101 protein-coding genes and 3 pseudogenes (2 of these 104 only partly in view) are annotated in these 115,343 nt (G+C 34.9%); 36 read left to right on the top strand and 68 right to left on the bottom strand.

From position 1 onward, the window contains the following. From purB to rlmD, 26 genes and pseudogenes are all read left to right on the top strand, one after another. Positions 1 to 816, top strand: the 3' portion of a protein-coding gene (gene purB, locus BN990_RS19335) for an adenylosuccinate lyase (protein WP_038246442.1). Its footprint begins 480 nt before the window's first position; the window shows 816 of its 1,296 coding nt (coding positions 481–1,296); the start codon falls outside the window, past its left edge; it ends in the stop codon at positions 814 to 816. A gap of 10 nt (positions 817 to 826) precedes the next feature. Next, positions 827 to 1,540, top strand: a complete 714-nt coding sequence (gene purC / locus BN990_RS19340) for a phosphoribosylaminoimidazolesuccinocarboxamide synthase (RefSeq protein WP_038246445.1) — start codon at positions 827 to 829, stop codon at positions 1,538 to 1,540. Continuing rightward, complete coding sequence (gene purS, locus BN990_RS19345) at positions 1,537 to 1,788, top strand: phosphoribosylformylglycinamidine synthase subunit PurS (RefSeq protein WP_038246446.1); 252 nt, start codon at positions 1,537 to 1,539, stop codon at positions 1,786 to 1,788. The genes purC and purS overlap by 4 nt, the downstream gene beginning before the upstream one ends. Then, complete coding sequence (gene purQ / locus BN990_RS19350; protein ID WP_038246447.1) at positions 1,785 to 2,468, top strand: phosphoribosylformylglycinamidine synthase subunit PurQ; 684 nt, start codon at positions 1,785 to 1,787, stop codon at positions 2,466 to 2,468. The genes purS and purQ overlap by 4 nt, the downstream gene beginning before the upstream one ends. Beyond that, the gene (gene purL / locus BN990_RS19355; RefSeq protein WP_038246449.1) at positions 2,452 to 4,680 is read left to right on the top strand and encodes a phosphoribosylformylglycinamidine synthase subunit PurL; all 2,229 of its coding nucleotides are present in this window, start codon (positions 2,452 to 2,454) and stop codon (positions 4,678 to 4,680) included. The genes purQ and purL overlap by 17 nt, the downstream gene beginning before the upstream one ends. Continuing rightward, the gene (gene purF, locus BN990_RS19360) at positions 4,656 to 6,065 is read left to right on the top strand and encodes an amidophosphoribosyltransferase (RefSeq protein WP_021290757.1); all 1,410 of its coding nucleotides are present in this window, start codon (positions 4,656 to 4,658) and stop codon (positions 6,063 to 6,065) included. The genes purL and purF overlap by 25 nt, the downstream gene beginning before the upstream one ends. Before the next feature lie 26 nt (positions 6,066 to 6,091). After that, the gene (gene purM / locus BN990_RS19365; RefSeq protein WP_038246451.1) at positions 6,092 to 7,108 is read left to right on the top strand and encodes a phosphoribosylformylglycinamidine cyclo-ligase; all 1,017 of its coding nucleotides are present in this window, start codon (positions 6,092 to 6,094) and stop codon (positions 7,106 to 7,108) included. Continuing rightward, positions 7,105 to 7,674: a phosphoribosylglycinamide formyltransferase gene (purN, locus tag BN990_RS19370; protein ID WP_021290755.1), complete on the top strand. Its 570-nt coding sequence runs from the start codon at positions 7,105 to 7,107 to the stop codon at positions 7,672 to 7,674. The genes purM and purN overlap by 4 nt, the downstream gene beginning before the upstream one ends. 2 nt (positions 7,675 to 7,676) lie before the next feature. Next, positions 7,677 to 9,209 carry a bifunctional phosphoribosylaminoimidazolecarboxamide formyltransferase/IMP cyclohydrolase gene (gene purH / locus BN990_RS19375; protein ID WP_038246453.1) on the top strand — a complete coding sequence of 511 codons (1,533 nt, stop codon included), beginning with the start codon at positions 7,677 to 7,679 and terminating at the stop codon, positions 9,207 to 9,209. A gap of 17 nt (positions 9,210 to 9,226) precedes the next feature. Next, positions 9,227 to 10,483, top strand: coding sequence for a phosphoribosylamine--glycine ligase (gene purD / locus BN990_RS19380; protein ID WP_021290753.1), 1,257 nt, complete (start codon positions 9,227 to 9,229; stop codon positions 10,481 to 10,483). 256 nt (positions 10,484 to 10,739) lie between these two features. After that, positions 10,740 to 12,482, top strand: coding sequence for an adenine deaminase C-terminal domain-containing protein (locus BN990_RS19385; RefSeq protein WP_038246456.1), 1,743 nt, complete (start codon positions 10,740 to 10,742; stop codon positions 12,480 to 12,482). A 46-nt stretch (positions 12,483 to 12,528) separates the two neighbouring features. Beyond that, positions 12,529 to 13,665: a DUF3048 domain-containing protein gene (locus BN990_RS19390; protein WP_021290751.1), complete on the top strand. Its 1,137-nt coding sequence runs from the start codon at positions 12,529 to 12,531 to the stop codon at positions 13,663 to 13,665. Between the two features lie 21 nt (positions 13,666 to 13,686). After that, complete coding sequence (locus BN990_RS19395) at positions 13,687 to 13,989, top strand: YerC/YecD family TrpR-related protein (RefSeq protein ID WP_021290750.1); 303 nt, start codon at positions 13,687 to 13,689, stop codon at positions 13,987 to 13,989. 303 nt (positions 13,990 to 14,292) lie between these two features. Beyond that, positions 14,293 to 14,973 (top strand): heptaprenylglyceryl phosphate synthase, encoded by a 681-nt coding sequence (gene pcrB, locus BN990_RS19400; protein ID WP_031335426.1) that lies wholly within the window; start codon positions 14,293 to 14,295, stop codon positions 14,971 to 14,973. 15 nt (positions 14,974 to 14,988) lie between these two features. Beyond that, a complete protein-coding gene (gene pcrA / locus BN990_RS19405) occupies positions 14,989 to 17,223 on the top strand; it encodes a DNA helicase PcrA (RefSeq protein WP_038246458.1) in 2,235 nt (744 codons plus the stop codon). Between the two features lie 13 nt (positions 17,224 to 17,236). Continuing rightward, on the top strand, positions 17,237 to 19,249 hold the full coding sequence (gene ligA / locus BN990_RS19410) for an NAD-dependent DNA ligase LigA (protein WP_021290747.1): 2,013 nt from the start codon (positions 17,237 to 17,239) through the stop codon (positions 19,247 to 19,249). Between the two features lie 2 nt (positions 19,250 to 19,251). Beyond that, positions 19,252 to 20,370 (top strand): CamS family sex pheromone protein, encoded by a 1,119-nt coding sequence (locus tag BN990_RS19415; protein ID WP_021290746.1) that lies wholly within the window; start codon positions 19,252 to 19,254, stop codon positions 20,368 to 20,370. Positions 20,371 to 20,711: 341 nt separating this feature from the next. Then, complete coding sequence (locus tag BN990_RS19420; protein WP_306465040.1) at positions 20,712 to 22,001, top strand: helix-turn-helix domain-containing protein; 1,290 nt, start codon at positions 20,712 to 20,714, stop codon at positions 21,999 to 22,001. A 13-nt stretch (positions 22,002 to 22,014) separates the two neighbouring features. Next, on the top strand, positions 22,015 to 22,155 hold the full coding sequence (locus BN990_RS22745) for a hypothetical protein (RefSeq protein WP_021290744.1): 141 nt from the start codon (positions 22,015 to 22,017) through the stop codon (positions 22,153 to 22,155). Between the two features lie 512 nt (positions 22,156 to 22,667). Beyond that, positions 22,668 to 24,188, top strand: a complete 1,521-nt coding sequence (gene putP / locus BN990_RS19425; RefSeq protein WP_021290742.1) for a sodium/proline symporter PutP — start codon at positions 22,668 to 22,670, stop codon at positions 24,186 to 24,188. 214 nt (positions 24,189 to 24,402) lie between these two features. Continuing rightward, on the top strand, positions 24,403 to 24,693 hold the full coding sequence (gene gatC / locus BN990_RS19430; RefSeq protein WP_021290741.1) for an Asp-tRNA(Asn)/Glu-tRNA(Gln) amidotransferase subunit GatC: 291 nt from the start codon (positions 24,403 to 24,405) through the stop codon (positions 24,691 to 24,693). Between the two features lie 11 nt (positions 24,694 to 24,704). Next, positions 24,705 to 26,174, top strand: coding sequence for an Asp-tRNA(Asn)/Glu-tRNA(Gln) amidotransferase subunit GatA (gene gatA, locus BN990_RS19435; protein WP_021290740.1), 1,470 nt, complete (start codon positions 24,705 to 24,707; stop codon positions 26,172 to 26,174). Further along, positions 26,171 to 27,601 (top strand): Asp-tRNA(Asn)/Glu-tRNA(Gln) amidotransferase subunit GatB, encoded by a 1,431-nt coding sequence (gene gatB, locus BN990_RS19440; protein ID WP_038246465.1) that lies wholly within the window; start codon positions 26,171 to 26,173, stop codon positions 27,599 to 27,601. The genes gatA and gatB overlap by 4 nt, the downstream gene beginning before the upstream one ends. A 204-nt stretch (positions 27,602 to 27,805) precedes the next feature. Next, on the top strand, positions 27,806 to 28,720 hold the full coding sequence (locus BN990_RS19445; RefSeq protein WP_038246468.1) for a diacylglycerol kinase: 915 nt from the start codon (positions 27,806 to 27,808) through the stop codon (positions 28,718 to 28,720). Positions 28,721 to 28,829: 109 nt separating this feature from the next. After that, complete coding sequence (locus BN990_RS19450; RefSeq protein WP_038246470.1) at positions 28,830 to 29,684, top strand: SDR family oxidoreductase; 855 nt, start codon at positions 28,830 to 28,832, stop codon at positions 29,682 to 29,684. Between the two features lie 74 nt (positions 29,685 to 29,758). After that, positions 29,759 to 30,298, top strand: a pseudogene (gene rlmD, locus BN990_RS19455) (23S rRNA (uracil(1939)-C(5))-methyltransferase RlmD); the annotation flags it as partial. 439 nt (positions 30,299 to 30,737) lie between these two features. Here rlmD and BN990_RS19460 read toward each other — a convergent pair. From BN990_RS19460 to BN990_RS22750, 3 genes and pseudogenes are all read right to left on the bottom strand, one after another. Further along, positions 30,738 to 31,686: pseudogene (locus tag BN990_RS19460) on the bottom strand (L-lactate dehydrogenase). A 358-nt stretch (positions 31,687 to 32,044) separates the two neighbouring features. Beyond that, entirely contained in the window at positions 32,045 to 32,314 is a 270-nt protein-coding gene (locus BN990_RS19465) for a DUF1433 domain-containing protein (RefSeq protein WP_158295259.1), read from the bottom strand. 75 nt (positions 32,315 to 32,389) lie between these two features. Then, on the bottom strand, positions 32,390 to 32,668 hold the full coding sequence (locus tag BN990_RS22750; protein WP_031335424.1) for a hypothetical protein: 279 nt from the start codon (positions 32,666 to 32,668) through the stop codon (positions 32,390 to 32,392). A gap of 112 nt (positions 32,669 to 32,780) precedes the next feature. On the opposite strand from BN990_RS22750, the gene BN990_RS19475 reads away from it, so the two are divergent. The 7 genes and pseudogenes from BN990_RS19475 (at position 32,781) to BN990_RS23270 (ending at position 38,701) form a co-directional block, all read left to right on the top strand. Next, positions 32,781 to 34,157: an alpha/beta fold hydrolase gene (locus BN990_RS19475; RefSeq protein ID WP_038246474.1), complete on the top strand. Its 1,377-nt coding sequence runs from the start codon at positions 32,781 to 32,783 to the stop codon at positions 34,155 to 34,157. Between the two features lie 203 nt (positions 34,158 to 34,360). Next, positions 34,361 to 35,245, top strand: a complete 885-nt coding sequence (locus BN990_RS19480) for a lipase family protein (protein WP_272945488.1) — start codon at positions 34,361 to 34,363, stop codon at positions 35,243 to 35,245. 225 nt (positions 35,246 to 35,470) lie between these two features. Next, on the top strand, positions 35,471 to 37,240 hold the full coding sequence (locus BN990_RS19485; protein ID WP_038246480.1) for a hypothetical protein: 1,770 nt from the start codon (positions 35,471 to 35,473) through the stop codon (positions 37,238 to 37,240). A gap of 141 nt (positions 37,241 to 37,381) precedes the next feature. After that, entirely contained in the window at positions 37,382 to 37,579 is a 198-nt protein-coding gene (locus BN990_RS19490) for a hypothetical protein (protein WP_038246481.1), read from the top strand. Between the two features lie 97 nt (positions 37,580 to 37,676). Further along, a complete protein-coding gene (locus BN990_RS19495) occupies positions 37,677 to 37,862 on the top strand; it encodes a hypothetical protein (protein WP_038246483.1) in 186 nt (61 codons plus the stop codon). A gap of 109 nt (positions 37,863 to 37,971) precedes the next feature. Beyond that, positions 37,972 to 38,253 (top strand): annotated as a pseudogene (locus tag BN990_RS19500) (cytidine deaminase); the annotation flags it as partial. 304 nt (positions 38,254 to 38,557) lie between these two features. Then, positions 38,558 to 38,701, top strand: a complete 144-nt coding sequence (locus tag BN990_RS23270; RefSeq protein ID WP_222860456.1) for a hypothetical protein — start codon at positions 38,558 to 38,560, stop codon at positions 38,699 to 38,701. 188 nt (positions 38,702 to 38,889) lie between these two features. On the opposite strand, the gene BN990_RS19510 is transcribed toward BN990_RS23270, so the two are convergent. The 3 genes from BN990_RS19510 to BN990_RS19520 all read right to left on the bottom strand — a co-directional run bounded on the left by BN990_RS19510 (position 38,890) and on the right by BN990_RS19520 (position 42,204). Further along, the gene (locus BN990_RS19510; RefSeq protein WP_038246488.1) at positions 38,890 to 39,402 is read right to left on the bottom strand and encodes a hypothetical protein; all 513 of its coding nucleotides are present in this window, start codon (positions 39,400 to 39,402) and stop codon (positions 38,890 to 38,892) included. A 161-nt stretch (positions 39,403 to 39,563) separates the two neighbouring features. Continuing rightward, positions 39,564 to 41,270: a P-loop NTPase fold protein gene (locus BN990_RS19515; protein WP_038246490.1), complete on the bottom strand. Its 1,707-nt coding sequence runs from the start codon at positions 41,268 to 41,270 to the stop codon at positions 39,564 to 39,566. Positions 41,271 to 41,457: 187 nt separating this feature from the next. Continuing rightward, positions 41,458 to 42,204, bottom strand: a complete 747-nt coding sequence (locus tag BN990_RS19520; protein ID WP_038246491.1) for a hypothetical protein — start codon at positions 42,202 to 42,204, stop codon at positions 41,458 to 41,460. Positions 42,205 to 42,354: 150 nt separating this feature from the next. Between BN990_RS19520 and BN990_RS19525 the strand changes: the two genes are divergently transcribed. Continuing rightward, positions 42,355 to 42,570 (top strand): hypothetical protein, encoded by a 216-nt coding sequence (locus BN990_RS19525; RefSeq protein ID WP_038246493.1) that lies wholly within the window; start codon positions 42,355 to 42,357, stop codon positions 42,568 to 42,570. Between the two features lie 97 nt (positions 42,571 to 42,667). Here BN990_RS19525 and hag read toward each other — a convergent pair whose 3' ends face one another. The 4 genes from hag to BN990_RS19540 all read right to left on the bottom strand — a co-directional run bounded on the left by hag (position 42,668) and on the right by BN990_RS19540 (position 45,321). Further along, entirely contained in the window at positions 42,668 to 43,549 is an 882-nt protein-coding gene (gene hag / locus BN990_RS19530) for a flagellin Hag (RefSeq protein ID WP_038246496.1), read from the bottom strand. Positions 43,550 to 43,638: 89 nt separating this feature from the next. Continuing rightward, a complete protein-coding gene (locus tag BN990_RS22145; RefSeq protein ID WP_081856189.1) occupies positions 43,639 to 43,812 on the bottom strand; it encodes a carbon storage regulator in 174 nt (57 codons plus the stop codon). A 168-nt stretch (positions 43,813 to 43,980) separates the two neighbouring features. Beyond that, positions 43,981 to 44,793 (bottom strand): ATP-dependent DNA ligase, encoded by an 813-nt coding sequence (locus BN990_RS19535; RefSeq protein WP_038246499.1) that lies wholly within the window; start codon positions 44,791 to 44,793, stop codon positions 43,981 to 43,983. A gap of 153 nt (positions 44,794 to 44,946) precedes the next feature. Then, positions 44,947 to 45,321 (bottom strand): helix-turn-helix domain-containing protein, encoded by a 375-nt coding sequence (locus BN990_RS19540; RefSeq protein WP_038246501.1) that lies wholly within the window; start codon positions 45,319 to 45,321, stop codon positions 44,947 to 44,949. Positions 45,322 to 45,579: 258 nt separating this feature from the next. Between BN990_RS19540 and BN990_RS19545 the strand changes: the two genes are divergently transcribed. After that, positions 45,580 to 45,951, top strand: coding sequence for a hypothetical protein (locus BN990_RS19545; RefSeq protein WP_038246503.1), 372 nt, complete (start codon positions 45,580 to 45,582; stop codon positions 45,949 to 45,951). On the opposite strand, the gene BN990_RS21640 is transcribed toward BN990_RS19545, so the two are convergent. The 47 genes from BN990_RS21640 to BN990_RS19770 all read right to left on the bottom strand — a co-directional run bounded on the left by BN990_RS21640 (position 45,948) and on the right by BN990_RS19770 (position 99,683). Next, entirely contained in the window at positions 45,948 to 46,505 is a 558-nt protein-coding gene (locus BN990_RS21640; protein ID WP_051739324.1) for a guanylate kinase, read from the bottom strand. The two genes, BN990_RS19545 and BN990_RS21640, sit on opposite strands and share 4 nt — an antisense overlap. Next, entirely contained in the window at positions 46,498 to 46,740 is a 243-nt protein-coding gene (locus tag BN990_RS19555; protein WP_038246506.1) for a hypothetical protein, read from the bottom strand. Before BN990_RS19555 ends, BN990_RS21640 begins: the two co-directional genes overlap by 8 nt. After that, positions 46,704 to 46,943: a hypothetical protein gene (locus BN990_RS19560; RefSeq protein WP_038246509.1), complete on the bottom strand. Its 240-nt coding sequence runs from the start codon at positions 46,941 to 46,943 to the stop codon at positions 46,704 to 46,706. Before BN990_RS19560 ends, BN990_RS19555 begins: the two co-directional genes overlap by 37 nt. Beyond that, entirely contained in the window at positions 46,933 to 48,258 is a 1,326-nt protein-coding gene (locus BN990_RS19565; RefSeq protein ID WP_038246511.1) for a metallophosphoesterase family protein, read from the bottom strand. The genes BN990_RS19560 and BN990_RS19565 overlap by 11 nt, the downstream gene beginning before the upstream one ends. A gap of 74 nt (positions 48,259 to 48,332) precedes the next feature. After that, positions 48,333 to 49,658 (bottom strand): LysM peptidoglycan-binding domain-containing protein, encoded by a 1,326-nt coding sequence (locus BN990_RS23430; RefSeq protein ID WP_051739326.1) that lies wholly within the window; start codon positions 49,656 to 49,658, stop codon positions 48,333 to 48,335. Between the two features lie 20 nt (positions 49,659 to 49,678). After that, positions 49,679 to 50,041: a nucleoside triphosphate pyrophosphohydrolase family protein gene (locus BN990_RS19575; protein WP_051739328.1), complete on the bottom strand. Its 363-nt coding sequence runs from the start codon at positions 50,039 to 50,041 to the stop codon at positions 49,679 to 49,681. A 25-nt stretch (positions 50,042 to 50,066) separates the two neighbouring features. Beyond that, on the bottom strand, positions 50,067 to 50,471 hold the full coding sequence (locus BN990_RS19580; RefSeq protein ID WP_038246514.1) for a hypothetical protein: 405 nt from the start codon (positions 50,469 to 50,471) through the stop codon (positions 50,067 to 50,069). Positions 50,472 to 50,474: 3 nt separating this feature from the next. Next, the gene (locus tag BN990_RS19585) at positions 50,475 to 53,984 is read right to left on the bottom strand and encodes a DNA polymerase III subunit alpha (protein WP_038246517.1); all 3,510 of its coding nucleotides are present in this window, start codon (positions 53,982 to 53,984) and stop codon (positions 50,475 to 50,477) included. A gap of 11 nt (positions 53,985 to 53,995) precedes the next feature. Next, on the bottom strand, positions 53,996 to 54,313 hold the full coding sequence (locus BN990_RS19590; RefSeq protein ID WP_038246521.1) for an extracellular matrix/biofilm biosynthesis regulator RemA family protein: 318 nt from the start codon (positions 54,311 to 54,313) through the stop codon (positions 53,996 to 53,998). 103 nt (positions 54,314 to 54,416) lie between these two features. Then, positions 54,417 to 54,611 (bottom strand): hypothetical protein, encoded by a 195-nt coding sequence (locus tag BN990_RS19595; RefSeq protein WP_038246525.1) that lies wholly within the window; start codon positions 54,609 to 54,611, stop codon positions 54,417 to 54,419. Next, positions 54,590 to 55,354, bottom strand: coding sequence for a sigma-70 family RNA polymerase sigma factor (locus BN990_RS19600; RefSeq protein WP_038246537.1), 765 nt, complete (start codon positions 55,352 to 55,354; stop codon positions 54,590 to 54,592). The genes BN990_RS19595 and BN990_RS19600 overlap by 22 nt, the downstream gene beginning before the upstream one ends. Continuing rightward, complete coding sequence (locus BN990_RS21650) at positions 55,317 to 55,865, bottom strand: RusA family crossover junction endodeoxyribonuclease (protein WP_051739330.1); 549 nt, start codon at positions 55,863 to 55,865, stop codon at positions 55,317 to 55,319. The genes BN990_RS19600 and BN990_RS21650 overlap by 38 nt, the downstream gene beginning before the upstream one ends. Positions 55,866 to 55,879: 14 nt before the next feature. Continuing rightward, entirely contained in the window at positions 55,880 to 56,359 is a 480-nt protein-coding gene (locus tag BN990_RS19610; RefSeq protein WP_148530740.1) for a hypothetical protein, read from the bottom strand. Further along, a complete protein-coding gene (locus BN990_RS23435) occupies positions 56,307 to 56,435 on the bottom strand; it encodes a hypothetical protein (RefSeq protein ID WP_269778088.1) in 129 nt (42 codons plus the stop codon). The genes BN990_RS19610 and BN990_RS23435 overlap by 53 nt, the downstream gene beginning before the upstream one ends. Before the next feature lie 283 nt (positions 56,436 to 56,718). After that, positions 56,719 to 57,621 (bottom strand): S8 family peptidase, encoded by a 903-nt coding sequence (locus BN990_RS19615; RefSeq protein ID WP_038246545.1) that lies wholly within the window; start codon positions 57,619 to 57,621, stop codon positions 56,719 to 56,721. A 161-nt stretch (positions 57,622 to 57,782) separates the two neighbouring features. Continuing rightward, the gene (locus BN990_RS19620) at positions 57,783 to 58,193 is read right to left on the bottom strand and encodes a deoxycytidylate deaminase (RefSeq protein WP_198433949.1); all 411 of its coding nucleotides are present in this window, start codon (positions 58,191 to 58,193) and stop codon (positions 57,783 to 57,785) included. Positions 58,194 to 58,221: 28 nt separating this feature from the next. Further along, the gene (locus BN990_RS19625; RefSeq protein WP_038246554.1) at positions 58,222 to 58,959 is read right to left on the bottom strand and encodes a PD-(D/E)XK nuclease family protein; all 738 of its coding nucleotides are present in this window, start codon (positions 58,957 to 58,959) and stop codon (positions 58,222 to 58,224) included. 3 nt (positions 58,960 to 58,962) lie between these two features. After that, complete coding sequence (locus BN990_RS19630; RefSeq protein WP_038246559.1) at positions 58,963 to 59,310, bottom strand: hypothetical protein; 348 nt, start codon at positions 59,308 to 59,310, stop codon at positions 58,963 to 58,965. A gap of 21 nt (positions 59,311 to 59,331) precedes the next feature. Beyond that, complete coding sequence (locus tag BN990_RS19635; protein WP_038246564.1) at positions 59,332 to 60,372, bottom strand: ribonucleotide-diphosphate reductase subunit beta; 1,041 nt, start codon at positions 60,370 to 60,372, stop codon at positions 59,332 to 59,334. Beyond that, positions 60,365 to 60,799 (bottom strand): flavodoxin, encoded by a 435-nt coding sequence (locus tag BN990_RS19640; RefSeq protein WP_038246578.1) that lies wholly within the window; start codon positions 60,797 to 60,799, stop codon positions 60,365 to 60,367. The genes BN990_RS19635 and BN990_RS19640 overlap by 8 nt, the downstream gene beginning before the upstream one ends. Then, positions 60,784 to 62,988, bottom strand: a complete 2,205-nt coding sequence (locus BN990_RS19645) for a ribonucleoside-diphosphate reductase subunit alpha (RefSeq protein WP_051739332.1) — start codon at positions 62,986 to 62,988, stop codon at positions 60,784 to 60,786. The genes BN990_RS19640 and BN990_RS19645 overlap by 16 nt, the downstream gene beginning before the upstream one ends. Positions 62,989 to 63,126: 138 nt before the next feature. Further along, positions 63,127 to 63,384 carry a holin gene (locus tag BN990_RS19650; protein ID WP_038247207.1) on the bottom strand — a complete coding sequence of 86 codons (258 nt, stop codon included), beginning with the start codon at positions 63,382 to 63,384 and terminating at the stop codon, positions 63,127 to 63,129. Between the two features lie 219 nt (positions 63,385 to 63,603). Continuing rightward, the gene (locus BN990_RS19655) at positions 63,604 to 64,068 is read right to left on the bottom strand and encodes a hypothetical protein (RefSeq protein WP_038246584.1); all 465 of its coding nucleotides are present in this window, start codon (positions 64,066 to 64,068) and stop codon (positions 63,604 to 63,606) included. Between the two features lie 15 nt (positions 64,069 to 64,083). Continuing rightward, positions 64,084 to 64,287, bottom strand: a complete 204-nt coding sequence (locus tag BN990_RS19660; RefSeq protein WP_038246588.1) for a hypothetical protein — start codon at positions 64,285 to 64,287, stop codon at positions 64,084 to 64,086. Beyond that, positions 64,288 to 64,482 carry a hypothetical protein gene (locus BN990_RS19665; RefSeq protein ID WP_038246591.1) on the bottom strand — a complete coding sequence of 65 codons (195 nt, stop codon included), beginning with the start codon at positions 64,480 to 64,482 and terminating at the stop codon, positions 64,288 to 64,290. Then, the gene (locus BN990_RS19670) at positions 64,472 to 64,828 is read right to left on the bottom strand and encodes a hypothetical protein (protein ID WP_038246594.1); all 357 of its coding nucleotides are present in this window, start codon (positions 64,826 to 64,828) and stop codon (positions 64,472 to 64,474) included. Before BN990_RS19670 ends, BN990_RS19665 begins: the two co-directional genes overlap by 11 nt. Positions 64,829 to 64,831: 3 nt before the next feature. Continuing rightward, positions 64,832 to 65,185, bottom strand: a complete 354-nt coding sequence (locus BN990_RS19675; RefSeq protein WP_222860457.1) for a hypothetical protein — start codon at positions 65,183 to 65,185, stop codon at positions 64,832 to 64,834. A gap of 60 nt (positions 65,186 to 65,245) precedes the next feature. After that, positions 65,246 to 66,265 carry a hypothetical protein gene (locus BN990_RS19680; RefSeq protein WP_038246602.1) on the bottom strand — a complete coding sequence of 340 codons (1,020 nt, stop codon included), beginning with the start codon at positions 66,263 to 66,265 and terminating at the stop codon, positions 65,246 to 65,248. Between the two features lie 12 nt (positions 66,266 to 66,277). Beyond that, positions 66,278 to 66,763 (bottom strand): hypothetical protein, encoded by a 486-nt coding sequence (locus tag BN990_RS19685; protein ID WP_038246605.1) that lies wholly within the window; start codon positions 66,761 to 66,763, stop codon positions 66,278 to 66,280. Positions 66,764 to 66,775: 12 nt separating this feature from the next. Further along, positions 66,776 to 67,096, bottom strand: coding sequence for a hypothetical protein (locus BN990_RS19690; RefSeq protein WP_232620923.1), 321 nt, complete (start codon positions 67,094 to 67,096; stop codon positions 66,776 to 66,778). Between the two features lie 12 nt (positions 67,097 to 67,108). Beyond that, positions 67,109 to 68,206 (bottom strand): DnaB-like helicase C-terminal domain-containing protein, encoded by a 1,098-nt coding sequence (locus tag BN990_RS19695; RefSeq protein WP_158295260.1) that lies wholly within the window; start codon positions 68,204 to 68,206, stop codon positions 67,109 to 67,111. After that, positions 68,187 to 69,305 (bottom strand): primase C-terminal domain-containing protein, encoded by a 1,119-nt coding sequence (locus BN990_RS19700; RefSeq protein ID WP_232620924.1) that lies wholly within the window; start codon positions 69,303 to 69,305, stop codon positions 68,187 to 68,189. The genes BN990_RS19695 and BN990_RS19700 overlap by 20 nt, the downstream gene beginning before the upstream one ends. Further along, positions 69,292 to 69,981 carry a hypothetical protein gene (locus BN990_RS19705; RefSeq protein ID WP_038246608.1) on the bottom strand — a complete coding sequence of 230 codons (690 nt, stop codon included), beginning with the start codon at positions 69,979 to 69,981 and terminating at the stop codon, positions 69,292 to 69,294. Before BN990_RS19705 ends, BN990_RS19700 begins: the two co-directional genes overlap by 14 nt. An 11-nt stretch (positions 69,982 to 69,992) precedes the next feature. After that, positions 69,993 to 71,183, bottom strand: coding sequence for a hypothetical protein (locus BN990_RS23020; protein WP_074436710.1), 1,191 nt, complete (start codon positions 71,181 to 71,183; stop codon positions 69,993 to 69,995). A gap of 128 nt (positions 71,184 to 71,311) precedes the next feature. Next, positions 71,312 to 71,830 (bottom strand): phage holin family protein, encoded by a 519-nt coding sequence (locus tag BN990_RS19715; RefSeq protein WP_074436711.1) that lies wholly within the window; start codon positions 71,828 to 71,830, stop codon positions 71,312 to 71,314. 18 nt (positions 71,831 to 71,848) lie between these two features. Beyond that, complete coding sequence (locus tag BN990_RS19720; protein WP_038246611.1) at positions 71,849 to 73,090, bottom strand: hypothetical protein; 1,242 nt, start codon at positions 73,088 to 73,090, stop codon at positions 71,849 to 71,851. Continuing rightward, entirely contained in the window at positions 73,071 to 73,958 is an 888-nt protein-coding gene (locus BN990_RS19725) for a hypothetical protein (RefSeq protein WP_038246613.1), read from the bottom strand. Before BN990_RS19725 ends, BN990_RS19720 begins: the two co-directional genes overlap by 20 nt. Positions 73,959 to 73,968: 10 nt before the next feature. Continuing rightward, the gene (locus BN990_RS19730) at positions 73,969 to 76,101 is read right to left on the bottom strand and encodes a hypothetical protein (RefSeq protein WP_038246615.1); all 2,133 of its coding nucleotides are present in this window, start codon (positions 76,099 to 76,101) and stop codon (positions 73,969 to 73,971) included. After that, positions 76,101 to 80,507, bottom strand: a complete 4,407-nt coding sequence (locus tag BN990_RS19735; RefSeq protein WP_038246617.1) for a vWA domain-containing protein — start codon at positions 80,505 to 80,507, stop codon at positions 76,101 to 76,103. The genes BN990_RS19730 and BN990_RS19735 overlap by 1 nt, the downstream gene beginning before the upstream one ends. A gap of 14 nt (positions 80,508 to 80,521) precedes the next feature. After that, on the bottom strand, positions 80,522 to 83,005 hold the full coding sequence (locus tag BN990_RS19740; protein WP_038246620.1) for a hypothetical protein: 2,484 nt from the start codon (positions 83,003 to 83,005) through the stop codon (positions 80,522 to 80,524). 51 nt (positions 83,006 to 83,056) lie between these two features. Continuing rightward, entirely contained in the window at positions 83,057 to 84,106 is a 1,050-nt protein-coding gene (locus tag BN990_RS19745; RefSeq protein ID WP_038246623.1) for a hypothetical protein, read from the bottom strand. A gap of 48 nt (positions 84,107 to 84,154) precedes the next feature. Continuing rightward, complete coding sequence (locus BN990_RS19750) at positions 84,155 to 89,866, bottom strand: hypothetical protein (RefSeq protein WP_038246625.1); 5,712 nt, start codon at positions 89,864 to 89,866, stop codon at positions 84,155 to 84,157. A 41-nt stretch (positions 89,867 to 89,907) separates the two neighbouring features. Further along, complete coding sequence (locus BN990_RS19755) at positions 89,908 to 96,084, bottom strand: PA14 domain-containing protein (protein WP_038246627.1); 6,177 nt, start codon at positions 96,082 to 96,084, stop codon at positions 89,908 to 89,910. Further along, on the bottom strand, positions 96,069 to 97,592 hold the full coding sequence (locus BN990_RS19760; protein ID WP_051739336.1) for a hypothetical protein: 1,524 nt from the start codon (positions 97,590 to 97,592) through the stop codon (positions 96,069 to 96,071). Before BN990_RS19760 ends, BN990_RS19755 begins: the two co-directional genes overlap by 16 nt. Before the next feature lie 135 nt (positions 97,593 to 97,727). Next, positions 97,728 to 97,871 carry a hypothetical protein gene (locus BN990_RS22755; RefSeq protein ID WP_158295261.1) on the bottom strand — a complete coding sequence of 48 codons (144 nt, stop codon included), beginning with the start codon at positions 97,869 to 97,871 and terminating at the stop codon, positions 97,728 to 97,730. A gap of 70 nt (positions 97,872 to 97,941) precedes the next feature. Then, positions 97,942 to 98,424, bottom strand: a complete 483-nt coding sequence (locus tag BN990_RS19765) for a hypothetical protein (protein WP_038246629.1) — start codon at positions 98,422 to 98,424, stop codon at positions 97,942 to 97,944. A gap of 101 nt (positions 98,425 to 98,525) precedes the next feature. Beyond that, a complete protein-coding gene (locus BN990_RS19770) occupies positions 98,526 to 99,683 on the bottom strand; it encodes a S8 family peptidase (protein WP_051739338.1) in 1,158 nt (385 codons plus the stop codon). 109 nt (positions 99,684 to 99,792) lie between these two features. Between BN990_RS19770 and BN990_RS19775 the strand changes: the two genes are divergently transcribed. Beyond that, positions 99,793 to 100,050, top strand: a complete 258-nt coding sequence (locus BN990_RS19775) for a hypothetical protein (protein ID WP_038246631.1) — start codon at positions 99,793 to 99,795, stop codon at positions 100,048 to 100,050. 116 nt (positions 100,051 to 100,166) lie between these two features. Here the strand turns inward: BN990_RS19775 and BN990_RS19780 are convergent, their stop codons facing one another. The 11 genes from BN990_RS19780 to BN990_RS19830 all read right to left on the bottom strand — a co-directional run. After that, complete coding sequence (locus tag BN990_RS19780; protein ID WP_038246633.1) at positions 100,167 to 100,613, bottom strand: hypothetical protein; 447 nt, start codon at positions 100,611 to 100,613, stop codon at positions 100,167 to 100,169. A gap of 12 nt (positions 100,614 to 100,625) precedes the next feature. Next, complete coding sequence (locus BN990_RS19785; protein ID WP_148530742.1) at positions 100,626 to 101,768, bottom strand: discoidin domain-containing protein; 1,143 nt, start codon at positions 101,766 to 101,768, stop codon at positions 100,626 to 100,628. Between the two features lie 35 nt (positions 101,769 to 101,803). After that, complete coding sequence (locus tag BN990_RS19790) at positions 101,804 to 103,759, bottom strand: hypothetical protein (RefSeq protein ID WP_038246636.1); 1,956 nt, start codon at positions 103,757 to 103,759, stop codon at positions 101,804 to 101,806. A gap of 67 nt (positions 103,760 to 103,826) precedes the next feature. After that, positions 103,827 to 105,263 (bottom strand): galactose-binding domain-containing protein, encoded by a 1,437-nt coding sequence (locus tag BN990_RS21655; protein WP_051739340.1) that lies wholly within the window; start codon positions 105,261 to 105,263, stop codon positions 103,827 to 103,829. A 12-nt stretch (positions 105,264 to 105,275) separates the two neighbouring features. Beyond that, on the bottom strand, positions 105,276 to 105,767 hold the full coding sequence (locus BN990_RS19800) for a hypothetical protein (RefSeq protein WP_038246637.1): 492 nt from the start codon (positions 105,765 to 105,767) through the stop codon (positions 105,276 to 105,278). Between the two features lie 24 nt (positions 105,768 to 105,791). Then, positions 105,792 to 106,634 carry a baseplate J/gp47 family protein gene (locus BN990_RS19805; RefSeq protein WP_038246638.1) on the bottom strand — a complete coding sequence of 281 codons (843 nt, stop codon included), beginning with the start codon at positions 106,632 to 106,634 and terminating at the stop codon, positions 105,792 to 105,794. Positions 106,635 to 106,651: 17 nt separating this feature from the next. After that, on the bottom strand, positions 106,652 to 107,272 hold the full coding sequence (locus tag BN990_RS23285; protein ID WP_232620925.1) for a hypothetical protein: 621 nt from the start codon (positions 107,270 to 107,272) through the stop codon (positions 106,652 to 106,654). A gap of 4 nt (positions 107,273 to 107,276) precedes the next feature. Beyond that, complete coding sequence (locus BN990_RS19815) at positions 107,277 to 107,621, bottom strand: hypothetical protein (RefSeq protein ID WP_038246639.1); 345 nt, start codon at positions 107,619 to 107,621, stop codon at positions 107,277 to 107,279. A 6-nt stretch (positions 107,622 to 107,627) separates the two neighbouring features. Then, complete coding sequence (locus BN990_RS19820) at positions 107,628 to 108,044, bottom strand: hypothetical protein (protein WP_038246640.1); 417 nt, start codon at positions 108,042 to 108,044, stop codon at positions 107,628 to 107,630. Positions 108,045 to 108,056: 12 nt separating this feature from the next. Further along, positions 108,057 to 114,350: a lysozyme family protein gene (locus tag BN990_RS19825; protein ID WP_038246641.1), complete on the bottom strand. Its 6,294-nt coding sequence runs from the start codon at positions 114,348 to 114,350 to the stop codon at positions 108,057 to 108,059. Positions 114,351 to 114,362: 12 nt separating this feature from the next. Then, positions 114,363 to 115,343: the 3' portion of a hypothetical protein gene (locus tag BN990_RS19830; RefSeq protein ID WP_038246642.1), read on the bottom strand. The gene runs 5,799 nt beyond the window's last position; 981 of the gene's 6,780 nt are visible here — the last part of the coding sequence; the start codon falls outside the window, past its right edge; the stop codon is at positions 114,363 to 114,365.

Consider the following 115,343-nt stretch of genomic DNA (forward strand, 5'->3'; position numbering starts at 1 on the left):
ATGCAGCGGAATTTGGAGCGTTTTGAAGCGGCGGCAGCGAATATTGAGTTCGGTAAATTATCTGGAGCTGTTGGTACGTATGCAAATATTGATCCATATGTTGAGCAATATGTATGCGGCAAGTTAGGGCTAACGCCTGCTCCAGTATCTACACAGACGTTACAACGTGATCGTCATGCTGCTTATATGTCGACATTAGCATTGATTGCGACATCAATCGAAAAGTTCGCCACCGAAATTAGAGGATTGCAGAAGACGGAAACACGCGAGGTAGAAGAACGGTTTGCAAAAGGACAAAAGGGTTCATCCGCCATGCCCCATAAACGTAATCCAATTGGTTCGGAAAATATGACAGGAATGGCACGAGTAATTCGTGGTTATATGACTACAGCATATGAGAATGTTTCCTTATGGCATGAACGGGACATTTCTCATTCTTCAGCAGAACGAGTCATATTACCTGATGCAACCATTGCCCTTAACTACATGTTGAATCGCTTCGCTAATATCATTAAGAATTTAACTGTTTTTCCAGAGAATATGAAGAAAAACATCGATAAAACATATGGCGTTATTTTCTCACAACGCGTGCTGCTTGCGTTAATCGATAAAGGAATGGTTCGCGAGGAGGCATATGACATTGTTCAGCCAAAAGCGATGCAAGCCTGGGAATCAGGTACCCATTTCAAACAATTAGTAGAAGCAGATGAACAAATTATCAGCCAATTATCACCAGCAGAAATTGAAGATTGTTTTGACTATACGTACCATTTGAAGAATGTCGATGTTATTTTTGATCGAATTGGATTAAAGTGAGGTGTTTCTTGTGAAAGACGTGTTGTTATATGAAGGAAAAGCAAAGAAAGTGTATCAGGCAAAAGGAAAACAAAATCAACTGGTTTTGGCCTATAAAAATGATGCTACAGCGTTTAATGGGGAGAAAAAATCTAGCTTTAACGGAAAGGGACGACTTAATAATGAAATTTCTTCAAAAATTTTCAACTTGCTTCACGAAGCTGGAGTGGAAACCCATTTTATTGATCGGTTAAGTGAAACCGAGCAGCTCGTCTATCAAACAGAAATTATCCCACTGGAAGTAGTTGTTCGTAATGTTGCTGCAGGCAGCATTACGAAACGACTAGGAATTGAAGAAAAGACACCGTTTCATCCACCGCTTGTGGAATTATTCTTTAAGGACGATGAACTTGGTGATCCATTAATTAATGACCAGCATGCATTATTTTTATCCTCCATTACGCAAGATGAATTACAAGAAATAAAAGACAAGGCATTAGAAATAAATCAGCATTTAACTCGTATCTTTCAGTGTATTGGTATCACATTAGTTGATTTTAAATTAGAATTTGGAAGATTAACAGATGGCAGTATTGTACTTGCAGACGAAGTCTCTCCTGATACCTGCCGCTTATGGGATATAAACACAAGTGAAAAACTAGATAAGGATGTCTTTCGCCAAGGTATTGGGGATTTAATTCAAGTTTATGAAGAGATTCTAGACCGTTTGGAGGAGAAAGTATGAAAAAAGTATATGTGCATATTACATTAAAGCAGGGTGTTCTAGATCCACAGGGAAAAGCGATTCAAGCGTCCTTGCATTCACTAGGATTTCAAGAAGTTGAAGATGCGCGTGTTGGAAAAGTCATCGAACTACATGTTCAAGATAGTCCTTATCTCGAAGCGAATGTACGGGAAATGTGCGAAAAATTGCTTGCCAATCCAGTAATTGAAGACTATCGAATTGAAGTGGGGGAGGCTGTTCGTTCGTGAGATTTGCTGTGATCATGTTTCCGGGGTCCAATTGTGATTATGATATGTATTATGCAGTAAAGGAAATACTGGGGAAAGACGCAGATCTAGTATGGTATGAAAATAGTAATCTTTCAACCTATGATGCGATTCTTCTTCCAGGTGGGTTTTCATATGGAGATTATTTACGATCTGGTGCTGTAGCCGCAACATCTAAAGTAATGAACCAAATAAAGGAGCATGCAGCTAAAGGAAAGCCGATTTTGGGCGTATGTAATGGATTTCAAGTTTTAACGGAAGCCGGTTTATTACCAGGTGCTCTGTTACGAAATCAGAACCTATCTTTTATGTGCCATTATGAATCGTTATATGTAGAGAACGATCAAACATTATTTACTTCTGAATATAACCCTGGTGAAGTGGTTCGTTTCCCTATTGCGCATGGTGAAGGAAATTATTTCTGCGATAATAACACCTTGCAATCATTAAAAGCCAATAACCAAATTGTATTTACCTATCAACAGAATCCAAATGGTTCCGTAGCAGATATAGCAGGAATTATTAACGAGTCTGGAAATGTTCTTGGTATGATGCCACATCCGGAGCGAGCTGTAGAAGCAATGTTAGGTAGTGATGATGGACTGCGTTTATTTAAGTCATTGGTACGGAATTGGAGGGAAACGTATGTTGCTAACGCATGAAATTAGCCCAGAGATCATTGAAAAAGATGCAATATACAGAGATATGGGGTTAAGTGATGAAGAATTTCAATTGGTTAAATCGATTTTAAATCGTCGTCCGAATTTCACTGAAACAGGAATTTTTTCTGTCATGTGGTCGGAGCATTGTAGTTATAAGACATCGAAACCATTACTTAAAAAGTTCCCAACAAAAGCTCCACAAGTCTTACAAGGACCAGGAGAAGGCGCTGGGGTCATCGATATTGGTGATAATCAAGCAGTTGTGTTTAAGATTGAAAGTCATAATCATCCTTCAGCTGTAGAACCATATCAAGGAGCAGCTACCGGAGTTGGCGGCATTATTCGAGATGTTTTCTCTATGGGAGCTCGTCCAATTGCGCTGTTAAATTCATTACGTTTTGGTAACATGACCACGGATCATGTCAAGTATTTGTTTTCCGAAGTCGTTAATGGAATAGCTGGATATGGTAATTGTGTTGGTGTTCCAACAGTGGGAGGAGAAGTGCAATTCGATGATTGTTATGAAGATAACCCGCTTGTTAATGCGATGTGTGTGGGGTTAATTAATCATGATGAAATACAAAAGGGGATTGCCGAGGGAATAGGTAATACCGTGTTGTACGCTGGCGCTCCAACAGGTAGAGATGGCATCCATGGTGCAACCTTTGCTTCAGGTGATTTAGGTGAAGATGCAGCAAAAGATCGTCCTGCCGTACAAGTCGGTGATCCATTTATGGAAAAATTATTAATAGAGGCCTGTCTTGAAGTCATTCATTTAGATGCACTTGTAGGAATGCAGGATATGGGGGCAGCTGGGTTAACTTCATCAGCAAGTGAAATGGCTAGTAAAGCAGGAACTGGGCTAGAAATGGACTTGGATCTAGTGCCACAACGAGAGCAAAAGATGTCAGCTTATGAATTGATGTTGTCTGAATCACAAGAGCGTATGCTACTAGTGGTTAAAAAGGGACGTGAACAAGAAATTATCGAAGTATTCCAAAAATACGGTCTTCAGGCGGTAGCTGTAGGTTCGGTAATTCAAAAGAAAGTTTTCCGAATTAAACAACATGGAACTATCATGGCAAATATCCCGGTTGATGCACTTGCTGAAGAAGCACCAGTTAATCATTTGCCTTCACAAGAAGCTTATTACTATAAAACCTTTCAACAGATGGAAAACACGACTCCGTTAGTCGAAGATCATGCAGATGTGTTAAAGCAGTTATTACAGCAGCCAACCATTGCGTCGAAGGAATGGGTTTATGACCAGTATGATTCGATGGTACAAACAAATACAGTAGTTTCACCAGGTTCAGATGCTGCTGTCATACGTATAAAAGGAACAAATAAGGCTTTAGCAATGACGACAGATTGTAATTCTCGTTATATCTATTTAGATCCGGAGACGGGTGGCAAAATCGCCGTAGCAGAAGCTGCTCGTAATATTATTTGTTCTGGGGCGAAACCACTTGGGCTTACCGATGGTTTGAATTTTGGAAACCCAACGAATCCGGAAGTATTTTGGCAAATGGAGAAAAGTATAGAGGGAATGAGTGCTGCTTGTACTGTTTTAGACACACCAGTAATAAGTGGAAATGTTTCCCTTTATAATCAATCCAAAGGAAAAGCAATATTTCCTACTCCAGTGGTTGGCATGGTTGGTTTACATGAATCATTAGAGCATATCACACCGAATCACTTTCAGGCAGCAGGAGATACCATTTATGTTATTGGAGATACGGATAAAGCATTTGGCGGGAGTGAGGTTCAAAACCTGATTCTAGGAAAATATGAAGGAAAAGCGCCATCTATTAACTTACAGTTAGAAAGAAAGAGGCAACAGCAAGTATTAACTGCGATTCATCATGGAGTTATTTCATCTGCTCATGATTTAGCAGAAGGTGGATTGGCTGTTGGTCTTGCAGAGAGTCTTTTCCAGGTTGCGAATCTAGGTGCATCGATTCAACTAACTGGGGAACCGACCGTAGCATTATTTAGTGAAACGCAATCACGTTTTATCGTTACTGTAAAGAAGGGGAAGGAAGCAAGATTCTTAGAATTGGTTGAAGATGCATATGAAATCGGTAAGGTTACAAATGATCAGACATTATCAATTGGTGTGAATGGCAGCAATATAATCAAGGAAGATGTTCATCAACTACGAGAATTATGGAAGGGAGCTATTCCATGCTTGCTGAAATCAAGGGCATAAATGAGGAATGTGGTGTATTCGGAATTTGGGGTCATGAAAAAGCAGCTGAGTTAACGTATTATGGATTGCATTCCATGCAGCATCGTGGGCAAGAAGGTGCTGGAGTAGTTGTCAGTGATGGAAACCAATTGAAAGCACATAAGGGACTAGGACTTGTTAATGATGTTTTTAAAAATGCTGATTTCTCTGCACTATCTGGGAATGTAGCAGTAGGTCATGTACGTTATTCTACACAGGGTGGTAAAGTACTCGAGAATGTACAGCCACTTCTCTTCCGGTCACAAACCGAAAGTATAGCATTGGCTCATAATGGCAATATCATGAACGCTTATAAATTACGAGGCGAATTGGAAGAAGAGGGGAGTATATTACAAACATCCTCTGATACCGAGGTACTCGCGCATTTGATTAAACGTAGTGGGAATAAAATTACGGAAGAAACAATAGCCAAAGCACTAAATCAAGTAGTGGGTGCATATGCTTATTTAATTTTAAAAGAAAATAAAATGTTTGTAGCTTTAGATCCTACAGGGATTCGTCCATTATCGATCGGTCGATTAGGGGAAGCTTATGTGGTTGCGTCGGAAACCTGTGCCTTTGATCAAATTGGAGCAACCTTTGAACGTGAGGTTCTACCAGGCGAGTTAATAACAATTAGTAAGGAAGGTATGACATCTACAAGATTTGCAATGAGAGAGCAGCGAAAAATGTGTGCAATGGAATACGTTTATTTATCTAGACCAGATAGCGATGTGAATCATGTCAATGTCCATGCATCCAGGAAAAACATGGGGAAGGAACTTGCCAAAGAATCAAATGTCTCCGCTGATATTGTCGTTGGCGTACCCGATTCAAGTATTTCTGCAGCAATTGGTTATGCAGAGGAAAGTGGCTTGCCATATGAGATGGGGATTATTAAAAATCGCTATGTCGGCAGAACATTTATTCAACCATCCCAAGAATTAAGAGAACAGGGAGTGAAGCTTAAACTTTCACCGGTTCGAAGCATCATAGAAGGGCAGCGGGTAATCATGATCGACGATTCAATTGTTAGAGGAACAACAAGTAAGCGGATTGTGCAGATGCTAAAAGATGCGGGGGCGAAAGAAGTTCATGTAAGAATTGCCTCTCCTTCCATTAAAAACCCTTGTTATTATGGGATTGATATGTCGACGAGAGATGAATTGATTGCTGCGAACCATACTCTTGAAGAGATTAGTGAAATCATTGGAGCAGATAGTATTGCTTATTTATCGGAAGAAGGTTTAGAGAAGGCAATTTTAAAAGATAAAACCATTCATCAGGGGATATGTACAGCTTGTATGACGGGAAAATATCCTGTGAAGGAAGAAGGAGCAAAAGAAATTGCTTATACAAGCTGCTAATCGAATACGTAGAGGAAGTGGCGTCCATGTCAAACATGTATAGAGATGCAGGAGTAGATGTAGAAAGAGGATATGAAGCAGTGGAACGGATGAAAAAACATATACAACGAACTGCCAGATCGGAAGTACTTGGGGATATAGGTTCCTTTGGCGGCTTGTTTGACCTAACTTCCTTCCAATATCGGGAGCCTGTGCTCGTTTCTGGTACGGACGGGGTAGGGACAAAGCTGAAGCTGGCAATTGAATGGAATAAGCATCAAACAGTAGGTATTGATCTTGTAGCAATGTGTGTCAATGATATTATTGCTCAAGGAGCAAAGCCGTTATTCTTTCTTGATTACATTGCTTGTGGAAACAATAACCCTGCGCAAATTGAACAGATTGTCTCGGGGATTGCCGAGGGATGTGTACAAGCAGGAGCTGCTTTGATTGGTGGAGAAACAGCGGAAATGCCTGGGATGTACCAGAATGGCGATTATGATTTAGCGGGGTTTGCAGTAGGTATGGCAGAAAAATCAAAATTGATAACTGGCGATGCCATCCAACCAGGAGATGTTCTTATCGGACTTCCTTCTAGTGGCATCCATTCCAATGGTTACTCATTAGTGCGAAAGCTCGTTACTGACCTTGACCTAGCAAAATCTTATAGTCTTTCTCAGTCTTTGCTAGGAACATTATTAACCCCAACAAAAATCTATGCAAAATCGATGAGTAAAGCCTTAGAAACCGATAAAATAAAGGGCATTTCTCATATAACAGGAGGCGGATTTTATGAAAATCTCCCTCGAATGTTACCTGTTGGATTGGGAGTTGAGATAGATACATCATCATGGGAAGTTCCAGAGATTTTTCCTTTCCTAAAACAACATGGAAATATAAGTGAGCAAGAAATGTATGGTATTTTTAATATGGGAATAGGCATGGCTATCGTAGTATCTAAACAACATGCAAATGACATGATTCGTTTATTGGAACAGCAGGGAGAAGCCGCTTCAGTGATTGGGACCGTTATGGATCAAGAGGGAGTGCATGTTCGATCATGAATCAAGTGAGAGTAGCCGTTTTTGCCTCTGGAACCGGTAGTAATTTTCAAGCTATGTTAGATGCGGAGAATTTAGCTTGTGACATTGTTCTCCTTGTATCCGACAAGCCCAATGCTCCAGCGATTAATAAAGCAAAAGCACATGGGATTGCGACGTTGGTGTTTGATCCTAAAGGCTTTCCTTCCAAACAAGACTATGAATCTATGCTTATCGAGAAGCTTCGAGTGAAATCGATTCGCTGGATATTTCTAGCTGGTTATATGCGTATTGTTGGTCCAACATTACTAAAAGCATTTGAAGGTAGAATTGTTAACATTCATCCGTCGCTGCTTCCAGCATTTCCTGGAAAGGATGCAATTGGCCAAGCAATAGAGGCAGGAGTTAAGAAAACTGGAGTGACCATTCACTTTATTGATGAAGGTATTGATACAGGACCAATTATCGCACAGGAGGAAGTTTCGATTCCACCAGCTGTCTCCAAAGAAGGATTAGCACAGCGAATCCATCGAGTAGAACATCAATTATATCCGAAAGTCATTAATCAATTAATTCAGAGTGAGGGATAACAATGAAGAAACGTGCATTAGTCAGTGTATCAAATAAACAAGGGATCACAGAATTTGCAAAAGGCTTAATTGAGGCAGATTTTGAAATTATCTCAACAGGAGGTACTTTACGCGTTTTGCAAGACGCTCATATACCTGCTATTGCAGTTGATGAGATTACCGGGTTTCCAGAAATATTGGATGGTCGAGTAAAGACATTACATCCATTCATCCATAGTGGATTACTAGCGAAACGTGATAATAAGGAGCACCAAAGTCAGTTAGCAGAAAATAAAATTACCCCAATTGATATGGTTGTTGTTAATCTTTACCCGTTTAAACAAACGTTACAAAAGCCAGACGTATCGAAAGAAGATATTATTGAAAATATCGATATCGGTGGACCTACAATGCTTCGTTCAGCAGCCAAAAATTATCAAGATGTAGCTGTTATTGTTGATCCAGCTGATTATCAGCATGTACTTTCTTCCCTTCAATATGGTGAATTATCTATAGAGCAAAAACAACGGCTAGCTGCAAAAGTATTTCGTCATACTGCAGATTATGATGCCCTCATTGCAAGCTATTTTGCGGGACAAACGGGCGAAGATTTTCCAGAAACGTATACAATTACATATGAAAAAACCCAATCCCTTCGTTATGGAGAGAATCCCCATCAATCAGCTGCTTTCTACAAACGTTCGATCCCGGAACAAGGTAGCTTAGCTTTGGCGGAACAGCTGCATGGAAAGGAATTGTCATATAATAATATTCAAGATGCAAATGCTGCTTTAGAAATTTTGGCAGAATACCAAGAACCTGCGGCTGTTGCAGTAAAACATATGAACCCGTGCGGCATCGGAGTGGCTGATTCGATCGAAACAGCTTTTCAACGTGCTTATGATGCGGATCCAATTTCTATCTTTGGTGGTATCGTGGCATGTAATCAAGTAATCGATTTGCCCACAGCTGAAAGCCTTAGTGACATATTTTTAGAAATTGTGATTGCTCCTGGATTCTCTGATGAGGCATTGGAACGACTAACAGTAAAGAAAAATATTCGTCTATTAAAACTAGATGTAGCCAATGAAGCAAAACAAGGGCACACGTACACTTCTGTAAATGGCGGTATGCTGATCCAAACGAAGGATCATGGTCGTATTGACATTGATGACTTAACAGTGGCTACAACCCGTAAACCAACAGACCAGGAACTTGAAGACTTATTATTTGCCTGGAAGGCTGTAAAACATGTGAAGTCCAATGCAATTGTCTTAGCTAAAAATAAACGTACAGTTGGCGTTGGGGCTGGACAAATGAACCGGATAGGCGCAGCAAATATTGCGATTGAGCAGGCAGCTGAACAAGCAAATGATGCTGTTCTTGCCTCAGACGCATTCTTTCCAATGCCTGATACTGTTGAAGCTGCTGCGAAAGCTGGTATAACTGCGATTATTCAACCAGGTGGATCGAAACGTGATCAAGACTCAATCGATGTATGTAATGAGTATGGAATTGCGATGGTTTATACAGGTATGCGTCATTTTAAACATTAAGGAAAAGGGGACATTTCATGAAAATCTTAGTTGTAGGTCGTGGAGGACGCGAGCATAGTATTATAATGAAATTAGCTGAAAGCAAAGCAGTCTCTAAGATATTCGCAGCTCCTGGAAATGGTGGGATGTCGCAACAAGCAATCTGTACACTGATTGATGAAATGGATATCGAAGGTTTAGTTTCTTTTGTGAAAACAGAGGCAATCGATTTAACTATTGTTGGCCCAGAAACCCCATTGAATGAAGGAATCGCTAACAGATTTCAACAAGAAGGTTTACCTATTTTTGCACCTACTAAAGAAGCTGCCTTATTAGAAGGCAGTAAACAGTTTGCCAAACAATTTATGGAAAGATACGATATTCCTACAGCAAATTATCACGCTTTTTCATCTGTGGCAGCAGCAAAAGCATACATTAATGATAAAGGTGCACCGATCGTTGTGAAAGCAGATGGGCTTGCCGCTGGTAAAGGGGTAATCGTGGCGCAGACGAAGAAAGAGGCATTTGCAGCTGTTGATCGTATACTTGTCGAAAAGACATTTGCTGAAGCAGGGGCGACCGTTGTCATTGAAGAATGTTTAACGGGAAACGAATTTTCATTAATGGCATTTGTACATGAGGATAAGGTGTACCCAATGGTACCTGCTAGGGATCACAAGCGTGCTTTTGATCATGATCAAGGGCCAAATACAGGGGGAATGGGCGCTTTCTCTCCCGTACCTGATTTAACCGATGAGCACATTGAATTTGCATATAAAAACATCTTACAAAAAACGGTCAATGGTCTGATCAAAGAAGGAAGGCCATTTACAGGTATTCTTTATGCCGGTTTAATGAATACACCTCAAGGACCGAAAGTGATTGAATTTAATACGCGGTTTGGTGATCCAGAAACCCAGGTAATTCTCCCTTTATTAAAGAACGATCTAGTACAAGTTATACAAGATGTCCTTAATGGCGAGGATCCAGAGCTACGTTGGTATAATCAAGCATGTGTCGGTATCGTATTGGCGTCTAGTGGATATCCAGGCGTGTATCAAAAAGAAGTGGAAATTCCGTCGCTACGTGATGGTGCAATCATTACCCATGCTGGAACAAAATATGTCAATGATAAACTTGTTTCGGATGGAGGTCGTGTTCTTCTAGCAGCATCTGTTGCGAATACATTGGAAGAAGCGGCTAATCAAGCATATGCTACTTTTTCTGAAATCGATAAGGATAGTGGGTTCTTTTATCGTACAGATATTGCAAAAACCGAAATGAAGCAAGCCTAGCATATAACTCCGTATATGCTCCGAATGGCTCCCCTCATAATAGACAGGGGAGCTTTTTATGTACAGTAAATAACCTATAACCGTAACAAATGATATGGGTGACTTATTTTAGGAACAGCACGGGTCTGAGTCGTATAATTACATCCCAGTTTGTCTTCACAAAAGTTTCATCTCCATTTACAAAATCATAACAGTATGAAAGGAAAAAATATGGTAAAATAAAGGAAATATAAAGATGATGGAGAGTTGTTGAGCCATGCAAAGAAACGGATATTATTGGAGAAATCGTGAGATTAGACAACATGTACGGATTATTGATGGAAATGCTGCACCTACTCTAGTACTAAAAAATAGTACGTATTTAAACACGTATACCAAACAATGGCTGCAAGCAAACATTTGGATAGACGAGGATCGTATCGTATATGTTGGTGATAACATGCCATTGAATATGAGTGGCACGGAAGTAATTGATTATCAAGGGAAATATGCAGTACCTGGCTATATTGAACCGCATGCCCATCCTTTTCAATTATATAATCCGGAACAATTAGCAAATCATGCTGCAAAAACGGGAACAACAACATTAATAAATGATAACTTGCCTTGGTTATTTTTGTTGCGCAAAAAGAAAGCGTTTTCTATATTGGATGATTTTAGCAAGCATCCTGTGTCCATGTATTGGTGGGCAAGGTTTGATGGACAAACAGAATTACAAGAAGGGGATCAACTATTTCATACAGAAGATGTATTGGCATGGATTAAGCACCCAGCAGTAGTTCAAGGTGGTGAATTAACTGCTTGGCCCGAATTATTAGCTGGAGACGATCGTTTGCTTTATTGGATTCAAGAAACGAAGCGAAAGGGTAAACCGGTAGAAGGTCATTTCCCAGGTGCTTCAGAACGAACATTAACTAAGATGAAACTGCTTGGGGTAAATGCGGACCATGAATCGATAACGGGAGAAGAAGTTATTCGACGTCTGAGGTTGGGATTTCAAGTGGGTCTGCGGCATTCATCGATTCGACCAGACTTACCAAAGCTACTGGATGATATTATTGCTGCCGATCTTAAAACATATGAGAATATAACGTTGACTACCGACGGGGCTACTCCTGGATTTTATAAGGATGGGTTAATCAATATATGTATTGATATTGCAATAAAAAGGGGAATACCGCTTGAAGAAGCTTATTTGATGGGTAGCTACAATGCAGCGAAGCATTTCCGAATGGAGGAACAGCTTGGTAGTATTGCGCCAGGAAGGTTTGCTCATATAAATATATTAGATGAAAAAGATAACCCACATCCCAGCAGTGTACTTGCTAAGGGAAAGTGGATTGTAAAAAATGGAATAGAACAACCAATAGAACAAACTATTAATTGGAAGGAATATGGGCTTGAACCATTGGATTTAGATTGGGAAATTGGAAGTAGAGAATTACAATTCTCCGTTCCAATTGGGCTTGAAATGGTAAGTGATGTCATTATGAAGCCATATCCAATTGAGATTGATATTACTGTTGAAAAGCTGCCGGATAATACAAGCGATGCTTTTTTATTAATGATTGATCGTAATGGCAAATGGCGAGTCAATACTACAGTTCGTGGGTTTACAAAAGATCTTGGGGCAGTAGCAAGCTCTTATTCAACAACCGGAGACCTTGTGTTTATCGGAAAAGATAAACGCGATATTAAATTAGCAGGGAAACGTCTAAGAGAATTAGGTGGAGGAATCGTCTTAGCTCACAATGGGGAAATTATTTTTGAACTGCCGCTCGCTTTAAGCGGAATGATGTTTCATGGCGAAATGAAAGAGCTCATTCGTAAAGAAACTGAGTTGAAAGAGCAGTTAACGAAATTTGGCTATCCCTTTAGCGATCCAGTCTATTCCATATTTTTCTTGTCTTCCACCCACTTACCTTATGTACGAATTACGCCACAGGGTATTATTGATGTAAAGAAAAAAGAGGTACTATTTCCAGCAACAATGTGTTAGCGTATAATATAACATAAAACTTTATCTCAAAAGGTGCTGGTGAAATATGAAAAACGTATTTATTGTACTGTCGCAAATGACAAGTCGTATGGTAAATAGTATAAGCAAGAGGAAGGATTCCGCCATTAAGAACAAGGCGACAAGCCAACTATTTTTAATAATGCTTGTATTATTACTTCTTCTTTCAGCCTGTAGCGATGAAAAGCAAGCCCGAGATAATGAATCGAAGGATAACCAGCTTGAAGATAAGTCCGATTCTTCAGCTGTAGCTGAAGATATTTATCCTTTGACTGGAATAGAATCCAATGATGCTGTTGATAACAGAATCATTGGCGTGATGATCAATAATCATTCAAAGGCAAGACCGCAGACGGGATTATCCCAGGCGGATATTGTCTTTGAGATTCTTGCTGAAGGAAGAATAACCCGATTCCTAGCCCTTTATCAGAGTGAAATGCCAGAGGTAGCCGGTCCGGTCAGGAGTGCGAGGGAATACTATTTCGAGTTAGCTAATGCTTATAATGCGCTGTACCTATATCATGGTGCTGCTACTTTTGTTGATCAAATGATACAAGATAGAGAAATTGACCATCTCAATGGTTCACTTTATGATAATGATGGGGTATTATTTAATAGAGAATCTTTTAGAGATGCTCCTCATAATTCATATTTACAGCTGGGAGCGGTTTATGATAAAGCGAAAGAAAAGGGTTATGATGTCACTGCGGATTATGAGGCCTTACCTTTTCTATCAGAAGACGAAGATGTAACAGGCGATACAGCCGAACATGTAGAAATTGTCTATTCCAACAACAGTCCAATGGAAATCGTTGAATATAAATATGATAAGCGTTCCGAAACCTATACGAGATATAATGATCGGAAAAAGACCGTGGAATTAGAGTCTGACAAACCGATTCAACCCAGTAATGTATTTATTATAGAAACTCCACATCAAGTTATTGACGATGCTGGTCGTCGTGCGGTAGATATGGAATCAGGAGGCAATGCATACTTAATTCAAAAAGGTGTAGTCCAAAAGCTGCAATGGAAAAACAAAGATGGAAGAATTGTTCCAGTTAAAGATGGAAAAACAGTAGCATTTGCTCCAGGTAAAACATGGATAAATGTAATTCCAGCTACCCCGGGACTTGAGGAGTCTGTCACGATATCAAACGAGTAATGGAAGCAGGAGGGCTTTGCTGTGCAAATAGATAAACTACGTGGAGAACAATTAGATCAACTATTTGATGCGATTCTGTCTTTAAAGGATAGAGAAGAGTGCTATCGTTTTTTTGATGATATTGCTACTATGTCAGAGGTCCATTCGATATCCCAACGGTTACAAGTGGCTAAAATGCTTATGGATGGAAGTACGTATAATGCAATTGAGGAAGAAACAAATGCCTCGACAGCTACTATTTCCAGAGTTCGAAGATGTATTAACTATGGAAGTGAAGGGTATCAATTAGTTTTGGATCGAATTTTAGATAATAAAAAGGAATAATGATTTATTCGTCATCTATGGATGACGAATTTTTGTTTGTTAACCTCTCTTTTTTTCACCAGTTAATGAGGCAGTAATAAGAAAATGCTTATAAGTAAGCATAGGTGGCCTTGTTTACATCCATACAGTACTAACAATCAGTGAGAAGGAAATCTCCATACTACTGGAGGATTTACTTTACCAAAATAAAGTTAGTTTAATCAACTCAAAAAGAATACCCTTATCTCTAAATTCCCAACATGATTTTTGGTATAATAAATGAATGGATTATGATAATGGGGGATTATAATTTTGGATAACAAGATGAAAGACTGGAAACATATTTTTAAACTGGACCCTGCTAAGGAAATATCGGATGACCATTTGGAGATGATATGTGAATCAGATACAGATGCAATTATTGTTGGCGGGACAGATAACATAACGTTAGATGGCGTGTTGGATTTGCTTTCTCGCATTCGCAGGTATACGGTGCCTTGTATTTTAGAAATATCATCCATGGAAGCTATTACTCCTGGCTTTGATTATTATTACATTCCAATGGTTCTTAATTCGAAGGAGAAAAAATGGATGATGGATATCCAGCATCAAGCAATTAAAGAGTTTGTTGATATGCTTGAGTATAGTGAAATATTATTTGAAGGATATTGTATTTTAAATAAAGACGCAAAAGCTTTCGTACATACGAACAGTTATTTACCGGATGAAGAAGATGTTATTGCCTATGCGTATATGGCAGATAAAGTATTTCATTTACCAGTTTTTTATATGGAATACAGTGGGATGTATGGCGATCCAGCTCTAGTTGAAAAAGTAAAAACACAATTGGATCATTCGCTGTTATTTTATGGTGGTGGAATTGAAACAGCTGGACAAGCCCGTGAGATGAAACAGCATGCCGATGTAGTGATTGTCGGTAATTCCATCTATACAGATATAAAACAGGCATTAAAAACGGTGAAAGCAGTAAAAGATAGTTATTAATGAGGCGGTGAAAAAATGAGTAAGACGAAAGATGACTTAATCAAAGGCTTGAATAAACAGCAGAAAGAGGCTGTTACTCATACCGATGGTCCTTTGCTTATTATGGCGGGTGCTGGGAGTGGCAAGACGCGCGTGTTAACCCATCGGATTGCTTACTTATTAGAGGAGAAAGATGTTGCAGCTCGTAATATTCTAGCGATTACATTTACAAATAAGGCTGCCCGTGAGATGAAAGAACGTGTTCGCAGATTAGTTGGATCAGAGAGTGATCAAATGTGGGTTTCTACTTTTCACTCTATGTGTGTACGGATTTTACGTAGGGATATTGACAGAATAGGTTATAGCGGTAATTTTACAATTTTGGATAGTGGTGACCAGTTGTCTGCTATCAAGCAGATTCTAAAAGATTTAAATATTGATCCGAAGAAATTTGAACCAAGAGCAATGCTTGGGCAAATTAGTGCGGCAAAAAATGAACTGATAACAGCAGAAGAATACAACAAAAATGTAGGTAACTTCTATGAACGTCAAGTTGGTCAAATATATGAAAAGTATCAAAAGGTACTCCAGAAAAATCAATCATTAGATTTTGATGATTTAATTATGCAGACCATTCATCTATTTAAACGTGTACCTGAGGTGTTGGAATATTATCAGCGAAGATTTCAATATATTCATGTTGATGAATACCAGGATACAAACCATGCACAATACCAATTAGTGAAGCAACTTGCTAGTCGGTATCAGAATTTATGCGTTGTAGGTGATTCAGATCAGTCTATTTATCGTTGGCGAGGTGCGGATATTACCAATATCCTCACTTTTGAAAAGGATTATCCGGCATCGCGTACGATTTTACTTGAGCAGAATTATCGTTCTACGAAGTCCATTCTTACTGCTGCTAATAAAGTAATTGAACATAATAGTGGTAGAAAACCAAAGAATCTTTGGACGGAAAATCCAGATGGAAAACATATTCATTACTTCCAAGGATCTACCGAACAAGAAGAGGCTTTATTTGTTACAGATAAAATACAAGAGCTTACTCACAGTAGTGGATATTCACCAAATGATGTGGCGATACTGTACAGAACAAATGCTCAATCACGGGCCATTGAGGATACTTTGGTAAAGTCTAATATCGCTTATCAAATGGTTGGTGGAACAAAATTCTATGAGCGTAAAGAGATCAAAGACATGGTGGCTTATTTGCGACTGATAATGAATCCGGATGACGATTTAAGTTTTGAACGCGTCGTAAATGTTCCAAAAAGAGGGGTAGGCAAGACATCCATTGAACGTTTACGAGAATATGCTGCACTTCATGATATTTCCTTTAATGAAGCCGTTAAAGAAGTTGATTTTACCGGAGTATCCAAAAAGGCTGCAAATGCTTTAGCTGAATTTGGCAAGCTGATTCAATCGTTATCCCAACAACAAGAATTTTTAACAGCAACGGATATGGTAGAAGCTGTATTAGAGCGAACAGGCTATGAAACCATGTTGAAAAATGAACGGACCTTAGAAGCACAAAGTCGGCTAGAGAACTTGGAAGAATTTATGACAGTTACAAAAGATTTTGAAAAAGTCAGTGAAGATAAAACGCTTGTTGCCTTTCTAACAGACCTTGCTTTAATTGCAGATATTGATCAAGTTGACGAAGAGGAGGCGGAAGGAGAAGAAAAAATCACATTAATGACGCTGCATGCTGCCAAAGGGCTGGAATTCCCGATCGTTTTCTTAATAGGGTTGGAGGAGAATGTTTTTCCACATAGTCGATCGATGTTTGATGAGGAAGAAATGGAAGAAGAACGTCGTCTTGCTTATGTAGGTATTACTCGGGCAGAAAAAGAGCTCTATATAACACATGCGAAAATGAGAACATTATTTGGTCGAACCAATATGAATCCAATCAGCCGTTTTGTCAATGAAATTCCTGAAGAATTAATGGAGGGAATACAAGATGCGAAAACAACTATGTTTGGCGGTGGTTTTGGACAGCCGGCCAAGTCAACAACTAAACCAACTCCTGCACCGATGAAACGAAAAGCAGAACGAATGCAAAAAACAACTGGTGCGGAGAATCAAACATGGGGACCTGGGGACAAAGCCAGTCATAAAAAATGGGGCATTGGAACGGTCGTAAAAGTTCAAGGAGAAGGAGAGGCAATGGAATTGGATATTGCCTTTCCAGCACCAATTGGTATAAAACGAGTGTTGGCTAAATTTGCGCCAATTACGAAGGAATAAGGGAGGTGCTTGCATGGATCGCCAACAAGCACAAGAAGATATAAAACAATTAACCGAAGTTTTAAATCAATATAATTATGAGTACCATGTTTTGGATAAACCTTCTGTTCCTGATGCGATATATGACCAAAAAATGCAGGAGCTTAGAAAGCTAGAAGAGGCGTATCCTGAATTGATAAGTCCAGACTCACCTACCCAACGGGTAGGAGGCGAGCCATTAGATGCATTCCAAAAAGTCCAACATAATGTACCTATGCTTAGTCTGGGAAACGCATTTAATGAACAGGACTTACGAGATTTTGCTCGTCGCGCTAGTCAAGGAACAGATGAATCCATAGCGTTTGTTTGTGAGCTCAAAATTGATGGCTTAGCTGTATCGCTGACTTATGAAAATGGAAAATTCGTTCGTGGTGCTACTCGTGGTGATGGTACGACTGGAGAGGATATAACTAGTAATCTGCGTACGATTCGGAGCATCCCTTTGTCGATTACAGAAAAAGAAACCTTAGAAATCCGTGGAGAGGCATTTATGCCACATCGATCGTTCCTTGCCTTAAACGAAGCAAAAGAGGCTAACGACGAAGAACCGTTTGCTAACCCACGTAATGCTGCTGCAGGATCGCTACGTCAATTGGACCCTAAGATTGCAGCAAAACGAAATCTAGATATTTTTCTTTATGGTGTTGGCGAATGGAATAATAGCAATTTAACAAAACATAGTGAACGGTTGGAGCGTTTAAAGGAATTAGGGTTGAAGACCAACCCAGAGTGGAAAAAATGTAAATCAATTGAAGAAGTATTGGAATATGTAGATTATTGGACAACCGAACGTCCCAATTTAAACTATGAGATTGACGGCATCGTTATTAAAGTAGATGATTTAGCACAACAAGAGGAACTTGGTTTTACTGCCAAGAGTCCACGTTGGGCAATTGCTTATAAATTTCCGGCAGAAGAAGCAGTGACGAAACTCACTGACATTGAACTAAATGTAGGAAGAACTGGCGTTGTGACCCCTACTGCTATTTTGAACCCTGTGAAAGTTGCTGGTACGACTGTACAACGTGCATCCTTGCATAATGAGGATCTAATTCGTGAACAGGATATTCGTATTGGAGATACAGTGGTTATCAAGAAAGCTGGTGACATCATTCCAAAGGTTGTTCGAGCAATGACGGAAGAACGAACAGGGAATGAAAAAGAATTTCATATGCCGGAGGAATGTCCAGCTTGTCATAGCGAATTAGTACGGTTAGAAGAAGAAGTGGCCCTGCGTTGCATTAACCCCAATTGTCCAGCTCAGTTAAAAGAAGGGCTTATCCACTTCGTATCTCGGAATGCCATGAATATTGACGGACTTGGGGAGAAAGTAATTATTCAGTTATTCCAAGCAAACTTGGTAAAAACTATTGCAGATATTTATCGCTTGGATAGAGAGGAATTATTAAAATTAGAACGGATGGGTGAGAAATCCGTAGATAATTTACTTCATGCAATTGAAGTTTCCAAAGATAATTCATTAGAGCGTTTATTATTTGGATTAGGAATTCGATTTGTTGGCTCCAAAGCGGCTAAGACATTAGCGATGGAATTTGAAACAATGGAGAAACTTCAACAAGCAACCTATGAAGACTTACTTGAAATTAATGAAATCGGTGATAAAATGGCTGATTCCATTGCTCAATATTTTCAAGAACAACAAGTAGTTGATCTTTTAAATGAATTAAGAGAACTTGGGATTAACATGACTTACTTGGGCATTAAACCAACGGCTCAGTCGGAAGAAAGTATGTTTAACGATAAGACAATCGTGTTAACTGGAAAGATGGAAATATATACACGATCAGAAGCCAAGGAATTAATTGAGGGGTTAGGTGGAACTGTCACTGGAAGTGTAAGTAAGAAGACCGATATTTTAATTGCTGGGGAAGATGCAGGTTCAAAGCTAGCAAAAGCTGAAAAACTAGACGTAGAAGTTTGGAACGAGCGGCAATTCCAGCAAGCCATTGAAAACGGGAGCGTGTAATCGTGAAAAAAACAACAATATGGCTCATCGGCACACTATTATTGCTTACGAGTTGTGCACCTGATGTAAATGAAGAAGAAGTTGTTCAGAATGATGAAGAGTCATCTAATTCAAAGGAAGAGAAAGCGATTGTACCTAGCTACCAGCTCTCAGATGAAAATTATAAAATGATTCTGCCATTTGAACCAGGTAAAGCAAGAGGTGTTATCGTTGGCCAAGTAGCTAACCGATTAGATATTGATGAGATGGAAGAAGGTCTTCGCCGTCATTCCAAGGAAGTATATGATCCAGAGAAGTATTTATTTCAAGAGGGTCAATATATAACGGAGGAGACTGTCCTGCAGTGGATTGATGAATTAAACCCACCTAAGAAAGAGGGAGCAGGGAAAGAATACTATGAGGAAAACCCACGTTATCTTTCTCATGTCTTAGAACAAAATTATCTCGTTAAGCAGGAAGATAATTCGGTTAAATTAGCTGGTATTTCCATAGGAATTGCTATGAAATCAGTATATCGTTACCAAACAGAAGTTGGCGGACCATATTATTACCGTTCTATATCGAAATCTGAAATGATGGAGCAAGCAAATAAAATCGCACAGAAAATCGTTAAAAGTGCTCGAGAAATTGAAGGATTGGAAGATGTACCAATTATGTTGGGAGTCTACCGTGAGGAAGATCAATCGTCACCAATCCCAGGCAATTTTGTAGCAAAAACAAATGTTGCTGGAGACAGTGCTTCTATCGGAGAATGGGATTCAATAGATGAGGAATTTATATTGTTTCCGTCTGATGAAGGAAAAGAAAAATACTACGAGGATCAGGAGATCGTCAATAGTTTTGGGAAAGAAATTGCAAACTATTTCCCTAATTACGTTGGTGTAATTGGAGAAGGCTTCTATGTAAATGAAGAGCTCCAAAAAATGACCATAGAAATTCCAATTGAATTCTATGGGAAAGGTGAAGTGGTAGGGTTCACTCAATATGCCTATGGGTTGGTTCAAGATATGTTCGCTGATTATTATGATCTAGAAATAAAGATCACCTCTAGCGATAAATTGGAAAGCATTATCTATCGTGAAGCTGGTTCAGATAAACCAACCGTTCATGTTTTTCATTAGAGGGTTAAAGGATAAAAAAGGATGGAACAGAATGGTCCATCCTTTTTTCATGGATCTTTTTTGCAGTTCAGAATACCTAATCTATTATCTTCAAGTCAAGTTAATTACCGTAAAAGTTGTAATTTTATAAAACCTTAGTCACATGTAAAAACGGTGCTTTTTTCACTGATTTTCAAGGTTGAAATGAAAATTTTCCTGTCTGAGGAAAATTAGGAACTTTTTTAACCGTTTTTCATAAAAAAATTGCCTGAATGAGTGATAATTTTCCCAATATGAATTATCTGAATTTATGTTATAATAGCACTATACAAGAAATAAAATCTAAATATAGTAGATGGTGGGTGGGAAGTTTGATAGAAATTGGCCCGTTTATCAAATTACAACGAACGAAGCAAGAAATGACACAAGGAGACCTAGCAGAAGGCATCGTTTCACTATCCTATTTATCTAAGATTGAAAATAAGAAAACCGAGGCTAGTCCAGAAATCATTCAATTGTTATGCAATCGTTTAGGAATTGAACTGAGTGACGGTGTAGATAGTAATCTTGAAGAAAAATGTAAGCAATGGTATGAAATGCTTTATGATGTCTATGATAAAACTAAAATAATAGCTACATACAAAGAACTACAAGGCATGATGGATAAAAGTCTAAATGATAGCCTATTAATGTTTGAAATTCACAAAATTAGATATTATTTAGTACTACGTCAAATAGATAAAGCTCTATCAAAGATAAATGAATTAAATGAAATGGCTAGTTCATTTAATATAACTCAGCACTATTATTGGTGTAAGTTTAAAGGGAATTATTATTCTCATACAGGTGAGTTTAACCAGGCAATGCACTTATATAAAATCGCTGAGGACAAAATCAACCAAATTGATATTGATGAAACAGAGATAGCCGATTTGCACTACACCATTTCCGTTACGAATAGTAAATTAAGAAACACTTTAGAAGTAATTGATTATGCGAATAAAGCAATGGATATTTTTCAGAAGAACTATAATTTTATTCGTTGCGCTCAATGTCATATACTACTTGGAATTTCGTATCATCGGATTAAAATGTATGATAAAGCGATTAAGAATTATAATTTAGCAAAACATCTTGGCGAACTAGAAAAAAATAATCAAGTTATACAATTAACCAATCACAATCTAGGTTATTTGTATTCAACAGTTGGAAATGCAAAAGAGGCCATTAAATATTATTTATTTGTAGTTGAGGATGAGGAAGAATCTATAAATATAAATGGTAGGCTTACAGCAATTACTTCATTAATACAGGAGTATTATAATCTTAAAAATTATGAACGTGCGAGTGAAATGGCAGAAAAGGCAAAGATCATATTAAATAAAGCATATGATAAAGATAATCACTATTATCAACTTTATTCATACTTAATACAAACATATACGTATGCATTAAATAATGAAGAAGAGAAATTTAAATCGTTTGTAACAGATGAATTTATACCTTACCTAAAACATCATGAAGATTATGGAAATCTAGTACTTTATGCTAAGATGCTGGGCAACTATTTTGAGGAAAACGGTAAGTATAAAGAATCTGTTAAATATTATAAACTTGCAAACTCCACTTATAACGAGTTAATTAACCTGTAAAGGGGGGATAAACATGAAAAAATTATTTGCTACTTTATCTTTTAGTGCAGTACTAGTTGCAGGTTTTGTGTTTGTAAGTGACCAATCAACTGATTCAGCAATGAACATGGAACCAGAAGTTTATTCTGTTGAGCTTCCAACTAGTCAGCTTTAATTAATTTCTTTAAACTGGTTTTAATTTTTTACCCTATTACTATATGATGGAATTTCCTGGAATGGCGTGGAACCTGTTCCAGGTTTTTTTTGCTTAAAAGCATTTTTTAGAAAAAATTTTTTGCATTTATAAATTTGGAGTTTAAGCGAGGTATTCAGAAGGAATAGGACAATATTGTCTTAAATGTGAGACAAATCTGTTTCATGTATGAAAATCATAATTCATCATAACATATGACTATATATGATTGATTTTTGAAGCGAAATGTTGATGCACCGCTGTTTTGAGCTGTCTCCTGAGCTTGAAAAAAAGACGAATATATGATTTCATAGTCGATGTGCTTCTTTTAATTGTTAGAATTTCTAACAAAAACGGACCTTATCAGAGAGGGGTTATTTAACTTTATGGATTATGCGATTCAAGGTGCCACCTGGTTTTGGCTATTTGTGCCAATGCCAATTGTACTTTTATTATCGTTGATTACTTTATTTACCGAGAGGAGAAAATAGTACGTGGATCTTACGACATTAATAACTTTTATAGTATATCTACTAGGGATGTTGGCGATTGGCCTCATCATGTATTATCGAACCAATAATTTATCAGATTATGTTCTTGGTGGACGTGATCTTGGTCCAGGCGTAGCTGCATTGAGTGCTGGTGCATCGGATATGAGTGGTTGGCTGTTATTAGGTTTGCCTGGAGCGATTTATGCATCTGGTATGTCTGAAGCTTGGATGGGGATCGGGTTAGCTGTAGGTGCTTATTTAAATTGGCAATTTGTAGCTAAGCGATTACGCGTTTATACCGAGGTATCAAATAATTCCATTACGATCCCAGATTATTTTGAAAATCGGTTTAAAGATAACTCACATATTCTTCGTGTTATATCTGCTATCGTAATTTTGTTATTCTTCACTTTTTATACATCTTCAGGAATGGTTGCAGGAGCAAAATTATTTGAGGCTTCATTCGGTCTCCAATACGAAACTGCTCTGTGGATTGGTGCGGTTGTAGTTGTATCTTATACGTTACTTGGAGGATTTCTAGCGGTTGCATGGACAGACTTTATTCAAGGTATTCTTATGTTCCTTGCACTAATTGTTGTTCCAATCGTCGCATTAGATCAAATGGGTGGCTGGAATCAAGCGGTACAAGCTGTTGGTGAAATTAATCCTTCCCACCTCAATATGGTTGAAGGTGTTGGAATAATGGCAATTATTTCATCACTTGCTTGGGGCTTAGGTTATTTTGGACAGCCACATATTATTGTTCGTTTTATGGCATTACGTTCGGCGAAAGATGTTCCGAAAGCGAAATTTATTGGAACAGCTTGGATGATTTTAGGACTTTATGGAGCAATCTTTACTGGTTTTGTAGGACTAGCATTTATCAGTACACAAGAAGTACCGATTCTGTCTGAATTCGGGATTCAAGTAGTTAATGAGAATGGTTTACAAATGTTAGCCGATCCTGAAAAGATATTTATTGCTTTCTCCCAAATACTATTCCATCCAGTAGTTGCCGGTATCTTACTAGCGGCAATCTTGTCTGCAATTATGAGTACCGTTGATTCACAGTTACTTGTATCATCTTCAGCGGTTGCAGAAGATTTCTATAAAGCTATTTTCCGTAAAAAAGCTACTGGTAAAGAGCTTGTTTGGGTTGGACGTATTGCTACAGTGATAATTGCGATTGTTGCTTTAATTATTGCAATGAACCCAGATAGCTCTGTATTGGATCTAGTTAGTTATGCATGGGCTGGATTTGGTGCAGCATTTGGACCAATTATCATCTTGTCATTATTCTGGAAGAGAATCACAAGAAATGGTGCACTAGCGGGTATCATTGTAGGTGCCATTACGGTAATTGTATGGGGAGACTTTCTATCTGGAGGTATCTTTGACCTCTACGAAATTGTTCCAGGCTTTATCTTAAATATGATTGTCACCGTTATTGTGAGTCTTATCGATAAACCGAATCCAGATTTAGAAGCTGACTTTGATGAAACCGTAGAAAAAATGAAAGAATAAAAGCTACAATAGCCATGACCCACCTCGTAAACGGGGTGGGTTTTATAATGAGATGGATAAATAATACGAAGCTGCTTGTGGAGAGTTACTCTCGCTTTTCTTTCTTAGTTGATTATTGTTGGGTTAGTCTGCTATTATCAATAGTGTTACCAAAGTTTATGGACAGGCGATAAATGTATATAATATAGATGAAATACGTTTGGAGGGAAAGATAGTGGCCGATATTTCAAAAGATCAAGTAAAGCACGTTGCTCATTTGGCTCGCTTAGATATAACAGAAGAAGAAGCGGAAATGTTCACGGATCAATTAAGCTCTATCATTACATATGCGGAACAGCTTAATGAATTAGATACGACGGATGTAGAACCAACAACGCATGTATTGGATATTAAAAATGTGCTACGTAAAGATGAGCCAAAAAAATGGATTACACAAGAGGAAGCAATGAAAAATGCTCCTGATCAAAAAGATGGGCAGTACCGTGTGCCATCTATATTGGAGTAGGAGGGAAAAGTATGTCGTTATTTGATTATACGATTAAAGAATTAGAAGCGAAACTACATATTAATGAAATAACCGTTCAAGAATTAGTAGAAACTTCATATCAACGAATTAAAGAAGTCGATGGAGATGTTCATGCATTTCTTACATTAAATGAAGAACAAGCTATCGCATATGCAAAACAATTAGACGAGTCATCGGAACGAAATAAATCCTTGTTCGGAATGCCTGCAGGGGTCAAAGATAATATTGTTACGAAGGCACTACGTACTACATGTGCTAGCCAATTCCTCGATAATTTTAATGATCCATTGTATAACGCAACCGTCGTGGAAAAATTAAACAACGAGCAAGTCGTTACCATCGGAAAATTGAATATGGATGAATTCGCTATGGGTTCTTCGAATGAAAACTCAAGCTATGAACCAACTCGAAATCCATGGAATACCGATTATGTACCTGGTGGGTCTAGTGGTGGTTCAGCTGCTTCGGTAGCTGCTGGGGAAGTATTATTTTCATTAGGTTCTGATACTGGTGGTTCGATCCGTCAGCCAGCTGCATTTTGTGGTGTTGTAGGATTAAAACCAACATATGGCCGAGTATCACGATTTGGTCTAGTTGCCTTTGCGTCATCCTTAGATCAAATTGGCCCAATTACCCGTAATGTTGAAGATAATGCACGTGTATTAGAAGTAATTGCTGGCCACGATCCAATGGATTCAACCAGTGCGGATGTTGAAGTTCCAGCCTATACGGAAGCTCTAACAGGTGACGTAAGAGGACTTAAAATTGCCGTACCAAAAGAATATTTGGCTGAAGGTGTAGACCCTGAAGTTAAACAATCCGTGTTAGAAGCGTTAAAAGTTTATGAATCGTTAGGCGCGACATGGGAAGAAGTTTCCTTACCACATTCAAAATATGCTGTTGCTGCTTATTACCTACTATCTTCATCTGAAGCTTCAGCAAACCTTGCCCGATTTGACGGTGTTCGTTATGGTGTTCGTTCCGAGAATGCAGATAATATGATCGATATGTTTAAGAAATCACGAAGCGAAGGATTTGGCGAAGAGGTAAAGCGTCGTATTATGCTAGGAACATTCGCGCTTAGCTCTGGTTACTATGATGCATATTATAAAAAAGCTCAAAAAGTACGGACGCTAATTAAAAATGACTTTGATAGCATTTTTGAAACATATGATGTTGTTATTGGACCAACCACACCAACACCAGCGTTTAAAATAGGGGAAAAAGTAGATGATCCATTAACCATGTATGCGAACGATATTATCACCATCCCAGTTAACTTGGCGGGCGTGCCAGGTATTTCTGTTCCTTGTGGTTTTTCTGAAAAAGGACTGCCAATCGGCTTACAAATTATTGGGAAGCATTTTGATGAGAATACGGTTTTTCGTGCAGCACATGCTTATGAACAAGCAACAGATCATCATAAACAACGCCCTCAATTAGGAGGTGCCAACGCATGAATTTTGAAACAATCATTGGTTTAGAGGTACACGTTGAATTAAAAACAAACTCGAAGATTTTTAGCCCGAGTACAAATGCATTTGGTACAGAGCCGAATACGAATGTAAATCCAATTGATCTAGGATATCCTGGTGTATTACCTGTATTAAATGAAGAAGCAGTTAATTTTGCAATGAAGGCTGCAATGGCCTTAAATTGTGATATTGCTACAAATACCAAATTTGATCGTAAGAACTATTTCTATCCAGATAATCCAAAGGCTTACCAAATTTCGCAATTTGATCAACCAATTGGAGAGAATGGCTGGATTGAAATTGAGGTAAATGGTGAAAAGAAACGAATTGGCATCACTCGTCTACACTTAGAAGAAGATGCTGGGAAGTTAACACACGGAGATGACGGTTATTCTTATGTTGACTTTAACCGTCAAGGTACACCATTAATTGAAATTGTATCTGAGCCAGATATGCGTTCTCCAGAAGAAGCATATGCGTATTTAGAGAAACTAAAAAATATTATTCAATATACTGGTGTTTCGGATGTGAAAATGGAAGAAGGTTCGCTTCGCTGTGATGCGAATATTTCCCTTCGTCCAATTGGGCAAGAAGCATTCGGAACAAAAACGGAATTGAAAAATCTAAATTCGTTTAGTTTTGTTCAAAAAGGGTTAGAATTTGAAGAGAAACGTCAAGAAAAAGAATTGCTAGCAGGTGGAGAGATTCTGCAAGAAACCCGTCGCTATGATGAAAAAACAAAAGAAACCATTTTAATGCGTGTCAAAGAAGGTTCGGACGATTATCGTTATTTCCCTGAACCAGATTTAGTTCCGCTTTATATTGACGAAGCATGGAAGGAACGGATTCGTCAAGATATTCCTGAACTTCCTGATGCCCGTAAAGAACGGTATATTGAAGAATTAGGTTTACCAGAATACGATGCTTCTGTTTTAACCAATTCCAAGCAAATGGCAGATTTCTTTGAAGATGCTATTGCTAAGGAAGCAGACATTAAACAAGTATCTAACTGGTTAATGGGTGAAATTTCAGCATATATGAATAAGCATTATAAAGAATTAAATGAGTTAGCTATTACTCCAGAAGGTTTAGCAAAGATGATTAAGCTAATTGATGATGGGACCATTTCTTCAAAGATTGCTAAAAAAGTCTTTGCTGAGTTAGTGGAAAAAGGCGGAGATCCAGAGCAGATCGTTAAAGATAAAGGACTTGTTCAAATCTCTGATGAAGGTCAGTTAAGAGAGATTATCACAGGTGTACTAGATCAAAATGAACAATCGATTATCGACTATAAAAATGGGAAGAATAAAGCAGTTGGCTTCCTAGTCGGTCAAGTGATGAAAGCCACGAAAGGTCAGGCAAATCCGCCGATGGTAAATAAAATCCTGTTAGAAGAAATAGACAAGCGATAAGTAAACTGAAACCAAAGGCTACCAATCTTATGCGGATTTGGTAGTCTACGTTTTGAAAAAAGCGATGTGTTTTTCGATGCATACCTCTTTTCAAAATGATCAAAAAGGTCTATGATAGATGTTGGACTGACTTCAATAAACGACCTAGTAACATTAATTATATGGTAATACCCTGCATAATTGATGCAATGCGGAGGGAATAAAATGAACAAAGCACGTATTATCTATAACCCTACATCTGGCAGAGAAGCATTTAAAAAAGAGCTACCAACTGTCTTAGAACGATTAGAAATAGCCGGTTATGAAACATCTACCCATGCAACGACTTGTGAAGGAGATGCAATAACGGCCGCAAGAGCTGCTGTTGATCGAGGATATGATCTAGTTATTGCAGCTGGTGGTGATGGCACAATTAATGAAGTTATTAATGGAGTTGCTGAACAAGAACATCGCCCCAAGCTAGGAATAATTCCAGTGGGTACAACAAATGATTTCGCTAGAGCCTTGCATATTCCACGAGATATAAACAGAGCGCTCGATGTTATCATTGATGGTCGATCGATCTCTTTAGATATTGGAAAAGTAAACGATCATTACTTTATTAATATTGCAGGTGGAGGGAAATTAACAGAGCTAACCTATGAGGTGCCTAGTAAGCTAAAGACAATGCTGGGACAATTAGCATATTATATAAAGGGCATTGAAATGCTGCCATCTTTAAAACCAACTAGAGCAAAGATTGAGTATGATGATCATGTGATCGATGAGGATATCATGTTATTCCTTATTTCAAATACAAACTCAGTTGCTGGATTTGAAAAATTAGCCCCAGAAGCCAATTTGCAGGACGGTTATTTTGATCTGTTAATTTTGAAGAAAACAAACTTAGCTGAATTCATACGAATTGCCACGCTTGCATTGCGGGGAGCACATTTAGAAGATAAACATGTGATTTACCACAAAGCGAAACATATTAAAATAACAACAGATGAAAAAATGCAATTAAATATAGACGGGGAATTTGGCGGTCTACTGCCAGGAGAATTCCGAAACCTGCAGCAGCATATCGAATTTTTTGTGCCAAATGAATTTCCTGATAAGGGTGGAGAAGATTACTGAGTACAGTAGTCTTCTTTTTGTAATGTATCGATTATAAGCAAGGTAGTTAGGGAAAGAATAGAAGATAATACGTCATATCTTAATTATTTTTAAGCGAGGAAATATAACAATGAAAATACTAGTTACAGGAGCCACTGGAAATGTCGGCAAGTTTGTGGTGAAGGAACTCTTACATATGGGAGAGGATGTTGTAGCGGCCGGAACAAATAAGAGCAAATTACAAGCGATGTTTGGAAATACGATAGATAAGGTAATTCTCGATTTAACGGATAACCAGACGTTTTCCAAAGCATTAGAAAATATAGACAGAGTCTTTCTTATGCGACCTCCTCATCTCGGTAAGCCAGATGATTTATACCCATTTATTCAAGCTATGAAGGATAAGGATATTCGACTTGTCTCTTTTCTTTCATTAATGGGAGTGGAGAAGAATCCATTTCCACCTCACCATAAGATTGAAAAACAAATAGAAGAAGCAGGAATCCCTTATGCGCATGTTCGCCCAGGTTTCTTCATGCAAAATATATCTGGGATTCATTCAGTAGAAATAAGAGATAGAGATGAGATTTTTATTCCTGCAGGAAAAAGTAAGACAAGCTTTATCGATACAGCAGATATCGGTTTGGCAGCTGCGACATTACTTCATAACCCAATTAAATTTAAACATACTGCACATACAATTACAGGTAAAGAAGCCTTGAATTATTCCCAAATCGCAGCAATATTATCTGAAGTGACAGGGAGAACCATAACCTATGTATCACCAAGTCTTTTTCATTACCGTCACTATTATATAAAGCGTCGAGGATTACCTAAAGATTATGTAAATGTGACAGTAGCACTTTATCTGATGACTAGACTAGGGACAGCAAAGGCAGTAACAAATGATTTCTATCATTTAACCAAGAAATATCCACGTACGTTTAAGGAATTCGCAATAGAAAATATCAACTGTTTTAGGTAACTGTATCATGCTGCTTATTCTTTATAAGATATGTTAAGATTAAAGCAGAAACTAGCACGTAAAGGAAGATAGACATGGCTAAACAAGCAGCACCAGTAAAAAAGAATCAGACGATCACACTCACTTTCGAAGATCTTACCCATGAAGGAAATGGGGTTGGGAAAGTAAATGGCTATCCTCTTTTTGTACCACATGGTTTACCAGGTGAAGAGGCGGTTGTAAAAGTTGTCAAAGTAAACAAGAATTTTGGTTTTGGCAAATTATTAGAGGTAAATCAGGCGAGTGATGATCGCGTAGAACCACCATGTGATGTTTATTATAAATGTGGTGGATGTCAGCTTCAGCACATGAGTTATGATATGCAATTAGAAATGAAACGAAATCAAGTGAAAAATGTGATGCGAAAAATTGCTCATATGGAAGAAGTTCCTGTACATTCTACGTTAGGAATGAATGATCCTTGGAGATATCGAAATAAGATCCAAATTCCCGTCGGTAAAAAGAATGGTGAATTAATTACTGGATTTTACCAAAAACGAAGTCACCATATTATAGACGATATGGATACGTGTGTAATACAAGATGACAGCAATGATCGACTTGTAGAAGCGGTTCTTTGTTAACTCAGAAAAGGCGAAAAAAAGCGGAATAACGGCATGTTTTTAACTGGACATGATAGAGTAGGGGGGGGTTCATTGCAAAGGGTTTATTTTAACTTGAACGGAAGAAGATGAGGTTGCGTAGAGTGAGTTCTGAGGAGTTATTTTAGGTGTACATAAATTATAGTTTTTATAAGAGAATAGCAGGTGAGTGGTCATATAGTGACCACTCGTATTTTTCTCGAAGTAATTTCCTGCTTTTTAGTTGATGCACTCTCGCGTTTTTCTTTACGTGAGCATATATATCACCAGTCGTTTTAATACTCTTGTGACCAAGCACGCCCTGGTCATATTTTCGATCAAGTACAATGACAATGTCGAATCGTGTCAGCGGTAAAAAACAAAGTAGCTATTAGTGCACTAACTCTTTTCGACTATTAAACTAAGACCTTGGTTAGTTTTCAAAATTAACGGTTAGGATCGCTTTAAGTACTTGAGCACTGTGCCCGAATTGTTCTTGTTGGTTTAAGCTGATTCCTACGATATTACGTATTCCTGTACGATTCACAACTGCAGGTACTTCGATATAAACGTCCTGTGTGTTATATTCTTTATTTAAATAAGCACTCACAGTCAAGATACTGTTTTCGTTGTTAAGAATAGCTTTGGTTATACGAGTCAGTCCCATAGCAAACCATAATAGGTTGCACCTTTTTTCTCGATGATATGGTAAGCTGCATCACGAACATTTGTAAAAATGTCATCCAGATCTTCCATGTTGTATTCTTTATGATGTTCTATTAACTCCAATATAGGCAGCACAACTGCCTATATTTGCATGGGTCCCATACGGGTAGTTCAGTGTCTCCATGTTCTCCAATTATATTGGCATGAACGTTAGAAGATGTCACGTCAAAATATTCTTCTAATAAGAAGCGGAATCGACCAGAGTCCAGAATTGTGCCACTTCCGATGAAATGCTCTTTTGGCAATCCACTGAATTTCCAAGTCGCGTACGTAAGAATGTCTACTGGGTTCGTAGCAACTAAAAAGATCCCGTCGAATCCACTATTCATACATTGTCTACAATTGTTTTAAAAATGGCAAGTTCTTTTTCACAAGATCTAATCGAGTTTCCCCAGGTTTTTGGTTAGCCCCTGCACAAATACATACGATGTCGGCATCTTTACAATCTTCATAGTGACCGTCCCATGTTTTCGTTGGATTTGGAGCGAATACTTTTCCGTGGTTCAAGTCCATGGCATCTCCCATGGCTTTATCTTCATTTGTATCGATGATTACAAATTCTTCAGTAAGGGATTGGTTCAGCATAGCAAATGCATAACTATTTCCTACAGCTCCTGCTCAATAAGTGCAACGCGGTTCCCATGCTCTTTTGACATATGAATTCCTCCCCAAGGATAGTAACCAATATATGTGAAAAAATTCACATGAATTCCCCCTCGATAACAGCGAGCGCTTTCTTGTTTTTACAACTCATTCAAAAATTCTTAGTAATGTCAGAGAAAAAATTACCCCACCACCATCAATCGAGACTGTTGCAAAGAAAATTATATTTCGGTATAGAGTCTTCAACATTCAAGTATTATAAATGTCGACAGTGAAAGACCTTTAACAAAAAAACAATTTGCTGAGGAGCTTTATCGTTAGAAGCGTATCAATGGTAATTGATGAGTTGAATTCTAGAAAAAACTATAAAAAACATAAGGTATTTCCACATGCTGAATACCGTCCTGCTTATTATTTACACGATTGTTCTTTACATTCTTCCTTCCTTTCGGGGAACCCTTCACTCAACCCTATACTCCCTAAAGTATAATCATTTTCAACCCCTGCCGAAAAGTCAGCAACTCCTTCATTAACATTGCCATCAACGGTAAATCCTCCCATTGGACTTTGATAGATATCATCGACCTTAACGGATTCGATCCCCTCAAAATTATTTTTTAAATACTGCTTGACGGCTTCTGTAGCTTTTGTATCATCATAGGTTTCGATACTTGAACTCACATTACATCCAGTAAGCATTATAGTGGTAACTATAAAAAACATAAGATATTTCCACATGGTGAATATCAGCCCTATTTAATAATCACAAAATTTTTCCTTACACTCATCTTTTTCATCTGGAAAACCTTCTTCAATGCTAATGCCGGCTACCGTAAAGTCTTCATTTATAGTTATTGAGAAACCGCCTTTACTATTCACCTTACCATCAACAGTCATGGCTCCCATTGGACTTTGATAAGGTTCTTCTAGTTCAATAGATTGAACCCCTTTGTAGTTATTTTCAATGAAACTCTTAGTGACTTCATTAGCTTTAGAGATTGTTTCTTTATCGTACTTATCATTATTTTGGTTCAAATTACAACCCCCTAATAGTATAATGGTAATTATAATAAAAATTAATAAGTTCTTCTTCTTTTTCAATAAAAACACCTCTTTAAAAAGTTTAAAAGAGAAAGGAGAATTTTCTATGGGTAAGGGCGTTACCGATTTTGAAGCAAGTTTTATTTCAAACGAAACTTACAAAGATAACAAAAAAGAAATCAACTTTTCAAACAGTAACGGTGATAAAATCATCTGGAAATCAATCGAAACCATCAAAGATAAAGATACCGGCCTTCATGGCTATGTTCTACAGAACCCCAATACAGAGGAAGTTGTTATCAGTTTTCGTGGGACGGAAACCCCAAAAACGTCGACGAAACAAGTGGAACAAAAGTATGTTGGTTCACCCTCCCAAGATGCCCGTCTAGCTGGAGCTGGAGGAGGGGCAAAACTAAAAGATGGTAATCTGATTTATGAAACGAAAGACACGGACTTTTCCGAATTCGTAAAAGATGTTCAAGAAGATATAGAGGGAATCGTCCTTGGTGATTCCAATTATAGCAAAAAGGAATATGGAAAAACACCCTATACAGCAAGCCCCTCTCAAGATGCATCTCTCGCTACTGGTAAGGCTAAGTTAAACCCCAACGATCAAACCATCACGTATACCAATAAAAATCAATTTACCGAAGCGGATCATGTTGTAAATAAATATGTGCAGAAATATGGAGCCAATAATATTACCTTTGTTGGTCACTCATTAGGCGGTGGCCTTGCTCAATATTATGCAGTTGAGTATGATTCGAATGCCGTTACCTTTGCTGCAGCGGATGTCTTTGATTTATTATCTGAAGAAAATCAAAAGCGAGCATTAAGTGGTGAGTTTAAGGATAATGTCATTTCTTACACCTATCCGGATGATGCTGTAGGAACTTTCTATAAAGATTCGATTGGTTCTGTTTACTATATGGGTAATCCGGCAGAAGGAGGCTGGGGATTAAGTAGCCACGGCATTAAGAATTATATGGCTAATAGCATGTATGATGAGGAAGGCTATTTCTTGCCGGGGCTATTATACGATGAAAAGATACAAGATCAATTAACGATGTCTCCTCTAGTTTTGAAAAATAGTGGTGTTTCTGACTTTCATATTCGTATCCAGTCCAGTTTAATGGATGGTTACGTTACCGAGATGAAGGAAAGTGAGGAACAAATTGCAGCCACAAGAAAGGCATTGACGCATTTTCTCGATGACTACATAACCACGATGACCGAATTGAAAAATAAATACATGAGTGCTGTCGGTGTTGGCAAGTATGATAAGTTACATGCTTCTCATGTAGAGGAAATTTTCCATGATCTAACAGATATTGGGCCAGAAGGGTTGCCCATGCTATTGGATATCGGTGAATTGGAAGACCTATTGGCCAAACTCCAAAAATCTCATTTAGATACAGGAGACATTGCTTACAATATGGATAAGATGAGCAAGGACTTTGCCCATATGGAGGGGCAAAACTAAAAGATGGTAATCTGATTTATGAAACGAAAGACACGGACTTTTCCGAATTCGTAAAAGATGTTCAAGAAGATATAGAGGGAATCGTCCTTGGTGATTCCAATTATAGCAAAAAGGAATATGGAAAAACACCCTATACAGCAAGCCCCTCTCAAGATGCATCTCTCGCTACTGGTAAGGCTAAGTTAAACCCCAACGATCAAACCATCACGTATACCAATAAAAATCAATTTACCGAAGCGGATCATGTTGTAAATAAATATGTGCAGAAATATGGAGCCAATAATATTACCTTTGTTGGTCACTCATTAGGCGGTGGCCTTGCTCAATATTATGCAGTTGAGTATGATTCGAATGCCGTTACCTTTGCTGCAGCGGATGTCTTTGATTTATTATCTGAAGAAAATCAAAAGCGAGCATTAAGTGGTGAGTTTAAGGATAATATCATTTCTTACACCTATCCGGATGATGCTGTAGGAACTTTCTATAAAGATTCGATTGGTTCTGTTTACTATATGGGTAATCCGGAAGAAGGAGGCTGGGGATTAAGTAGCCACGGCATTAAGAATTATATGGCTAATAGCATGTATGATGAGGAAGGCTATTTCTTGCCGGGGCTATTATACGATGAAAAGATACAAGATCAATTAACGATGTCTCCTCTAGTTTTGAAAAATAGTGGTGTTTCTGACTTTCATATTCGTATCCAGTCCAGCTTAATGGATGGTTACGTTATCGAGATGAAGGAAAGTGAGGAACAAATTGCAGCCACAAGAAAGGCATTGACGCATTTTCTCGAAGACTACATAACCACGATGACCGAATTGAAAAATAAATACATGAGCGCTGTCGGTGTGGGCAAGTATGACAAGTTAAATGCATCTCATGTAGAGGAAATTTTCCGTGATCTAACAGATATTGGGCCAGAAGGGTTGCCCATGCTATTGGATATTGGTGAATTGGAAGACCTATTGGCCAAACTCCAAAAATCTCATTTAGATACAGGAGACATTGCTTACAATATGGATAAGATGAGCAAGGACTTTACCCATATGGATCAATTACTTGCTCAATGGTTGGGATTAAAATAAAAAGGAAGGGAGAAAATTAGCAACATAATGGTGGAAAAATAATCTGGAAATCAGTTCACAAAAAGAGGCGTTTATAGAAATAAATAAAGAATAAATCGTAAAATACATTAAAGTATATCATTTCAATAAAAGTGCTAGATTGTGGAATAACTTATAAATATAAGAAACTCAAAAAATCCGAGTTTGATATAATAACCTTGATTTGTTTGACAGTAGGGGGAGTATATGGATAATACAATAATAGAACATTTAGCTTGTTTAGAAGTAAACAAATGTATATTACAACCACCGTTTCATTTGCTAAGTGATGTTCAGTGGAATGATAAAGGTCTTTCTTTTGATGGTGACATTACCCTTTTTTCCAACAAAATTAAAAAAGATGATTTTTTGGGAACTATACCTTTGCAAATAAAAGGTACAACTTTGAATAAAAAGCTATCAAAAAAGTATAGTATAAAACATTCTGTGCAGAAAGACGATTTAGAGGTTTATTATAGGAATGGTTCTGGGGTGCTTTATATAGTCGTTACCATAAACCCAAACACTTATGCTGCGCAGGCTTTTTATAAAATTTTAGCGCCATTGGATCTAAAGCATTTATTAATTAAATTTGATCATGAGAAGAAACAATCAAGCAATTTGTCTTTCAAGAAATTAAGAAAGGGTGCTTTAGAAAGTATTTGCAAACAATTTGTAAAGGTAGTTGAAAAGCAACCAAGCAAATATATTGATGCTAGTTCAGATAAAGAATTTAGTGAGTATAAGGTTGATTATATACAACCTAATGAAGATACTTTTAATTTATTTGAGGATCGAGCCTACATATATGGTATAGAAAATGGTCTCGAAATACCTGTTACTACAGGCAAGCTATATGAAATAAGAGGCATAATAAATGAAAAAGTAATTTTAGAAAATGAAATTCTAGAAATCAATTACGAGGTTAGGGACAGGGAAGATGCGGTGAATATTACAATTGAAAATTCTTTAGTATTGGAAATATGTAAAAAGACTTCAAAAGCTAAAATACATTTATCAAAAGTAAAAAGCCTTGTTTCATATCAAAAAAGCCTTAAAATAATTAAATATCTCCGTGATTATGATGAAATTCCTTTGAGAAAGTTTGATTTGAAGGCAAAGTTGGGTAAAACAGGTGATTTCAAGGATGTTGAACAAGACATAAGCATTTATGAAGAACTAATTAAAATATTCAACAAAATTGGAATCAATGAAGATTATATTTTTAGTGAAAATGAGGATATTAGTAAACTGTTTGACTCATTATTTAGTATATTTAAAGATAAAGAATACAATTTATTAACTGATGATGAAAGTGAATTTTACGAAAACGTAATTCACACCATTAATCTTTCTGATTACGCTAAAGTGATGCTTCTGTTTAATAGAGAAAAGAATGAATTCATTGATTTTTTTAGTGACGAGGCATTAAACACAATTACCGGCTTGATACCTAAAGAGGATATAGAAAATAAAAAAACAGAGAATGCGAATAGCGATTATTGGAAAGTAAGCATATACTCTACGCTACAAATTAAAGCAATGCAAAAATCTGCAAATTATAAATTTGAGACAATAAAGAGATCATTTAGTGATAAATACCACGATATAAAAGCTCCCTATACAATAAATGTCGCCTTGGAATATATTAAATACTTTGATGGAGTGAATGATCATGAATATTTAGATTTTGCAAACAACTTAGTTCAAAGATATCTCCATGAATATCCTGAAGATACCATAGCCAAAATTAATTGGTATCAAATAAAAGTAAGAAAAGGTGATGGATTGTCCGAGAAGGATGAAGAGGATATATTAGATATCCTTGAAAAATCTGAAAGAGAAAAAGAAAAGGGTATTTCTTTTGCTTGTGAGTTATTATTGGGGAATAAATCCAAAGCAAAACGTTTATTTAAATCGCTAGGTTCCAAAGATCAGGATGAAATAAAAAAATTCCCAATATATAATTTGCTTTAAATTAATATTGATCATAACAGCGTACGTATTTAAAGGGTTGTATATAATTACAGTTCGTTAATCGGGCGGTTATCAGAAATAACGATAGCGCCCCATCTTTCGGAAAAGGCCAGACTATTGTATTAGCAAGGGGGGATTTGTTTGGTAATCTTTGCAGAAATATTGCGGGTGAGTTCTTTAGCAATATTAGTTTTCAGTTCATTTATGTATTTAAGTGATTTAACAATTAAAAAGAAACAAAGAAGCCTTACAACTTTTGAGTTCGCAATGTACATAATCCTTGCAGTTGCGGTTATTGCCTTTGGTATTAGTATGCTGATTCCAATAATCACTGGATAATTGTTGTGTGTGCCGTTAACGGGCGCTTTTCTGGAATAAGAATCAGCGCCCGACCATACACAATCAGGCTATTTTGTTGAATAAAGGATGTGTAGTATTGGGTGGCTTTCATTTTGGAGATGTCTTATTTCAATTACTTTCACTTGCATTTATAATACTAATTATCGTTTTAATTGTGTCATTGTTCCGTTCTAATAAAAAGCGAACCAATCAACTTAATAGAATTGAAAAGAAAATTGATGATGAGAATCATAGAATATTGATGATGAGAATCATAGAATAAAAAATGGTAATGAGTAAGAATTGTTTTATTCACCAATCGGACGCAAAAACGGATTAAGACCTGTTCCACTTTTGCTTATAAGAGACATTAATTGAACAACGATTTATATGCTTCCACTGAACTCTGTATAGAAACAGGGGCAATCCTTGAAGCGCATAAACTAAGAAAAAAAGTAACACATTCAATATGCGTAGTACGTGATAATGAACATTCAGAATTCAAGGTCTTGTCCCCATGTGGAGTATGCCAGGAAAGGCTAATTTATTTGGGACCGAATGTAAAGGTGGCAGTTAGTGTACCAGGAAAAGATATAGTTTTTAAAACTTTATCAGAGGTTCAGCCTTATCACTGGACTGCTGCTTATCCAGATGAAGACTTATTTAATGAGTAAAGTTCCGTTAATGGGACGATTTAGGAATAAGTGTCTGATCGTGATTTTCTTTAAGAATAGGGCCAGATTGTGAAATAAGATATTTGTTGAGGTGGTGTTGAGAATTAGTAATTCTATTGCAGCTAATGAGCATAAAAGATTAAAAAATAAATTATTGCTTCGTACATTTGTCTATATCCCAATAACCATAAGTTTTGCACTTTATTTATATAGTTCACTTATACAACGTGAGATGAGAGATTTTAATAATCTGTTTTATTTAATCGCTGTGACCCTTATTACAGTATCTATATTGTGGATATTTATGGATACAGACAAACAAATTAAGAAGGAAAAACAAAGAGAAGTAATAAAGAAAAAGAAGAGTAAAGCTCGTATTACTATTGAATATGGTTTAACAACCCTATTGTTAATAATACTTATTGCTTACGCTCTATTTATTGGATGATGTATTCAGCTAAAGGGCGCTTTAGTGGAACAACTAAATATAAAAAATTTATATTAACTCTTAAGAAAAATAATCCGTATGTTTTCTAGTTTACATAACATTTATTATCGGAAGTTAGAAAATAAATAATGTTCTGTCTCATTAGCAAAAGTATACTAGTGATAGTGAGACAGAATCTAAAAATATCTTTAGCTATCTCTATATTGAATTGGACATTGCACGTGGCAGTACTGCCCCTTACACGGCCAACACCATCTACTAGTAGGATCAATACAACAAATTTGGTCTTTTCTTTCATCAAATAGTTTTATGCTGCAACCTAATCGAGCCATTAGTTCAGAGAACTGATTAAAAGTCAGTTTTTCAGTCAAAATACTGTATTTAAATCCATAAATTGCATACTCATCTGACCTTATACTTTTTTCGAAAGATTCAATGGTTGATCTATCGAGGTTGAACTTATTTTCTCTCATGAAATTTACTAACTCCCTTGGGGATATTATAAGATTTTGTGGTCTTTGTTGCATTAAATAGATATATTCACTTATAGTGTCTGCTGGTTTAAAACCAAGGTTAAGTTTCTCATAAAAATTGTAAAGATCACAGTCTTCTGGTTCAGGACAAGTTATAGGTTCCCCATAATTTGTTTGATAATTATTCCAAGGAGCATAACCAAACTGTTGATATATGTTGTTATACACGATTATTCCTCCAAACGATAATTTATCATCATGTTATTCCTCCATGCCTAATTCTGTGACAAAACAGATTACAAAGTATTTGAAGAAAGCCACTATACATTTTTGTATAAAGTGGCTTAGAGACTGTTTGTTAATATATACTTTTTAATGTGTTAGATATACTATTGATTTTCAAATAATAATTTTAACCTATGTTTTAGCATTTTATCCTCCTCTACATTTTGCATGCTGTATACAATTGATATAAAATCCTTATAATAATCCTCTAAATCCCAATGCTTTTCAATTTCTAATACTATAAACTTAATAAGCCTACACCAATACCACAAGTTTTCATTAATCCTTTTTGACGGAACCGGAAAAAAGAAATTGTTCCTTCTTAGGGAATCTAATATTAAATCTGTTGTTCCTTCTTGTAAATTTATTATATGATTTTTAAGTTGAAATAAATATGAAGGGTCTCTGTAATCCTCTTTTTCGAATAAAGTACTGATTTTCATAAGTAGTTGATTTATGTATTCTTCTTCGATGAATAGATTTATTTTTTCAACTAAATTTTTTATACTTCTGTTTTTTTCCATTGCAATATAATACATTTCTTCTAATTTATTTAAATGTAATTGATCTTCAATATTTATCATATTTGAAATGTTCGGTTTAATGCACTCTAATATCTGATCATTACTCATGCTAAATTCTATAGAGAGAGCATCCGACCAGTTTAAACTATCTTTTACTTCCGTTAATATGGTTTCTAGATCTTCATTTCCTTTTAAATTATTTAAATGTTTCTCTGATTGGGCTATCATATTAAGTACGTCTTCTTCTGATGAATAGAGACTATTGGGCTTATAGTCAAATTCCATAACACTATTTATTGCTTTCATTATCTTATTTTTAGAATATGCTCCTGTTTTATAAGATTCTAGTATGCATTCTAGGATTAATTTATTCATTTTATTATCTAGATTAGATTCTAATAGATAAACAAAAGTATACTCTGTATCATTATCTTTATAAAAAGCAGTAGTTAAATTATCTTCGCTACTATTTAATAACTTTTTTTCTTCTTTATGATCTACCACAAATATTATAGATGCAAAGCACATTCTATAAAGATCGTCTTTAGAAAATTTCGAGTTGAAAACATCATTTCCAATTAGACCTTTAATTTCTTTTATAAATAAGTTTGTTTTTTCAAAAGTTCTCAAATTATTCGACTCAAATTTTTCAGATATTCCCTTTATTGTATCCCAAACATCAAAACCTAATATCTTTTCAGGGGCCTCATCTGCATATTTCATAATACTATAACTGCGTTCAATGGCCTTTTCTTTAAATTCCTTATAGTTGATACTATCATTCTCTGACAATTTATCCTCAGCAGCTATTAATACAGTCTTTATATCATTAATTTCAGCAAGACCATCTAGTAAACCAAATACTTCTTTAATATCGAGATCCGGATGCTTTCTCTCTAGGTCATCAAAAATAATAATGTAGCTATTTTGATTCTTCTTTAATGTGCTTTTTATTGATTCAAAACTAGTTTCTAGCATAGGTATAGATACTCCTATACCAGCAAGATTTAGATTCAGTTGTTTTAATTTACTCATTTTGGTTTTCACTTTGGCGAATTTATCTTTTAAGTAACCAGCATCACTTACGAACCTAAAATATATTTCTTGAATTATGCTATTGATGTCTTTTTTGCCAAATAATGAAACATAGCATACATTTGAGTTTTCTTCTTGATATTTTTTAATATAATGCGTTTTCCCTATTCCCCAGCTGCCATTTATTAGAATCTTGGTGTAATCATTTTCATTAAAGTCAAGAAGTAGTCTCTCTATCTCATTAGCCTTCATAAAATCCCCCTATATAATAAACAGTACGTTATTATTATACTCTATTAATTAGGCAATTTTCATCATATATTCTTATTTGAGTGAATATCCAACACCTATAGTTATAGGGATTAAAAAAAACACCCGATTAAATCGGATGCCTTTTTAAAATTTGTATTGAAGTAACTATCTTAAAGTAAAAAATCCCTTATAAAGGAGATTTGACCGCTATTAATTCCCCGTCTAATACTCCATTTATTCTCACAGGATAGGTAGCTCTAACCCTTTTCGAGCTTATATATACACCTTGATTATATTTTCTCACTGTCCCATTTGACACTCTTACATAAGGATCGAATCTCCAATATCCTTTGTACCCTGCTGGAATAGTCATAGTGTGGGAACTCGATATACTTTCAGAACTAACCCAAGTATAACTAACTCCTGACCTAACAGCTGACCTTTCACCTGTTCCTAGAGATACATTGAATGAATGTCCTTTACTGGCACTATAAGCTATTGACATAGTATCGCTACCTGGACCAGGATTTTTTTGAATAATACTAGCTCGTGACCCGTATTGGGTTCTTCGTACATTGCTACTTTCAGAGTATCTGTAATATATACTCGGTGCCATTATACCGATAGAGTCTTTATTATCAACATTAAATAGTGTATCAGTATCTTCTGGTACATTAGGTTCTTTAGACAGTCTATCAATATAATCTTCTGTATCTATTTCTTTCACTACTTCACCGTTTTGAACCTTATATACTTCAATATAACCACCTGACTTCACATCGTAATACCCGTCGTATTCTTCGTCATAATAAATATGTCCTACCTTAGTAGGTTCCATCTTATTTATATCAACTGTAGTTGATGCTTCAGTGTCTATACTTGTTGTAAAAAAAGCTATAAAACCTATGAGAAAACTTGTAATCCAAAATTTCATATAAGTTACAACTCCCTTTACTTTTCTTTTAATTTTGAGACGTCTCAGTAATAATGTAACACAATTGTAAAAATTGTCAAATATTACTGTTTTTTCGTTCTATTACAAATATGTGATAATATATATGTTAAATGAAGGAGGTAATATTTTATGAAACTAAGCATCATCGCATCTAGCTTATTGATTGCATCTGCAATCCTGATTTCAGCACATTTTACAACTTCTGCATTAGTTAGTATCGTTAAAAATTCTTTAGGAAATAGTTTAGATTTTACTTACTCATTACCACTATTTATCTTGAGTATTTTAACTTTTGTTGTTGCAATAATACTTATTCTTATAGATATAAAAAATCGTAAGGAATAGTAGATATTATTTCTAGAGAGAAAAAAATTTATAAAATTTAGCTATAAAAAATCCTGCTCATTAGGAAAGAGCAGGATTCTCAGCTATATTTAACTAATTAACGGAGTAATTGTAATACTCCTTGCGGTTGTTGATTTGCTTGTGCCAACATACTTTGAGCAGCCTGTGTAAGAATATTATTTTTAGTGAAATTCATCATCTCTTTGGCCATATCAACATCACGAATACGTGACTCAGCAGCTGTTAAGTTTTCAGCAGATGCCCCAAGGTTGTTAATCGTATGCTCTAGACGGTTTTGTACTGCACCTAATGAAGAACGTTGTGTTGATACTTCATTAATAGCATCATCGATTTTCTTAACTTCAGCATCGAAGTCAAATGGCACAGCTGGTGTTCCAGCTTCTGTATCAGCTGGTGTGCCCATTACATTTACATCGTCAACTTCTAAACCAGCAGCACTCATATCTCCAATGTTAATAGATAGTTGCTGTTCAGCATTTGCTCCAACTTGGAAAGTTAATTCAGCAGTACCTTCTTCGAAAGAACCATCTAGCAATGTTTTTCCGTTAAATTCAGTACGATCAGAAATACCTTGACTCTCACCAGTTCCGCCTAATTCTTGAACTAATGAATTAATTTCATCTTGAATAGCTTGTAAATCTTCTTCTTCCTGTGTACCAGTGTTAGAAGCTTGTACAGTAAGTTCACGCATACGTTGTAAAATAGCGTGTGATTCGTTTAGTGCGCCTTCTGCTGTTTGAATTAATGAAATACCATCTTGAGAGTTTTTAGATGCCATTTCTAATCCACGAATTTGGCCACGCATTTTTTCAGAGATTGCAAGACCTGCTGCATCATCTCCAGCCTTGTTAATTTGTAGGCCTGAAGAAAGCTTCTCCAAAGAATTTTGTACTGCACTGTTGTTACCTGATAGTTGACGGTGCGTGTTAAGCGCCGCAATGTTGTGATTAATAATCATATTAATCCAACCTCCTTGTTTTGTTTTTTTAACGAAACCTATCCTTGTGAATCGTTAATTAATATATAATAACCTCATATAAATGAGAGTTATTCCTCTTTATAAATCTCTTCTCTCCAAATTTTATAATTTGGTGGAGCTTCAATAGACAATGGTATCTGTTTATGACCATGTTCCTCTAGTATTTTTATTTCTATCTTTTCCCCCTTCTCATTTACAATAAGAAACTTTTCTCCTTCATTTCTTCTAATTTGTAAAGCCATTTATTCATCCTCCTTGATGATCACACTACTTATATCGGTACCGATTTAAATTTGTGTAGAAAAAAAGCAAAAATTTTTTATTAAAACGATCTAATTGTTTTTTGCTACTTATTGGGTGTATATTAAATTATTATATTGATAGCAAAATAGACAAAAAAAAAGTGGAGTTTATAACCACTCCACAAATGACGGTATTCTTAATTTTCCTTGTTTAGTTAAGTTTCGATACTTAACATGGCACTTAATCGGTTCGATAAATTTAAAATTTTGATTTTCTGATACAACCTTATGAGAAGAGTAAATTCTTTTTCGGTCATCAGGTGGCATAAACTCCAGCATTCCAGCAGGTTCATGGTTTAGAAAAGATAATAGTAGTCCGAATTCTCCTTTACGGAAACCTGTTATAAAGACATCTTCATATTGGTAGTTAATTACCTTCAACCAAGAATCACTACGTTTTCCTACTTCATAACGAGAATAGGCCTTCTTCATTACGATACCTTCTAGCTTATTCTGCTTTATAAGATCAAAATAAGCTGTTTCATTTCCATATATCCATCTAACTGTTCCGATATTCATATTCTCTTCAGGTATTATTTCATCAAGTAATTCTTTTCTTTGAGGTAATGAATATGAAGTTACCTTTTCACCATTAAAGTAAATAATATCAAAAACGCAGTATTGTATTTGGTGGTTTGACTTTTTAGACATAAATCGTTCCATAACTGCTTCAAAATCAGGCTTTCCACCATCGCCTGGAACAACGATTTCACCATCTAATACAGTACCTTCTGGTAAATCAATAGTAGCTAATTCAGGGAAAATAGATGTCACTTCATTATTGTGCCGTGTATAAATACGAACTTTATTGTTGAAATTCGTCCAAATAATGCGAATACCATCTAATTTTAATTCTGTTATATATGAATCATCCTCAAAGGGATGGTCAACTTTATTTAGTAGCATAGGAGATACATACATATAATCACCCCTATGTTCAATTATAACACTGCATAAAGTGGTTTTTTACTGGTATTTATAGTAAATATACTAGTATATAGAAGGTAGCTAAAGGAGAATATTATACATATACTATAATGGCTGGTCTTCATGCTACCCCTCTCTTTTTCTTAGCTAATCATTAAGTATATTATTGTATAGGTTTATTAGTTCTTCACTAAATTTTTGTTTCTGTTTTTTGGATAAGTTTTTTTGATCTTTAAAGAAGTAAATCAGATCCAATAAATATTCATTATTCACTATTTCGGCTTGTACATTTAAAGGGATTCGTTTTAATAGACTAAATAAGACCTGTGATTCAATCTTATAATATGTTGCAATGCTGTTGATTATTTCATCTGATGGTTCTTTTCTGCCTCTTTCAAGCAGACTAACATATTGAGCTGAAATCCCAAGTATTGCTCCTGCTTCTCTTGTCGTCACCCCCTTATCTTTTCTCAAGCTATAGATATAATCTCCAAACAACATACGACGTGATATTTCACTCATCTATTTATCCTCTCTATGTTATAAACTAAGTATATTCTCCTAGATAACCAAAATGCAATAGACAAATCGACATAAAATTTCCCCAATTATTTATTTACTTTCCATATTAAATCATGTATTCTATAAATTGTCAGCGTAAACCACTAGTTTACAAAAAGTTTTTAATCGTACATAAATCGCTAATATGAGAACAGGTGTTCTTGCCTAGTTGCTTAACGTCTGATATAATTACTTACAATGAAACGTGGGGGGTTAATTATGATTACCAATAAGATTCACGAAATAGCAGTATCTTCTATTAATTATCTTTTTTTACAACATGTGGCAAACAACGGGGACGTATGTACTAATGATACTGTTGAAGGGGAACTATATACCTTCTTTAGCACCATTAATGAGGATTACTATAATAACAAGAATAATGACATTATTCCTATATTATCGCAATCTATTGTTAACGAACTAATAGAAGGGCCGTACCTAGAAAAGTATGATATTGATCAATTAAAGACAGAAATAAAAAATTCAATTTATATTATCATGGGTAATCGTTTTTCATTTATAGAAGATATATATTTAGACTGTGTGAGCGGACTTGAATACCAATGTAAAGAGAAGCACACGATCTAAATGGATCGTGTGCAAGTGCAGTTCTCATCAATTACATTAAATAATTGCTCAACTGCATATTCTAATGAACCTTTATTATTAATGATATAGTCGCATTTATGTTTTACTTTCAAATCCAAATGCAGCCTTTTTAATCTTTGTTGAATTTCTATCTCAGACCGTTCCTGTTTAACCATTCTGTTCCTTAAATCACGGGGATCTACATCAATATAAATACTAACTACTTCGTTAATCATATTCAGTTCTTTAAATTTATTCTTCATATACAAAAATCCATCCCAATCAATTACATAGATCATTGATGATTTCCCCAACTGTTTAATCTCTTCCATTGTAATTCCGTACAAGTTCCCACCATAATCTGTTTTTGCAATCCATTTATCGTGTTTGTCATTGAATTCATCTCTAGAGATAAAGTATCCGTCTCTTCCTTCAATTTCACCTTTTCTCTTTTTACGAGTTCGATAGGATACCACATATGGTAAACCAGATGCATATTTTATAGAATCTTTACCGGCTGAAGATGGGCCTATTAAACAGTATAGTTTATTCATACCTTTTCTCCAAGTCAACCTGTAGTTCGTTTTCCATTAGTTCAATTATCTTGTGGTGAACCATCGTTGTAGATAATGTAGCCTCTATAATTGATAAATTGTGAGCATCTACTATTTTGCTAGTTATATCAAACATCTCTTCTGCAATTTTCTCTGATATTGTAATATTTTCTTTTGTAGCTGTATTCTTAAGCATTTTTAAATAGGCTTCCGTAATTTCGAGATAGGATTCCATGTATTTTTCATCTCCTCTAGCTTATTTTCATTATCATAGATCCCTTTTTCTATCGCCGTTAACTTATTTAGTATGAAGAAGAGAACTAGTCCTAGAGATAATGACATTCCAAATTTATAATAAGCACCTATACAGAGTGCTACCCTTAAAAAGTTCGCTGAACTAGTTAGTATTACTGTAGTTAATTCTTGTTTAATTTGCATGAGAGTCGTCCATATCTAAAAGAAGTTTGTATCTCCATGTAATACCTGCTTCTTTATTTATTCCAAAAAACCATTGGGAAGGTCGACTTGTAGTATGCAATTGGTTAATTGAAAAACTTGATCCACCAACCATTGTTCCGTTCAGTATTTTTTCTCCATTTGGTGAATCAACATCTCCTGGGTTATGATGATGCCCCAAACATAAATATTTATATGTCTTCCCTTGGGATTGCAGCATTTTAGTTAGTCTTGAATCAGCACGATCAATGCCATAGTAAGGAATACCATTCCATCCTTTAATGGTATCTCCATGTAATAGTAAGAATCCATTTCCTAGGACATCTTTTAAGATCCAGTTTGATTTGGGAATTGTCCATTCAATTCGTTCTTTATAGTTTTGCAACATCTTTTCTAACATCTTATACAAAAGAAAATCATAATTTACATGAGAAGGATTCTCTCCTTTTCTACCAATACGACCATGATTTCCAACTATTCCTGTTATATTAATCTTTTCAAATGTGCCAAGAAGATGAATAATAGATTCAGCGATTTTTTCTGCACCTACAAGTAATTGCTCAACTACCAATGCATCTAAATGATGTTCTTGACCACGGTATATACCTATACCATCTACATTATCTCCTAGCATGAATAGATTAAGGGTCTGAATGTTTTTTGATAAACGATGTGATGCAACATTTTCTCTAACTTGTCGGACTAACTTATCCATTCTTTCTTTAAATATATTTATGTTATATTCCCCAAACCCCTGGGTATCCTCTTCACTTATATGTTCTCCGATTTGGGCATCAGAGAATAACAAAATTGCTTCTTCAACATTATCCTTCGTACCTTTAATAGGTTTAGGTGGTTTGATATCTATCCATTCAAAAGCTTTAATTGTTTCTTCGAAGGTTTCAATGATAAGTTCTGTTGTTCCTCTTTCTTTTAAAAGCTTACTGAGTAATTGCTTGTCTTTTCTTTTGCGAGCATCTTCTTTAGCTTTTTTAATAGCCTGCTCTTGTTCTTCTTTCTCATTTTGCTTCGCCTCTTCTTCATCAATCTTTTCGTATATTTCAACTAGCTCTGCATCTGTCTTTGCTGTCTTAGTATTTTTTTTATCTACTATGCTTTTTTTCCTTTTACAAATGTATCTGATGTTTTCATAGGTTACTGGTTTAGGCAGATCAAATTTTTCATTCACTTCATTAGCAATATCTTTGTATTTAACTTTTGCTCGATGTTGACTAAGTATAAATGCGGTTGCTTTTTTACCCTCTGCAGAGCTCCAATTTATTGTTTTTTTACTCAATTTTTTTCTCTCCCCAATTCTAAAAATGTCCCTGTTTTTAGAATTAAGTTCGCTGTTTTTTAATTATTTAAAAGTTAAACCTGTTTTCCATATTTACCAGTTATATAAGCACGTCTTCCTTTATAGATGATCTCCCAGTAACCTGTATTACTATTTTTGCCTTTTACTGAACCAGCAATCTCCACTTTCTTTCCTTTTGAAATTGTGCCTAGATTTTTAGAGTTTTCTCTGTCTGGTCGATCCATAACAATGGCTGCATTATTTACATTCACAATTTTAATGTGGCCAACTGTATTAATGTTTGAGCTTGAAGACGAGCTGCTGCTAGATGAACTAGAACTACCACCATTTACATCTTTTTTATAAACCCAAGAATATATTTCTTTGAGCAATACTCTGTCCGACTTAACTTGCTGAACTGTATAACTTTTACCTTTTACAGATGAAGGAATCCTTTCTCCAGTAGCATACTTGTTAGCTGATTTAGATAAAGTTACATTTGAACCTTTTTTAATTGTTCCTGAAGTTGAAGAAGTTTTACTAGAACTATTAGAAGTATTATTGTTTTTCTTTCCTGGTATGATTAATTTATCTCCAGGATGTATAACATCAGATTTTAAGTTGTTAGCTTTTTTAATATCTGATGCATCTACTCCAGAATAAGCTCTGGCAATTCCCCAAAGAGTGTCGTTCTTTTTAACTGTGTAAGTGGATCCATTTGCTTCTTTAGCCATTTTCAATTTCATTCCAGGCATAAGTTTCTTAGGATCTATAGATGGATTCATCTTCATAAGATCGTCCATGCTTAATCCCTCAATTTCTTTAGCAATTGACCAGAATGTGTCTCCCTCTTGAACTGTATAATAACTAGGTAAATCTGAAGGACCAGCACTAGAGCCTGTTTTTTGATTAATCGCATCATTATAATCCCATCCGTCTCCAGGGCAGTTTTTCCATGAGTATCCAGGACACTCAAAATGACCAATGGTTCTTCTCATATTTTTCAGTTCTTTATACAATTCCTTATTTACGTTATATAATGATTTAAGTTGAGCTTTTGTTGGTTTTTCTTTTCCTTTTCTAAAATCTCCTGCTAAGCATGTGCCAATAGATCTTGTGTTAGTATTACCAGCATGATAGGCACGTTTGTCAAAGTCATTACAATGATATACTGTTCCATCTGGCATAATTACAATATTATAACCAATACTTGGCCAACCATGTGTATCGATATGATAGTCTGCAAAACTATATGGATTAGATCCTCCTGCATTCATCGGGGTTAAAGAATGGTGTATTACATGAGTATCTTTAACTGCAGTTCCAACATACGGAAAACTTCCATTTCTTCTTATTTTATTTCTAATATCTTTATACTTTGGAACATCTTTAATTGCCATATACATTCTCCTTTAACATGTTATACTCCGTACTTATCACGGTTTATGCTTCTCTCTTCACTAAAACCATCGGGGTAACGATCTGCTAATTTATTTATATTCTTAGTTAGAATCTTACTCATTGGAATATTAAAGATAGATGCAACTTCATTGATATACCACTGAGCGTCACCTAATTCTTTTATTAACTTATCCATTGGCAGATCATGCCCGTGTCCCAAATGTTTCTTTATTAAATCTGCTACTTCACCTGCTTCTCCAGCAAGTCCTAATCCTGCAACAGATAGCCGGTGTTGTTTTTCCATATCTAATGGAGCTGTTCGTTGTGCTAACTTTTGATATTCACATATATCAGTTATTGTTTCAACGTTCTTTGATGTCATTTTTAATCACCTCCTTTAATTTTTGTTAGTGCATTACATTAAAAGTTTTAAATCCATTTGCAATTAACTCAAATTCATCTTGGTTAATATCCATAATGGTTCCTTCTATTTCATATTTCTGTGTAACTATTCGTATATGATTCCTGTAATTTAGGCTCTCAAGAGGCTCACTTAACTCAGCAATCTCGAAAACTACTTCCCAAGTTCTTGTCTGATGTGGGATAGTACTACCCATTGTGTAGACGTAATCATTATTTGTAGACATAGATATTATAATTAGTTTAGTTTCTTCAAATCTTCTTTTATTTATATCTAAAATATAAGCATGATGAGGATGGCTTAAGAATTCATTGTATTTTCCGTATTGTTTATCTTTTTTTATTATTGGTCTTTCATTAACAGATTCTAAATACGCTTCTACTAATTCCATTATTTACACCTCGGCTCTCAAATTATTTATAAGAAAGGTGTTGTTATCCTTTTTCCCTTTTGCTATTACCCTTTGTCCTATAATTAGTTGGTTTTTCAAGTCCTTCCACTGTCTATTAAAGATAAGCCCATTCAATATGTCTTCATTTGTTTCGATAGTTACTCGAGCATGTTCTTGCCCCTTTTTACTCATAAAGGGATCAATAGTTTTTAAATTACCCGTGAATTGAATGTCTGTTTTCCCATCTTCAATTGTTTCCCACCTAGACTTTATGGTTACGCTTGTTCCGAGTGTTTCTCGCTCGTATTGAATTATGGTAGATTTTCCAGTTGTAGAGGGTAAATCTACCTGTTCTCCTTTTAAGTTGCCATAGTCAATGAGCAACTTATTACGATTCTTGTTAATAGAATCGAAGGCTCCTGATTTAATAAGATTTACAACCTTGGTTTTATTAACTTTTCGGCTATCCGTTTTCTCAACTAACATTTGAATACTCTTATAAGGTTGGGCATCAATAATTGCTTGCACAGATTCTTCACTTATTCCAGCAATACTACCTAATCCATAACGTATATATTGTGCTGGTTTTTTAGTAAATTCACTTAAATCCTCACTATAGTTTGAAAAATCAATGTTATTCCCTTTCTCCACATTTGATATTGGAGTCCAGTTAGCTTTTGATTCATTAATATCAGGCGGTGAAATACCTATATTCATTTCTTCACATTCACGCATGTACTTAATTGATTTAGCATCGCCGCTCTTATCTTTCTTGCCTTCAGAGATGGTTAGTAATGCTGCCAAAAATTCAGCGGGATAATAGTTTTTCAACCATGCTGTTTGGACACTTATTTTTGCATATGAAGCGGAGTGTGCTTTGTTAAAGCAATACTCTCCAAACTTAATCCATTGCTTTTTCAGTTCTAGTAAAGTATTTAAATCAAAGCCTCTTCCTATTGCCCCTTCTACCTCAGGAATGCCTTTAAAATTAGTTTCTATTTCCTCAAAGTCAACCCATATTGTATCGTGACCACCACTATCCTTAGGAACTAAATCAGGACTTGAATATTGTTTATAAAGCTTAATTTGTTCTGTTTTGTAGATGTTACTTCCATAAATCATTAAATCAATCCATCGGTTCATTAACTTAGGCTTTTTCTTAGCTACACCTTTTCGAATCATATCTGCTTGACCTAAGGTTAAACCGCCAAGTATCTGAGAAGCACTCATTATTTGTTCTTGGTAACACCAAATACCATAAGTTTCATCTAGTACTGGTTTTAACTCTTCAAATGGGTAAGTAATAGCTTCTCTGCCGAATTTGCGGTTAATATAGCTAGGAATTAAGTCCATTGGACCTGGTCGGTATAAGGCAAGTATGATCCCTATATCAGCAAAGCAGTTAGGCTGTAATTTTTCGATTACATCTTTCATACCATCGCTCTCAACTTGGAAAATTCCATTAAGTCTTAGCTTGTTATAAATATTTTCATAAACAAGAGGATCATTTAAATTAATACTTTCTATTGCTTTTGGATTCATGTCTGCATATGTCATTGTAAGTTTAATTAAATCTAGAGTATCAAGCTTCAAGAGATCAAACTTTACTAATAACTTTTCGATCCAATCCATGGTGTATTGTGTTGTGACAAGTCCCTGCTTATCTAATCTTAATGGGACTATATTAGTTAAAGGTTCAGGAGATATTACAACACCAGCCGCATGTACTCCAAAGCTTCTTATATGACCTTCTAATGCACATGCTACTTGCCACCATTCAGGGTATTGCTTGGCATAGTTTCTGACTTTTTCTTCTTGCGAATGTGCTTCGCTTAATGATATTCCTGGAGTTGCGGGTATTGCTGTAGCGAATGCATCTTCTAAAGTTAAATTACCTTTTTCACTATATCCCATTGCTTTTGACACAAATCGAATAGCAGCTCTGGCAGCCAACGTTCCTTTTGTTCCTATTTGAGCTACATGATCTTTTCCATATTTTCTTTTTAAGTACTCTTGTGTCCATTGGGCAGCCTCATAGCTGAAATCCAAATCAATATCAGGGTATCCGACACGTTCTGGATTTAAAAAGCGTTCAAAAAGCAATTTATGTTCTATGGGATCTAAAGTAGTAATAGAAAGAACAAAACATACTAATGAACCAGCTCCAGATCCTCTACCTGGACCAATTAAAAATCCTTCATCTTTTGCAGCATTAACAAAGTCTTCTGTGATAAGAAAATAGTCAGCAAATCCTTCATTGCAAATAACATCAAGCTCATAATCTAAACGTTTTGCATACTCGTAGTAGTCAATCTCTGTATTTCGTAAACAGTATTGAAACAACGAATTCCAAGATTTTTTTCTTAGTATAGCTTCCGCTGAATCCTCAGACTCGATAATAAATTTAGGAAATAACGGCTCTTTTGGAAGTGTAACATTCACGATCTCTGCTATCTCTAAAGTGTTTGCAATTGCTTCCTCATCATTGATATGCTTCCGTATCTCTTCTACAGTTTTTAAATAGTGGTCTTCTGCGTAATGATATCTGTCTTCATCTAGTACGCATTTATTCATCGATCCAGCAACAAGAATATCATGTACTCGGTGATCTTCTTTTCTAGCAAAGTGAACATCTGTTGTTATGATTTTGGGTGTGTTCGTCTTTATAGATAATTCATCTATAACTTTATTTAAATATATTTGTTCACGAATCAACGTTGCTTGTTTCTCTAAATAGAAAGAGTGAAAAGTTTCTTTACACTCTTGTATAAACGAAATAGCATCCTCTCTTCTATTTTGCATAATTAAACGTGCAAAATAACTACCCAAACATGCAGATGTAGCAATTATGTTCTTCCCTAGACCATTTCTTCGTATGTAACGAAGATCAGTTCTTGGATCTGAATAAAAGCCGTTTATATGGGAGTCAGAAATGATCTTATATAAATCTTTTAATCCTTGATTATTAACAGCTAAGAGGAGTAAATGATAATTATCTGCATAATCTAGATATTCTAGAATGTCCTGCTTAAATTCATCTAACTTCTCATCAGTGCTTTTATCTTCTTGATTCATGATATCAAATAAATCCATTTCTTCATCCATAAGATAGCTCTGTAATAATAAACTGGCCTCTGTTTCAAAACAACTAAAATCTTTTTTTATTGTTTTTATGAAGTTATTAAAGGCTTTCTTTTTAAATTTCCCTTTATTGTCAGTGATCTTATATTTACTTCCAATATATTCTCGCATTCGTTCAAGTTCTTTACTTTGAAGCTGTCTATTTTCTGTCATATAAGCTTCGCAACCAGGAATCGGTTTTATATTGGCTTCTTCACATTCTTTAATAAAATCTGCAATACCAGACATAACACCATGATCGGTTAAACCTAATGCTGGGCTGCCTATTTCAACAGCCCTCGCTATAAGTTGTTTAATCGTAGATAAACCGTCAAGGGCGCTTTCTTCTCCATGAACATGAACATGTACGATCGTTTCGGGTTTATTTAACATATTCAAACTCCTTAGTGTACGATATAGCCTTCTCTCTCAATAGAAGAAGCCTCATTAAGTAATCTGTTCTCTTCTTTAGTTTTATTTATTCTGCTTTTAATTGTTTGTGGTTGAGGAGCAACTGCAATTAAAATTAAATCTCCTCCTCCATTTTCACTGAAGATAATTGTGTTTGTTCTTCTACCTTCAGTCAAATCAATATAAAACCCTTTTTCTTTGGCAGCTTTAATTTGTCTTTTTACAGGACTTGACCCAGCATTACTTACACTAATAATCTTATTTGCTACTACAAAGTTCTCAAATCCAACGTTAATTAATTGTATATTCATTATGTCATACATCCTTTTCATATTTTATAGGGTATATGGCATATAAATCTTCATCTCTTTTTGTAATGCATTACATATTGGTTATATATTTATATTAAGGGTTTTATAATAACTTTTCAATATTCTCTAATGAAGTCTCATCAACTAAATGTAATTCCCTATAGAGTTGATGTGGAAAGATAACATTTTTTATTGCTACATAATTATTTTCTTCTTGAATCTTAGTATCTTTATCAACTTTTAACATGATTTGTTTTTCATTAAACCCAACACCGACTATTCCGACCACCGTGCCCATTTAACTTCCCCCTGACTGATTTTATCTTGAATTTGACGAACAATTCTAAGCCTTGAACGATTTACGGATCTTCTATTCTTACCGATTAGTCTTCCAATTTGTTTATCCGTGTTTCGTTCTAAGTAATACTTTGTGAGAATAAGCCTACCCTCTCTTGTAAGTTCTGAGAAGGGGTACTGTGCATTAATTCCATTAAGCCAAAACGGGTGATTAAGTATAAGATCTTCTTCTAGTTCTATATGAAGATTATCACTTAGCTCATCATCAGATTCATTGCAATTGGGGAGCATCACTTGACTTGTATGTTGATGCCTCATTAGCTCTTTTATATGTCTTATTAGTTCATATTTATATGCTTCATATATATAAGCACTGAAGCTTTTATTCATATCCTTATAGCGATTAGCGCATTCTAGGAATGGAATTAACACCTCATGATAGATGTCTTCATGATCTAAGCTTTTAAAAGCTTGTTTTAAATATTTTAAAACTGAATATGCGTTTGAAATATCTTGCTTCGAGTGGTACTTGCCTCTACGAAGAGACTTTCTATCTACATTATCAGCAAGATAACAACTAAGAAAATAGCGAATATCATAATTACTAAAGTCAATATTCTCAAATGTAAACAACTTATAATATTTATTGATGAAATTGGAGAATTGCTTAACTAATGCTTCTGATTCTTTCTCCTCCTGATATGACTTAACTAGCAGTTCGATATCTGTTTTGCATAACTTCATTTTCTTTGTCCTTTTTATAAATATTCAATTCAAAATAAGGATTTTCACCGTTTTTAACTTTATGAAAATCTATTACTCTAGGCAGTGCTAAGCTATCATTTTCATAAATAATATCTTCAAGAGCATCCATCATTAATTTAAAAGCATTATGGGTGTCTCTTTTTCTGTTATCATTTGGAAAGTAAGCAGTTAATTCAAGCACTACTTTTCCAGCTGCAAAGTTCCATTCATTATCTCTAACCCACATTTTCGCCAGATCTGCCCATTTATCCGATAACTCCTGAGCTGGTTTAGTTAATCGTTGCCTTCCTTTTGCCATTCGCTCATATATATGATTCACACTAGGATAAACACCAGGGTCTCCATTGTTTTCATCATGATAAACCCAACATTTTTCCCGAATATAATTTCCTTTATTATTCTTCATCGTCTTTCCATTTTTATCTTTCTTCGGTTTGGTTGATCGAAATTTCCCAAACATCATCATCGGGAGAATTAACTTTTCATACATTATCATTCTCCTTTCTAATTGATCCCAAGTTGTGGCATAATCGTTAATGTCACGTTAATTGCTTCACCAAGGTACATGCCTTTTTCATTGTGTCTTTTTAAATAACTAATTTCTATCCCCGAAGCTTTATCGACGTCAATATGTTCTTTTTCTTTTGCATATTTAATAATTGTCGCTTTAATAATATGATCACTCGTCATATTTACTTGATCTTTCATGCGTAAAGATTTCCAGTCATCTTCTTCCTCATCGATAAAGTCATTTAAAGCATTACAATATTCATCAAAATTTAGACGTACTTCAGAACTTAACTCGTCAAAATGATGTGGTTCTAATATCAAATCTATAACTTGGACACCACCGTCTGTATTGACATTAACATTTATAAGTTTATCATTTTTCTTTATTTCTGCTGCTCCACTTTCTAATGAAAAGTTCTTTTTACTTCCGATTTTCCTCATTCGATTGCTTATCTTTTCCTGTACTTCGCTCATTTTGCTCCTCCTTTACTGACTGTTTTAGATTACTCATTTTAATGCCTTTTCCTTCATCCTCAACAATATCAATCAATTTATATCCTCCTTTCGAAATTCAATTCTTTGTTTTTCTTGGCTAATGTCTAGGTGACAATCACACTTCACACATCGAAATTGATCCTCTCTTACCCGCTCCCAAGTCTCAATAGTTTTGCAATTGTTGCATAAAATAAAACTAAAAAACTCTTCGGCACAGTTATAATGAACTTTTAAAGAACCGATTAAAATCACTCCTTTAAATGTAATGCCTTTCAATAAAACTATTATATCACATAATTCTTAAAAATAAAGCAGAATCCTAAAGATTCTGCTAAGTTTTATATAAGTTTTGCCAGATTAATTAATCCAGCTCCAAAATACTCATCTTTTCCGTCATTTCCTAAATCTACAGTAGCTTGTGATATGGCCTTATGGATTACATCGATGTTTACAGATTTAGAAAAATTTTTATGAATGGACAGGTATAAAGCAATTGACCCTGTTATAATGGGGGTTGCCATTGAAGTTCCTGATAATTTAGCATAACCCTTATTCTTGTAACAAGATAGTATATCAACACCTGGTGCTGTAATTTCGTTTTTTACACCATAATTAGAGAAACTTGCTTTATCGTATTTATTATCAATTGCACCTACTGCAATTACTTCGTCATACCTTGCGGGATAACAAACGCTGCTATTTGCATTTCCTGTAGCAGCTACGATTACAATACCTTGAGCTTTCGCTTGTTTAATTGCCTCATAAAAATCATTTGGTGGTTGTTTTGCTGTACCTAAACTCATATTAATAATATCTACTTTTTTACTTATTGCCCATCTAATGCCTTTTATAATAGAACCAAATGACCCACTTCCATTGTCTCCTAATACTTTTCCTGCATAAATTTCAGCGTCAGGTGCAACACCGGTGATTCCAACACCGTTATCGCTACCGGCTATTATTCCAGCCACATGTGTGCCATGTCCTTGAATATCAAGTGAAGCAGAAGGTGAATTAGTAAAGTCTTTATGATCTTTAACATTATTTATTAAATCTGGATGATTATAATCTATCCCTGTATCTAATACAGCTACTTTAATGTTTTCCCCTTTTGTTCTTTCCCAAGCTGTTGGAGCCATTATTGTATGAAGTCCCCAGTCAATGAAATCTGTACCTAGATCTGGTAAATGAACTTCTTTTATTTGATGAGAGTCAAATGTGACTACGTTTTCTTTAATCATTGCATATTCACTACCAATCTATAACTTTTTTCTCTTTCCACACTTATTACAAGTTTCAGCATATATTTTTGCATAGTTCGAATTTTTAAGGTAGAAGTACTCCCCAGAATAGTCATAGCGGTGTTTACAAAATAATTGTTTTATTCTTGCTTGTACATTATTTAACATTCTTTAATATCCATCCCTTCATTGAACGAATTATTATAACGGTGCGGATACATTTTCTTGTATATTACTTTCTTAATTCCTGCTTGATTAAGAGATTTCATGCAATCAGGACATGGGTAATCTGTGACATATGCAATAGCTCCCTCACAGCTCACCCCATGTTTAGCACATTGCAACAAGGCATTTAATTCAGCATGTATGGTTCGCTTACATCCTCCTTCATACATAAGGTGTCCTTCATCGTCACAGTGTGTGTGCCCGCTAATAGAACCATTATATCCTGTAGCTATAATACGATTGTCTTTTACTAACACACAGCCTACATGTAACCTATCACATGTAGCTCGTTGACTTACTAAGGTAGCTTGATCAATAAAATATTCATCCCATGTTTTTCTCAATATATACCCTCCTCTATTACTTCTAACAAAATTATCTCCATTCCATACATAAATCTTTAACAGGACATGAGCTACACATGAAACTTTCATTAGGATAATACCAGCCTTGACTCATAGCTGTTTTCATCATTTTTACAGACTTGTATAGTCGCTGATAGTCTTTACGTGCACGCTCAACATATATTGTTTTAGAAGTACGTATATTTTCTATACAAAAACTGTCAGCAATTTTTTTAAACATTGAATCAAAAGCAATAGCTTGTAGTGTAATACCCATATCTGTACGCTGCCAAAATTCATCATATTTCTGTTTACCAGTTTTAAAATTTACTATTTCATATCCTTGAAGTGTCTTTCTTATTAAAGGTATCTTGTCTTGAATTGCAAAATCGCCAAATGGAATACGAAAATCTAAATTTACAGCTACTATATCTGATTCTGATCGCTGTTCCTTGCGATACATTTGTTGCAGCATTTTAAATGCTTCTAATTCTCTTGTGCGTTTTTCTCTATCTCCATTTAATTTAATGTCATAAAGATCCATTTCTCCATACCAAATGCTTGAGAATTTTTCTTTAAGCTCTCCCATTGTGATGAACTTGCCATCCTGAAGATTATAATAGAAATAGTTAATGGTACTATTTACTGCTTCACGCAATCCATCAGCTGCGTTTAGACTAGTGTTTAACTTATCTTTTTTAGTAAGTTTATAGCGAAGAGAACAGCGCTTAAACTCATATAAGTCACTTAATGTTATAACGGCATTCATGAATTAATCCTCTAACGATGCCATTGACGGTAAGCTACTAGTCCTGAAATCAGCATAATATTCTCTTTCAAAAGCTAATCTCTGATGATCTATAGCAAATGGATTGTTAAGATCATTTTCTAATCTATCCCGTAAACTTCCAGCAATTGCATCATTTATATAATCTGTTATAGAACGACTACTAAAGCTTTTTAAGGCCTTTTTAGCATTAACTTTTTGCTCTATGATGAACTCAAGCTCATCAATAGTTAATACTTCTTTTGTTACTAGTTCTTCAATTTTACTCTGTAAATTGATTAGCCTTATATTATCATTGCTTGTTGCTTGTAAATATGCTTCAATTAATTCCATTTGCTATTCCTCCTCTATATTTTACAGGTCATCAAACCCATTAAGGTCACTTGTCTTTGTATATTGTCGAGATCGTTGTTCGAAGAAATCAGTTTTCGTTCCATCTACATTATCTACATAAGCACGTATCCACTTCATTGGATTTTCGATGTTATCTGGATAAATATCATTCAATCCCATCATACGCAGCATTTTGTTTGCACGATATTTTATATATCCTTCCATTTCTTCAAGGTCGATGCCTTCAACGTCACCTAACACATATTTGGACCATTCAATTTCTAGATCAACGGATTTTTGAAAGTGCTCATATACCCATGTAACAAGCTCTTTTGTGTTTAAATCTGGATTTTCATCTAAAGTAGCACGGAATAGTTCAGAGATAAATCGTCCATGCTCTAGTTCATCACGGTTAATATAACTTATCATCGTAGAAGTTCCTACCATCTTATTGTTACGAGCTAAATTGTAAAAGAAAGCAAAACCTGAATAGAAAAACAATCCTTCTAATAAAGATGTATAAACCAAAGTTTTTAAGATGTTTTCGATTGTTGCTTCCTCTACAAACTGATTATATTGATTAATTAACTCTTCATTTCTTTTAAGTAATATTGGATCCTTTCTCCCTAATTGAAAAGATTCATTTTGTTCATCTAAGGAAACAACTGAAGATAAAACATAAGAATAACTTTCATTATGAACGGCTTCCTGTTGAGCAATGACTGCCATAATAGATTGTACCGATGGATCAGTGGCATACAATGAAAGAAGTAGTGCTGTCCTAGTTTGTGGCCCATCTAATGTTGATAATAAACCGATTATTTTTAAGTAAGCCTCTCGCTCTTCATTAGATAGAAAAGGAAATTCTTTTGTATCACTATGCATATTGATCTCATCTGCTTGCCAATAGTTTCCTACTAAACGCTTATACATCTTATGCCAATGCGGATAAGCAATATCATTCCAGTTTAAAATGCCACTTGATCTTCCACCGAAAATCCCCGTAGACTTATTCGGATTCAATGGTTCTAATGTTTTTGCTTTATTTATATAACTATTCATTTATCAATACTCCTTTTACCCATTCTGTTACTTGATTTTCTTGCAGTCCTCTTGGGGATTGTTCAATTTTCAAACCAGGATAATCACTATTATAAAACTTTGCTAATTTATCAACTGCATTACAAAATAGATCATCTCCTCCAAATTGAGTGTCTCCGGTGCCAAAAATAGCTACATTATTTGGTTTGTATCCAACTTCGAGTATGAAGTCTTTAACCTCATCAGGAGTTGATCCCTTTTCCCATGTGAAGGTTCCTATAAATATAAAGTCATATATTTTAGCATTTACAGGTGGAGATATGCCGATTTGATGCATCTCGACACAAGCTCCAACACTGTATAATTGAGTTTCAATCACCTCAGCAACTTCTTTTGTATTTCCACTGTAGCTTAAATAGGCAACTAAGATTTTTAACTCTGACACCATTCACATTCCTCTACATCACTTGATGTTGATCGTACATAGTAAGTTGTTTTTAAACCCTCTTTCCAAGCTTGAAGATGAAGATCTAACAATAATGATGCTTTAATCGTATGTGGCACATAGAAATTAAAAGATAAACTTTGATCAATGTGTTTTTGTCTTGCAGCATTTTGCTTTACTGACCATCTTTGATCCACAATATAGGCTGACTTTCGATACACATCATATGTTTTATGATCTAGTTCTGGAGCAGTTTTTGGAATTTTAAAGTCCTTCTTTTCTTCATGATAAAATGGTTTAAATATAGGATCGATACTTGCAGTAGACCCTGCAATCATTGCTGTAGTTGAATTAGGCGCTACAGCCATTAGATAGGCATTTCTCATACCATTAGATATTACATCTTTAGAAAGTTCTACCCACTTATTAGAATCATAGCCGTGCTTTCTAAAGTAATCTCCAGTTTGCCAATCAGATCCATTGTATAATGGGTAGGCCCCTTTTTCTTTGGATAGCTCCATCGATGCTTTAATCGTTAGATAAGAAATGATTTCATACAATTCGTCTGCATAGTCTACTGCCTCATCAGACTCCCACTTAATATTTTTCTTGGCTAATAAATGATGCCAGCCAAATGTACCAAGGCCAATAGCTCTATACTTCTTATTAGTTAGTTGAGCTTGCAAGATAGGTAGCGTATTAATATCAACTACATTGTCTAACATACGAACTTGAATCTTTATCAATCGTTCTAGTACGTCATCGGGAACCGCCTTACCAAGATTAATGGAACTTAAATTACATACAACATAGTCTCCTGATTGGTATTTCTTAATGATGGTATTTTCTTCTTCTAATAATTCTTCTATAAATTCAGATGGAGATTGATTCTGTGTTATTTCTGTGCACAAGTTAGAACAATAGATCATTCCTTCATGACTATTTGTATTCATCCGATTTACTTCATCACGATAGAACATAAACGGTGTTCCAGACTCTAATTGTGATTTCATAATTCGTTTCATTAAATCAATAGCAGGAACTTTTTTCTTTGTTAGGAGATCAGATTGCACACATTCCTTATATTTCTCACGCCATGATCCGTTGCTTTTTTCTTCATCATAGAAATCTTCTAATGAGTACCCCATTACTTGGCGTACTTCATGAGGATCAAATAGAAACCAGTCACCTCTGTTTTCTACTTGCTCCATAAATAAATCCGGTAGAGTTACTCCCGTAAATATATCATGGGCTCTCATGCGTTCGTCTCCGTTGTTAAGCTTTAAATCTAAGAAGGATTCTATATCTGCGTGCCAAATGTCTAAGTAAATTGCAATTGCTCCTTTACGAGTTCCCAGCTGGTCTACGTTAACTGCAGTATTATTTAGCTGTTTAATCCAAGGAACTACTCCACTAGACATACCCTTAAATCCTTTAATAGAACTTCCTCTGCTTCGAATCTTGCCCATATATACTCCAATGCCTCCACCATTCTTAGAAAGCTTAGCGATGTCTGTATTGCTATCATAAATTGACTGTAAGCTATCATCTACCGTGTCAATAAAGCAACTAGATAATTGTCCATGTGTTTTGCCTGCATTGTTTAATGTTGGGGTTGCAACTGTCATATAAAGATTGCTTAATGCCCAGTAGGCTTCTTTTACATAATCTAAGCGTGCATCTTTATCTTCATCTTGCATCAACCACATAGCAATAATCATCCAACGCTCCTGAGGTAATTCATATACGTTCTTATCATGGTCTGTTGCTAAGTAACGAGTTGCTAAACTATAAAGTCCTAAATAATCAAACAACAAATCCCTTTTAGTATCTATTTCTAAACTTAATTGGTCAATTTCAGTTTTATTGTATTTTTTAAGTAAATTAGTATGATAGATTTTCTTATCTGTGAGTATTTGGATTAGTTCATAAAAGTTCTCACTCCGATGTTCTGAGGCTTTGTGATAAAGGTGTCTAAGATAAATTCTACTTGCTAGATATGTCCAATCTGGTGAAGTTTCATCTACTCTCTCAAGAGCTGACTTAATTAATGTGTCAAATACTTTGTCGATAGGTTGACCTGCACTTTTCACTACTTTTTCAAGGTATTCAGAAGTGTTAATGGAGAGCCCTTTTTCTGCGTCGTGTATAATACTTTTAATATTGTGATCCTGCAAAACTTCTGCTTTCATGAATAATTCCTCCGTCTATAATGTAATGCATTACATAATGTGTGTTTTCTATTGTAGTTTAAATATTATTTTAAATCAATATCTTGACAAAATAAAAAGGCCCAAATACTAAATGTAGAGGGCCTTTAAAAGTTTAAATTATTTTGTGCTGCCTTCACGCTTCTTCACTAGTTCAAACAAACCAGTTCCAGCAAGTCCAGCAAATCCACCTGCCCAAGCTCGGAGTGTTAGATCTAAATCCGTGAATGGGTAAGCAGCTAAACCAAGCACAATACCAAGGCCTAAGCTTATTAATGGAATGAAATTATTAGGCAGTTTAACTGTCTTTTTAATTGCTTCCATTACAGCTGCCAAAATTGGAGCTAAAACAGTAGCGAAGATTAAGACAGTGTTCATTACTTCTTGTTGTCCTTCCATTTCTATCACCTCCTTTCGAGTGAGGTATTGAGTGTGGTTAGAAGTTTAATAGGAATGTATAGCTTGCTGTGATCTTTTTCATAAATAGTTACATAACCATTTTCTATATCATCATGAGTCACCTTGCCTTTAAACTTTCTTGAATGAAGTTTATATTGAAACGAATCTCCAGCTTTCACTCCACATCCATCCTCTTAATTAAACGTTTATTTGAATATTTTTAGATCGAACAATTACGTTAGCTATAGCAACTAGATGTTCCAAACTTCCTGCTTGAGGATGGAGTTGAGCGATTGGTGTATTTACTCCTTCATGTCTTTCTACAATCTTTAAAATAGCCTCATAAACGTTTGGAACAAGGTCGTTCTTAACATCATTTAAGAGAGGTCTTACTAAAAATGGATGAATAGATCTATATTTCTCATCTTCGTTATAGGCGATATCTGATAGTAAGACGCCTGTTAGAATAATATCTTTCAGATTTCCATCAATTTTATTGTTTTCGAGTAACTCTTCTGCCACTACAAACACTTTCCGAGTGTAATTGATTAGATCTTCATCTTCTTTAAAGCTCGCAGGTGCTGCCACCATTGCATTCTCTGCAAATGTCTTAATATCTAGAGATTCCATTTTATTAATTTCAGTTTCAAATAATTTGTGCATTTTCTTATATCCCCTTTATTTAAAATCAACGATAAAATTACTTCCTAATTTTCTGTTATTAATACCAAACTTTTGTAAATCATCTTTATTGGATTCGCTTTGCTTTCTAGCAAATGACGCTAATGCATCAAATGTTTCTGCTAACTCTTCATATATCTTTGCTGGTTTTTCATCAATGTTTTTAGAAATGATAACTCTATTTACCTGGTCTTGTACCATTTATTTTCTCTCCCATAAATGTTTTTGGTGACAATCGGTGTGACAATGATATTTAATTTCCCAATTTAGATTTTTTTTCCAATCTTGAGGTGAATTTATTCTTGGTTTTTTTACATCGTCACCGCAATACCTGCAATTAACAGGGGCATCAACATTACTTTGTACTTGTTGCATCATAATCTGTTCAAAGTTCATCTTTTTTCTCCCTCTGCATCCTTTTCTCATTTTCAGCATCAAGATCCAACCTTGGTCGTGTTATCATCATTTCAAATACTCGATCATTATGAATATCTTTCTTATGACAAATCCCATCTGCCTCGTGTAATGTACAATTACGGCACTCCAAATAAGTAGGATTGTAATTTAAGCACTTATAATCTATTGGACATTCCCTAAAACTAGGACAATTTGTTTGGTGCCTAGGACGATTTAACATATCTTCTTTACCAAGTACATCTTTGTTATTTACTTTTGCATCAACTCTAGTAACACGATTTTTTAAATATTGCTCCCGTAAGATCCTGCGTTCTGTTTCATTCATAACCTACTTCTCCTTAACACCAAGTAATAAGCAATCGTTTAATGTTAATGTAATTTTCTCTTTACTTTTATCAATTTTGCCTCCTGAGTTTTCTTCAATCACTGCCAACTCTTCTAGCTTAGCATTTATAAAAGCATTCGAGTTTCTTCGTTCTTCTAGTAGATTCTCTTTCTCATCGTAGCTTGCTTTCGTTTTAACAAAGTCTGGATTAATTATTTTCTCACCTTCTTCATCAGTGATGTATTTTCTAGTTGCTTGGTATTCATCACTAAGCACAATAAGTTCTTTTGTTAAATCATTAATATCCTTGTTATTTGCTACCTTTTGAGCTTCCATATGATTTTCTAATTTTTCCAACGTTAAAGTCGGTCCTACTAACATTCACAACACTTCCTTAATATATATTTGTAATGCCTATCATTTGGTGTAGAAAACGGTTAAATTGTCTAGTTTATTTGAAATAAAATAATTAGGATTCGTTTCATCTTTTTCTTCAATAGCTTGCCTTGATACTCCTCCAGCTACCTCTATTTCAGACACGGTAACATTTGAATTATACATACCAATAAGCTTTTTACCAGCGTATCGAATACTAATACTATCCCTTCCATCTGCCTCCAGAACCAGTTTAGAATCTGTCTTAAAGCCATTATCAAAGAAGTCACTTGGTTGTTTCTCATCATCATAATTAGCTTCTATTACATCTTGTTCCTGATGTCCAGATCGCAAAAAGGATAATTTGTCTTGATATAAATTAACTCTTCCTACATTCTGTACATTTAAGGATAAAAAAGGGCTTCCTTCATACTTTAAATTAAATGTTTCGGGAGCAAGATTCATTTCAATAACAAAAGGCGTTTCATATGGTATGTCTTCATAAGTTTTTTGGGAGAACTCTTTAATGTTCATGTACTGCATTTCTTTATTGTAAGTAGCTGTTACAGAATTAAAACCATTTGGATATCCTATTGATGAAAAGTTAGCATTTACCATTGTTTGTTTAATAACTGGAGCTGATTGATTATTATCAATAGCTGATAAGTTACTCGCCCGTACTTCGCTATTATATAAATCGCTATCATGTAAGATTTCTAATCCAATAGGATTATTTAATGCAGTATTGGAAATCAAACCGATAATCGTATTTTGAGAGGTATTTTTATTATTTCTTATTTCGAAAAGCCATTTATTTTCATCTGCAAAACGTTTTCTTAAAAAATCAATATCATGGTTATTTCCAGTTTCATTGTTGTTTGGAAAGTTAAAGAAACGATTCTGTGTTTCCTTTTTTACTATTTCACCATCAATTACTTCTTCAATAAAAGCATTAAAACCAGTTTCTACTGTGCCATTTGTGTTAACGTTTATAGATATTACTAGAAATCCACAATTAAGCCGATGCGTTTTTTCATTATCATAATAATATGAGAAGATCAATCATATACCTCCTTATCCTTCCCTTACTACAGGTAAAATTCGAACTTGAGAAGCATCTGTCCATTTTCTTAATGTAGTAGCGATTGGTATTTCTGCGTACCCTTCGTCTTTAAAAGTAATAACCTTTGTATCCTTGTTAAAACTTGTACCTTCATCACATGTAATAATGTGAGTTATAAAACCAGAACTTTCAATTTCTAAATTAGAAAGTTCAATAAGGTGATAGTAAATATCATTGTAGATCATATCTAAGATTTCCTCTTTTTGATCAATGATATTTTCAATCAAAACCTGATGTTCTTTATCTGCTTCTAGTTGTTTCTGAAACGCATTAACGCTTTCTTCGTCTATACGATTAATAAAATCGCTTTGATCAATAATTCTCTCTTTTATGTTATTCAACATTTCAATGTATTCGCTTTTTGAAGCATCTAGTCTAAATTTTTGTTGCATCATATCTTCAATAAATTGAGTTAGATGGCTCTTCTCCCCCGCCATAGGACATCCCCCTTATACAGTGTGAATGTATCTTTCTACTATCTCTGCACTTATTCTACGTTTCTTTAATACCTTCTCATCAGTTGGCATATATAAGTGATAATCATTCTGTATCTTTTGTCGAGCACGTCGTATTACTTCCGGACTTGTAGCATGCATAATATCATCTACAGTTTTTGCCTTATCAACTAGCTTCCAATAAAGAGAGCATAAGATATTATCATTATTTCTTGAATCAGGAAAATGCTCTAAGATAAAGGCTACTTTTTCTTTTTTGTGTTTCAATTCTTGAATTAAATCAGCGTAAAAATCATTGGAAATCATGTTAATCATTATCTATTCCCCCTAGTTTTGATAAACTAAAGAAGCATATCTGTTCGTCGCCTCTTTGTCAGTTTCCATAAAATAAGATTGAGATGGCACAAAATGATAAAAAAGTGTTCGTTTAAAGTCGCTATATTTATTTTTACTAAACCTCATCTCAAGAACTGGCATTTTTAATTCTTCATCTTCACTTTCCCAATAAATGTCAGCTGCTTGTTCTTTAATACCGACTTCGTTATATAAAAGACATAAAAGATTTGCTTCGTATTCGATTACATTGTTCTCTTTTAAATCATCATTAATTGGTCTTTTAGTTCCAGTCTTTCTCAAATGAGCAGTGCACATAAAGGTAATATCATATGTCTGAGCATACTGTTTGATTGTTTTTGCGATATGGCCAATTTCCTTTTGATGGTTAGAACCAAAATTTTCAGTAGTGCGTAGATCATAAAAGCTATCTATTCCTATTACTATTTTAGTGTTTTCAGGGAGCTCCATTTTCAAGTCTTTAATGTGATTTTCTAGATCTTCAATCGTTTCAGGAATTTCTTCTGAATCCATTAAGTTGAAACGCCTTGCATTTCTATATAGGTTTTTTAGACCTTCATTTCTTCTTTCCATAGCATCTGTATTATCCTGATAACGTTCTGGTGATTTAGCTTGTCCGATAGTTATTCTTTGGTCACAAGCAATCCACCGTGGCATGAGTTCATATACACTATCATCTTTAGAATGATATTCACAATAAACATTTTCATTACGTTCTGATATATTTTTCATTAGCTGAAGCATAAATGCTGATTTACCTACGTTAGGATTAGCACCGAACAATATGAAACCACTTTGTATTCCTCCATCAATTGCCTCATTAAATTCAGTAAATCCAGTGTCTAATCCGCCATTTTTCCCTCTACTCCAGGAATAATCATCTACCCTTTTAATCCGATTTAACATTGCCGTCTCACGAGCTGATGGAGTGTAATGTAACAAAGCTTCTGGATTTGTTAAATGTATTCTATGTTGATTAGTTGTATCGACCGCAAATGCATTTGATTCATCAGCAATATTGTTTTCCATTTGCTGCATCATTTGCTGAAAGTTACTCGGTTGATTCATCATCTTCGCCCTCCTGATTAGCAACATTATATTCCTTATTAAATAGAGGACATATTTCTTTTTCGCAAACACCGCTTAGCTTTTTAAACGTCTCACAACCATATCTGTATTGACTGTTATAAACGGAGTTTACCGTTGTTTCAATTTCATTTTTACGTAATGGTGGCTGGCAGTTTTCTTGTCCCCACAAAATCATACGATGCATTGCTTCTTCTCTTTGCATGCCCTGTTGAAAATAAAAACTAGTTAATGCTGCCGCACTATTATTACGCTCATCTATCGTTTCTTTAAATAGCTTTTCTCTCATTCGTTTTATGCAAGGTGGCTCAACCTTTAGCTTTCGAATTTTACCTTCATAGGTTTTAATGCTATTAACTCGCTCTGTCCAGATCTCAATATACTTCTCAAATGCCTTTTTTGCTTTTGAAGAGAAGATGACATCAGGCTTTTTTAATTCTCTAGGTTGTCTGGCTAACTCAACAATATCTGCAAAGTTGCAGTTCTTGAATTCATCATAAGTAATAGGTATTTTATATAAGCCACTTTTCTTATTAATGCTGTTTACCATCCGAAACATTCGTTTATCATCATAAACTCTAGTATCAATGGTTTCGTGCTTACAGTATCTTTCAACATCATTAGCAATTTCTTTGTATATCTGATTAAGCGCTTGATGTGGTTCTAACCCCATCACACCTGCATCAACAGTTAAGTGTATTCCTTTGTTCCCTGAAAAGAAAAACTGAATTTGAGAAATATCAATGGATAAAATAATGGTTAGATAACGCACTGCTTTAGCTACATCTTCTTTTATCTTTAAGTAATCTTCTTCACTAGCAATTACATAATCAAAGTCCAAGTAAAAGTCACCAAATTTCAATGAATCAGAAGCGTTAATTATCATTCTGTTTTTATCATCTGTAATCCATATCGGGTTAATGTAATGCATTACAGTTTGATATACACCAAAGTTATTATAGTGCTTTCTAAACAATTCAGCTTGATTTGGCCACATAAATTGTTTTCTTCTAAATTTATATTTATCGTGATTTAAATCGGCTCCACATTCAACAAATACATTCTCATTTTCAGTATTGCTCATAACCATTAGCGACCTTTCTTGGTATTACATGATTAATTCCTTGCATTTGATGAATATTACGCTTTGCTTTTATTGCATCTCTTGCGTCGTCAATGTATTTTTCGATATGAAAAGCGTTAGTCAATGCCCGTAATTTCATTTCTTGTCTTTTTTCTTGTGCAATATCAATCATAAATAATATTTCATCTATATCATAAAATCCTAATAAGTGCTTAAACCTTCCCTTGTCCTGCTTCATTGTATTTTCGTTATAATTTTGTTTATTAGATTCATACCAGTAAGCTAATAGGTCTTCTAATGTAAAGAGCTTTTTCATTTCAAGAAAGAAAGCTTCTGTGTGACATTCATACTCTCTAGTTTCTTTGTTAAATCTCAACCGGCTAGGAGGGGCGGTTTCCCGTAGCCGGTTATGATAATAGAACACATCAGGCTCTATAAGGTTGTGAGGAGGTACTTTCTCATTCATGATTTCCTCTATATGATAAATATTATTTAGAACTGATGGATATGACCGTTTAAATGCATCTAGTTCTAATTTGATAAGATCTACAGTCCACCCTTTCACTAATAGCTTTTCTATAGCTGTACAAGCTGATTCTATGCGTTTTCCATGTTGAAGTGTTTTATTTGTTATGTTTACTACAAAATAACATGCCAGATCTTGTACATTATCCATATTTATCCCCCTTACGCCGATACATTGTTAAGATACTTATTAAATTCCTTTATATTTTCGGGTGTTAAATAATCGAAATTAGCTTTTTCATCTTTAAAATAATCACGTAAATAAGCTATCATTTCATCATCATTTTTAACGTTCAGACGAACTTTATGTTCCGCAAAGTTTTGTAATTCTTTCATTGCGAGTTCAGTTTGCCACTGTTCTGTTCCTGCTTTTGATTGTTGTGTGGTAGTCTCGTTTGCTTTTGAATCATCTGCAGGTGCTCCATATTCTATCTTTGCTGCTTCATTTTGATTCGCAGTAGCTTGAGGTTGCTTTTCTGCTTCATAAGCGTTAGGAGTTGCTTGTTGAGTATTTTGTTCTGGAACATTATCGAAAGGTGTTTCTACTGTTTGATTATTGTACATCATACGATCTACTTCTAAAATGTCCTGCTGAACAGTATTTTGCTGGTCAACAACAGCCGGCCCCTGATTCACCGAAGAATTATTATTTACTATAGGTTGCTGACCTTGATTAAAATTTCCATTATTTTGATATGGTTGTTGATTCTGCATCTGTTGATTTGGGAATGGTTGCTGTTGTTGTTGATACATTCCTTGTTGCTGGTTAAATTGCTGTTGATTACCCCATTGTTGTTGAGGATTATTATTAAAATTTTGTTGTTGTCCATTTCCCCATTGCTGCTGATTCATATCGTATACGTTATTAGACTGAGGTTGGTCTGTCTGATTTTCTTCTTGTACCTTGATTTTAGAATAAATTTCTTCTCCTACTCCAAATAATGAAGCACATTTAGTAAAACAGTTTGATGTAGCTGCTTTATAAGCAGAATCTTGATTATCTTTTCCTCCAACCCCAACTTTAGATCCGAATTGCTCTCTTCTACCTACTCCAGGTATATACATGTAGCCTCGAACATGATAAACAAATCCATCAAAATACCATTGGTTTGTATTCTTATTAAACGAATGTACTTCTTCTTTCCAGCGGTCTAAAATCCCAAAATCCCAATATGTAATTCCTTTAACTGCATTATCAAGGATTTGACGCATTGTATTATGACCCATATATGGTTTTCCTCCACCTTTACCAGGCTTTGTTTCTAACCATTCTTCTTTATATTGTTTAAGTTTATTTTTTACTAGATCAATTTCATCAAAGCTTTTTGGTACGAAATTATTTAGTTCTTCCATACATCATCTCTCCTGTTTTTTAGTTTGAAAAACATAATTTGTAATGCATTACATTTATATTACCAAATAGATGATGTTATGGCAACTACATTCTATAATTTTTTTAATTTTCTTTTATTATTGCTTGTTTACTGCTCTTTTTTAGCTTTTTCTGGTTCTTCCCCAACATCAATTACTGATTTTCTATTATTAGCTCGGATAGTCTTTGCTTTAATTTCAGAAGCCACAAAGTCAATTACCCAATTTGGTATCCATCTATCCCACTTCGCTCTTACTGAGTTTGCAGTAAAACTCTGGAGCACATGATACATCAGACCAAAGCTCACTCCGTAGAATAAAAATCCAGGAGTGTTAAACATAGTATCCAAAAAGTTTGATGCAGCTGGAATTAACAATATGACTATAGTACGAAAAATTCCTTCGATGCCATATTCTGAAGTATAAGTTCCATCCTTTATAGATGCAACGATACCTGCAATCCAATCCATTAATATTATAATACATAATCCAGCTATCACATGACCTCTCCCGTCTCCATAGAAGTAATTAATAAATGGACTTAGCATAAGACCTAGAGAAGCAAATAATCCTGTTTCTGGTTGAATAGTGGGTATTGTAAATATACGATCAAATGAAAAACGAAGCACTTAAATAACCTCCTTATATTAAACTTTGGTGTAATGAAGTCGAACAGCATGTAAACAAGGTGCAACTCCATTGTTTGGATCAATAAATAAATTGGTTTTAATCCATAACTTTTTATTTATATTATTAGACCATTCTTCTTCAGATAATGGAATTAATACATTATTTTGCTCTTTGAGAACTTCAAACTCAAGTACATTTCCTTCTAATTGTTTTAGATCACTTCTGTATGTTAAAGCTTTATCATTAATAATAAAGTGTTCTACATCTTGTATGGAATACATGCCTACTTCGCTCATATCAATCGGTGTCAAAACAAAACCACCTTTGGATTCAAATGAAGTTAGCGACACTCCTATTTCCTGTGCCCCTAGTACGAATACCTTTTTATCTCCAATTTGTAATGGTGTATTTTGTGTAAGTGTAATACGAATCTTTTGGACAAGCTTCTTTGGGAAATACCATTTCGTTTTAGGGGAAAGTTTAGGTGAAGTAGCTATTTCATTTTGCTTAAACCCTTCTATTTGTTCCCACGAATCATTATAGTGAACCTCTACATTAGAAATCTCGATGCCTCTCTCTGGATGAGGATGAATTTGTATTGTATTTATATTTAAGTTATTTACCAAATTTGTTGGAATTTCTACCTCAATATAAGCTACTTCCTTATCAGGAGCATATAAGGCGTCGTAGGTCACCATTCTTCTCCAATATGAATGATTATTCCCATTGAAAGCATTATAAATATCGTTGTCTTCTACTTGCCCTTCATCGCTGTTCCTAGTTACAGTTACATTTAGAGAGTCTGGTACTACTACCTTATTATCCTTGTCAAAGACATGTGTCTTTGGGATATGACTTGTAACTGGTATGCATGCGAATCGGTTATTTATATCTATTTCTCCTCTTGCATCTGATACGTTACTGTCCTGATCTTCAGATGGATAAGTCGTAGTCATCTCATTTATAAAACCAGTCTTAAAAAAATTCCCATTGTAATAGTTATTGCTATTATCTAATATCTTTAAACGTTCATTGATTTCACTAACTTTATCTTCCAGCAATTCTATATAATTCTGCATGGCAACATTCTCGGATAATATAGTGATGTAAGATTCTTCTAAGAACTGATTATTTTGATAGGTACTTTTATATAGCTCAACAAGATCTAGATACTTATCGTCTTCTGATTGATTATAATCGCTGGAAGAGGTTGGTCCTCTAAATCTTGCATTTCCTGGCTTACTTATAGGCATTCTCATAATCTGTACACTTCCTTTCTGCCTCATTGGTTTTATAATGAAGATTAGCCAACTTTTGATGTATTTTCTCTAGCCCAATGCTGTCATCATTAATGGTAACTTCCGTGGCACTATATGATACATATAAAGTTCCAGTATCCTTACCAAGATTTAATTCTCTAATGTCAAATAATAAGTAATGCCCTTCAATAGAATAAAATGATTCATCTATAATTTCATTATCTAATTTTACCACAATATTTGTGAATCCGCTTATATGCTCCGAACTGTTAAGCAAGTATTTAACCTTCTCTATAGTCGCCTGATATACCTTTTCTTCTGCTATTTCTCTTTTATTTACGTTTTCCGCTTTTCTCCCTTTAAACCACATGTTAATAGTTTTATCTAATATAGAAGTATTCTTTGAGATATCATCATGAATTTGCCGAATATCATATAATTGTTCGTAATTACTATTTAATACTTTTTCTGATTCTCTCGTACCACGATATCGTGCATTTCGTTTAACGTGATGTGGGAGCTTGTAAGTATTTGCTTTGCTCTTCTCGATTACAACTTCCTGATACGGATCTAAAATATCCTCTGCTTCTTTTTCCTCTTCAATTTTATCTTCTATTAGTGATAAATCAGAAAAAATTTCTATATCTTTAACATACTGATGATTTTCACCATCAGATGTGGTAGCAGAGTACTTAATTGTATAGAAACCTGACAACAAAGGCTCAATTGTTAAACTAAGCCTTCCTTGTTGTTTTTCTAATAAGGCAACCTGATCAAAATTCCATTCAAAGGCATCTATATTTTCTAGATCTGTTATAGAGAGAGTTAATTCTTTTCCAATTAGACCTTTGTCTATACTTTGTATCATTTATCTCATCCTATCTTGCACGTAATTTTATTTCATGAATAGTAGGTGTCACACTTATATTACTATCTTCTCTTTTCAATTTAGCTTTAAGTAATAGCTCATTTGAGAGTGATTCATCAGAAATACCCGCTTCATATTTAAATTGAAATAAACAGTCTTTTGGCAGATAATTTAATACAACTTGCCGCTCGTAAATAGTAAAGTGTTCTCTATTGTTAGGGGATAAATTATAAAACAGTTGATGTGTATCCAAGTAAGTCATTGGATTCAGCTCTGCTCGTATTTTTGTTTGATTATGGAAGTTAAATTTACCTAAATAGGTTTCAGATGGTAAGTAATCATCCCGTAAATCTTTTCTTTCTTGCATGTCACCCCAATGATATAAAATAACTATTTCGTTCCAACCTCTTTTTAAATTCATTGTAATTTCATCATGAACCGTCTTTTGTCTGCTCTGGTTAACATAAACAGAATAGGTGCCTAAACGTTTGCGAATACCAGTAGGAAGAGTTTGCAACAAGGCTAAGCTCATAGGGGAAGTAACAGCTTCTTCCATATATACACATGTTGTAAAACGATAAAGATTATCAGACTTACCAGATTCATTTCCTTTAAGCCGTAATGTATTACTAATTGGCAGGAAATCAATGTCTATATTCTCTGGATTTTGTTTTATTAAATTAGACCAGTGATAATTTAAAGGTATTTGGCCAGTAAAAGGTGAATATGTTTTTTCCCTTTTCCATTGATTAATTCCTCGGAATAACTGAGCATTCTGAATGGTTTCAAATGTTTCTTTGTCTTCTCTGGTTCCTGCATTTTCTAATATTTCTGAGATGATTGGATCGCCATTATCTTTAATTAATCGAAACACTTTCATCCCATTTATAACTTCTCTTGTTTCTTCTCCTTTTTTGATATGGGCCGTTCTTAAGTGTTTTGTATTAAATTCAATAAGTTGACTGTATTGAGGGTTATTTTCGTCCATTGAACTAATTGGGTGCCATGATAAATCATTTACTTGTTTGTTTGGATCATATGCTGCGATTTCATAATCAATAGAAGTACTTGGAGGTGCATCATGCTCTGCTTCTATACTAACCATACGAACAGGGCCTGAAAATTGAATTGGTTTAGTAAAAAGCTCTCCTTCAGTTTCATATGCTTTTTGAAAGAACGAGATATCCTTTGCTCCAAAGTAGAATTGATATTGTCCGGCAGACCGATCATCATGCTCTTTCTTCTCATATATAAACTTCACTCCTGTGGCATTTATTGGTGAGAATTCCCATACCTCTAAGTCAGTAACCTCTCTGTAGTTTTGCTTACCTGGAAGAGGGTGAAAAGAACTTCCGTTTGTGGTGTATTCTACTTTTGTATAAACGGGCTTTCCATGATGTGCTAGATAACGTATTTCATTTATAGTTTTTTGTTTCTCAAATAAAACCGTTAATTCAGCTCGCATTCCCTTTTTATCTTCGCCATCAATTGAACCGGGAGTTTTCGTTTTGACAACTTCCCACCAACTGGTATTTTTATTGTTATCAAACGCCCTGCTTAAGCTCTCTAAAGCAGCTGTCCTACTATTTGCCATTAAAGTATCAAATTGTGCTTTAGATGGATCTACCTTTACTTTTGATGAAAGGTGATTCATATCTTTTAAGGATGCTTTTCTTTTCTTTAAGTCTAAACTTACAGAGCTGTTCGCCTGATCAATATGTTCAGCACTTTCAAAGCTAATAATTTCACCATCAAAGTACTTATGATCAGTGTTCGATTCTATCATTAGTAATCTGCTAATATCCCTATCAAGTAGTGAAAGATCATATTTCAATTTTTCTCTTTCAGTTTGTACGTACTCGAAGTCTGCCATAGATTGCTTTGTTTGATTGATTGTTGTTTCATAGGCATCCGATAAATCGGTATAAATAGCATTTATATTTTCATTGTACGCTCGATGATTAGATGCTTCTTTTCTTCTAGCAAGAATTGGTCGGAAAGATGGGGCTCCTAGAGTATTACTCCGGAGCCACCCACTTAGGTGATGTGTAATCGTTTGGAATGATGGATACCTTCCATGAAACATGTAGTGTTTAATTATCTTTTCGATTGCCCTATTCATCTGTATTCTACCGATACCCATTATACTTCTCCTTTATTATATAAGTCTGTGAAGTGTACAGTTAATTCTTGTGTTGTTATATTCCCAGCTTCATCATTGGCTTGTATCTGAATGACTTGTGAGCTATCAGGGATATAAGAAATGATAGAAATAATTTTGTCAGCTAAATCTTGTAATTCTTCATGAAAAGCTGCATTTGTTATATCTAAAGAAATCCCTTCTGTATCATTTATTAAGGTTATATAATCTGGCTCACTGTCAATTTCTTTCTCCCAAATAACACTTACATGAATTTTTCGTTGTAACATGTCATCTTTTAAACCTTGTGTTATGTTCTCAGTAATATTGGTATCAGTTACCATAATAATATGTTTTTGTGCATCATCTCTCAGTTGGTCATATAATGATGCGGCTCCATAAATTTCATCAGTAATTTGACGAAATGCTAAGTTCTCCCAACCTCCACCATTGATTACTAAATCTTGAATTGAAAAAGTATCAGCTGACGTCATATTACCTCTTTGCTGTTTTTCATTGAAAGCACTTCCTATAAATCCAATATGAACATCTAGCCCTCTATTTTGTAAATTACTTAAAAAGAGATCCATATTGTTTTTTACATTTGTGATGTTATCTTCCATGCTTCCAGAGGTATCTATAACAAATATCATATCTACTTTGTTACTAATCTCTTCCTCATATTCGACTGGATCTGGCACTTGAATTGGTAGACGATGATCGATGATCAATTCTTTTTCCCTATTGGTTGCTTCTTCGGTAAATTCGGTACTTAAACTTCGAATCACCCAGTTTCCTAAGGCTGTTTCATCTGACACGCTTCCTACCAATGGCAAGTTGTTATCGATTAGATCTTGGTAATAAAAAGGGTTCGGGACTTCATTTAAATTAATTATAGGAGAAATGATGTCAAAGAATGGTGCATTCTCATGATCATCAATTGTGTTTGATACCGTACATAGTTGGTTCATAATATCTCGAGAAAACTCGACCACTATAGCTGCTTTGCTACTATCTAGAGAAGGAGCAAAACCATTTGGAAGTCCGTCTGATTGAAGCCAATCTACTATATGTTCAGCTTTTTTATAACCAATTAATTGAGAGCTATTCGTTGTGTAATTTGTCTCAATTACTATTTTGGTCGACCATTCTGTTCTTACCGTGTCATATCTATCTCTTATGAGTATTCCAATAGCGCTAACATATAATGACTCACTTGTTTCGTTAATAACGCCAATAGCAACTCCATGATGTTCTTGATACCAACCTATAATTGCTTCTATATTTATGTCGCCTATTTTAAACAAATAGTTAGGTCGATCGAGTTCCACCTGTTTTATTTCAAATGTCTTCGTAACTTGGTTATAGTACTGAATAAAAATTTTCCTGATTTCTATACACTCATGAATGTGTTCCTGATCAGGATCTATGATAGGATCATTTGGCTTTATATCCAGTAATGGATGATAATCCAAATCAATAGGACAACTATTTTCTTCCCATCCAGAATTAATACTAAAAGTTAGCCAATCATTGATGCGGTTGAGAGTAGGAGCAGAGATATAATCACCATTAGCGATATCATTTATCCATTCTGTTGGCTTGTCATCTGGTGAGCCTATCATTAAATGACTATTAAATACTCCATCTGTTTGTTGTGTGATTTTAGAAGACCACTGTACTTGCTGCTCATTGCTTTTATTTAAATAACGTATTCCAACTGAATGTAAAACAAAAGCCCGATTTCCATCGTGATAACCATTAGATATCATTACTGTAGGACCTGACATTTCAGTATTCCATCCGACTGTTACTAAAGTTCCTTCTCCATTATCAAATTCATAAGGTAAAATATCTTTAGCCAACTCTATTTCCTGTACTTCATTATGATACTCATTGTAATAATGCACTATAACTGACAAGAGTTCATAACAAGAGATTGTCTCATCTTCTTCGCATTCCTCAATTGTTGCAGAAAACATTTCTGTATCTCTTGATTTTTCATCTTCTGCTATGATTTGAAACGTAACAATATCTCCTATTGCTAATCCTAGCTCAATAATTCTTGAATAAGGAATAACCCAATTAAATATTCGCTGATTACTGGTGGCTACATTTGCCAAAGAATGAAAGCTTATATCCTCATTGCTTTCAATTGTTGCAATATCAATAAACGTACCATTGATCCATAGTTCTATACCGGTAATAGGATTGGAACTAGATGCAACTCCGCTTATATAAATAGATTTATCTAAACAAATAGTATCTGGCTCATTTTCAATTAATAAAGTGACTGGCTCATAGTCATCTTCAGGATCATATCCTCCTCCAGGAGGTATCCCTAGATCATTATCTTCATTCTCTTCGTTATCATCCTCTTCATCTGGAATAATAGGAGGTTTGGGTTTCTGAGGAGGCAATGTTTCGTAATCTCCTTCAATATATTCTTTCTCATACACACCTGCTTCAATATCTTCTTCTGTTGGCTTTGTTTCAACTTGAAAGCGAAACCCTTGGACTGTTGAACTATTATAACTTGTCTTTATATCACTGGCAGTATAATTGATATTACTCATCGTTGTCATGTTATCTTCTTCATCAGTAGGTCGTTCAATTATAATTTTTAACCTAAGAGAGAATATTTGATTAGTTGTTTCTATATAACCTTCATGTCCTTCGACTGCTTCTTCTTCCAATCCTACTTGTTGTATTGTGTATAGTTTAGGTGGGTTGTTTTCTAGACTTTCATGTTCAATTGGTGTAATTGGATGCCACTGTTTCCCATCATCAATAGACACAAAGTACGTAATCCAATTATATTTAATTAGACTATTTTCTGATAATAGATCACCAATTGTTTCGTTAGCAGATACTGAAATTCGTTCAATTGGTTTATCAAAGTAATAAGGTTTTGTAACTAGTTCGCCCTTTTCTTCATATTCACAAGATAATATTTCTATATCACGAATGCCTATGCAATATCTCCAACCTTCCAGTCTTTCAATTCCTGAATCGACTGTACTATCATCTGCAATAGACATAAGATCATTAGTTATTTTTTCAAGCTCATATCCCTTACTTTCTGATTTTTTCATCGGATAAAAAGCAGTTGTTTCTGTTTCACTCACATCAATTTGAATCCCAAGACTCTCTAAATTGATTAATGGTCCTTCAATTCTTGGAGCGTATTCAGCTTTATCTTTATGTTGGATTGTCTCAAAAACATAGTCATTACTATTACTGATATTCATTTTCTTTTCATAAAAGATATGTCCAATATCGGTGTAGTATTTATGCTTTTGTTCAAATAACACAGATATTACTTTTGCTTTTATTGGATCAAAACGAAAGGAGTAATCCGTATCTTGCTTTTTCTTATTCAGAACAGAAACAGGTGCCATTGTGTCATTAGATACTAAAATATTTTTTACTATTGCAGCTTGTGATCCATAATTAGGAGGTGTATACATTTGTAAATTAATTTGATTAATAATCTCTTCTTCCTCTAATACAATTTGTAAATGCAAACGAAGTACTCCATCATCAGGATCTTCAGCAAATGTTAATCGTTTATTGCCACTTACAACATACTCCCAACCAAGGTTCTGTGTTATTTTTCGTTTTTCATGATCTCGCAGGTTAATTCGTTCATATTCAAACCATGTATTTGCATCTCCATCTAAAGCGGCAGCATAGTTTCCATGATTATCGTTTTTTCCTACAAACTCATATCCACTTGTACCAGTAAGATAATCATCGGATACCATGGTAACTTCATTATTGTTCCCAGGAAACCCATTGGAATCAGATCCTAAGATAAAATCATTGTGCTTTTGATTTCCAGGAACAATTGTAATCTTTGCATTTTCAGCTACATTATTTGCATCGCCTTTCACTGGTAAAGACACACCAGTAGTAGAGATTTCTAATGGAATTCCTGAAATTCGGTCATAATCTATTTTAAATCCATTTAGAAAATCATCTCTTCCAAAGCGGATCATACCGTTATTCCCATAACCTGCATACATTTCCAAATCTTTTAGTTTATCGTATACTTTTTCATATTCTTTATTAATGATATCTTGCTGCATTACGTTATGGTTGAAGTCTGAGTAGAGGCTTCTTCCTAAAATATCAACTTCTTGAAATAATGTCTCTAAATCGGCTTTTATTTCTTTCATCATCTCGTTATAATCTTCACTCCAAGGAGGCCCATCTTCATAAGCGTATCTAGGAATAAGATTCGGAGACCCCATTTGTGTGAAAAAATCTTGAAAAGATTGAAATACCGTTTGAACCAATTGTGGTTCCGTATTTATTTGTCCTGAATTGAATTTTTCCATTGCTTTTTCAAATTGGTATCTTGATTGTAAATATAATAATTTTGACTCGTTATTAACTTGATCCATACTCTCCCTCTATTCTATCGATTCTGATCAAATGAACTGTGCTTTATCGTGTAGTTGAATAGTGCCGGGGTAACACTTTCATATCCTGCATGATTTCTACGCAAAATCGCTTTCAGCCTTATACTTGTTGAAATATAGTAATAGTCAACAGTTATATTTTTTAACTGAGTTCCATCACTTGGATGACCGAATATAATTTGATTATTGATATGAGCATATGCTTTACCGTTATTTTCATTTAATCTCTGACTATCATAGCTGTTGATTGTATAATCAGTGATATTTTTATATTCTTCTCCTTGAACCCTGACTATTAACGGATAAGTAAAGCTATTGGCATTTAATACTTCTTTATTATCAGTGTACTTACCAGTATTGTTATTGTAGTTATATAGAAAGTCTCTATGCAAATAAGGTATATTTGTCAGTGTTATATCATTATGTTGATCAACCTTATCAAAGTATTCACCAGTCTCTCCTTTATCATTTAAAAACTGGGTTGGCGTTAACTCTGCATCTTTTAGAAAGTCTACTAGGTAAGCTGATTCATGTGGCTTATAATCTACAGTATAAACACTCGTTGGAGAATAATAACCATTTTTAATTCCTACCTTCATGGAGCTATCGCATAGGATATACATGCTTTGATCCATTGGCACTCCATTACGTTTAATTACAATTGTATCCTTTGAAATAAAAGGAAAACGGAAACTGAAATTAACTGTAGTGCCTTGCATTAACTCTGAACACGGTTCAATATTGTCATCTCCAAATAATAATTCACCTTCTACATATGCATGGTTAGACGGCAGTATAGCTTTCCAATCAGCAGGGATAGGGTTTCTTTTATCTGTAACATAATATTCGATATCAGTTATTTTTGAACTATTTATAATTGGCTTGTCTGTCTTCGGATCAACTTCATCTGGTGCAACAGAAACATAATGGTGTTTCTCATCAGTTGATAAAGCAAGCTTACCGGTATTGCTTGATATAGGAAGCGGCTCACTTATATAAATAGATTGTCTATGATATTTCCTACCAAATACACTTATGTCATAGGCTCCATATACATAAGACACTTTATTAATCGGCTTCCATTTTTTGTCCAAATCAGGGCTTCTCTCGTCTGTTACTGAGCGTTTCTCGCCAGTTTTGTCTAATGCATATAAAGCTAGTAATAAAGGATTTTTATAATCTCCTATACGAACAATTTCTAATGCCTTTTTCGCTGCATCTAACAAATTATCCTGCCTAAATATTTCGGCCCATTCTTTTAGCTTATCCAGATATACATTCCAGCCACTTACCTCATTTTTTCTATCAAATGAAGCTATAGTCTCTCCTTCTTCTGCATAATCCTTAATTAAATCTTCATTTGATGCTAAACTATCCCATAGCTTCGTTTCATTAAGTTCGTCTTCATCAATCATATAGTTCTCTTTTGTATAATTTTCTTGCCTAACCAATATACGAATCATTGATATTTCAACTGAAGGAAACTGAAAGACCATTCGATCCACTGATTTTTGACTTCTCTGGTGAAGTGTAGGATGATTAGGTGATATCAATTCATACATTTGGCCAGTCCTATTCTTATTTTCATAGCCATGTATGCTAACCACCTCTAATGGATAAGAAGCAAAGGGATCAAACCGAACTTCTGAAACAGTTGAAATACCATTCAGCATTATCTCAAGCTCACATAATGCACCATCTTTAGGGTAATCATGATAATCATGACTCCAAATATCTTCAATATCCTGCGTAATGATATCTTCTACTAGTACTGACTCTGCCCAGAATGTATTGGCAGATCCGTCTATCGCATTGCCAATGGGATATTTCGTTTCTTCTGATTGCAATCCGATTCGATTTCTTATTTTTATATCCGCTAATTTTCTACCATAATTTGTTTTTAATTGATCTAATGATTGAATGCCTGCCAACTGAATTGAATTGCCGACATTCTCTGCATCATATATTGACGACCTTGTTTCTCCGAATCGATCTTTTCTAAAAACAGAAAGGAGGTCTTGCTTACTTTCTGTCCATTTTGGAGAATGAAACTCTTCATGAATGCTTTCAGTTACGTCTTTGTCCTGTGTTAACATTAGCTGATATTGCTTTACATTCGTTCGCATATCAGTGATCTTTTTCCTTATCTCTGATAAAGATGATTTTGTAAGTTGATGATGACTTCCTAGTAATCTCTCAATTTCATTGGAAGATTCAAATATGGTTGCTAAATCAAAAGCAATTGATTCTAGATTTGCATTATAATCTTTTGAATTCGTTCGATCTTGCTGTTGAATAGCCTCAAATGTAGGTGTTCCGTCTCTTTCATCCAACTCTTTAATTAAGCGTTCCATTTCCTTTTTAAATTCATCGTCAGAACGAATCAAACCGTTTGCTTGTTTTCTCTCTAGTAGTACTAATAATTGCCGTCTTTGTGACGTGGGCATTGTTATTAGAAAGTCATTTAAAAATTTACTCACTACGTTCACCTCACGTTTCTTTATGTAAAGAGATAAGGCAGCTGAGCTGCCCTATTTGGGAATAATTCCTCGATCCCCATCAAAAGGTACATATTTTTTTTGTTCTTCATCCCATTTTTCGAGCTCAAAATGACTCAAATTCTTATGATCGTTATAAGAAAAAAACGCATGTGCTTTTCCATCTATTATCTCAATGTACAACCCTTTTGGTGTTATTTGTTCTTGAATAATTTCTTTATGGTTTTGCATGATTGAGAAGTCTACTGTCCAATCCTGCCCCTGCATTGCTTGAATATCTGATAGTATATCCTGTTGTTCTTTCTGGAATGTAAGAAGATCTTGCATGTTTTGACTATTCTTCTGAACTAGCGTGTCAATCATGTAAAACATAATATCATGTGGAACATCCTTCAAAGCCATTTCCACTGGAAAATAAAGCTTAATAACCTCAAGGGGCAAATAGTTTAATGATACGATTCCTTCTTTGGTAATAGTTCCATGAATAATTTCTCCTGCAGGATGCAATATTGGATTTTTATTCTGGTCTAACACGGTGACTTCTCCAGAAACAAATGCAGCACCCTCTAATAAAGGAATCTGAATTTCTCTTGATGTTACTTCTTGTAATTCATATACATAAGGAATAATAAGATCCTTATCACTAATATCTTTTCCTTCTAGCGCAATGTCAGTAATTTTTTGAAGTCGATAATCTAATTTTAATCCATCTTTAATAATGCCATCCACTTCACTTACTGCATTATCAATTTCTTTATTAATACGAGGGTCCGAGCTCGATCTGCCTTCCGTGTCTTTAGCAATCTCTACCATTTCTTCTTTCAAATTATCAATTAGCTTCTTTAAACGCTGTCCTCTACTTGCAACAATATCGAATGTAGCAGTTCCTATTTCTGCTAAGGCTTCATCAGCTTTCACAAGTGCAGTTGTTGATCTTGTTGTATTTGACCCAACTTTACTGATACTATTTAAGATGCTTCCTTTTGACTCACTCCAGTCTTCAATTTCCCTGTTAGCAGACATAAGTCTTGCTTCTAATTCGTTCACAAAAGGAATCAATTCCCTTTCTGAATAAACCGGCATTTTCTTCACCTCGTTACTATTTTATCATGAAAAGCATTACATTTCATTTTATATTTCAAAAATTTCTGTATTTTGTAAATCTAATTCATCTGGAAATGATGTTTTTTTGAGCTCCTCAGGATCGTAAAACTCAATAATTGGTAACACTCCGAAAGCTTTGTGTTTATTTACAGCTTCGTGTATTTCTTTTTCATAAAACCCTGAAGGATTGTCTTTAGTTTTTAATAGGGTTTTTGGTAAACGTATAATAATTATTCCGTTTTCTTGATAAGCCTGGCCATCAAAATATCCAATATCCCAATGGTGCAGCGACTCTTTATTTACTTCTTCAATTATCTTTCTGGATAAAGCTTCATCTAGACCTCCACCTCTGGTTCTTGTATCTAATATAACAGAATCCTTTATTTTACTATTAGGTTGTAGAATCACTTTCCCTAATCGAAACATACTCGCATCGTATTTAAAGTCCTTATCATCGAACCAAAATGATTGATCGGTGTGCCGTATTACCTGACTATTTTGAGTCCCGTTTATTACATCGCCATTTTTATCCTGAATTAATACAGGTCGAATGTAAATATGCATCGGTTTTACAAGTAACTCATTTGAAGTGGCTTCTCTTTTCTCATATGAATCAATTTCATGATCGAGTGGAATCCATTCAAGAAAACCGTTCGTATTGATTGTGTGTGTATGACCAGGACTTGGATTTAAATCTAAATGAAAGAAATAATCTGCCAGTATCTTTTCTCCTAAAATTGGGTCAATAGATACAATGGAATTTATAGAAATAATATCATTATATTCCATACTTCTTTGATCAGGATGTTTTTGGTCATAAACATAATTAATTGTAGAATTGAATGGAGCCTCTCCAATAATTTGATGTGAGATATTAGGCGTTAATTCCAATTGGTGTTGCTTAAATTCCTCGACAAAAGATACCCACTCTTCTCCAAATAGCTCTGTTGGTTTTAATATATGGTTTATCTCGTATTCTTCTTGGTATCTGCCAGTAACATAGGTTTCCTCTAATTTCTGTGTTACTGGGCCAAATGTTTTTTCATCGGTTATAATAATCTCATTTTCGATTGTTGATGCATTTCCTAGAACTGCTTCAATATATTGATTCATAATATCTTTATATCCATTGTCATTTTCAAATAGATATTTAGATTGATTACAGGTTATGAGGACTTTTTGATCTCCGTTCTCGTATAATGCAATGATGACATGCTCTCTTGCTTCATCTATCCAAGCAATTGGAGTAACCATTGAATTAGAAATAACAAGCTCACAATCTCCTTCAATCTCTATCGAGTTTTCGGTCCCATTGTAACTTTCAAAAATAGGGTGTACTGTATTCACTTCAATAGAAGCATCATTTGTAGAGTAATCTCCGATATGGTTTACTGAGACACCAAATTCATTTAAGGTGCGATTAGCGTTTTCTGCACGAACCGATTCGTTTTCTTCTAATATAGGAACAATATAAATACCATCACCTAAGTTACTAAAGAAATAGGTATTTATGTCTTCAAATACAGACTCATTTGGTTGAGTAACCCCGTCAGTGATTTGATTTAAGTATCTTCCAGCCAATAAAAGATCTACAGGATTATTTATAATGCTTTGTTGCTCTCTATAGAAATCCCATCTATATGGAAGTCTGTTAGCTACGCCATTTATACCTTGAGTGTCAGAATACACATCATTCATATTAAAGCCAGACGTTAAACCAAAAACCGTTCTAGTTTCAGGTTCAATTATTTCAATTTCTCTTCTTTCACCCTTTGCATAAACTTCAAAAGTCACTTCTGATGCCATGGGAACTTCCGTTGGTATTACTTCATATTCTATTTCTCTTTTATGAAAACCTCTGTAAGTGTACCAATATTCTTCATAAGCATACCTGATAATAACCTTATCTTGCTCTCTTATTCGATCGATGAGATATATAATACCTTTGGCAGCATCAATATCTTTAACTCGTAATACTCTAGCTTGATTATTCCTAAAAGCAGTTACTTCAATGTAGCTTATTTCTTGCTCTGATTTAAGACAGATTGGATAATACTTAGTTTTTATTGCAAATTCATCTAATATAATAGGTGTTTCTCTCTCGACCAATGTGGTTGGACGATTATAGAATTCTTGATTAGTATATTCAGGAACGGCATATTGTAACGTGACTTCCTCGATGTCATCTGGTTCTTTGGGTGCGTAGTTTAATAGCACTGGATATGTTTTATAAATGGAAGGTGTACGCTCTTGTGGCTCAAAATAGGGTAACTGCAGTTTCTTTTCAAACCTTCCATTTTTTATTCTTAGGTACCAGTTCTCAACTTCTAAATCCGCATCCTCTACTTTAGGCATATCTATGTCCAATTTTTTACTATCATCTATTTTAATAGCAAATAAAGGAGATGCTTGTAAATCTTCATAATGAGTCCAAGCAACCAGATCAACATCTGCTGCCAACTTTGTCTCATCGACAAAAGAAAATACTTGTATCGGTCCCTCTCCCGTTATAGAAACACTTACCTCTCCGCTATTTCCCGTAACAGTACCAACATAAGATATTGGCGTATAAGAGTCAGTATTATAACCGGAACCAGCAATACGATTCTTAACATCTTGATCACAAAACTTTCGAGTATTCTCAGCCATAATTGCTCTTGGTCTTCCAGTATAATTCAAATTTGGAATAGATCCAGTTACAGTTTTTAATTCACTTGTTTGGATATTGAGGAACTCAACGTTTTGACTATAATTAAAGACACCAAAAGCTCCTTTATTCCATTTCGTTTCGATTTGATATGCACGTTTCCAATCTTCCTCTGCAATAGTCCCAGTTTGAAAATAGAGGTTTGTTGTTTTCCCATGTGACTCAACCCGAATATTATTTTGCCAGTTCCGAATGTGTCCCTGATTCGTAATTGTAGACTTTTCAGCAACAACACTTTTTTTACCATTTTCAACTTTATAAACACGCTGGTGATAAAGTCTCCACCCTCGTTTTGTCAGATAATCCTGATCAGAACTAGCCTGTGGCCTTCGAAAGATATCCCATTCATGAAGTGATGCTGGTTGAACATCTTCTATCCGAGTCGAGACCTCAGCTGTCCCGTTCCTATCTCCTTCAATAGCATAAAAGTAAAAGTTTTCTTCGTCTTGAACTCTAAATAGAACGCCAACTAAATCATCGTCAGTTCCAACAGTTTTAAATGAAAAATCTGTAACATGATTTTCTACATCTAGATGCATCTTATTATATGCACCAACAAATGCACTTTGGTTTTCATCATCTTTTAAAACTCCATTTTCTATCTTCCAAGAAGCAATACCTGGTGTCTTTTCTATCATGACTGCCCCTACAGCGTTTCGAGCGAAAAGTTCTTGCATCTTAGTTTTCTTATTAACTGGTACTGCCACTTCATAATCAATTTTAAATTCAACTGGTAAATAGTCATGATATAATCCTGACATTCGAAGTCGATTTACTCCTAATTCATCTTTAAACTGATCTACAGGATAGCGAATTAATCCATCTTGTTGCTGTCGAAATCTATAATTTATCCGATGGTCTTGATCAATCATTGAATTGCCTTTTAGTTCTCCTCTTTCTATTCGAAGTAGCACTTCATGTATTGGCACATCATTAGGAAGTTGTAATTGCTCCATAATATTCCCTTCCCCTAACAATTCTTCAATCTTTTTAATACCATCTAGCTTATGAATAGGTTCTGGTTCAATTGTGATTGACCTATCTAAAGGGATAATAGGTGGCTTATCAGCAGAGACAAGAATGGTTTCTCCATCATCATCTAAAGTGACAGAGACGTTTTCTCCCTTTGTTATTACTGGCATATTCCAAGCAAAAGATTCAACAAATTCTGGAACTTTCTCTGTAGGCAATTTTGTAGGACTTGCAGTAATTGTAAAATTCCCATCAGCATGATAATTAACATGCCCGCTGCCATGAACATCTAGATTATTATCAGATGTCTCCCATAGCTCTATATCAGTTCCACCAGCTTTAGGATTTGTTGTGTGGCCCCATACATATCCATAACCCGCTTCATCAATATCTAGAAAGATATCACCTTTATCACTTTTAGCAGTATAAGATTTCACTTCATAAGATGCATTATTGTATTTGTCTATATAATTTTTTATGAATGGCTCCAACATTGATCCAACTCTTTGATTTATAATACGTATTTGATTATGACTATCAAATGTTACTGGGTGCTGGTCTGTTGAGATATCAACTCTTTCAACTTGTTCCCCACTTTCATCCTTTATAACTACATCTCCAACTACCCACCAGTTTCCTGTATATAACGTAGGTATTCCGATGATACCCGAACCTGTTACTTTAAATTCAAAATCCCATTGTGTCTTTTGTCTTTCTGCTATTACACTTACCTTATGATTAATAGGCAGACTTCTGAGTTTTACATTAGGATGTTTTGCACTAGTCCATTCATCAGGCTTTACATTATCTGCTTTAGCAGCAGCAAAGTCATTTAGTCTTTCTTGAATTAATGTTTCAACATTTTCATTATCAATTGCTTCGACAGTGGTATACATTAGATTTCCCTTGGCATCTAGGATTTCATAAGTAGCTTCTTGAGGAATGGAAGGAGTTCCGATTGGTTGTGATAGCTCAATCATATCTTTTACATTTAATTTTCTTTCTCCATAAGGCATCCCTATTTGCTTCCATTCTTGGGTGTATTCTCTTTTCTCATGATTCAATAATGCATTTGGATTTACAACCCAATCGTTGATATATCCTACTGTTGCTATTTGATCCTTTCCTGTAGGATCTTTATATCTTGCAATAACTTTATAATTAAACATGTTTTTCTTTCTTGGATCAAACTCGGCTTTTTGAGTAACAAATACTTCGTATCCATCATTCGCTGGTTTTTCTTCAAGATAATAGTACTCGTCATTTGCGTCTGATTGGTCTAATATTTTTCTTTCTACTGGCTGAAAAGCGCTATTCCCATTTACAATGCGAAGCTTTCCACCCTCAATTAATTGTTTGGTTCTACCATATGCCTCTATCGTATTATCTGCGTTACTGTAAAGCTCTAACTCGTTTGTTGAACTTTGCACTGCATTTTCTGGAACTACTTTGTCAATATGATTATATCTTACTTTAAACGTATCAATTTCATTTGTATTCTCATGCAGATATATTTTCACCCAATGAATATGTGGATTATCTTCCATAGCCATTACATAGATATCGTGTTTAATGTCATCAATTGGATTACCATTTTCATCTACAATTTTGATTTGGTCTCCCCTGTATTTCACAACTTTATTAGGCTCACCCTGCTTACTATCATAATGGTATTTAATTTCAAATTTATAAAACAAAGCCTCATCAGTGGAATGCTTATTACTTTTAAACTGTCTTGTAACGTTAATATCCCTTGATGGGAATAAGTCATATGGCGGTTTCTCTTGGATTGAATCTAATCCAGTATATGTAGATACATATACTAGCTTTCCTTCTTCATCTGGCGCTGCTAAGGAAACTTTTTGTTCTTGAGGTATTACATTTTCAGGGATAGAAGACGTATTTATAATCGATATATTTTCATTGTGATCTAACCTAGGTGTATGAATATATCCAAGATTAACGTCTCCTTCTGGAACCTCTCCACCTAAACGCATCGTATATGTGTTATCTTCTAATTTTTCATCATAAGCATGCGTTTGTTTTTCTTTATCTGACATATTGTAATCCTCCAATCTATTTATATGTACATTGGAGGGAATTACCCTCCAATGACTTTTAAATATAAATCTGTTTTAGCATGCTCTTCTCCCATGTCATAAGTAGCTGTAACATAGATGATTCCATTTTTCTCAATTTGACCGCTAAGAATGATCATCCCCTGACCATATTGGTCAGTAGTGATTGTTTCTGAATGACTCACCTGATTGGTATCCATATAAGAGACTGTTACATTTGAATTTTTAATCACAGACCATTCATGATTGCGAAGTGTAATATAAATACCCACTTCATCTTCACTATTCCCTAATAAAGTCGACTTTCCTGCTTTAAGTTCGATAAAAGCTCTTTGTTTAATATTGTCTTCAAAGAAGTTTAATAAAATGCTGTTCTCAATGCTTTCACATTCTACTCTGTAGGTAGAAAACAACTCGTTAGAAACAGGAGGAATGTCCATATAGTAATACTCTCCGGATTCATTCGTGAAACCATTATATATACGAGTGCCATCTCTAAATATAGTAAATGCTTTATTAGGAATTGGATTATGATTTTTGTCATATACCCTTACTGTTAGTAATACCTTTTCTGTTCCGCTAGTATCTAAACTATTTGGTGATATATTAAGATTAATACTTTTAGCATTTCTATCAACTTTATTTGTTAAATAGAAGAACCCTTTATGATTATGATTGAGCAAAGGATTGGTCATTACATTTGTCTTATAAAACGGACTTGCTTCATGTCCTTCATACTTAATTTTTACTTCATTTAATTCTTGATAATTATGAAAGACAACTGCTGCTTGGTCCTTACTCACATTCTGGTTTTCAATCACATAAAAGCTGTCTTGAATTTTATAAGACACTTCTATCTTATCTTTAGCAAGCATCTTTTCCTTGAAACAAATACAGGATTTCTCTTGATCCCACTCATAATCATCAATCGCTTGATCATTGACACTAACAGTTAGTGTTGAGTTATCTATATCTTGGTATTTTAAGTAATAGTTTTTAGAACCATTCCCTTTAATTATTTCCTTATTTTTTAAGGAAATATGATTATACTCGTTATAGAAATTTACTTTACGTAGCAGTCTTCCATCTAACGTTTCAATAATGATAGGGCTCCCTTGTTTAGGTCTTGGGGAAATTAGTAGCTCTTCTTCTTGGACTACTTTATTAAGCTCTATCTCCCTAGCAAATAGATAATGTTCTCTTTCTTGGAAATAATAGTATCCATTGTGAATTTTAGGGCTCCAAGGCATTGGCATTTCTTCCTTTATTTCTGCCTTTATGTTATATCCTAAATAAGGTGAGATGTTAGACGAAGAAAGCTTTTCATAACGACCACTTGGGGTTTTCCAACTTAATTGGATCAAGGCACTATCTTCTAAGTCTGCATAATTTAATTTAGTTGGATACCATTTGCCACCTTCTAGATAGAATGTATCTGTATATTCGTTATAGGTATTACGATCCCATTTATCAATAATAAGTTGGTGATTCACCCACATTCTTACAGCATCACTTACTTGAATAGAAAATTCATAAAAACCTGTTTCAGGAGCAAATAAGTAACCATCCCAGCTAATAGCAAAATAATTATTCGGATTAGCTTCTGGTAATGTTATTGGTTCGATACTAGGTTCATCCTTATTATCGATTGGTTTATTCTCTGGTGGAGGCGGAGGAGGATTATGACCTCGGACAGTTGCGTATACCTCTGACTCACCTATCTGTGTTATTGTTTGCCCTGTTTCCTGCTGGTTCTTGAAATAAGTTTGGTAATCACTACTGTCATTTCGAATAAAGTATTCTACTTCTAATTCATCTACCTGTAGATTGTGACCTTCTACAAAGATACTTAATGGCTCATATAACAAGGTCTGAACTCTATCTGATATGTGAACTTCGATATTTGGATTATCCTCTATCACAGGTCGCTCTATTTCATAGCTCATTATTTGACTGAATGAAGGCTCCTCATTCGGAGTGATACGCTGGTATTTTTGCAACCAAAAATCCCAGAAATAGGTATATGGCTGTGAGCGAGTAACAGGACCCCAAGCTCCTTTTAAAAAGGGGTTGTCTACATCTGTTAAATCAAATTGAAGGACTCCATTTGTCCATACCTTAATTTGACTGCCTTTTGTACTAATTTCAATTTCATTAATTTCATTGGCATCTGGGGTCCATGTCAGATTATTATGAGCCAACATAACTTTATCGTATGTTAGTTTACTTACTCCAGCTTCCTCAGGATTTAAGCAAGTGTTTTTAAAGACTGCCATACCTTTTACATCAACGCCTCCGCCATCCCACTCAAATGAATAAAAATTCTGGGTGGTGTCATCAAACTTAAATATAGCTCCATACATATCATCGTCACCATCTCGCACTTGAACTTTAAATCCAAATCTATAATCTGTACGGTTCAAATCAGATGGATTGTACCATCCTGACCTTAGATTTTGATTTTTCAGGTTAGTAACTTCTTGATAGTTTTCTTCTGGTGGACCATGCCAATCTCCTGGGCCATTCAATCCTTCTTGCTCTATTGGGTCTTCATCCCATTGAACCCATTCACCTGTGAAATTAGAAATATCAATTATTTCTTGAATAGGGTAAACTACTTCCATGTCGAGATGAAAGCGGAAATGTAGATTAGGATTTAATGCCATCATTGAAATAGATGTTCTTTGTTGTTCCATAAATTCATGAAGAGGAGATCCATTTCCCCAATCAAACCATATTTCTGGATCAATTCGTGTCCCTTTTAATTCTCCAAGGTAATTTTTAGCGTCAGGATTAAACTGGTCTTCTGATATATATGATTGAACATGCAGCCAATCATATTTATTTAGACTGCTATAAATCCTTAACCGATTACTATCAATGTCATATTGACTTTTGTTTAAAAGAATCCCATTGTGATAAACATGAATGTCTTTTCCAGTAGGTTTGTTTAAAACAAATTCTCTCTCTACCGAACCTAGACTATAATGAATATGAACCATCCCTGGTTGGATGGCATTACCGTGTAAGATAATCTTATCATTATATTGCGTCCATCCATTCTCACTATCATTTGGAAGTTCTATATCATCTCTAATAACCGATATAATTTGAAATCCGTCATGATCAATATCCACTTCAACTTCATCCATGTAATCTTTAATTTGATAGCTTTGAATCATTTCTTGATAGTCACCAATGGCTTGCATACTTTCAGCGATAATATGTGAGAGCAAAGGATATTGATAATAGTACCCATTCCATCCACTTCCTTCACCTCTCACTTCTTCTGTCCATACATCTACAAATGGATTTGTACTAATAACTTCAAATTTATCAATAATTGTATCAGCCATATCATAATAGGGATCTTCTTTTGGATCAATTTCAATTGGGTCTTCAATTGTTAATGTTTCATTTGAAGAAATAGTAAATTCTGTATTGCATTCTTTCCATTCACTATACCAGTCTGTGTACCACACATATGCATCCATATGATCAGAGAAAAAATCAACTGTCTTCTTATCCTCTGAAAGATTCCAGTTTATTCGCTCATCATTTACTTCTATATAAGGTCCGGTAAGTGAAACTAAATGATCTGGAATATAAACAACATCAGTTGGTACATCTATCATATCTGCCTTCCCCAGGCCATCTTTAAAGAATGGTCTTCTCCCATTAACTTTTCCGTATCCAATGTATTTGCCAGATATCCACGGCACCAATCGAGGTCGATCCTCACAATGAATTTCCACTTGGTCAGCAATTTGTTTTGTCTTAATAAGCGGTCGTCCATTAATAATGTTTATTGGTTCTGTTGTAATGTTGGTATTTTCATTTTCAAAATTACTTTTAAACCCCATCCAGACTTCATTAGTAGCATTAGGCTTTATTTGGATAAGGAGGAATTCTACATCCTCATAACCATGATACATTACCTCCCCAGTGTTAGGTTCGATGTAATGCTCTGGCATAGGTGGGATATCTACAAATTTATGTTCTCTATTTGTTACAATTCCTTCGTTCTTGATATCTGCTGGATATGTTCCCTGATACCATTCTGTAGTACGCATATAAACCTTTTCATTCTTTAACTCGATTTCATCGTAGTCATCATTAATCGTTTGTGGAACCACGGATAAATGATAAGTGGCCCATTGTAGACCATCAAATTCTTCACGGCAATCAATTGATTGATACCATCCTTGATAAGCATAAACTTTATCAGTGAAGTCTTTCGTTGTTTCAATAACTTCTGGATTCCTCTCCCACATTGTAAAACGTTCACCTTCTAAATCCCAATCATCTAATGGATTGGATGGAACATTAATCTGTACATTAGACCGTTCATAAATCAATATTGGATTTTTATCCAGATACCTTTGTAAATCTACCCCAAATATCTCATCTGCTGTTCGAAAAACTACATTTGCGGTAGATGGTGAAATTTGTTCTGGTGTAATAAAAGCAGTACCTTTTTTTATAATTTTATGTTTTCTGATTTGCCCAGCATCTGGAGGATTGTATGTTTTAACTGTTACTGGCCCATTTGCTGAAGCACTCATGGCTCCCTTAGATGAATCCCTAACTATTCTTGTTACTGAATTTACTTCGTAGTCGGGATTAGAAAGTCCTGTTTGAGCTCTTGCTGCAGCCCTAGCTTCACTATTTACATAAGAAGCTCCAGAGCTCGCAAGCTTTTTAGAACCAGGGTCTTTATATTTATACCACCCACTTTCAGGCTTTCTACCTGAAATGTCATCCCATCGAGTAACAGCTATCTTTTCGAATTGTACAGATTGAGAAAAAGTTGCTAACCCGACACTTCCCTTTGAAAAGCTGCTACTTACATTAAATTGGGCTGCTAACCTATAGTTATTTTCACTATATCTACCTGATTTGTAACTTTGAGTGTAGATTTTTACTTGATTACCTGTGCACCTTACTTTTACACTATTTTTCCAGTTCATATTAAACCAGTCCTGTTTCCAACCAGCGCCATTACCTCTATAATTAATCTTTACTTCCCGCATTACACCATTGGTTACTTTATATACTTTATAATGCTGTTTCCCCCAACCATAATTATTGCTAATATTACGGTACTTAGACATTTGACTAGAAGATAATTTCATCCCACTATAATAATTGCCAACTCCAATTGTTGCTAGATTTGTACTAACAGTATATCTAGAGTATTTATTTTCAGCTTTTGTATGAGAATAGCCCCCAGTTAAATTACCAGTTAGCATATTGTATCCATTATAGCTTTTGGGTTTCCATGAACTTACACAGGTTTCATCGCCTTCCCATAAAAAAATATAGAAATCTTTATTATTTCGATCTGCACGAAAGATAAAGCCAAGCACATCATTATCGGCACCAGGCATGGATACTAATCTGTTTGATGAGGTCACCACTTTAGCGTAAGGGTCACTTCTCAGACCTGTAGATTTAATTGCTTTGAATTCGTATTCAGCTTCATAATCCGTCCAGTTATAGAACTCTTTAGCTATAATACCACTAGCATGTGAACGGTTATCTATTTCCTTTACATAGTTTCCAGATTTATTCCAAACAGATCGTGGACCGGGCCCTATAAAGTTTCCGTTTCTACTAGTAAAAAGATCAGCTGCTCCAGACACTGCTTCAACAGCAGCTTTCCCTCTCCAGTTTACTGCATATTCCAACGTTTCTTGCTTTACTCTAGATTCTACATTTAGCTGCGCTTCCCAATCTCTATTTGTTGGTTGTGGATCCTTTTGCTTTACAGAATATTTCATGGTTTTACCAGGGTAAGCATCTACTCGATGATCATAGGCTTGTTCATTATCCGTAACCAGTTCTTCACCTTCATAATGAATTCCATATTCAAAAGGTATCTCTGGGTAGATAGTTGTTTGATGTTTTTTTCTACCTCTATGTCTTGCTGCATATTTGAATGGTATCGTTAGCTCTTCCGATTCCGGGGTTTTTAAGAAGAGATCATCATTATCTCCAATACCAGAATGAAAGGCATTAACCTTTTCGATTTCTTCCTTTCCTTCTGTTTGTATTTCTGTAAGATGCCCCCGAGGAGGAATGTATTCTGCCATTTCGTTGTCTTCTGTCCACGGATCGATTTGATAATCTTCATCATTGCGCTCGATTTCGTCTGTTTCTTCTACGTTAATTGGATCTGGGTTTATATTCTCTTCCATATCGCACTATCCTCCCATCGGTTATGTGTAAATGAATAGTTCTTCCAATTTTCTGTGTCTGTATCCCACATATTTGGAATATAACCTACGCCACTTAATTCCTTAGAAACTGTATCCCAGTATCCCTCACCCCATTTAAACTTATTCCACATAATAGGTGCAACAGTGTTAATGTAAGCTACCCAATCAATCATTCGTTCTGTTGCCTGACCGTTATCTTTAAACATTAAATAATGTAATTCTGGATTAGATGTATCGTGGAATTCATACTTCTCTATTCCCGCAATTAAACTAACTGTATGGTTTCTCCCTTGATTCAATGGATAGATAAGGATATGATTACCATTTAATATTTCAAACTGATCTGACTCTAGTGGCTGATAATCCACTTTGATTGAATTAAGATCAACTAACCATCCACTTTTGTTGTAAATTAAGAAGGGATTCGAATCATCCAGCCAATTTTCATTATGAGTTATTAAATTCAGCTCTCTAGCTATCCCGCTTGAAAGCCCATCTTTTGAAGTATTGGCTGGATAACGAAAAACATCTAATAATCTATTTTTAAAAGCAGTGTTCGTTTCTAGATAATTTCGCTTTAAATTAAGTAGAAGACCGAATTCATCTAGTGTATTCCAAATATGATAAGGTTTGGGAGTCGCCTTAAATTCAGATACTCCATCTTTATTTTTAACAATCCCTCTTATTTGATCGTAGCTATCTTGGCAATAAAATTTCCTTTCCCGGTAATCAATAATCCCACCTTCATTTGCATCGTTATAGAAAAATTCATGAATGCTTTCTAATATTGGTAGTAAATAGGTTTTATTATCCTTCTGATAAAAGATACGGATATCATCATTCTGATTTATTTTTGGAAGGGAATAGGTATATATCCAATCAAGCATTTTTGTTTCTGCACTTACTAAATGCTTCTGCTCATCAATCCAATTCAACCAGTCTTCTACTTCTTCTAGATGGATCCCAAAAAAGTTAAGAAATTGTTGTCCGATACTTTCTTTTGATTTACGGATTCTCGTCCATTGCGGATATTCATTTGCAAGTGATTGTGTGAATGTTGAATACCAATATTTATTAATACATATTCCGAATATCCCATTAACATCTGTTTCAAATTCAAAGCTCATCTGTTCCGTATTGTTTATGGAATCAATTTCATTCCATTCATGGGTTTCAGGGTCATAAAAACAAATAATAGCATACTTAGCTTCTATTGCTGTTAACCTATTAGAATAAGGTATGGTGATTTTAATACTAGGATCTGTTTCATTTGTACTTAATTCAAATTGCAGATCGGTTAAACGGTAATCTGTGTACCACTCACCATTATTATGAATGATTGGCTTATCGTTTAACCCATAATTATCTTGCTTTACAGTCAAATCTAATGGGCCATTAGCAATCAAATCCACATTCGCAGAATGACCAGTTTTATTATATTTTGTTGCATATACCTGCGATGATCTTTGCGACTCTAATAGTGTCATTTCCAAATTCACTCCGTCCGAATTGTAATGCCTTTCAATATTATAACATTAAAAAGCGTACTTGACGATATTACAAATACGCTTTTCTTTATAAATTATAAGGAATTATCTATTGCTGTTACAACATGTAGTAGGCTAGTTCACAACTGTTGCAACTTCATATTCTGTAAAATTTGCATCCCCAGTTTCTAATGGTTGTTTATAGCTATCATGTATTTTAGAACGATGTACACGATATCCTCCTAAGTTTTCTTTTAGTTTTGGAATCTGCACGATCATGAACATCATTCAAAATAAAAGGGTTTCAATCTTCGTTTTTCGATGATTGAAACCCTTTACTCGCATCAATTTAAATTAGTAGCATTACTCCCGCTGCAATTGCGTCGCCAATTGGAACATAGTATGTTTTTGAAACACCCATATTGTCAAGTGACTGTTGAATAATTCCACTTAAACGTTTTTGTGAATAATCTTCTAAGTCACTAATTTTTTTCTGAGCATCGTCAATTCCATCAGCGATTTTATCACTGTTTTTAGAGAGATATCTTGCTTGGTCTGCATCAAGGAACTTTACGATTTTTGATAGTCCAGAACCACCATATCTAACTGCAAGTTCAGCAATTTGCATTGCACCTTTAATTATCCAACCAGTTTTACCAGCAGCTTCAACTTCTCCATCATCAACATTTGAAGGCTCATCCTGTATGTAATTATCAGATACAACCGGCTCCTTCATATTATTGGATTTTTCAGCAGCGAAACTTGCGCTTGGTACTAGAAAAGAAACCAGTAGCATAAGCGCCATGAAACTAATAAACGATTTCCTTAACATAATTCCCTCTCCCTTTTTTGGTAATTTTTTACTATAAGCAATTATAGAATACTAAATGTCTAATACTTTGTAAATAGTTTCATAGTAAAATATTTACTTTTTTAATTACTGAACTTGATAGCCTTTTGAACATCAATTAAGCCTTTTCCATATAAATGAGGATTTCCTAACGGCTTTGTTGACTTAACTAGTATCTTCCTTATTTCTTCAATATTCAATTTTGGATTATTCTGTAGCACTAAAGCAGCTACACCGCTAACATGAGGAGCAGACATGGATGTGCCATTCGCTAAGAAATATAATCCACTTTGGACTGTAGTATAAACTAGTTCACCAGGAGCAGATATATCAATTCGCTTCCCAGTGCTAGAATGGACGTATCTTTCACCATTTTTATTTATTGCTGCTACTGAAATAACCTCATCATAAGCAGCCGGGTAAGTAACAGTATCGTCCTTTTTAGTACCTCCCATGTTACCTGAGGATGCTACGAGCAGGATATCATTCTCGTTTGCTTTTTTAATGGCTTTTCTAAGAATATCTGTTTCCACATTTGTTTGTAGACTGAAGTTTACTATATTCATTTTATTTTCAATTGCCCACTCTATTCCTGTTACGACATCACTTATAAGACCTTTTCCATCATTCTTTAAAACTTTGATAGAATAGAGATCCGCATCTGATGCAACTCCTAGTAGTCCATAAGAATTATCCAAGGCCCCTATAATTCCTGCTACTTTAGTACCGTGGCCATAACCATCAAAGTAGTTCTCGCTATTATCCAATATATTTATTCCACCACTTACTTTTAAATCTTTATGTGGATTAATACCAGAATCTATAATTCCAACCCTAATTCCTTTTCCGCTTATTCCAAGTTGATGGGCAGCTGTAGAACCAATATAATCTATGTTCCATGGCACTAATTGTTCTTGCGGGTCAATATCAATTGAGCCCCAATCAATATCTTCATAACCACTAATTTCCACCTCTACATTAGGTTCAACACTAACAACTTCATCTGCTTCCTCAATTACTTCTACACTACCTTTGGGTAATTCTACTAATAGTGATGGTGATATGGTGTATTCTTTAATTATTTCACCATTATGGTCTGTAATAATACCTTCATTCACCTCTGTTTTAAAAGTAACGAAATATTGGTCTCCTTCACCATCTACAGCTGCATCGACTTCTTGGAAATTTACGACCAAAAATAGAATAGATAGAAAGACTGAAATTATAATTCTTTTGTTCATCTAATTACATTCCCTTCCAAAAATATGGTAAAATATAGTATATCACATCGCAAAATAGTGTGGTGCTGGACTTGTGACATATTTATATAATTTACAGGAGGATTTGTATATGTTTGAAAAGAAGTTAGCTGATGAAGAATCTGTAAATCATTATGACAATGTACTCAACTGTGTAAATGAAATGAAAGAGGAAGAAGCTAAAGCATTCTTGAAACAAGTTTATGCAAGGATTGATATTGCTCTAAATGGTAACGGAGAATATGATAGCCAAAAGTTCTTAAAAGATTTGGATGGTAAGTTCAAAGAACTTGTAGAAGTTACAAAAAAGGAAAAAGAAAAGAAGAAAGAAAAAAATCAAGCCGAGTAATATGTTTGGCCCGAGATTACAGCTTGATGAAAAGCCATAAATGCTTGTATAGTAAGGTTGCCATGAATAGGCAACCTTTTACTTTAATTTAATGAAGCAAGCATTGAATCAATCCTTTAAGCATGACCAGTTACACCCTTTTTTCTTTGTATATGATCCTCCCGGTTTCCTAGTATTTTTATAGCAGCTGTTTCTGCATATTCCATATAATTAAATAGCCATTTTTCCATAGATATGTTTTCATTATAAATCTCATGTAAATCTAAAACCTTTTGTAATCCAGCTTCTATTTTTTTATCTTCAGCTGTCATTGCAACGCCATTAACTTGTTTTGAAATCAAACGAATGAATGCAAACAAAACAAATTCTACAGCAGATACTCCTTTACTTAGATTTATTTTTTCTTCTGCAATTTCAAACAAGATTCTATTGACTTCATTTTGTTGTGTTAAATTTAACTGCTCATAATTGTTTTTATTAATTTCTCCTGATAGAATCCTATCTTCAAGCTGTTGCATCTTTTTGTCGTCATCTGAAATAAGACTAATTCTTTCTCTTGTCATTTTCATCCCTCCTTATGACCATGTAATAGCGTAGCTTGATAATTTAGCTCCTTTTGGTATTTCCACTTTTAAACAAAGCTTGTTATCAATTTGGTCTGAATCAGAAAAGTAGAATAGTGTGTTAGGTTTAATTTTTTCCCACGTCTCCCCTCCATTTCGAGAGATATAATATTTTATCTTTGTTGAAATTGAATCAACAATAAATTCTATTTCCGAGAGTATTATTCCCCAACTTCCATTCCGTGTTAATTCAAATCGAACAAATCTATTACTTAGCAACAATTCATATTCACGCATTGTTTCATATGGTGTGTTATCATCATGAGTGTTCGTCACCCATGGAACAACTTCTTCATAATTAATATCATCATCTGAAACAAGTATCCTATAATTGGAAGAAGCATCATTTCTTGCTCTTGGATATACCCTAATAGTTTCAATAACTGGATTTCCGATTGACTGAAAATCAAATATTAGTGATTGACTGCCTTTTGAATCTGCTAACCAATAACTGTGTGGATCAGAATGAAATATACTACCATCCGATATACTTATCGTACCATTAAATAAATGACTTAAAGCGTAGTATTCAGGATGATCTTTATATTCATATTTTTTAGCAGAAGATTTTACTGTCACTCCATTGGGTGCAATATATTTAAAGCTATTATCCTCCCCATTGCTTAAGTCTAAAATACTTGGAGGTTCTGGTTCTATTGCATCAATTGATAAAACTGCCTTATCTATATGTGCATCTGTTTCTTCTATGGTTGTAACAATTGTTGCGAAATTATCTTCTTGATTATCTTCAGTTGTAACGGTACCTAGATTTGTATCATGTTTGTAGTGTTTGCTCTTTACAGAGTCAATTCCACTTAAATCTAGTAAATCATCAAAGATCATATTATGCATATGATACTTTTTACTTTGAGCAATTGCATTTAATTTAGCATTAGCTTTCATTATATTTACAGCATTATTAATAATTAATTTATCAGCTTGTCTTGTTACGTTTTGGATAGATTTATCGATTTTATCTATTCGTTCTTTCATAGTTAAGAAAGATCCTGTAATTCCTTCTCCTAATATTTCATTACGAGTTACTTTTTCTTGTTTGTCTGCTTTGCTTGATGTTCCATATGAAAGAATATCCATTATAATCACCAACTATTCTCTTTTATTCTTACTAGTTATATCCAGGCATAGCTTAAACCGTGTAACTCTTGACCACTCTCAAGAATTATTTTTACTCTTAATTCACTTCCTTCTGGTTGATTTGATAAATAAGTAAGTTCATCTTCTTTAGTTTCAACCCAATTAAGTCCATTATTTCTTGAAACAAGAATAGCTTGCTTTTGGAATTCATGCTTATACAGTAGTTTAATACGATCTATGTTAGGTGTTCCTAAGTTATTCTCTCCACTTTTCAGAATGACTTTTAACCGTACATAACGACATTTTTCCGTTTCAGATTTACCTCCAGAATCAACTATTTTGTATTCTGAATAGTTGATTCCATCTAATGAAGTGGATATCAATAAATCAATTTTACTAGAAGAGTTTTTATAACCATAAAATTGCAACTCTGCAATAGTAGGGAAGTCTATTCTTTCAGCATCTAACACATAAACTCTGTATGCCTTATAACTTTTAGAATTATTTAAAGTAAAATATCTTGTTTCTCCACCAAACCAGTTTTCTTCATTGTGGAAAGTTTGTATATCTTCCCATATTCCATCATTACCATCTGTTGTATCAAAAGAACCTTGAACTCTAAAAGCTGATGGTGTTCTTTCTGGAAACCCAGTTGCTCTAGCACTTATGGAGATTTGTTTTACTAATTGAGGATAATTAAAACAAAATCCAACGTAATTATTTAATCTTTCAGTATTCCAAAAATCCGAAACGTTATTGTTAAAAGCTCTCCATGCCATTCTTGGATAATCTCCATAGTCATAATAATCACTTGCAAAAGCAAAGCCTTCTGCTGATTCATTCTGCTCTAGCACTGGTACTAAATTATCACTATACCCTGAAAAAAGTTCAGAAATTGTACTAACTCGTCCTAGGTCAATAATATTAGATTCATAAGTTCCTTCATTGTAGTATCTATCTAGATAATTTTCTTCTATAAATTCTAATTCGGCTATTGTTGGGTAATCAGTTCTTTGTGCATCTAGAATTAGAATACGGTAAGATATATAATCTTCTTCGTTATTTAATTGATATATTCTTTTTTCCCCTATGGCCCAATTCAATTCTTCAGAGAACTGTGCTATTTCAACCCAATTGCCATCTGTTCCATTTGTAGTATCCTTAGATGCTTCTATCCTGAAAGAAGTTGGTGTTCTGGACGGTAAAGTATCGTTTCTTGCTGTTAGACTAATTTGTTTTATAACTTTTGGAGATTCAAATATATATCCTACAAAATTACCTAAGCTTGTTGTGTTCCAAAAGTCTGAAGCAACGCCATTAAAAGCTTGATAAGGATAATTGGATGCATAATAAGTACTTGCAAACACTAATCCTTCAGGTGCTGTTTCTGAAATCATCATTGGCACTGCATTTTTATAACCGTCCATTACTTGTTCACCAGTTGCTTCTAACTTAAGCTGTCCATTTAAATAGACTGTATTTGTAAAAGTACCCTTTGCTAAATCTACCTCTCTTTGCATGATACCAGGCTCACTAGTTTCTTTTGAGACCATAACCATTTCAGGAATGCCTTCTGTATCTTCTTTTATGGTGACAATTTCAGCATTATTTCCCTCTTCAGCAATTCTAATTAAATTATTGTCCTTGTCGTAGAAATAATTAATGGATAAGCTGGAGTCTATACCACTTTCATCTGCAAAATCATCTACAATTAAATCTTTTAACTTGTATCGTTGGAGATTAAGCAGTGAATTTACTTTTAAATTATATTTATTTAAGTTTATAGAAGTCTGTATAGACACATCTGATACACGGTTTACTAGTTCCACTCCAGGATCTTTTTCTTCTAATGCAGTTATTCGATTATCTACATTTTCATATTTATCTTTGATATCTTTATCTTGCTCAGTGCCGTTCATACCCAACTTGTCTTGTGTTAACTTAATTTCTCTCTTTGCTTTAGCAGCCTTTTGATAGCTAATTATATCCATCGTCTACCTCCTAATTGAAAGGCATTACAATTATTATACATTGTATTTAAAATAGATGGAAGGGCGATTACGCCCAACCGAATGATATAGCAGATACTTTAGAAGAAGTATTCGGTAACGAGATCTTTATTTGTAATTCTGTATTTGCCTCTAATGCAATATTTATTATAGTATCTTCTTTTATTTCTTCCCAATTATTTCCTAAGTCTATCGAATATGTCAGTATGACATCCTTTGTTCCATCAGATATTACCCATAAATAGCTCTTTGAATTTTTTATTAATTCAGGAGTTAAAATTACTTCTCCTTGACCACTATACAACTTATTAGTTTCATCGTAAGTTCCAGTTGCTTCTTCTACTTCACTTGTATCTTCGAATGTATCAATCACTAAATCATGTAATCTATATTTCTCAGATAGCATCAGTGAATTAGCTTTGAAATTTAATTTAGAAAGATTAACAACATTGGTTTCCTCTAATTCTTTCATCCTTCCTTCAATGGTCAATTCATCGTAGTTTATCTTTATAGAATCTATTACTGGTGTTTCTACTGCAACGTCTTGGACAGTCTCTTCAGTTGGAAATATAACTTCTGAAGATAAAATAGCTTTTAATTTCAAAAATCTCGCTTGAACTGGATTATCAATATCTATAGAAGCAAAATCAGTAAAAGAGATTCCGTCTTGTGAAGTAGCAACTTTTACTTCAATATTTGTAGTTTCACTTAATTGATTTGTGATATCAACTAAACTTGTCTTATTCCAACCTACTCCCAAATCAATTACAGTTGAAGTCCATGAACCTTGGGGGACATAAGTTTTAGTTTCTTCAAGTTCATAAAATTCTATTTCATTTACAGTTATTCGATTACCCTCTCTTATACTTGACCAAGTAATACGATAATATTGATATTCTTTAGGCTCCTCAATAATAAATTCTATTTCTTTTTTAGTTTCATCAGTTTCATGATAAATAGTCTCATAGACAGATTCATCATTACTTCCTTCTATTATCCATTCTTTAGGTTTGCCATATCCGCTATAGATAAACTTCATCTTTGATATGAGGTGTGGTTGGTTGAAGTTTAGTTGAAACCACCCTGGAAACCTAGTGGAAATACTTGAATTAGTACTTGTAGAGTAATTGCCATCAAACATTCTATTTTGAAAATGAAAGTATTCTAAACTTGAACTAAATGTAATGCTAAATGTCGTATCTAGATTTTTTAGTAAAAGATTATTATTTGAAGGGGCAAAAATCTTACCAATTTCTTTTAATTGCAATTTATTATCTAATGGTTCCAAATTGTTAAAAACGCCATGTTTAAAATCAATATTATAACTGTTTCCTACGAGCAATTTATCTGATTGTCCTTCAATCCAATCTAATCGATGATCCACTGTTTTAAATCGACACTCAGCTTTATTCCCGATTATCTGTTCATTAAGATAGTCTATATCCTTCAATGCATTTACAGCTTTACTTAATGATATTACATCCATATGATCACCCTCTTATTCACTAGGCTCTTCTGGGCTAATAAGAGTCTCTGTTTGAATTCCAGTTATATCTCCATTTGTATAGGAGTATGTTTTTGTTACTTGCACATTTTTTCCATTTCCATTACTGAATGTTTTTACTGAATTGATAAGTTCTCCACTTCCATCATCCTTGTAATTATAGGTAACTGTAAAAACCCGATCTCCTGAAGATTCGTGTTTAATTACATTTCCATTCTCATAAGTAAATACTTCACTGTAATTACCTGTTTCTAACTCATCTTCAAGTTCAGCTACCCTTTGGGATATTGGCTTTCCACTATCTAAATAAGCTTGTTTTAAATCGCTAATAACTTCAGCCTCTGCATTACCCATCATTGATGTATCAATATTTAATAACTTTTCACTTAAAGTAATAGCGTCACCTTGGATAACTTTCAGTTGATTAATTAATGTTTGTAAAGTAACATCTAAATCCTTTTGCAGTATTTTTGTAGGGCGACTCATGTTTCAAACCTCCAATTAATTTAATTATAGAATCTCGATTAACCGTGGTCGAATCCGTTCTTCTTCAGAAATCACATGATTAGTTAGAAGTGCTGGTGTATCATTCAAATAAAAGTACTTAACCTTAAAATCTACAATATTGTCGTCCAAATTCATTACTTTTTGAACAAAATCATTATAAATAAAGTCTTGATCTATTGAAAAGTTACCAAAATAATTATTCAACTCACTCTTTACATTTAGGCGTATGCCTTCACTATCTCTTGTGCCTTCTTTCAATATAAGCTGTAGTTCTATCTCTAAATAGATTTCATCAGGTAGGATTACATAAGGCTTCACTCCAAAGGCTTTTACTTGCTGCAAAACACTTTCCATGTTCTGTTTAACTGTTTCTGAGTCAAATCCATTTAAAGTAGTAAGAATAAAGCTAAATGTCCCTGTCCCATGTGTATATTCCTTCCCAAAAATAGACTGAACTCCTGGTATAGATAAACATGCGAGTCTTACAGCCTCCTCATTAGAAGAGACAGCTGCACTTACTTGTTTTGATAGCTCTATTCTATATGTGTCATCATCAATTAGCTTTTCTTCTTCGACACCTGTATCTTGATTTATGATAATTTCTGTTCGCCTCGGATAATTAAACATCTCGCCCATTAACTCTAAATGCGTTCCAATAGCCCTGCTTAAATAACCATTGTTAAGCACTTCCTCAGCAAATTCATAAAGACTCTCAAATTCTCCACTCAATGATTCTGTTATAGATCGTGCAATACTTCCTGCATTAAAATTGGTAATAGGCGTATTTGTGACAATAACATCCAGAGCATCTTTAATAATCTCTTCTTTACTTCTTTTAACTAGCATGAAACACACCTCTCTTTCTAAATAGTTTGCGGTGATTTAACAATAATAGGATCATCGGCATCACTATCTACAACTGTGTAAAAATCAATTTGATCAATACTTGTAGGAACAGCTTTCACAGTAATGTCCTCTCTCATGAAACGACCATCATAAGTTAATGTCTCATGTATAGATTCTTCTCCACGTATTCCTGTTGCTTTTGTATTAGGCTCTCCTTCTAACAACTCCATATCTGCTCCTATATTCTCGTGAGATCGCCAATCCCCTTTTTGAGTTCTTATTCTATTCATTGCATCTTGTTCCGCAGATTCATAATTCGTTGTTAATCCCAAATCAACTCCACCCGCATTGTCAGGTTCTCCTAATATAAGATCTCCTTCAATAACGGCATATATCTGATATTCATATAGATTATCTACAGGAGGTTTGCTATCTTGGTAATGCATTACATTTTGATCTAATGTAACAACTAACTCCCATCCTTCCACAGATACATCTTTACGATAAATTGCATATCCACCAATTTCATTTTGTAACTCCCATGTAAGGTAATATCCCGCATCGTTGGGGGTAATATCAATAAAGTCCATTTTTTCTTTTCCGTAAAAGGACATATCAATTTCTTTATATTTCCCCATATACCTATTCACCATCTTCCGTTAGTTTGTCTAACACCGTTTTATACTCACCCTGTATAAAGTTTAGCTTTTGATTGTAACTAATCTCTTCTTTTTTCTGATAAAACATCTTAAGATTCGGCGCAAAAATAGAAAAGCTTTGGGTTTTTGGATCCATCCTAAAACCTAATCCATAATCAGCAAAAGCTTCTACTCTCCCATCTTCTCTAGCTAATACTCCTGTCCCACTTGTAGGATTAATTAATCCAATATCTTTTCCTTTTGCTTCTGTGCTTTGAATAAATAAATTATCCACGTTATTTTCAAGTTCCATATCCATATTTAAAAGTTTTTCTTTCCATGAAGACATGACCTATTAACCCCCCGTCATAAAACTAAATACATTAGCTACCGCAAATTTGAAGGTATTTGAAGCAACTTCCCATTGTGTCGGTTCTCGATAGAAACCAGTTATTACAGGTTGTGAGCTATCTCCATCTATAAATTGAACCCAAACCCGATCACCTTTAACTAAACCATTAGAGATAATTCCCTGCGAGTAAACCATACAAGGAACTCTTTTGAGTACTTGGTCTTTTTTCCCCATATTCACTTTTATATCTGCTGTATGTCGTTCTGTATCTTTTACTGGATTAGTTAACCCGTGCTCATCACACGTACATTGTAGTGATTCAGGATGATACCTTAAAACATGACCGATGAGGCCAGAAGTCTTTCGTTCTAAAGAACGACCGGCCGCATCCTTTGCAATAGTTGTTTTTATTTCACTCATAGTCAACCCCCTCTATGCTTTTTTAGGAAATGATAAATGTAGATGGTTATGGTGGTTTCCTGGTTCATAAATGAATTGTATCTTAGGATACTTTTTCTTCATTTGCTGAATGATGAACCAGTCCCCGAAAATGATGCCATCAAATCCTGCTTTCACACAGCTTTCCACCAATTTAATTGCATTGGTTTTATCTTTACCTGAAGGAAATCCTAATTTACCTCCTGATAATCTTCTCATTGTGTTTGGTGTATCAATATCGACTCCATATCCTGTTCCATGCCAGTTGGGATCATTAGCACGGTAAGCACTTGTTACTACAATCTTCTCCCCTGTTTTAGACTTATAATCTTTGGCAACAGCATTCAGTAAGTCGTAAGTTCCTTTTCTCATAAGACTAGTTCCACCAACAATTGTAATATTAAAGGATCTACCAGTTTGATTCTTAGACTCAACAAGCTTTGATCTAGCTTGACTTGAACTTAAATGGTATTTGTCTTTACCTTTTGAACCAGTTACATCTGGAGCATCATCAGTACCCCCTTTTGGATACTCATAATAACGCATAATGTGTTCAACATACTTCTTATCTCCATATCGGTTCCAACCTAATTCTGCTGCTTTCTTATCAGAGAATTTATTTGTTAATTCCTGTGTCCACTTACCGCCATTATTATTAACATAGTCGATGAACCCACCGCCAAAATTATATGATTGTAACGCTAAAGCTACATCCCCATTTGCCTTATTCATCATTTGCCCAAAGTATTTTACCCCTTGTTGTAAGCTTCTTTCTAACCCTATAGAATTTCGAGGTAAGCCTAGACTCTCAGAAGCTTGAAATACATCAGGGTATCGATTATAATTCCCTCCAGTTTCTTGCATACATTTGGCTTTTAGTATTTCTGCGTACTCTGGTTTTCCTTGTTTCTTGGCTTCTGCCTCTATTTTTGGTCCTAACGTTTTAAAGTGGGAAGATAGATTAACAGCTTTTCCATTTAAAGGGATACTAGAGGAACCATCCCATTGTTCACTATCAGAATTATCTCTTGTAAATAAATCAAAGAGATTAGAGAGAATGCTATCTGCTTCTTTCAACTTTTGCTCCAAGTGACTATAATCTGGCCTGTTGTTTTCTGCCCGTCGATTTTCTAAGAACTCCGCTCTCCCACTTATTTCTTCTTTTGCTGCTTCTACATCACGTTTGTAATACTCTTCAATTTTGCCATTGTCTTCATAGGTGTTAGGTCTATCAAAGATACTTTTTATTAATTCATCTGTTGTAAAAGTTTTCTCTGAAGTTGTAGGAGATGTAGCAAAAGATTGAATTTGACCGGGTAATTCTCCATTGACTGTTCGATCTTCCACACCTATAAGTCCAAGCAAAAAGTCTGGGATACCGTCAAATACCTTGTTTGCTTCTTTGGGCTCCCCTACTACTGATCCTTTGTTTCCATTTATACCAGCAGTAAAATTAACTCCTTCTTTCTTTAACGGAACAATTAGAACAGCTTGTCGGTTCATTAGAAACCTCTCAGTTAATTCCCCAACTGTGGAAGATATCACACCAACTGCTGCTGTTTCTATAGCAAATGTAATAATCCCCGCTGGCCCTAATAAAGCATGTTTTCCTTTCCATAATCCTTTTGCTACACCAGCTAGTTGTTTTCCACCTTTTAGAAGTCCAGAAGTACCTTTTGCCCCCTTCAACATTGCAGAACTAGCTTTTCCTTTGATATTAGCCATCTTTCTAGAATCAAAATCTCTCAATAGTTTAGATTGACTAAACAAATTTCCCCCTTTATTGAACACTTTCTCTATATCTTTCTCATTTAAACCATCTAATGATTTGGTCAATGAATTGAATAATCCGTTAGCTTTCCAACGTTTTAAGTCAGCTTGAATGTCAGCTTTCGGTAAATTAGATACAGACTTTTTAACAGTTTCGGTTGCTTTTCCAGCATTCTTCTTATAATAATCTTCCGCTTTACTTACACCTTTAAAGCTTCTGACCTTTTGTTGCATCTTCCCTGCCCGCTTGGCTGTACTTGACCATAATGCATTTAGAATAGGTAAAGACCCTGTATATCCTCTACTTGCAAGAATTGCTCTAATATGCATTCTAGCCATTGCATATGCTCCAATGGTTGTCGCCCGCATGAGTAAATCAAAAATCGATTTATCCGCATTGAAGCAGACTGCATCAGGTTTAATCATACTGATAAAACCTACATCATGGTTCATAATATGAATGGATTCTTTAACATCTGCAGGACCGCTCATATTTGAATAATAATCTTGTATAATCATTGTGTCGTAAGGTTTTACAGTAGGATCGCCCATCACCGTGAGATATCCATCGTACATATCTTTTACATAATCTCGTAGACCAGCTGCAGTAATTTTTAATGCAACACCTTCATCGAAGAACCATTTAGCTGGTTTATTTAACGCATCTCCTATAAAAGGTATCTTGTCTATTGCCCAAACACCTTTAGCATTTAAAGTCGTGTCTATATTTACTGTCTTCTGCTTTTCTGGCCATATGTCTGTATCTACATAAACAGGAGAAGTTGTGGAAATTTTACCTTCATTCATGTATGTTCCAACTGCTACAGTATACATATTTTCTTCAGTTGCTTTTATCTGATTGTGAATAATCGAAGTATAGCTGTCGTAAATATGCATCTGTTTAAAGGATTTTTTTAAGGTTCCTTTAATCGATTCACCTTCAAGATCTATATCATAATCATGACTTATAGGGAAATATGGCTTTCCAAGAAATATTGTATTTCTAAGGCCGAATGGGTGAACTGCAGTAATCATGTCTTGACCAACAGCTGCTGTAATATTAAGTACATCCCATACTGTTTTATCGAATAAGTTAATGTTTATATTTACTTCATCTGAATCACCCATACCAAGCCCATCTTGAATTTTTCTATACCATTTATCTTGCTCAGCATTTAATAATCCTGTTGTTTGATAAACATTCATATTAATTTCTGCTGTTTCCCTGCCTTCCATAACCCCTAGGCTAAATAAGTCTTGAAAATCTTGAACCCCTTGAGGTAAACCAGTTTCACCAAAATGCATAATTCCTAATGCATGATCTTGATATTCTCTATTGCTCAAAGATGCGGATATATTTGACCAGAAACCTTTCGAATCTGTAAGTAACTCATCTACAATTTCAGTAGGTTCTTTTTTAGAACTCAAAAATCCACTTGTATCATCTTCAGGATCTATATCCATCATTGCATTTAATTTATTCGTTAATTCGATTCCGTCATCTTGAGCAATCATTGTCATAGTTGCACCGTTATTTTGAAGACTTGTAATGGTTCCGTTCATGATTGTAGGTAAATTTGCAGCGTTTGAACCATACCCCATGCGCATATGAACTCTTACACCAGTTCTTAAATAAATACTTTTATAATAATTTGGATCTCTGTGTCTACTGCGTTCCGTTTCCTTAGCAACTGCCCCAGGCATCATAGCTGCCAAGAATAAGTCTCCAAAGCTAGAGTGTGTAATGTCTTGCGCTTTCTCGTGATCGTCTAATGATCCAAACACGTTGCTTAATTCACACACTAAGGTGCTAGAAGCTTGTTTTCTACTGTTATTGTAGGTAATATCAGTAACCGCTCTATAATGAAAATACTGATCTGACATTTTAGCAGTACCTATAAACTGACCTTCATCTATAAATGTCATGAAAAATGTTGGGAAAGCACGTACTAATCTACCCCTTCGATCATGCTTTAACATATCCGTCATCATACTTGCTTCAGATATTTTACTTCCGTTATCCGCATAGGATTCCTCATCAGATCTAGATAACTGATCAATAACTGTTTTATCATAATCATCTACGATTACAGCTTTATAATCTTTAATAGGTAATTTATCATACTTTGATTGAATAGTTTCGTAATCCCATGATTCCGTGTTATCCAAAGTGTTTATCATGTTATTAATTTGATTTACTAGACGCTTATTTGGAGCTTTATTATTTTTTAACAAAGCAGTTAGTTCCCGTTTAAAGTCTAGGTAAAGTAACACCGTACAAATAAACTGTACTTTCTCTGCGTCTTCAGCTGATGAAGGAGACAAATCAAATAGATCGTATACACGGTCAATGTTGTATTCCCCATCGTTCATAATCGCCTCTGATGATCCCCAGTAGTAAGAGAAATAACGCATCCCTAAATCTACGTTGTACTCTATACTGTTGCGTATGTGTTTCTTTTGATCTGACTCCCCATATTTACCCCTAACTCTCATTACTCCTATATACTTAGGGTTGGATTGATATTTATAATTCAGGTTTTCATCTTGCATAATAACCTGTCCTTTACTTCCTACTTTGACACCATCTAGTTCTTGATTTAAACCGGCATTATAAAAATGTCTCATATTTGGATCAAACGATTGAACAAATGCTGTAGGATACTTTCCCTTTATGCCATACACAGAAGCAGACTTTCTGATCAACGCTTCCATGTTATCCTTGGTTAAATTATCGTTATCAACTTCTTTAGAAATATCTGCACTTGGTGATATATTAGGCATCTTTTCTTCAGAAAGACTCTTTGTTTCATCCCTCTTTTGAGTAGCAACTTCGTCTAAGGAATAACCACTATCATCTAAAGTAGCAGTTCCTCCAGTAGCATCGTATAAATCAATCTGACCTGCGCCTTCTAAAACAGATCTATTTAATATCTGTGCAAAGTCTCTTTCGGTATCATAGTTTATAAAGAAGTCAGGGTCTACAAAGAGTCCATCATTTGTGTTAATTACACTAAATCCAGCTTGCTGCACTTCATCATATGTGGGTAATTCTAAATCTGGATATAATTCCGCTGCTTTGAAAGTTTCAAGAACCCATGCATTATAAATTGCTTGATCATTAGCATCATTACTCACCCCTACTGCATTTTTAATCTTCTTAAAACCACTAGTAATATTTTTGATAAATGGTGGAATGCCATTCACTAAATCAATATCCCAGTTTAAATCTAATGTCATTGCATTTATTTCATGCATTTTCTTTTCTGCTCGATTGTATGCCATTAATGTAAGATTAACATCATATACACCAGGCATCCCATCAACAGTATCTACAGTCATATCATCAATAACTACATTTGTGACTCCATATAACTTTGCTATTTGATGATTGAATTGCAGAAACCCATTAGCAACTTCTTTATGATATTCACGAGTTAGATACGATGTCCGACGAACTAAGTTCTCTAAACTAGCTATAGCTTCCATATCTGTGCACTGGAAGCGTGCAACCATTACAGTATCTTGTGAACCTAAGTATTGATGAGTTGGGGACTGATGCATCTGTAATTGATTTGATGTAATCGAATTTTCGAAACTAATGCTGAAGTCTTCCAGATGCATGTTACCTAAAGACCATGATTCATAATGTAAATCATACTCATACATTGCTTTGCTATATAAATCATCATACGCCTCATTGAACTCTTCTTCCTTAGCATTATCACCAAATTTGACTCCGCCATCTTTACTTACTTTTACTTTCAGCCAATCATCAAAACTTAAGTCATTCTTATCGCTAGTCCATTCTTTTATAAGTTCTTTCTTTTGTTTATTCCACTCTCGAATTGCCTGAAGATCGTCTTCTGCTGCAATTTTAAATATATAATCATTTGTTAATTCATCTGTTAACGGTTCAAAATAAGTTAAAACACGTTCTGCATCTGCACCTTCACCTTTAGTCATTGATTTATATAAGGCAGACGCAACAGGGTCTTTAACTGTTGTTTTATTTAAATGCCTTTCATAATACCACCTGAACATTGGCCAATGAAACATTTCATCAAAACTTCTTTCACTCGTTCCATATATATAAGTAGCAGGTTCAAAAGCATAACATTGTATAATAGCTTGTAATGTATTAGGAAAACCTGGTGTTGTTTGAACAGTTACATTTTGAATTGTTATAGCTTCTATTTGATGAGCTTCGTTTAAATACGTGTTCTCAATTGGCAAGAATGGACACTTCTTACTTTGAGCTAAAATCGGTCTCAATTCAAAATTGATGGAATCTTCATTGGGAAAGAAAAGAGTTAGTGTAATTATTCGATCAAAGTATCCAGACTCCTTAGGAAGGCTATTTCTACCTCTCATCACAGATACTTTCTGATGTTTCATTTGTCTGTGTACGCTTATACTGGTTGGAGGTGTTAAAAACTGCGTATCTCCAATTCGCATAAAATGATCACCGAGATGCCCATAACGGACGTCCCGATCATCAAATGCGGTTATTGCCATAAACATAACCTCCTATATACTTTCTTCTACTTTATCTCGGTACCAAATTCTATTAAGTTGGTTTGTATTATCTGAGTAATTTATAGATATACGAGACTGCGATGGGCTCATATTAGAGTTTGTAATACCTTCATTTACAAGATGGGAAAGCTGATCTTGAGTAACAGAATTTCCTTTTGCTTGAATTTGTATGTCAGCATTTTGCGTCCCTTGAAAGGCATTACTTTCCATATTTAATGCTGGCTGTGGTTGATTTATTTCATAATGGCCATCAGTTTCAGTCGGATCATTTATCGGTTCACTGTGTCTAAGAATATTGTATCCTCCTAGTGCTCCAAGTGCAAGACCTGATCCAATAACTCCCCACCTTAATTTCTTATTTTCACTCATTGCTTCAAAGAATTCTTGAACTTTCCTCCCAATACTTTCAGATACATTCCCAGTTAGATCGTTAGCATATTCTCCTGTTGCACCCGCTAAAGTCGTAGAACGTGGTTCTCTTCTTTTTGCTTCCATTGATTCGTAAGGATTTACTCTTGAATGGACATTCCCTTCCAAATCTATATATTCTTTTGAAGCATCTACGCCTAACATCTGATGGATCATATTTAAATACGTATTCCCCATTGTACGCTGCTCATTTGGTGCAGAACCATTAATAATATCTGTAATGTTTTTCAGGCCTATTTCTGGATCTAAACCACTACTAGTTCCAAATTTATATGATTTATTATACAATCCATTCTCCATATTGCCTTTAACTTTATCTATTGCAGAGAATGCTTTTTCCATCATTTCTGTATCAAAATCGTCAGCAAAATATCTTTGCTGGATTTCCCTTGTCTTGGACCAATTGCCTCGATAAATAGAATTAACCAATTCGATGGCAGGTGCCCTTCCTTCTTCTACAGTTAAACCGTGTTTAGATGATATCGGTTTTTGCTCTAAATCTTGACCAAAATCCAAGACAGCTCGTTGTTCTGATGATCCATG

The sequence above is a fragment of the Virgibacillus salexigens genome, assembly GCF_000723585.1.
Lineage (GTDB): Bacteria > Bacillota > Bacilli > Bacillales > Amphibacillaceae > Virgibacillus > Virgibacillus salexigens.

Excerpts from the sequence above, each read along its gene's own strand:
- purS (WP_038246446.1), top strand. The coding sequence starts at position 1,537 with ATGAAAAAAGTATATGTGCATATTACATTAAAGCAGGGTGTTCTAGAT.
- purL (WP_038246449.1), top strand. The coding sequence starts at position 2,452 with ATGTTGCTAACGCATGAAATTAGCCCAGAGATCATTGAAAAAGATGCA.
- purF (WP_021290757.1), top strand. The coding sequence starts at position 4,656 with ATGCTTGCTGAAATCAAGGGCATAAATGAGGAATGTGGTGTATTCGGA.
- purM (WP_038246451.1), top strand. The coding sequence starts at position 6,092 with ATGTCAAACATGTATAGAGATGCAGGAGTAGATGTAGAAAGAGGATAT.
- purN (WP_021290755.1), top strand. The coding sequence starts at position 7,105 with ATGAATCAAGTGAGAGTAGCCGTTTTTGCCTCTGGAACCGGTAGTAAT.
- purH (WP_038246453.1), top strand. The coding sequence starts at position 7,677 with ATGAAGAAACGTGCATTAGTCAGTGTATCAAATAAACAAGGGATCACA.
- purD (WP_021290753.1), top strand. The coding sequence starts at position 9,227 with ATGAAAATCTTAGTTGTAGGTCGTGGAGGACGCGAGCATAGTATTATA.
- BN990_RS19385 (WP_038246456.1), top strand. The coding sequence starts at position 10,740 with ATGCAAAGAAACGGATATTATTGGAGAAATCGTGAGATTAGACAACAT.
- BN990_RS19390 (WP_021290751.1), top strand. The coding sequence starts at position 12,529 with ATGAAAAACGTATTTATTGTACTGTCGCAAATGACAAGTCGTATGGTA.
- pcrB (WP_031335426.1), top strand. The coding sequence starts at position 14,293 with ATGAAAGACTGGAAACATATTTTTAAACTGGACCCTGCTAAGGAAATA.
- pcrA (WP_038246458.1), top strand. The coding sequence starts at position 14,989 with ATGAGTAAGACGAAAGATGACTTAATCAAAGGCTTGAATAAACAGCAG.
- ligA (WP_021290747.1), top strand. The coding sequence starts at position 17,237 with ATGGATCGCCAACAAGCACAAGAAGATATAAAACAATTAACCGAAGTT.
- BN990_RS22745 (WP_021290744.1), top strand. The coding sequence starts at position 22,015 with ATGAAAAAATTATTTGCTACTTTATCTTTTAGTGCAGTACTAGTTGCA.
- gatA (WP_021290740.1), top strand. The coding sequence starts at position 24,705 with ATGTCGTTATTTGATTATACGATTAAAGAATTAGAAGCGAAACTACAT.
- gatB (WP_038246465.1), top strand. The coding sequence starts at position 26,171 with ATGAATTTTGAAACAATCATTGGTTTAGAGGTACACGTTGAATTAAAA.
- BN990_RS19445 (WP_038246468.1), top strand. The coding sequence starts at position 27,806 with ATGAACAAAGCACGTATTATCTATAACCCTACATCTGGCAGAGAAGCA.
- BN990_RS19450 (WP_038246470.1), top strand. The coding sequence starts at position 28,830 with ATGAAAATACTAGTTACAGGAGCCACTGGAAATGTCGGCAAGTTTGTG.
- BN990_RS19475 (WP_038246474.1), top strand. The coding sequence starts at position 32,781 with ATGGGTAAGGGCGTTACCGATTTTGAAGCAAGTTTTATTTCAAACGAA.
- BN990_RS19485 (WP_038246480.1), top strand. The coding sequence starts at position 35,471 with ATGGATAATACAATAATAGAACATTTAGCTTGTTTAGAAGTAAACAAA.
- BN990_RS23270 (WP_222860456.1), top strand. The coding sequence starts at position 38,558 with ATGGATACAGACAAACAAATTAAGAAGGAAAAACAAAGAGAAGTAATA.
- BN990_RS19515 (WP_038246490.1), bottom strand. The coding sequence starts at position 41,270 with ATGAAGGCTAATGAGATAGAGAGACTACTTCTTGACTTTAATGAAAAT.
- BN990_RS19520 (WP_038246491.1), bottom strand. The coding sequence starts at position 42,204 with ATGAAATTTTGGATTACAAGTTTTCTCATAGGTTTTATAGCTTTTTTT.
- BN990_RS19525 (WP_038246493.1), top strand. The coding sequence starts at position 42,355 with ATGAAACTAAGCATCATCGCATCTAGCTTATTGATTGCATCTGCAATC.
- hag (WP_038246496.1), bottom strand. The coding sequence starts at position 43,549 with ATGATTATTAATCACAACATTGCGGCGCTTAACACGCACCGTCAACTA.
- BN990_RS22145 (WP_081856189.1), bottom strand. The coding sequence starts at position 43,812 with ATGGCTTTACAAATTAGAAGAAATGAAGGAGAAAAGTTTCTTATTGTA.
- BN990_RS19535 (WP_038246499.1), bottom strand. The coding sequence starts at position 44,793 with ATGTATGTATCTCCTATGCTACTAAATAAAGTTGACCATCCCTTTGAG.
- BN990_RS19540 (WP_038246501.1), bottom strand. The coding sequence starts at position 45,321 with ATGAGTGAAATATCACGTCGTATGTTGTTTGGAGATTATATCTATAGC.
- BN990_RS19545 (WP_038246503.1), top strand. The coding sequence starts at position 45,580 with ATGATTACCAATAAGATTCACGAAATAGCAGTATCTTCTATTAATTAT.
- BN990_RS21640 (WP_051739324.1), bottom strand. The coding sequence starts at position 46,505 with ATGAATAAACTATACTGTTTAATAGGCCCATCTTCAGCCGGTAAAGAT.
- BN990_RS19555 (WP_038246506.1), bottom strand. The coding sequence starts at position 46,740 with ATGGAATCCTATCTCGAAATTACGGAAGCCTATTTAAAAATGCTTAAG.
- BN990_RS19560 (WP_038246509.1), bottom strand. The coding sequence starts at position 46,943 with ATGCAAATTAAACAAGAATTAACTACAGTAATACTAACTAGTTCAGCG.
- BN990_RS23430 (WP_051739326.1), bottom strand. The coding sequence starts at position 49,658 with ATGGCAATTAAAGATGTTCCAAAGTATAAAGATATTAGAAATAAAATA.
- BN990_RS19575 (WP_051739328.1), bottom strand. The coding sequence starts at position 50,041 with ATGACATCAAAGAACGTTGAAACAATAACTGATATATGTGAATATCAA.
- BN990_RS19580 (WP_038246514.1), bottom strand. The coding sequence starts at position 50,471 with ATGGAATTAGTAGAAGCGTATTTAGAATCTGTTAATGAAAGACCAATA.
- BN990_RS19585 (WP_038246517.1), bottom strand. The coding sequence starts at position 53,984 with ATGTTAAATAAACCCGAAACGATCGTACATGTTCATGTTCATGGAGAA.
- BN990_RS19590 (WP_038246521.1), bottom strand. The coding sequence starts at position 54,313 with ATGAATATACAATTAATTAACGTTGGATTTGAGAACTTTGTAGTAGCA.
- BN990_RS19595 (WP_038246525.1), bottom strand. The coding sequence starts at position 54,611 with ATGGGCACGGTGGTCGGAATAGTCGGTGTTGGGTTTAATGAAAAACAA.
- BN990_RS19600 (WP_038246537.1), bottom strand. The coding sequence starts at position 55,354 with ATGAAGTTATGCAAAACAGATATCGAACTGCTAGTTAAGTCATATCAG.
- BN990_RS21650 (WP_051739330.1), bottom strand. The coding sequence starts at position 55,865 with ATGTATGAAAAGTTAATTCTCCCGATGATGATGTTTGGGAAATTTCGA.
- BN990_RS19610 (WP_148530740.1), bottom strand. The coding sequence starts at position 56,359 with ATGAGCGAAGTACAGGAAAAGATAAGCAATCGAATGAGGAAAATCGGA.
- BN990_RS19615 (WP_038246545.1), bottom strand. The coding sequence starts at position 57,621 with ATGATTAAAGAAAACGTAGTCACATTTGACTCTCATCAAATAAAAGAA.
- BN990_RS19625 (WP_038246554.1), bottom strand. The coding sequence starts at position 58,959 with ATGAATGCCGTTATAACATTAAGTGACTTATATGAGTTTAAGCGCTGT.
- BN990_RS19630 (WP_038246559.1), bottom strand. The coding sequence starts at position 59,310 with ATGGAATTAATTGAAGCATATTTACAAGCAACAAGCAATGATAATATA.
- BN990_RS19635 (WP_038246564.1), bottom strand. The coding sequence starts at position 60,372 with ATGAATAGTTATATAAATAAAGCAAAAACATTAGAACCATTGAATCCG.
- BN990_RS19640 (WP_038246578.1), bottom strand. The coding sequence starts at position 60,799 with ATGGTGTCAGAGTTAAAAATCTTAGTTGCCTATTTAAGCTACAGTGGA.
- BN990_RS19645 (WP_051739332.1), bottom strand. The coding sequence starts at position 62,988 with ATGAAAGCAGAAGTTTTGCAGGATCACAATATTAAAAGTATTATACAC.
- BN990_RS19650 (WP_038247207.1), bottom strand. The coding sequence starts at position 63,384 with ATGAACACTGTCTTAATCTTCGCTACTGTTTTAGCTCCAATTTTGGCA.
- BN990_RS19655 (WP_038246584.1), bottom strand. The coding sequence starts at position 64,068 with ATGCACAAATTATTTGAAACTGAAATTAATAAAATGGAATCTCTAGAT.
- BN990_RS19660 (WP_038246588.1), bottom strand. The coding sequence starts at position 64,287 with ATGGTACAAGACCAGGTAAATAGAGTTATCATTTCTAAAAACATTGAT.
- BN990_RS19665 (WP_038246591.1), bottom strand. The coding sequence starts at position 64,482 with ATGAACTTTGAACAGATTATGATGCAACAAGTACAAAGTAATGTTGAT.
- BN990_RS19670 (WP_038246594.1), bottom strand. The coding sequence starts at position 64,828 with ATGAATGAAACAGAACGCAGGATCTTACGGGAGCAATATTTAAAAAAT.
- BN990_RS19685 (WP_038246605.1), bottom strand. The coding sequence starts at position 66,763 with ATGGCGGGGGAGAAGAGCCATCTAACTCAATTTATTGAAGATATGATG.
- BN990_RS19690 (WP_232620923.1), bottom strand. The coding sequence starts at position 67,096 with ATGATTAACATGATTTCCAATGATTTTTACGCTGATTTAATTCAAGAA.
- BN990_RS19695 (WP_158295260.1), bottom strand. The coding sequence starts at position 68,206 with ATGATGAATCAACCGAGTAACTTTCAGCAAATGATGCAGCAAATGGAA.
- BN990_RS19700 (WP_232620924.1), bottom strand. The coding sequence starts at position 69,305 with ATGAGCAATACTGAAAATGAGAATGTATTTGTTGAATGTGGAGCCGAT.
- BN990_RS19705 (WP_038246608.1), bottom strand. The coding sequence starts at position 69,981 with ATGGATAATGTACAAGATCTGGCATGTTATTTTGTAGTAAACATAACA.
- BN990_RS23020 (WP_074436710.1), bottom strand. The coding sequence starts at position 71,183 with ATGGAAGAACTAAATAATTTCGTACCAAAAAGCTTTGATGAAATTGAT.
- BN990_RS19720 (WP_038246611.1), bottom strand. The coding sequence starts at position 73,090 with ATGAGAATGCCTATAAGTAAGCCAGGAAATGCAAGATTTAGAGGACCA.
- BN990_RS19725 (WP_038246613.1), bottom strand. The coding sequence starts at position 73,958 with ATGATACAAAGTATAGACAAAGGTCTAATTGGAAAAGAATTAACTCTC.
- BN990_RS19730 (WP_038246615.1), bottom strand. The coding sequence starts at position 76,101 with ATGGGTATCGGTAGAATACAGATGAATAGGGCAATCGAAAAGATAATT.
- BN990_RS19735 (WP_038246617.1), bottom strand. The coding sequence starts at position 80,507 with ATGGATCAAGTTAATAACGAGTCAAAATTATTATATTTACAATCAAGA.
- BN990_RS19745 (WP_038246623.1), bottom strand. The coding sequence starts at position 84,106 with ATGCCGGTTTATTCAGAAAGGGAATTGATTCCTTTTGTGAACGAATTA.
- BN990_RS19750 (WP_038246625.1), bottom strand. The coding sequence starts at position 89,866 with ATGTCAGATAAAGAAAAACAAACGCATGCTTATGATGAAAAATTAGAA.
- BN990_RS19755 (WP_038246627.1), bottom strand. The coding sequence starts at position 96,084 with ATGGAAGAGAATATAAACCCAGATCCAATTAACGTAGAAGAAACAGAC.
- BN990_RS19760 (WP_051739336.1), bottom strand. The coding sequence starts at position 97,592 with ATGACACTATTAGAGTCGCAAAGATCATCGCAGGTATATGCAACAAAA.
- BN990_RS22755 (WP_158295261.1), bottom strand. The coding sequence starts at position 97,871 with ATGATCGTGCAGATTCCAAAACTAAAAGAAAACTTAGGAGGATATCGT.
- BN990_RS19765 (WP_038246629.1), bottom strand. The coding sequence starts at position 98,424 with ATGTTAAGGAAATCGTTTATTAGTTTCATGGCGCTTATGCTACTGGTT.
- BN990_RS19770 (WP_051739338.1), bottom strand. The coding sequence starts at position 99,683 with ATGAACAAAAGAATTATAATTTCAGTCTTTCTATCTATTCTATTTTTG.
- BN990_RS19775 (WP_038246631.1), top strand. The coding sequence starts at position 99,793 with ATGTTTGAAAAGAAGTTAGCTGATGAAGAATCTGTAAATCATTATGAC.
- BN990_RS19780 (WP_038246633.1), bottom strand. The coding sequence starts at position 100,613 with ATGACAAGAGAAAGAATTAGTCTTATTTCAGATGACGACAAAAAGATG.
- BN990_RS19785 (WP_148530742.1), bottom strand. The coding sequence starts at position 101,768 with ATGGATATTCTTTCATATGGAACATCAAGCAAAGCAGACAAACAAGAA.
- BN990_RS19790 (WP_038246636.1), bottom strand. The coding sequence starts at position 103,759 with ATGGATATAATTAGCTATCAAAAGGCTGCTAAAGCAAAGAGAGAAATT.
- BN990_RS21655 (WP_051739340.1), bottom strand. The coding sequence starts at position 105,263 with ATGGATGTAATATCATTAAGTAAAGCTGTAAATGCATTGAAGGATATA.
- BN990_RS19800 (WP_038246637.1), bottom strand. The coding sequence starts at position 105,767 with ATGAGTCGCCCTACAAAAATACTGCAAAAGGATTTAGATGTTACTTTA.
- BN990_RS19805 (WP_038246638.1), bottom strand. The coding sequence starts at position 106,634 with ATGCTAGTTAAAAGAAGTAAAGAAGAGATTATTAAAGATGCTCTGGAT.
- BN990_RS23285 (WP_232620925.1), bottom strand. The coding sequence starts at position 107,272 with ATGGGGAAATATAAAGAAATTGATATGTCCTTTTACGGAAAAGAAAAA.
- BN990_RS19815 (WP_038246639.1), bottom strand. The coding sequence starts at position 107,621 with ATGTCTTCATGGAAAGAAAAACTTTTAAATATGGATATGGAACTTGAA.
- BN990_RS19820 (WP_038246640.1), bottom strand. The coding sequence starts at position 108,044 with ATGAGTGAAATAAAAACAACTATTGCAAAGGATGCGGCCGGTCGTTCT.
- BN990_RS19825 (WP_038246641.1), bottom strand. The coding sequence starts at position 114,350 with ATGGCAATAACCGCATTTGATGATCGGGACGTCCGTTATGGGCATCTC.